A 105,904-nucleotide genomic window follows, 5' to 3' on the forward strand; every position below is an offset into this window, starting at 1 on the left:
AATTCTTACTCCATCCTTTTCTGGTTCATCCGAATTGACATCAGTTATAGTAAGCATATTGCTATCATCTAATTTAACCTCATAGTTTTCTGTAGTTGATTTAGTAGTCAGTGCATATTCTGTACATAAATTATAATTTTTATCACTAAGACATTCTATAACTCTGCCATCCTCTCCCAAGCTATATTTTCTGCCACTTTCTGACGTATATTCGCCTTTTTGCAACACACCATTTTCATCAAAAATATATATATTACCATCTATATTCCATACACCTTTTAGATAATAGCTATCTTGAATTTTAAAATACTCATTTCCATTTTCCTCAAACAAGCTAAAATCTGTGATTGTAGTCATTTTTTCCTCTGAAGGAGGCCTGCTAATGTTCATATTAACATTTCTATTAGGAAGAGCATTATTTATCCATTTCCCACTATTATCAAGCTTATACTCCTTTCCTTTAATTGATGTTTTTCCAGATGCCATAGCACCATTATCCTGTAAATAATACCACCAAACCTTATCTAAAATCCATCCGGTCTTCATATAACCATCATTACCAAAATAGTACCACGACCCATTTATTTGTTTCCAACCAGTACTATAAGATTTTCCTTCCTCATACCACCAACCAGTATTATTATGCTTCCATTCTGCTGAAACTTCTTTTGGTATTGCAGAAACTACCGCTGCTACAATAAGTAAGCTGTAAATTATTTTTTTAGTCATCTAATTCCCCCTCATTCCCAAATCTTATAGTGTATATAGCTTCTCCATTTGTTTTATATAAAATATTCCATATTTTGTTTATTATCTATAATATACTTTACCTATATCGGAAATTATTTTTTATATAGCCAATTTTATGCAATTAATAGTTCATATAAAAATTATACCACAACTTAAATATCTTAATCCTATATTTCCAACTTACATTAGTTAAAAGCATATAAATTTGAATTTCGATACAATAATTTAAGTAATAATTAAATAATTATTTCATTTATCGATTAAAAGCATATGCATCCTAATATAATAAAACTAAGAGGGTCCTAATAATATTAAGGAGGAAAATATATTATGGATACTTCTAAATTTTCAATTGCTGAGAATATAGAACTAGATATAAATACCTTAAAAAATACTGTAAATTTCGATGAATTTGTAAAAACACTCCAGAAAAATTTAATCCCCACGGACGAATTTGAGGGATTTAAAATTCGCCCTGGATTTTATCTAGAAAATGGTGCAGTAGTTATACCGGGAGGTGTTAACTTCACTATCCACTCTCAGAACGCAACATCATGTAAACTACTCTTATTTAAGCCTGCTATGTGCGAACCTTATGCTGTCATTCCTTTTCCTGAATACTATCGAATAGGTAATGTATACTCTATGATAGTACTTGGATTAGATATTGAAGAATTCGAATATGCATATAGTGTGGACGGCCCATATATACCTGAAAGAGGATTAGTTTTTGATAGTAGTAAATATTTACTTGATCCCTACTCAAAAGCGATTGCTGGACAAAGCGTATGGGGAACAAAAACAATATGTGGAAATCAATATAAATCAAGAGTTGTCTCTAATGATTTTGATTGGGGAAACAGTAAAAGACCTTTAATTCCTATGAAAGATTTGATTATTTACGAGTTGCATGTAAGGGGCTTTACTAAGCATCCATCGTCAGAAGTTAATTATCCTGGAACATTTGCTGGATTAGCCGAAAAGATTCCTTATTTAAAAGAACTTGGAATAAATGCTGTAGAACTTATGCCAATTTTTGAATTTGATGAAATGCTTGATGCACGATATGTTAGAGGTAATTTGCTTTGTGATTATTGGGGGTATAATCCTGTATGTTTCTTTGCTCCAAACACCAGTTACGCTGCTGGAATTGAACGTAATAAAGAAGGGGATGAACTGAAGTCTTCGATAAAGAAATTTCATGAAGATGGAATAGAGGTTATTTTAGATGTTGTTTTTAACCATACTGCTGAAGGCAATGAGTATGGCCCATATATATCTTTTAAGGGGTTTGATAATAATGTTTATTACATGCTTACACCAGATGGGAAATATTATAATTTCAGCGGATGTGGAAATACTTTAAATTGCAATCACCCAATAGTCCATAGAATGATTTTAGATTGCCTTCGCTACTGGGTTACAGAATATCGTGTTGACGGATTCAGATTTGATTTAGCTTCAATCCTTGGCCGAAACGAAGATGGATCACCAATGAATAATCCGCCACTATTGCAAAGCCTGGCATTTGATCCTATTCTTGCAAATACAAAATTGATAGCTGAAGCATGGGATGCAGGGGGATTATATCAAGTCGGCAGTTTTCCCTCTTGGAAAAGATGGTGTGAATGGAATGGAAAATATAGAGATGATATTCGCAGATTTCTAAAGGGCGATTCAGGATTAGCTGATACTGTTGCTGAAAGAATTACCGGATCTTATGACCTCTATAATCCAGATATAAGAGGAAAAAATGCTTCAGTAAACTTTATTACTTGCCATGATGGATTCACTTTATATGACTTATATTCTTATAATGATAAACACAATGAAGAAAATGGTTGGAATAATACAGATGGTGAAAACAACAATAATAGTTGGAATTGTGGTACTGAAGGAGAAACTGACGATGAAAATATAATAAAATTGCGAAGAAAGCTAATAAAAAATGCTTGTGCTGTTCTTCTTTCAAGTCAGGGAGCCCCAATGCTTTTATCTGGAGATGAATTTGGAAATACACAGTTTGGAAATAATAATCCATATTGTCAGGATAATGAAATTTCATGGTTAAACTGGAGTCTCCTATATAAGAATCATGATTTATTTACTTTCTTTAAAAATATGATAAATTTTCGAAAACGGCATCCTGCTATTAAGGACAGGATTGAAGAATCACGATGTGGCTTACCTCCTGTTAGTAAGCACGGTATAAAACCTTGGTATTTAGATCCGTCAGATAGTACTAGAACAGTTGGGATAATGTTTGCAGGATGGAATAAAAAAGAAAAAGAAGATGACATTGTGTACCTTTGCATCAATGCGCATTGGGAAACGCAATATGTGAGATTACCTGAGCTCCCTATATACTTAGAATGGCGAATTGCTGTAAATACAGCCATGCCTTCTGGAGAAGACATTAGCGATTCAATTGATCAGATGCTCCAAGTTGGAGAGACACTTGAGATAGAACCTAGATCTGTTATGATTCTTGTTGGTATAAGCAAAATATAAATTTATAAGATAATAAGAGCTTGATTTACTTTAAGCTCTTATTTTATTAATATTATTGTTTATTATTAAACCTTCTTCTATAATTTAATTAGTTATAGAAGATATTATCTTAATAGCAACAAAGGAGATGTAACAATGAAAAAATACGGTCTATCAACTGATGAAATATCTGACAACTTGCGATATTTAGAGTTGCTTTCTAAACAATATCCAACAATCAATGAAGCTTCTACTGAAATAATAAATCTTCAGGCAATTTTAAATTTACCAAAAGGAACCGAACATTTTCTAACTGATATCCACGGAGAGTATGAGCCTTTTATTCATGTATTAAAAAACGCATCAGGAGTAATAAAAAGAAAAATTGAAGATCTTTTTGGAAATAGTTTGATGCAAAGTGAGAAAAAAAGTTTAGCAACCCTTATATATTATCCTGAGCAAAAACTAGAGATAGTATTAAAGCAAGAAGAAAACATAGATGATTGGTACAAAATAAATTTATATAGATTAATCGAAATATGCAGATATGTTTCTTCTAAATATACACGTTCAAAAGTAAGAAAGGCTCTCCCAAAAGATTTTACTTACATAATAGAAGAGCTCTTACATGAACAGCCTAAAGGAATAGATAAATATGAATATTATGAACAAATTATTAGAACTATTATAGACACAGATAGATCAAAGGAGTTTATAGTTGCTCTTTCTAAATTGATACAAAGACTTGTTATAGACAGACTTCATATTTTAGGGGATATATTCGATAGAGGCCCTGGTGCCGATATTATTATGGATACTTTAGTTGAATATCATTCTGTTGACATCCAATGGGGAAATCATGATATCTTATGGATGGGTGCTGCCTGTGGTTCAGACGTATGTATTGCTAACGTTATAAAAAATTCTCTAAAGTATGCTAACTTGGATACTTTAGAAAATGGATACGGAATTAACCTTCTCCCTCTAGCAACTTTTTCTATGGATTTTTATAAGGATCATCCCTGTAATATCTTCTTACCTAAGATGGATTGTGATAAAAAATACAGCATTAATGAAATTAATTTAATAGCTCAAATGCACAAAGCCATAGCTATAATATTATTTAAACTTGAAGGTCAGGTGATTTTAAGGCATCCTGAATTTAATATGAATCATCGGCTTTTATTAAATAAAATTAATTATGACGAAGGAACTATTAGCTTAAACGGTAAAACGTATAAACTGAAAGATTCATTTTTTCCTACTATAGATCCTAAAAATCCATATGAACTTACTCATGATGAGAAAGAATTAATTGATAAGTTAAAAACCTCTTTTATTAATAGCGATAAATATAATAAGCATGTTCGATTCCTATATTCAAATGGCAGTTTATATTTAAAATTTAATTCCAATTTACTATATCATGGATTTATACCATTAAATGAAGATGGAAGCTTTAAAAAAGTCAAAATAGCTGATAAAGAATATAAAGGTAAAGAACTTTTAAACAAATTGGATATGCTAGCAAGAGAAGCCTATTTTTCAAAAGACAAGGATGATTCTGATAATAAAGAAGATATAATGTGGTATTTGTGGTGTGGTGCCTCTTCGCCATTATTTGGTAAGGATAGAATGACAATATTTGAACAATATTTTATTGAAGAAAAAGAAACTCATTATGAGAAGAAAGATCCCTATTTTAGCTTAAGAGATAATGAGGATATCTGCAAAAAAATACTAAAGGAATTTGGGCTTAGCTCACCTGAATCTCATATAATAAATGGCCACATGCCCGTTGAAGAAAAAAATGGAGAAAGTCCTATAAAAGCAAACGGAACTCTACTAGTTATAGATGGAGGTTTTTCAAAAGCATATCAACCCAAAACTGGACTAGCTGGATATACGTTAATATATAACTCTTTTGGGCTTCAGTTAGTATCTCATCAGCCATTCGAATCCACCGAAGCAGCCATAAAAGAAGAGACTGACATCTTATCTACAACTCTCTTACTAGAGCAAGTTGTAAATAGGAAAAGAGTTGAAGATACTGATGTAGGTGTAAATCTCAAGCAGCAAATAGATGACTTAAAGATGCTTCTTAATGCTTATAGAAAAGGACTAATAAAGCAGCAAAATAAAATTTAATTAAGTCAAATGAGAATAAATTGCGTAAATAATTTATTCTCATTTTTTATAAGATCACACTATTTCAATAACAGTTCCTGAGTCTTTCATTCTTTTTTCTATATTCTCAGGCGGCTCTTTTGTAGTTATTAATAAATCTATTCTATCAAAGGAAATGGCTTTAAACGTGCTGGAATTAAAAAACTTTTCACCATCAGCTATAACACATACAAAAGTACTTCTTTCTGCTACCTTTCTCTTTATATAGGAATCCTCAAAATCAACTACATAAATCCCATCTTCACTAATTGCTGCAGCACCTAAAAATGCTATATCAAAATGTATATCTTCGATTTGATTTATTGTACCACTGCCATATAAAAAACGATTTTTACGTTGCAGTTTTCCACCCAATAAATGAACGTCACAATTTTTTTCAGCAAGTATTTCCATATTGTCTAAAGAATGCGTATATATAGAAATATCATCTGCAACACACTGACATAATGCTTCAACAGTGGTAGACACATCAAAAAAACATACTTGATTAGTTGATATATATTTAGCTGCATATTTACCCAATTTTATTTTTTCTTCTGAATTTATAGCTAGGCGACTCTTATAATCCTTAATTTCAGTTCTTATAGATGGCACTGCAATTCCTCCATGAGTCCGAATAGCAACTCCTTCGTCTACTAATCTAACAATGTCTCTTCTAGCAGTATCCCTTGATATATTAAATGTGTCCATTATTTCTTTATTGGATAACACAGTTTTTTCTCTAAGTATATTTAATATTTCATATAATCTTTCTTCTTGATACATAAAATGTCCTTTCACTTCTAACTATCTTTTAATTACATACTATAATAAATTATATTTTAAAATAGTCATTTGTCAATTTTTCCATGAATGTCAGTATTCATTAACTTTAATGGATTCATATATCCTGCTTTTCCTTGAATTGACAGCTTTCTTATGCTAAACTCACAATATATAAATTACTGTAATATAAATTCTCTTAATACTTATTTTACAGAAATCTTCTATCTTATATAAAGGGGTGCAATAAATGAATAAAAGAATATTATATGTAACAGATTTAGATGGTACCTTATTAAATTCTAATGGAGAAGTTTCGCAAACATCACTAAAAATTTTAAAGAAACAAATAGAAAAAGGTACATTGTTTAGTATTGCAACTGCACGAAACCTTCAGGCTGCAAAAAGATTGATAAGTGAAATCCCAATTAACATTCCTATCATATTAAATAACGGTATAGGATTTTATGATTTAAATAAAGAGGAATATCTAAAAATTAATGAATTTCCAACATCTCAGTTAAATCATCTAATAAAAATATTTAATAGGTATAAAAGCTATGGATTTATGTATGCATTGAAAGATGGAGATATCCACTTCATATACAACAATCTTGATGACCCATATGATCTTGAATATTTTACAGAAAGACATTCATTATACAAAGGCCGCTGTCATCAATATGATGATTTTGCACAAGTACCAAAGGATGGATATACAATTTTATATTTTGTTTTGTATGGTTCTTTTGAACGTATAAAAGATGTTGAAAATTGCATTTTAGATAACCCTATATTAAAATGCGTTCCTAACAAAAATGTATATAAAGATAATTACTTTTTAGATATATTTAGTTCTAAAGCATCTAAGGCTATTGCTATAAAAGAATTAAAGGAACTGATTGGTGCAGATGAAGTAATTGCTTTTGGGGATAATTTTAATGACATTGAAATGTTACAATCTGCAGATCGTTCGTTTGTTCCTGAAAATGGAGTTCCTGAAGCAAAGGCAGTTGCAACAAGTGTCATCTCAAGCTTCGATGATGATGGAGTTGCAAAGTTTATAGAAAAAGATACCTTAATTAGTTAAAAGTTAATTAAAAACTTTCAACAAATTTATAAATTCAACAAACAGAAAAAGCAGGTATATTAAGAAATTTTCCAATATACCTGCTTTTATATATTGACTTTATGTCAATGACTAATCTACTAAAAATAAACTAATTCTTCCTCAAGTTTATCTATTTTTTTATAATCTTTAACAACTATATATGGAATCTCCCTTTGTTCTTGCTGTATATATTTTTTATGAATTATACCTTCTAGCTCGATCCATTCCTTATCTTTAAAATTAAATGCCTTACTTGTTTGACACAGAATACCTAAAAATGATATATCATCTTCACAGCAAGTCATTGCATTTCTACCAAATGCAAAAACACCTTTAGGATACTTCGGATTGCTATAAGCAAGACCTTTCACTCTTATATTTTTACCTTCGTACTTTTCTGGATATTCTGTTGCATCTAAGTACCAAACCCCATAATCGTAGTCTTTAAATTCTATTACTTTATTATGTATATCAAATGGTAATTCTAAGGGACTATCATCAATCTCACCATTTTCTAATTCAAACATCATATTTGCTCTTGAATTAATAGCTTTTACACTATTTCTAAATTTCAATTTATTTGTATTATCGTTGCAACGGTTAAATATAATCAAATCTGAATTCCTAAATTGTTCAATTAATAAAGACTTCATATTGCTCATATAACTTTCAAATGTCGATGCATCAATGGTGGTTATAATTTGAGCAATCTCCCATCTATCAGGAAACTTAAGATTATCAAAAATGTCAAATTGCCACATTCCATTGTATTCTAAAACAACCTTGGTTGGTTTATATTTCTGATTGAATTCTTTTAAAGCTAACTCTGTAAATTCTTCTATATTGCTGATGCTAACAATATTTGCATTGTGTTTTTTCAAAAATTCAACTTCATATTCTTCTACACCATTCTCGCAAACAATTAAAAGAATTTTTTCCCCATCATAAAACTCTGGATCATTAAATATTTCTTTTATAAAAGTAGTCTTACCACTCTCTAAAAAACCAGTAATAAGAAAAACTGGTACATCCGTCATAAATCAATTCCTTCTTTCACTTATTTTTCTAATTAAATGTAACATAATTCTATCTATAAATTTACATTTATAATTTAAGTTTTTTAATATTTCAAAACTCAAATTGTTTTTTCTTATGAATTTCTATTGCTAATTCTAAATTTCTTTCCTCATAATTATAAATACTTTATCTTAAAATTTCATTTAATGTATATTTTATTTATATTAGTATAACCTACTACATATTAAATTCTATGAAAAGAGGTAATGTCCATGAATAGGAAATTACTACAGGACTATCAAAAAAGAATCTTATGGATAATTAAAGCCTTAGGTGAGAAAAATTCTCTAAATATCCCTGAAATCGAAATTGATGAAAGTCCTTCTTCAGATATAAGTCAAAAAAATGTCATAATATCACTAAATAAACTCAAATGAATTTAAATTATTTGAATTCATTAAAGAGAGGAGTTTTATTATAGATAACACACTCATAAACTATACTTAGATTATGAAATATCACCTATACAGAAATGAGTAATATGCTTTTGTAACCACAAGGGTCATAATATGGAATGTTTCATTGGTAATTTTGATGGCTGTGATTCTTTGGCTATAAGTTGTTCCAAATGTGCTAGTTCAAAAAGTGATGCTGCAAATTTTATATTTGGTTAGCAGAACTTTCTCTATGAGCATTTTATATTTCGTTCTTCGAACTTTCTCTGTGAGCGCTTGTTCTTTGATGCTAGCACTTTGGGTGCAACTTTATAGCCTTAGAATCACCCACCAGAATTACCTAGAAACTGGAACAAAAGTATGTTATTCATTTCGGTAATTATATGCATAAGTTCAGGTCTCAGTTGGGTTATCTATATTATCAGTGATGTTCACTCCTCTTACCTAATCACAATTTTTAGATAAAGCCAAAATATTTAGCTTGTATCTATACATCAAACAATTCTTCTATTTCATTTTTATTTAAATTTGTACCTATAACGCATAGCCTTCCAGTATAATCTGCTATTCCTTCACGTACTTCATACTCGCCTGGAACTAAATCAAAGTTTATCCATCCTCCATCTGAGCAAGGGATTATGCCTTTAGCACGCAATATAATTCCATAATCAGAAGATTCCGATAAAGTTTTTAATATATTATTTATTTCTACTTTTGAAAACTTTTTCGGTGTTTCCATTCCCCAGCTTGTAAATACTTCATCTGCATGATGATGATCATGTGAATAATGATCGTGTCCACATCCACACTCATGATCATGAGTATGATGATTATGGTTATGATCATTACAATTACAATCTATATGATGTTCATGATTATCACATTCACATTCTTCCTTAGTATGGTTATTATGATTATTGCAACCGCACTCTTCGCTATGTTGATGATTTTCAGTCTTACTGTTCTTTACTTCTACTAAAAGCTCTTTTTCAAGGGACTCTTCATTTTCCATTGCAGATAAAATTTGCTTCCCACTAATCTCATCCCAGTTTGTTGTTATTATTGTTGCAAAACTGTTGTGTTCTCTTATTTTGGATACACACACTTCTAATTTTTCTTCTGAAATCTTTTGAGTTCGGCTTAAGACAATAGTATTTGCATTTTCAATTTGATTATTAAAGAATTCTCCAAAGTTATCCATATACATTTTGCATTTTACAGCATCAACAACTGCCGTAAAACTATTAAGTTTAATATCTACTTCGCTTTTTATATTTTCTATTGCCTTAATTACATCTGATAATTTACCAACTCCTGATGGTTCTATTATTATACGTTCTGGCGAATATTTATCCAATGCTTCTTTAAGTGCAACTCCAAAATCTCCAACTAAAGAACAACAAATACATCCTGAATTCATTTCTGTTATTTCAATTCCCGAATTATTTAAAAATCCTCCATCAATTCCTATCTCACCAAATTCATTTTCAATTATCATAAGCTTTTCACCCTGAAATGCTTCTTCTATTAATTTTTTAATCAAAGTAGTCTTTCCTGCCCCAAGAAACCCTGAAATAATATCTATTTTAGTCATATAAAAAATCCTTTCTATGTAAATATTAATTATATATTTAAAAGTTATTCATTCTGGAAATATTTAAAGTCGTTTCCAGAAATATTTCATTTTTATCCTACCCTTAAAATCTAATACTGTCAATAATGATAAATCGATGATTTCTCTATTATTGACACTTTTAATGAATTACTTACTCATAAAATGATAATATTATAAGTAAATTGAAAAAAGGAGTGTTTTCATGGTTGATTTTTTAAAGCCAAATGTCTTTTTTAGTAAATGTTTAGGTTTCGAAGCCTGTCGTTACAATGGCCAAATGATAACTGATGCATTCGTTGAAAAATTGAAACCTTTTGTTAATATTATAAATGTTTGTCCAGAAACTTCTATAGGACTTAAAGTTCCAAGACCAACAATTAGAGTTGTCTCTGAAAATAATGAATTAAAATTATATGAGCCAAAAGAAGGAAAAGAATTCACAAAAGAAATGGTTGAGTTTTCAGAGTCATATTTGAAAGATTTAAATAATATAGACGGTTTTCTCTTAAAAAGCGGTTCACCTTCCTGTGGACATAAAAATGTAAAAATTTATACTGGCACAGCTAAGGTTACAGGAAGCACAAGAGGTGCTGGAATATTTGGAAATAAGATTAAAGAGAAATTTCCTTATGCACCAATAGAAGATGAAGGCAGATTACATAATTATAGAATTCGAGATAATTTTCTTACAAGAATTTTTATTAATGCAGATTTTAGAAAAGTCAAGGAATCTAATTCACTTAATGAATTAATACATTTTCAACGCAGAAATAAATTACTACTCATGGCAAATAGCCAAAAGTATACTAAAATCTTAGGTAGAATCGCAGCAAATGGTGAAAATAATGATATAAAAAGTATTATATCTGAATATGAGAAGAATTTGAATCTGGCATTTGAAAAACTTCCTAAGTATACAAATAATATAAATGTTCTAATGCATGCCATGGGATATTTTTCAAAATACATAACTAATGAAGAAACACAATTATTAATGGATTCCTTAGAAAAATACAAAATGAAAAAACTTACAATAATGTCGCCTATGCTCTTAGTTAAATCGTATGTAGTAAGATTTAATATAGATTACCTTTTAGAACAAACTTATTTTAATCCTTACCCAGAAGATTTGATTATATTAGAAGATTCAGAAAAGATAGAAATATAATTCAATTTTGATTAAATTTTAACGGCGATATCTTTACCGCCGTTAAAAAATATTAGCTTTATTTATTCTCTTAAAGTTACTTATAATTAATGTCGTGATGATAATGCTACTATTATAGTATCTTATCTAAATATTCTTCATAACCTTCTTCCTTCATCTTGTCTTTTGGGATAAACTTAAGTGCTGCTGAGTTTATACAGTATCTTAATCCTCCCATATCTTCAGGCCCATCAGTAAATACGTGCCCTAGATGTGCATCACCAGTACTGCTTCGAACCTCCGTTCTTACCATGCCATGACTTTTATCTATTTTTTCTTTTATTACCTTTCTATCTATTGGCTTGGAAAATGCAGGCCAGCCACACCCAGAGTTGAATTTATCGGTTGATACAAACAATGGCTCACCTGAAGTTATATCTACATAAATCCCTTTTTCAAACAGATTATCATATTTATTAGAAAATGGAGCTTCTGTACCATTTTCTTGTGTAATTCTATATTGTTCATCTGTCAGACTACTCTTTAATTCTTCATTGGATTTTTTTACATACTTTTGACTCATTTGTTTCCTCCCTGTTCTCTTTTGAAATTATTTATTTCTGTATACTTATTAATATTATGTGACAAATGAATAACACTAATTCATTTATAGTAATCTTACACCTATATGTGACCCTTATATTTTAACACCTTAAATCCAAGCATACTTAATTTTCTATCTTTCCAGTAACTCTTCAAGTTGATTAGCATGAAGAGGTTTGCTAAAATAATACCCTTGAATATAATCACATTCCATTCTTTTAAGTATCGAAAGCTGATCTTCAGTCTCAACTCCTTCAGCTATAACTTTTAATTCCATACTATGTGCCATTTGAATAATATTTTTGATAATCGCTTCTTCTTTCTTATTTGAGGAAATATTGTCTATAAATGATTTATCGATCTTTAATGTAGTTATAGGAATTCTTCTAAGATAGCTTAATGATGAATATCCCGTGCCAAAGTCATCAAGCGCAATTCTAATTCCCATGTCCATTAATTTCTTTAATATTTCAATACTAGAATCAAAGGATTTCATAAGAACAGTTTCAGTAATCTCAAGTTCAATCATATTCGGATTAACAGATGAACTTTCAATAATTTCTTTAACATTATCTAAGAAATTTATCTCTTGTAAATCAACTGATGAGATGTTAACGCTTATGCTATTAAATTTATAGCCTGCTTCAAACCACTTAGCACTTTGTTTGCAAGATTCCCTAAGCACCCATAAAGTTAATTGTGTGATATATCCAGATTCCTCTGCTATTGGAATAAACTCTGCAGGAGATATAAAACCAAGTTCCCTACTATTTAATCTAAGTAATGCTTCAAAACCAAATATTTTATTTGCCTGTAAATCATACTGAGGTTGATAGTTAATGATAAGTTCATTATTATCAACTACTGTTCTTAATATTCTTTCTATGTTAGTCTTTCGTTCAAGGCTTAGATACATTTCTGGATCGAAAAGGGAAAATCTATTTTTACCTAATTCCTTTGCCCTGTACATAGCAGCATCTGCATTTCTTAAAATTGTACTACTATCCCTTCCATCTTTAGGATATAAAGCTATTCCAACACTGGCGGTTATATACATATGCTTGTTATCAATTTTAAATACTTTATCGAACAAACCTAATAGCTTGTTTGCATAAGTTTGTATTTCATCTTCTTTTGAATCAGGATGAAGCAATATAAATTCATCTCCACCAAGTCTAGATATTGTATCTTTTTCTTCAATTAAATTTTCAAACTGTTTTGCTAAACTTATTAGCAATTTATCTCCATACTCGTGTCCCATAGTATCATTTATATTCTTAAAATTATCTAAATCTATAAAAAATACAATTCCTTGTTTATTTGCGTAATTAGATAATTGTAATTGTTCATTTAGCCTATTCATAAACAATGTCCTATTAGGAAGTTTTGTTAAAGAATCATAAAACGCCATGAATTTTATTCTATCCTCTGAAATCTTTCTTTCAGAAATATCTCTAATAGAACCAGTTATTTTTATAGCTTTTCCTTCAGAATCTCTTAACGCTTTACCACAAGATAGAATCCAAACGTACGAACTGCTCTTAGTTCTTATTCTAAATTCAGAGCTATAAACATCTGTAAGCTGATTAATATGATCTTTGAAATCTTTTTTCACTTTATCAAGATCATCTGAATGAACATTCTCATACACAAAGTTTCTCAAATTATTTATCTCATCCAACTTGTATCCAGTAATATCAATTAATTTATCAGAAGCAAAAAATGTATCTGTAACTAAATTCCATTCCCAAATCGAGTCATTTGCACATTCTAGTGCAAGTTTGTATTTTTCTTCACTCACTCTAAGTGCTTCCTCATTTTGTTGTAATTCCTTATATTGTACTCTTAATTCTTCTTCTGTCGCTAGCAATTCCTCATAAACTGATGATAATTCCTCATAACTTGAACATAACTTACCAATCATCAAGTTGAAAGATCTTCCTAACTTTCCAAACTCGTCATTTGAATTAATACTAGCTTTTACTGATAAATCTCCATTTCCAGCCGCTTGCATTAAAGGAACTAATTCTGTAATAGGTTTTGTTACCTTCTTAGTAACAATGAGAGTAACGAAAATAGCAAGAAATAAAACACCCACTGTTATCATAATTATTAAATATCCCATCTTGCTAGCTTTGCTTTCCAATTCACTTTTTGGTATAACTGAAGCCATCTTCCAACCAGTATCCTTACATGTATAAACATTAACTAAAACAGGATTTCCATTTATATAAGTTTCAAAACTTCCATTATCCAAATCTATAAATTTATCATAGTTATCAAATGTAAATTTTGAAGACTCATTTGTTTGAGAATATGTATAACCTAACTGATTTAAATGTAAGATATTTTTAAAGTTTAAATCTATATCTGGGTGAGCTAACATCGTTCCATCTTTTAAATAAAGAAAAACATAACCTGTATCTCCAATCTTAATATTTCTTATTATTTCAGATAACTTTTCCAAACTTAAATCTATGCCCATAGCTCCGACAATGCTTCCATCTTCATTTTTTACTGTTGTTGACGCACTTATAATTACATTTTTGGAATTATCAACTGCCGAAACGTAGGGATCTGAAATTACCACTTCATCGGGATTTGATAATGCTAAAGAATACCATGGTCTTGTCCTTGGATCAAATGTATTAGTACTTAATCCATCAGGCCATTGAATATAACCTCCCCATTTAGTACCAATGTACACATAAGTTGTTTCTGGATGAGATGTTCCATAAGCCTCGAGCACATTATATATAGTACCCTCTATCCCAGGTATTTGTTTTGAGTATTTTTTATTTATTAAAATATCAGGAATATTAAATAGAGCTGAAATAGATTGGTCTGCTTTTTTTGCATCTGAATAAGTTGCAAGAAACTTAGCATTGTACTTTATTTGCCCTAACATGTTAGAAAAGTTGTTATCAACCTGCACCATTTGGGCTTTAGCGCTTGAAAATAGATGCTCTTTAAGGGATTTATACATATAATTATAAGTTATTAGTGCAATCGGAATAGATATAGACAATATAATTCCTACAAAATAAAAGAATAATTTTAATCTAAAAGTAAGCTTCATAGCAATGCTCCTTGATTATTTAATTTGTATATTTTTTAATTTAGGACCTTTTCACTAATATAAAAATCAATGGTAGATAATGATATTAATATATATTTTACCATTTATACTGAATCATTTCAATTCTTTAGCTGCCTATCTTCACCCTGATAAATTATAGGTTACTTAATTGAAATATATATGCTGCAAATAAACTTCTATGTTTTCTCTTAATGAGCATTTATCTCACTAAAATTTTAAATTCAAGCTTATTATTACAATATATGTAATTTTTCTAGGTTAAATACTTTAAAATGCATTATAAAAAGCTGCAGGCCAAATATATGCCTACAGCTTTTTATAAATTTATTTAACATATTTTATACAGAAATTTCACTTAAACTACTCTCAGCTTTTATGTTTTTATTATACTTAGATGGCTTAATTGGTAGTCCCTTAGCCCGTGCTCTTTTTTCAAACCACATAGTTACAATAGGAGTTAATATTGATGTCACTAATACACTTGTAGCTATAATTGCTGTAGCTGAAGCTGCAACTGGTTCAAATTGTGCATTTGCTTGCGCTATAGCATAAGGAACCGCAACAGCAGCACCAGCAGTTGATGATGCTGCCCAACCTGCAACACCATCAGATCCAGTTAAATATCTATCAATAAGAGATAATAGTCCACCTGAAAGTGCTACCACTGCAACACCCATTATAATTCCCATAAATCCTGATTGAATAATCATTCCAAAATCCAAACTAAATCCTAAAGTAAATGCAAAAAATGGAATCAAAGCTGGAACAACTGGAGCAAACATTTTACGAAAATCATGATCTAAAGTTCCGAGAGCAATACCCAATGCAAATGGAATTAATGTAGAAACTAATGTTTGCCAAGGAAATGAGGCAATTCCTGCAATGCCCATAGCTACCATTGTCATGAAAGGTCCAGATTCTATACTTATAAACGGAAATCCAGCGGCATCTTCTTTTCTACCAAGAGTCGTCATTAATGCTAGATAAAGTCCACCATTTGTCTCATTAAATGCAGCAATAACTGCTAAAACCGAAAGTCCAGATAAAATTCCTGTTTGTATTCCATTAGCTGGAAGTATGTGTGACATTAGGACTCCTAATAATGAAGCAAATAAAACTTTTCCTATCAATAATGAAATGCCTTTCTTTGCAATATAACCTGATGTACGTAGATCAATAGTTGTTCCTATACAGAAAAAAAATATAAATAGAATTACAGATGTTCCAGTTAAAAAATTCCCCGTAAATCCTCCAAAAAACTTATTAACATCTGGTGAAAGCGTTTTTAGTAATGTTCCAAGAAATAAAGGCACTATCATTAAACCTCCAGGAACTTTCTCAATATTTTGTTTAATTTTCATAATAACAACTCCTTAAATACTATAGTTTAACTCTCATAACTGTTTACATTTGTATTGATATACTCATAACACAACATTGTTCATACTAATATTTTTTGCAAAAAACTACCAAAGTAAATTCCCATTAGATTTAACTTATCATAACGTTTTCAATGACTATATAAGTAATTACTTATAAATTTCTATATTTTCATTCCTCCTTTAACTTACTGTATTTTAAACTTATTTCTACATTAAAAATGCCAACCTATCATTTGTATTTAAATTTTTATATTATCGTATGTACGATAGTTTTAAGGTAATCATACATGTACTATGGTATTTTTCTTAAAACTATCCTTCTATAATAAAGTTTCTGCATTAAACTCTTACCATATTAATCAGAACTATGTCTTATCATTTTGAAACTATATGATTATCAATATAAGTTAGAAATTAGTATGCAGAAACTTATTCTTTTGATTATTTTAAGTCTTGTATTCTTATGGTATCCATATCATCGAATGTTATATTTTCCCCACACATTCCCCATATAAATGAATAATTCTGAGTTCCAATGCCTGAATGAATTGACCAGCTTGGTGAAATTACTGCCTGCTCATTCTTCATTACTATATGCCTTGTTTCTTGTCCTTCACCCATAAAATGAATTACTGCTTGATCTTCAGGTACATCAAGATATAAATATACTTCCATACGTCTTTCATGAGTATGACATGGCATTGTATTCCATCCACTTCCTGGCTCAAGTATTGTTAATCCCATTACTAATTGACAGCTTTCACATACTGCAGGATGAATATATTGGTTTATTGTTCTTTTATTCATGTTTATTTCATCGCCACATTTTATCTTATTAGCTTTTTCTAAATCTATTTTTACTGTTGGATATGATTTAAGCGCTGGTGCAGAATTTATATAAAACTTAGCTGGATTTTTTCCATCAGCTGATTTAAATTCTATATTTTTAGTGCCTTGTCCAACATATAATCCATCTCTATAATTTAGATTATATTCTACTCCATCTGCTATAACTGTTCCTTCTCCACCTACATTAATAACTCCAAGTTCTCTTCTTTCTAAAAAGTAATCTGTTCCTAATTCTTTAGATGCTCCAAGCTTTAATGTTTCTTTTATAGGTGTAACTCCACCAAATATGATTCTATCATTATGGCTATAAACTAAATTTACTTCTCCATTTACAAATACTTTTTCAACTAAATAATGTCTTCTTAAAGTTTCTGTATCATAGTGCTTAGAGTCTTCTGGATGATTTGAGTATCTAATTTCCATTTGCATAATAATCTCTCCTTACAATTTCTAGGCACACGTGTTCCTCATTGAGTAAAAAAATATTCAAAGTTTATATATACACTTTATCAAGAAGGTTTTACTAAAATTCCTAGCCTTAATATTATATAATCTTCTAGGCACACGTGTTCCTCATTTCTTAATACAAGTATATACGCTTATGTAAATATTTGCAATAGTTTTTTGTTCTCATTTTGAATTAAATTTAAAAGCTATAGCGAAGAAAACTTTTGCTTCACCATAGCTTTATATAATTTATTCTAATTTAAATCTTTAATTGAATTACCTAGTTCCAATTCTGATTCTATATATATTTTCTTAGTTGTTATATCTTGTTCATTATTTAGCAATCTTAAAAGTAGATCAGTAGCAATTCTTGCTATTTCTCCTATAGGCCTTTTAATTGTGGTAATACTTGGAGTAATAAATCTGCCAATTTCATTCCCATCAAATCCTAGTATTGAAATATCTTCTGGGACCTTTAATCCATGCTCTGTAATAGCTTTAATTGCCCCGGTTGCCATTTCATCATTAAAAGCAAATATGGCTGAAAACTGTTCATTCATTTCTATTAATTCATTAGCTTTTTCATATCCACTTTTTACAGTAAAGTTTCCATTTAACACTAGATTTTTGTTTAATTTAATATTATAGTTATTAAAAGCTTTTAAGTATCCATCTCGCCTCATTTTAGTTGAATCGAAATTCATTGCTCCTTCTATTATTGCAATATCCTTATGACCATTTTTTATCAATTCCTCTACTCCTTTATACACCCCAACACTCTCATCTGTATATACATTTATAACATCATGATCTACCTTTCTATTTATGACTACAGTAGGTATCTCTTTCTCTAATATTTCTTTAATAAAATCATCATCATCTATTTTTTGACTTACTACTAGTATTCCATCATAATTCTTAGGATTTATAGTATTTTTTTCATACATATCTATTCCTTTAACAATGACATTATACTTTTTGTCTATATTCTTGTACACATTATTTATAACAGTTTGAAATACAAATGGTGAGGTTCCATTACTTATAGTTGAAAAAAATACACCAATATTATAAGCTTTATCTATCTTTAAACTCCTCGCACTCATATTAGGAATATAGTTTAGCTCCTTAACTGCATTGAGTACCGCCTCTTTGGTCTTTTCATTTACAGATTTAGATCCAGTCAGTACCCTTGAAACAGTTGAATGTGATATTCCTAGTGCTTTTGCTATATCTTTAATCGTAGTAGCCATATTAATCCTCCAAAATCTTAATAAATAAAGCGCTTTTATCTCTAAGCAAAGAATTATTTTTTAGTACGCAAATCTAGCTAGATGTTATAAATAATTTCTTTTACTCTCAATAATTACACACGTGTTCACAATCTTGTTTATTATTTTATAGCAGTAATTAGTAAATTACAAGCTTTGTGAATATTTTTAATATAAGGATACGTTATATTGTTTAAAACTTATATGATTAACTTCTTGATTTAAAAATTAACTTAATATACAATATTAACCATAATATGTTTTAGAATTTTTGGCAAAAATGTATAATAAATTTATAGATTAAAGAAGGAAATAATATGTTTAAAAAATGGGATATAATTATAATAGTTATTCTACTATGTATATCACTTATTCCTGAACTTGTTTTTGGGGTAATAATGGGCAAACATTACAATGGAACATATGCTGAGATAACTATAGATGGTAAATTTTATAAGAAAATCAACTTATCTGAGCATAGAGGTGAGGACCAAATAGATATTAAAACTTCATACGGTGATAATATAATAGACGTCAAAGATAAATCTATTAAAGTAATAGATGCAGATTGCAAGGATAAAATATGCGTTAGATCTGGCTTTATATCAGAGCCAGGCCAGATTATAGTTTGCCTTCCACATAAACTTATGATTGAAATAAAAAGCAGTGATATAATGGCAAACAGTTTGAGGTGTTTAAATGAATAAAACTTTTCGTATAGTATTTATAGGTATTCTAGTATCACAAGCTTTGGCTTTGTATACGATTGAAAGTATGATTCCTGTTCCATTTATTGCACCTGGTGCAAAACTTGGTTTAACTAATTTAATTACTGTTATAGCTTTATACATATTGAATAATAAAAAAGATGTTTTTTTAATCATAATATTAAGGCTTCTTCTTTCAACTATGTTTGGTGGAAATCTTTCTACACTTATGTATGGTGCAGTTGGAGCCTTGCTTAGTTATTATGCAATGATTTTCGTAAAAAATATTGGGAAAGATAAAGTTAGTATAATAGGTGTAAGTGCTGCTGGAGCATTTTTCCACAACGTAGGACAATTAATTGTAGCTGCAACTATAGTTCAAAATATTGCAGTTACACTTTATTTACCAATTTTATCTATAGCCGGAATTGGTACAGGTATTTTTATTGGTATAACTTCTAATTTTATAGTCAAACATATGTCCAAGCTTCCTTTCTTTAATGATTTAAATATTAGTCAATGAATTTTATCACTTTCATTAATAATAAAAATTTCCTCATACGTTTACTACAATGCCCCACTAATTACAAAATGTATAGCCCGCAGAAATATGCATTTTTTTATTTCTACTGGCTATACATTTAATAAATATTTTATATTAAATCTTAATTTAATATAAAATACTGTAAATTTTAAATTGTCACTTTCACTGTGTCTGAATTTTTATTAGCAATTAATTCATTCGCAACTTTTATTGCTCCTGTTGGACATTTTGCCAAACATGTTGCTTCACTACATTTTTCAGCACATATTTTCTGATCCACCACTGCGAGATTATTTTGAACTTGAATAGCTCCATAGCTACAATTCTTTGCACAAAGTCCACAGCCTATACAAGCAGCACTACATAACTTTCTAGCAATAGCGCCCTTATCTTTTGAATTACAATCAACTTTTACTCTAGCATTCATTGATATCATTTGAATGACATTTTTAGGACATGATTCTTCACACTTACCACAACCAGTACATTTTTTTCTATTCACAACTGGAAGTCCATTTTCTCCCATTGTCATGGCTCCAAAAGGACAACTGCTTACGCAAGTCCCAAATCCAATGCATCCATGCTTACATCCTTTTGGTCCTCCTTGTATTAGGCTTGCTGCCTTACAATCATGAACTCCTTTGTATTTATAACTTAATGCTGCTTTTTCACTTGTTCCTTTGCATCTAACATGAGCTATTCTTGGTTCCACTTCTTCTGCTTTTTTACCTGTAATTTCTGCTACAAGTTTTGCTACAGCATCCTTTCCTGGAACGCATAAATTAGGAGGAACATCATCTTTCATAACTACTGCTTCTGCATATGCTGCACATCCTGCATAGCCGCATGCACCACATTGTCCTTTAGGAAGAATATCTTCTACTTCATGAATTAGTGGATTCACCTCCATAGCAAATTTTCTATTTGCAAATGCTAAGATAAAACCAAAAACTGCACCTATTCCTCCAAGGACCACTAAAACCATTATAACAGTAAACATAATCTTTACTCATCTCCTTTATATCATTCCTGAAAATCCCAAGAATGCCAATGCCAACATACCTGCTAATATAAAAGCAACTCCTGTTCCTTCTAGTGGTTTTGGCACATCTGCATAAACCAGCTTTTCTCTTAAACTTGCCATAAGTACTAAGGCCAGTGCAAATCCCATTCCTGATCCAATTGAGAACACTACACTTTTTACAAACGAGTAGTTTGATTCAACACTTAATAATGGAACTGATAATACAATACAGTTTGTTGCTATTAAAAGAAGATATATTCCCCACATGCTGTATAATGTAGGTGCTTGTTTCTTTATAATTAATTCTAATAATTGCACAAAACTTGCTATAAGTATTACGAAAACAATAGTTGTTAAGAATGTCAAATGATATGGCAAAAGTACAAAATTATATACAACCCATGCTAACATTGAACTTAGAGTTATAACAGAGGTAACCGCCATTCCCATACCTATTGATGCATCTAAACTTTTAGAAACTCCAAAAAATATACAAAGCCCAACAAATTTTGTTAAAACAAAATTATTTACAAGTAACGCACCTATAAACAATGTAAAATACTCTCTCATTATGCTTCACTTCCTTCTATTTTTTTAGCTTCTTTATGTGCATTGTGGAGCTTTATTGCTCCTATCATGTAACCTATTAGTATAAATGCACCAGCTGGTAGTATCATAATTAAAGGCGCGTTGTACCATGAGCCTAGTATTTTAAACCCAAGAATTGATCCACTTCCTAAAAGCTCTCTTATTACAGATATTGAAAGCATAGCTAATGTAAAACCACATCCCATTCCAAATCCATCTAAGAATGATGGAAACACTTTATTTTTTGATGCGAATACCTCTGCTCTTGCAAGTATTATAGCAAAAACAACTACTAAGTCTAAATAAATACCAAGAGCACTATATAATTCAGGTGATATTGCCTGCAATGCAAGTTCTACAACAGTAACTATAGTAGCTATAAATGTAATATAAACCGGTACTCTAACCTTTGGGTTTACAAATTTTCTTGTAAGCGATACAACTACATTATTGCTTGTAATAACAAAGGTTACACATAAGCCCATAGTTAACCCATTGATCACTGATGATGTAACAGCTAATGCAGGACAAAGACTTAAGCATAACATAAATATTGGATTTTCATCGTACAAACCCTTACTAAAAATTTTCCACTTTTCCTTCATATTATTTACCTCCTGCAAACTCTGTTACTTCATGCACAGCATTTTTGACAGCTAATGTTACAGCTCTAGATGAAATAGTTGCGCCTGTCATAGCTTGAATATCATCTTTATCAGAAGCATCTTTTGTAACTGTTAAATTTGCTTCTTTTTTTCCTTTAAATTGACTTCTAAAAGGTTCTTTTGAAGCATTATCTCCTAGACCTGGAGTTTCATTATGTGCTAGTATCTTATAATCTATTACTTCTCCAGCTGGTGTAATAGCTACAAGCATTTTAATTTCTCCACCATATCCTCTGCTTTCTCCTGGAACTACATATGCAATTACTTTACCGCCTTTTTCGGCTGTAAACCAATCAGCCTTATCTGGGACAGCCTTGAAGCTATCGGCATCACTAACTAATGCTCTCATAGATTCTTGTTTTGATATTTCTCTCTTTTCAGATGCAATTGGTGCCGTAACATAATATACTAGTCCTATTATTAAACCAGATGCCAAGCAAGTTATTATTAAATTTATTGCTATCTGAAAAATAGAATACTCCTTATTAATAGCATGTTCATTGGACATTTTACTACCCCCTTGCTCCAAATTGTTTTGGCTTTACAAAACGATCTATTAGTGGTGTTACAGCATTCATAAGTAAAAGCGAATAGCAAACGCCTTCTGGATAACCACCTATCAATCTAATTAATGATGTTATTACTCCAGCTCCTACAGCAAAAATTATTTGCCCTTTTAAAGTCATAGGTGCTGTAACCATATCTGTTGCCATAAAAAATGCACCTATAATTAATCCTCCAGCCATCATATGGAAAATAGGATCACCACTAAATAAACCTGAAGGTCCAAAAATCCAAGTTATTATTCCTACTGTTCCTATCATGCATACAGGAACTTGCCACTTTATATATCCCTTATATATAAGATAAATACCTCCAATTATAAGAAGTATTGTAGAAGTTTCTCCTGCACTTCCATTTCTTGTGCCAATAAACATAGCTTTATACAATTCTGTATTGCCACCAAAAGTTTCAATCAATTTAGAATATCCTTGTTGTTTTAATATGTTCAATGGTGTAGCAGAGCTAACAACATCTACTGAAGTTGTCATCTTTGTCCATGTTGTCATTGCAACTGGCCAAGATACCATTAATGCTGCTCTTCCAATATGAGCCGGATTAAAAATATTATATCCAAGCCCACCCATAGAATGTTTGGCTATTACAATTGCTACAAACGAACCCGCTATTATCATATAAACAGGTAACGTTGGAGACACACACATAGCTAGCAATAAGCCAGTTAAAAATGCACTTCCATCAAATGCTGTGATCTTCTTTTTGCGGAATTTTTGAACCAAATATTCAAAAGCAACTGCTGAAGCTGCACCAACAACTAAGTTTATTAATGCAGGGATACCAAAATAATATATAGAAAAAATAGCAGCTGGTGCTAATGCTATGTTTACATTCCACATTATCTTTGAGATTGATTCATCACAACGAATATGTGGAGATGCTGATACAGTAAAACTATTTTCTTGTGTATCAGCTTCTTTTGCTTTAATTCCTTGCACTTTACTTTCTTGTACTCCAATTTCGGAACTCATTTTACCCCTTCTTCCTTTACTTTTTTTGTGCCATTGCTAAATTTTGTGATTTTGAATATTTTATATACTGAACTATGTTACGTTTTGCAGGACATGTATAAACACAACTTCCACATTCAATACAATTTAGCAAATTATATTCCTCTTTGGCCTCTTTAAATTTATGACGTTCACCTAATATGCTTAGCATACTTGGGATTAGACCCATAGGACATGCCTCAACACATCTTCCACATCTTATACAAGGGGACTCCTCACCAGAATTTATTGCATCTTTACTTAATGCTAGAATTCCAGATACACCTTTAATTACAGGAACATCTAATGAAAATTGAGCCATTCCCATCATAGGCCCTCCCATAATTAACTTTTCTGGAGTTTTGCTAAATCCACCACAATAACTTATGGCTTCTTTAAAACTTGTTCCTATTCTTAGTAATAGATTTTTAGGTTCCTTAATTGCATCTCCTGAAACAGTAGTTACTCTTTGAATTATTGGAATGCCACTTACTACTGCATCATAAATAGCTATAACTGTACCAACATTTTGTACAACAACTCCAACATCCATAGGCAATCCACCAGATGGAACTTCTCGACTTGTAAGTACTTTTATAAGCATCTTTTCTGCACCCTGAGGATACTTTGTAGGTAGAGCTACAATGTCAACTGACGTACCCTTAAAGGCTTCTTTCATAACTTTTACTGCTTCTGGTTTATTATCTTCTATTCCTATAATTCCTTTGCTAACCCCTAGTGTTTTCATAACTATCTTAACTCCAGTTACTATACGGTCAGCATATTCAATCATCATTCTATAGTCTGCTGTCAAGTATGGTTCACATTCAGCAGCATTTACGATAAATGTATCAACTTCCTTGTTTGGAGAAAGTTTAACGTGTGTAGGGAATGTAGCACCACCCATTCCAACTATTCCAGCATTTTTTATAATGTCAAGAACTTCTTTCTTCTCAAGCTTTTCCCAATCACGTTCTAATGGTATTCCATCGGCCCATTCGTCTAATCCATCACTTTTAATAACAACTGATAAGCATTTTACTAACGATGTATGTGGCATTTCTGCAATACTTGTAACTTTTCCTGATATTGATGCATGTATTGGACTATGCATAAATGCTTCACTAGTTGCTATGACCTGTCCTTTTTTTACTATATCTCCAACTTTAACTATAGGTGTACATGGTGCTCCAATATGTTGGCTCATAGGAATAGTTACTGTTTCAGGTAATGGTGGTAACTCAATGGCTTTATCAGAAGTATACTTTTTACTGTCCTTCGGATGAATTCCTCCGAGAAAACTTTTTAACATTAATAATCGCCTCACAAACCTCTTAAGAATAAATTATTTACAATTAAATTTACATAACTACAATAATTCGTAAGATAATATTTATAATACAAGTAAATAATATTTACAATATAAGTAATATATACTTGAATAAATAATAGTTCATCAATTTTTTATTTAAATATCGAGAAATAAATCTATCATAAAATGCGAATAATTACTGGCTTGGACTTTTCATTTGCAGCACTTGCCTTATCGAAATGTTTTACAATAACGATAGATAAAGCAAATATAACTACCCCACCAATCACTTGGAACATAAATTTATTAACTCCTATATATTGACCTATAAAACCTCCTAACATCACACCAATAAATAAAGCAATTAACGGCAGAATAAATACAATAAAAGCTGCTCTCAGAACATTGGTTTCTTTTATTTCAAGAATCACTCTTTGCCCTGGCTTTGCTCCTATTTTATTATTCGCTTCTAAGATTAGGCTTTCGCTTCCCGGGCAAGCACCACAGTTTTTGCAATCACTATGTCTGCCAACTTTAATTCTTGCGGAATTTCCAACCACCTCAATTACTAGGCCTTGTTCTGTTTTCATCGTTATCAAACTCCTTAAAATTGCTTATAACTTATTACACGAATACGTTTCTATTAACTTTCATCCAGTTAAAAAATATAGCATAAATAGATCACCTCACAAATATACGTTTTCATAACATTCAATATAATACATAAAATGTAATACCTTATTAATTAATGAATTATTTGGTATTTGTTTTATTATAAACCTTTATATTTTTAATTTAAAGAATAGTTTTTAAATTAACATTTTTAAGCCGTTAATTCTTTAACATTCAAATTGCTGATTAATGTTTAAATAAGTTATTACTTAAACATTAATTAGCAATTGACTATCTTTACTGTGTAAGAAATACACATTTAACTTCAATGTCTTTATTAAATTTTAGGCATATGATTGATATTTTTTTAACATAGTTTTACATTTAATACATTTTTACTAAATAATAAAATTCACTTTTTAATTTGAAATATGTATTCTGAGTTTCTCTATTAATTAATTGAGTTGTCATATAGATGCTAAATAAAATCTTTAATGTTTTAAATTTTGTAGATTATTTTTAGCTTTTGGATAAACTATTAAAGTATAATAGTTTTAATAAATAAATTTTAACTTTACTTAGAAATAGAAAGGAGAATTATTTTGGTTGAGATTAAGGAAGGTAATCATAAATTTTATATCGGAGATGACGAAGATAATATAAAAGCTGTAGTAACATATATAGATAGTGGAGAAAATAACATTATACTTGATCATACTTTTGTATCACCAGAACTTAGAGGAAAAAATATCGGTCAGCAACTAGTTAAAAGGGTCGTGGATTTTGCTAGACAACATAACAAAAAGATAATACCACAATGTTGGTTTGCAGAAGAGGAATTTGTTTTGCATAAAGAATATGAAGATGTTTGGTTCAAATAAAATTTTAACATTTCATGAGTATATTTGCTTATTTAAAAATAGATCAAAATTAATTAGAGAGAGTTACTATAGAAAACTCTCTCTAATTTGGTGCATAATTTTTCTATAATTAAGTTGTATGTTTCTTAACATTCTAAGTTTTTTTCCAAATCTTCACCCCCGAGTTTTTTTACTCTTATATAATATGCAATCATCAAAATCAATTCAGCTCCAAGCCAAGCAGCCACTTCTGCAAAATAGATTCCTGTTTCTCCTATTAATAATGGCAAAAAGAGTGCTACTGAAATGCGCATGCAGAGTTCAACGATTCCAGAAATCATTGGTATAATAGTGTCGCCCATTCCTTGCAATGCATTCCTATAAATATGAAGCATATATAATATAAATAACATACTACTCATGACCTTCAAATATTTATGTGCCACATCTGTTACTAACTCAACTTCTGCTGGACTTCCAGATATAAACATCATTACAAAATAACGTCCAAAGAAAAATATAATTAGAGAAAGAGCAATGGACGTCCCAACAGTCATTTTTAAAGCTGAATTCATTCCTTTACGTATACGGTCATATCTTTTTGCTCCTAAATTTTGACCTGTGAATGTGGACATTGCATAGCCTAATGCAACTGCTACTAATTCCAGTATTCCATAAAGTTTATTTGTCGCTGTAAATCCTGCTACAAATATAAATCCAAAACCGTTTATAACGTATTGAACAACAAGACCACCAAATCCTATAATTCCATTTTGAAATGATATTGGAGTACCTAAAAAAATTAATTTTCTTATCATAAACATATCGATTTTAAATTCTTCAGCAGTAATTTTTAGTATTGATAACTTCCGCACACTATTTACACAATATAAAACCGAAAATATTTGTGCTATTACAGTTGCTATAGCAGGTCCCTTAATTCCCCACTTGAATACAACTACAAACAAAATATCTAATAATACATTAATTGCTGATGCTATAACCATAGCAATAAGTGGTGTACGACTGTTTCCTAAAGCTCTTAATATGGCTGAACACGTATTATATGCTAAAATTGCAGGTATTCCACAAAAAGCAACTAGTAGAAAAGAAAGTGAATCGTTAATAATATTTTCTGGAGTATTTAGCATTATCAATATAGGTCTAACAGCAAGTAATGATATTGTTGTCATAAGAATTCCTAGAATAATTGCAAGTATTATAGCCATTGTAACAGTTTTACGCAATTTTTTTATGTTATTTTCCCCAAAATATTGTGAAATCAGTATAGAAAAGCCCTGTGTAAAACCAATTATCATATCTATTACCATCCAATTAAGCCACGCACCTGAACCTACAGCCGCTAAGGCTTCAACACCTATAAACTTACCTATAACTATAGTATCCACGATTGTATATAGTTGCTGAAATATATTACCAAATATTAATGGTAATGCAAAAATAAAAATAAGCTTTGAAGGTTTTCCTTCTGTCATATCTTTTATCTTACAACCCATTTTGCCATTTCCCCCTTACGTCAAATAATTACATTAATCATTCCATTTATCTATTATCTCATATTCTAATATGAAAAAAAGAGAGTACATCATTCTTTGTGATTTTTACCAAATTTAATCATAACTTTTAATACGATAAAAAACAAAAAACCTTTCCCATAAGAAAAATAATACATTATCATTTTTCTTATGAAAAAGGTCTTCTACTTCTCATTAAATCTGGATAATTTATGCACCAATTGTTGCTAACATTATCGCTTTTATAGAATGCATTCTATTTTCTGCTTCGTCAAATACTACAGATTGTTTTCCTTCGAATACTTCATCCGTAACTTCCAATGCAGTCATGCCAAATTTTTCTCCTACATCTTTTCCCACTTTAGTTTTTAAATCATGGTAAGCCGGTAAACAATGCATAAATATTGCGTTTTCATTTGCATTATTCATAACATCCTTGTTTACTTGATATGGGCTCAACAATTTTAGTCTGCTCTCCCAAACTTCATCTGGTTCACCCATTGATACCCATACATCAGTATAGATCACATCTGCATTTTTAGTTCCTTTATTAACATCTTCTGTTAAAGTTATCGTACCTCCAACTTCCTGAGCTATTTCCTTGCATTTTTCCACTAACTTTTCTGATGGAAATAACTCTTTAGGTGCACAAGCAGTGAAATTTAAGCCCATCTTTGCACAAGCTACCATGAGAGAGTTTCCCATATTATTTCTTGCATCACCCATATATACAAAATTAACGCCTTTTAATCTTCCAAGTTTTTCTTCTATTGTTAGAAGGTCTGCAATCATTTGAGTTGGATGAAATTCATCAGTTAATCCATTCCATACTGGAACTCCTGCATACTTAGCCAATTCTTCAACTATTTCCTGACTAAAACCTCTATACTCTATTCCATCATACATTCTCCCAAGAACTCTTGCTGTATCTGCAATACTTTCTTTTTTTCCCATTTGAGATCCTGCTGAATCTAGGTATGTAACCCCCATACCTAAATCTCTTCCAGCCACTTCAAATGAACATCTTGTTCTTGTAGATGTCTTCTCAAATAATAATACTATGTTCTTACCTTTCAGCTTATCATGTAAAATTCCAGTTCTTTTTAATGTTTTTAATTCCTTAGACAAATCTAACAAATATCTAATCTCTTCTGGTTTAAAATCTAATAACTTTAAAAAACTTCTTCCCCTTAAATTTACTGCCATGCTCATTCTCCTTCTATTTATAATATTTTTATAAATAAAAAATCCATTTTATTTAGTATATATACTGTAAATAAGTTTATACATAATATAGATGTCCAACTTTAAAACTAGACTTATGTGATAACTTACCGAAATCATAAATATTTTGATTCCGAAAAGCTATGAAAATATCGCTGAAGGTTCTAAACAGCAGGTTGTATCCACTTTAGCATGCTCCAACTTTCAGTTTGACAAGCTAAAATGGAACAACCTACAGCTAAGAACCTTTAACAGCTCATTTTCAAATGTTTTCTTCACAAATATATTTATGATTTCTTGTGAAGATATGAGCTTAGAGTTTTAGCAACTTTGTAAATATGTTCATCTAATAAGTCTAATTCTTAAATTGTTTATCTATGTATAAACAATATATAACTTAAATTTACGTAATAATTTTTTATTTAATCCATATATTTTTTATTATACGAATAATTATACAATAAGTAGTATTATTATTCAATATTTTAATACTATTTATTTATACTCCATATTTAAATAACACTTTTTCATTTAGGATTCTAACAAGTCAAGTCGTGAACGAAAAGGAGCATCGTTCATGATTAAAATATAACCATTTTGCGATACTCCCTTCTTTAATTATTATTTTTTATAACCGTATACGATATTTGTTCACTATTATAACATATTAATATTAATTCAACTTTATTTAGAAGGTGTAAGCGCTTCTATTATAGTTGTTTCTTGATCAGTTGTTATTGTTCCTGCTGTCACTAATCCATCTAATTTAGTCTTTATCATCTCTTTATATTTTTCAATTCCTTTAGATTTATCTTTTTCTCCTAATTGCTTTACTTGTGGCTTTAACGCATTCTCTATTGCTGTTTCTTTGTCTGAAGTTAATGTTCCAGCTGTTACCAAATTATCTAAAACTGTTTTGAAATTTCCTTTTGCATCTTTAAATGCTGTTTCTATTGCTGTCTGATCATCTGCTGTTATCACTCCAGATGTTACCAAATCTGATAGTTTAGTCTTAAAGAAATCTTTATGTCCTCCATTTTTAGCTTCTGGCTTTAATGCATTTTCTATTGCTGTTTCTTTGTCTGAAGTTAGTGTGCCATTTGTTACTAGATTATCTAAAACTGTTTTAAAGTTTCCTTTAGTATTTTCAAGCGCTGTTTCTATCGCCGCCTGTTCATCTGCTGTTATTGTTCCAGCTGTCACTAAATCTGATAGCTTAGTCTTAAAGAAATCTTTATGTCCTCCATTTCTAGCTTCTGGCTTTAATGCATTTTCTATTGCTGTCTCTTTGTCTGAAGTTAGTGTGCCATTTGTTACTAGATTATCTAAAACTGTTTTAAAGTTTCCCTTAGTATTTTCAAGTGCTGTTTCTATCGCTGTCTGTTCATCTGCTGTTATTGTTCCAGCTGTCACTAAATCTGATAATTTAGTTTTAAAGAAATCCTTATATACTCCATTTTTAAATCCACCTTGTGGCATTAGTGCTTCTTTTATAGCAGTTTCTTGATCTGAAGTTATAGATCCTGCTGCTACTAAAGAATCTAATTTTGTTTGGAAACCATTCTCTCTACCTTGATGTTGAACTGCTGACTTATTGTTTGAAACATTTAAAGAATCTGCTGCAAATACTCCTGTACTTGCAGATATTACCATACTCGCTAAAATAACGCCTGTCATAACTTTACTCTTAATACTTTTATTTTTCATTTAAATTACATCCTTTCAAATATGTTATTCTATAGTCCAATTATTTTTGTATTAACTTATGTTTTCTTAAATTATATAAGATAATTTTTACAGTTTTGTCACAGAATTTAGTCAAAAATGTTACAAGAATAAAAAAATTCCATAATTCCTTATCTTATTATGTAAAATCAAATAATTAATAACTTTATATTTTTTGATCATAATATGATTGATTACACAACTTTATAAGAGTATAATTTTTTAGAATGTAAATTTACAATTTGTTATAATTATGTATTGTAAGGGAGCTACAGGTGTATGGCTAAGAATTTATTAAATAAGTACTTATTTAAATTAGATGCAAATATAGGTAAACAACCTGATAAAAAGACTGTTTTAATTATATTAATTTTAATTGTTGTATCTTTAGCTAGTTTGTTTTTTATTTCTACTAATGAAAATTTATATGGAAATCCAATAGCTAAAATAACATCAATAACCGAAAATGAATCCAAAGAAGAAAATTCTAGTGGAAAAATAGAACCTATGAAAAATCAAAAAATTGAAGCTATTATTATGAATGGTAAGTTTAAAGGAAATTCCATTGAACTTAACAATACAACATCATTTTCTCAAGTTAATGACTTAGATTTAAAAGTAAATGATGAAGTTTTTATATCTCTGCAAAGTAACGATAATAAAGAAATAACTTCTGCAAAAATTCTCGATCTAAAGAGGGACAAATATGTTATTTATATGATAAACATTTTTATAGCTTTGACATTGCTCGTTGGAGGAATAAAAGGTTTTAAATCTTTAGTAAGCGTTGTTGTTAATATTTTAATTGTATTTTCAATAATTGGTCTATTTTCCAAAGGCTATGATTTAGCCATACTTTCTATAATAGGAAGTATACTTTTTATAATTGCTTCCTTATTTATAGTATCAGGAAAAAATAAAAAAACAGCTTCCGCTATAATTGGAACTTTAGCAGGTACTTTAACATCAATGCTAATAGCTGGTATTGTAATAAAGTTAAATAATTGGAGTGGAATTCACTTTGAAGAAATGGAGTTTCTAACTCATCCTCCAGAAAAGATATTTTTCATTGAACTTATTATAGGTACACTAGGTGGAGTAATGGATATTGCAATTTCTATATCTTCTGCCATAGATGAGCTTTATGATAAAACTCCTAATATTGATAGTAAGTCCATAATTAAATCTGCTCGAGAAATTGGACAAGACATTATGGGAACAATGTCAAATACATTAGTTTTTGCTTATCTAAGTGGTAGTATGCCAATAATATTACTTTTGCTTAGAAACGGGTTACCTATAACTTATATTATAAATATAAATCTTTCTCTAGAATTTATGAGAGCGCTTATTGGAAGCATCGGAATAGTTTTAAGTATTCCGATAACAATTTTTACATCTATTGCTATTCTAAAAAAACATAAGATTGGAGAAGCTTAAGATTATGAATATAATACTAATATTATTAATTATTTTATTTATCCTTATGACAATTGTTGGAGGCACAAGAGGAATTAAATCATTTTTTACTTTAATCTTAAATTTCTTTACTTTTTTCTTTATGCTTATTCTAATTGGTGCAAAAATTGATCCTATTAAAGTTACTTTTGTTTGTGCAATTTTCATTAGCTTTTTTAGCTTATTTTTTATTAACGGATTTAATAAAAAAACATTTTCTTCTTTATTATCTGTTATAATAGTTATTTTCCTAGTTATGTTTATAACATATAATATGAGTATGAATGCTCAAATACAAGGTTTTAGCAATGAACAGGCAGAAACTGTTGCATTCCTATCTCTATATGTTCAATTGAACTTTTCAAAAATTGTAATATGTGAAATTCTAATTGGATTATTGGGAGCAATTATAGATGTATCTATATCAATATCATCATCAATGAATGAAATTTATAAGAATGATCCTATGTCAAGTAAGAATAGCTTATTTAAATCTGGAATGAATATTGGCAAAGATATCTTAGGAACTATGACTAATACCCTTCTCTTTGCATACATAAGCGGATTTATGACATTAATAATATATTTTAATGAACTTAATTACCCTATCTCTACTATTATAAATGAAAAAGTTTTTTGCTCTGAAGTATTTCAAGTTTTAAGCTGTGGCATAGGTATTATTCTTATCATTCCTATCACTGCATTAATATCTTCAAGACTTTTAGTTTTAAACATGCACTCAACGAAAAATATGACCGTATAAATATTATTTTAAAAAATAAAAAACTATTTTGTTGTCTATCTATCCTTTTAAATAGTTAAACAACAAAATAGTTTTTTATCTCTATATCCTTCAATTGTAGTTAAATTAACTTAATCTAAATTCCTTATATAATTTCCAAGTTCCTTCTTCCCATTTATAAATAGTTATATTATCGAAGCTACACTTAAACTCGCAATTATATCGATGAATGTAATCCCAAACTTTATCATAAATAAATTTTAAATTCTTTGATGCCAAGGTCACATGGAAAGTTTTATTTTTGCCATCTTTTTTATCAAATTTAATATATGGTATCTCATTCATTTTATCGATTAGTCTATCATGAACTTCTTTTGCCTCCTTAGACATATTTACCTTCATAAAAATTACCCTATCATTAAAATGATCATATCCATCAATTGTAAATGGCTCTGCTTTTTCCACTTTAATAAATTCATCGAGAGCATTATTTAAATCTGCAATTCCATCATCATATTCAAAAGGTGCCTTAATTGTAAAATGTGCAGGAAGTTTAGATGATTTTGCTTTAAAATTTCTAAAAAGTTCTTTTCTTAAATTATTATTAAAATCTCCTGCTTCACCGTGTACTACAGAAACTATTACATATCTCATATCTATTTCTCCTTACATAATCAAACTTACTGTAATTAAGTTTATAGCTTATAATCAAATTCTCATTCACAATTCTATTTTTTCATTACAATAAAATATTATGTAAATATTTATCGTTATTATTATCCTATCAAATTTATGTGCCGAAGGCATTTCCATGCATATCTCAATAACTATAAATTCTTTATCTTAAAAACTATTTTATCATAAACTTTTTTCATGTGTTGTTCATTAGAAAATAAATTTATTTCATCAATATGTATCCATTTAACAGCACTATTTTCATCTGGCTTAACAATAAGCTTCTCAGTTTCATCAGCTTCAATAATATATGCTAGAGAAGCATGTAAATGCGGAGAAACAAATATTCCTTTTTTTACATGTCCAAAGACAGGTAAAATATCTATTGAGGCTATTTCATTATTAACAGGTATTAAATTTTTTACCCCCGTCTCCTCTCCTGCTTCTTTAATAGCAACAGACAATAAATCTTTTTCTCCATCAGCATGGCCACCAGTCCATGCCCATGAATTATATATATTATGATGAACCATTAAAACCTTGCTTCTAGCTTTATTAATCACAAATGCTGAACTTGTCATATGTATAATTTCATTATCTCTAGTTAAAATATCATCAAATATGCTAGAATACTTTAATATAATTTCCTTATCCTTCATTTCCTGCTCATTACAAGGATTATAATCCTTTACTGCATCAATCCACTCCATAATTTATCTCACTCTCACTAATTTTATATATTCTATAAACTACTATACCATATATTTGAAGTGTTTCAAGTTAATACTTAGTAGGTTTCAAAACTGGGTATTATTTCATATTTGACATACTATTGACACAATAATGATATATATTATATTTGAGATAGTAATTTAATTATTATTATTTCTCCCCATAATTAATAATTATATAAATGCTAACAAAGGTGTAAATAATGACTTATTCCCCTAAATAGGTCATTATTTATATTTTGTGCTCTAATGAATAAATTTTTTTTAAATATTAATAATATTATTAACATCAATAATCTATATTAATATAAATTCAAGAGGTGAAAAAAATGCTTAAAGCTTTGAGTTATATAGGAAATAAGCTTAATAATTTAAATATCGTTTGGGGTGTAGGAGGATCAGTCTTACTAAGTCACTTTGGACTTTTAGATAGCCTAAATGATATATATATTTTTATTGATATAAACGATATTAGAAAAATTGATGAAATGTTTAACGATATGAGCAATGAAATAGCAATCAAAGAAAGTAAATTATATTCACCAAAATACTTTCATAAATCTATTATAGAAGGCTCTGAGGTTAATATTATAGCTGGATTAAAGATTAATCATAGAGATGGTACGTTCAAATATATTTTTCATTCTGATTCAATCTCAAAATCAACAAAAATTAATGGGATAGATATTCCTTTAATGTCCTTGGAAGATTGGTATGTACTCTATCAATTAGATCCTAACAGAAAAAAAGAAGCAGCGCTAATAGAAAAATTTCTATTAACAAATAACATAGAAAATCCAAATTTGCTAGAAAGATCATTAAGAGGTGATTTACCTATGGAATTAATCAACAAAATTGAAAGAATGTTAGTTTAATCATAAGTAAAATCTATATTGTAAATTAATATACTAAGCAAACTTATATTTATACTCAAAAAGGATATGAATAATATCACATCCTTTATGCTTTTAATATTTAATCTAATCAAAAAAAAGTCTATTTCTTACTATTGATTCACCTCTAGTGGTGCCTCCAGTTCCTGCGCCGCCGCCTGTTGTTCCTCCGGTTCCCATGCCACCGCCTGTTGTTCCTCCGGTTCCCATGCCACCGCCTGTTGTTCCTCCGGTTCCCATGCCACCGCTTGTTGTTCCTCCGGTTCCTATGCCACCGCCTGTTGTTCCTCCGGTTCCTATGCCACTGCCTGTTGTTCCTCCGGTTCCTGCGCCACCGCCTGTTGTTCCTCCGGTTCCTGCGCCACCGCCTGTTGTCCCTCCAGTTCCTGTACCACCGCTTGTTGTTCCTCCGGTACTTGGTCCTCCTAATAAAGTAGTTGCTCCTGTATTCTGCCACTGTTGAACTTGTGTAATTGCTTCCTGAGGAGTTCTTCCTAAGCCAACAAGCACTCCTAGTAAAATAGCTTTTTGATATGAGCGTCGTGCTCCAGCACCTTGCAATCCAGTTCCCTGATTATTGTCACTCAAAGAATAACTCACTATTGGCTCAACATATCTGATCCAATCATCTGGTCTAAAATTCGATGTATTTTGCTTAACTTGCCTCTTCATATTTTCATTGATATCAAAATTCATGTTACTCATGTTACTATCATCTACTAATATACCAACTTTAGGTGCATTATTAAGAATTTGCATCATTCCATGACAAGAATTAAATTGGTCTGTTAAATCTTGACCTGCATTAAGACCATAGTGTGTCCCTCCGCTCCAATTTGATTCATTGCTTACATCATAAACGACACCTTCTATAGCTACATACGCAGGTTTTCCTCCTCTTCCATCATATTGTGATAAATCATCTAATGTAAGTTCTTTAGGCTGCCTATACGAATTGCTTCCTGTAAGTTCATTAATAGTTTTTAAATCAAAATAAATAGACATAAATACCTCTCAAATATTTTTACCTATAAAATATATGCTGTTTCCTTGAAATAAATTCCTAAAAAGTACTTAGATTATAAATAATAAAAATGTTCCATTTATTTATCTCATTTTCGTTCATAAACCAAATGATTATATTATCTACTTTGATTACTATTTCGTAAATTTTTTTATGGATATATTAAGAACATTTTATGCAGGCGAATAAGATTTTCTTTTTCATTCTTTTTTAAGTACCAAAACTATCCAATAAACCTTTTTTAAATTATCCATAGATTTTACTGGAATATGAATTCCTAAAGAATAAAAAATCAAAATATTTTTGCAAAATTCTAAACTTTACTAGATTTTTTAGCAATTATATAGTAATATGGATATACTAAATTTGAATTTTTTACAAATGATGTATACTTATTTCAAAAATAATATAGCATTATATTATTTATAGTATACAACATATTTAATTCATTTTTAGATATATATAATTTTATACAAGGGGGCTTTACAATGAGTTTTGTAAATGTAAGAAAAATACCATCTCCAGAGGAAATAAAAGAAATTACTCCTCTAGCTGACAATCTAAAAAGGATTAAAGCAGAAAGAGATGAGGAAATTAAGAAAATATTTTCAGGCAATAGTGATAAGTTTGTAGTTATAATAGGACCTTGCTCGGCAGATGATGAAAATTCTGTTTGCGACTATGTTAACAGACTTGCAAAAGTAAATGAAAAAGTTAAGGATAAGCTTTTTATTGTTCCTAGAATTTATACAAATAAGCCTAGAACTACTGGTGAAGGATATAAAGGAATGTTTCATCAACCAGATCCTGAAAAATCACCTAATATTCTTGAAGGATTGATTTCAATCAGAAAGATGTTTATTCGTGCTATAGAAGAATCTGGCTTAACTCCAGCAGATGAAATGCTTTATCCTTCGAATTATATGTACTGCGATGATTTACTTACTTACGTGGCTATTGGAGCAAGAAGTGTTGAAAATCAACAGCATAGACTTACAGCCAGTGGGATTGATGTCCCTGTTGGTATGAAAAATCCAACAAGTGGAGACTTATCAGTAATGTTTAACTCAATCCAAGCAGCTCATGCAAAACATAACTTTTTATATAGGCATAATGAAGTAAATACTACTGGTAATCCTTATGCGCATGCAATTATGCGTGGTTCAGTTAATAAGCATGGTAATAATATTCCTAATTATCACTACGAAGATTTAATGAGAGTTTCTGAACTATATGGAGAATGTAACTTTCCATATCCAGCAGTAATTGTCGATGCAAATCATGCTAATTCTATGAAGAAATTTGCTGAGCAACCCCGCATAGTTAAAGAAATACTCTACAGCAGAGGATATAACAATGAGTTAAAAAAATTAGTTAAAGGTGTTATGATCGAAAGTTACATAGAAGAAGGATGTCAAAAAATTGATGAGCACATTTATGGAAAATCAATTACTGATCCTTGCTTAGGGTGGGATGCTACTGAGCAATTGCTTTACTATATTGCAGAACAAGTTTAATAAAATATATTAATTAAATAACCAAGTCAGTATGAAAAATTTATCATATTGACTTGGTATTCTTTAGATCTAATTACACAATTTATTAAAAAGCATCGGATTTAAATTTGTAATTTTATATATAGAATCTAAAATCATTGCTCCATGATACATCCATCAAACACTTATATTTATGTGTCTCTATCTTTACATTCTAATATCTTCTCTTTGTATATCTATTATTTCTGCATCTGTATTATTTTCTATAAAGGTTATAATGTTCTCCATAGTGGAATCAGATTGAGCTGAATTTGAACATATTCCTGCAATACCTATAACTATTGTTTTATGAACATCTTGCTCATAAGCCTCAGATACAGATATATTAAACTTATTTTTTAATTTTTGTATTATACTTTTTACAATCATTCTTTTCTCTTTTAATGAGTGAACCCACGATGCTCTTAATGTTACTTTCATAAATAAAATATTCATATAATAATCGCGTCCCTTTTCTTAAACTATAAATATAATTTAGTTTCAATTCTTCTGTCGTATTCTGACCAGCTTCCTGGTTCTGTTCTATCTTTTATTTGAGAAATTTTATTCATTGTTGCATCTATTGAATCTGCATAATTTATTATAAAAGATTCTTCCATTCTCATTTCTCTAGGTGAGCCATATTCAAGTTTTCCGTGATGTTGAACTACACAGCCTTTTATTCTCATAATAAAATCTTCACTATAATATGAAGGATTTTTCATGATAGCCTTATCTATCATTTCAACACCAATAACGATATGCCCTTCCATTTCACCCCTAAGAGTATATTTAAACGGCCCATCATAAGATAACTCATAAATCTTCCCTATGTCATGCAGTTTTGCAGCAAGTATGGCAATTTCTGTTCTTCTGCAATTATATCTTTCGCAAAGCATTAAAGTTAAATGCATAACATTTAATGTATGTTCCGCAAGCCCTCCTATGTAATTATGATGCATCGACACTCCGCCTATACCTCTTTTAAATTTATCTAGAAACTCTTCATCTTTAAAGAAATAATCGTTTAAGGCTTTAGCCTCTTTTGAAATTATATACTTACTTGTATAAAGCTCTATTTCCTGCATAATATCATCAATAGGCCTATTTACTGTTGGAAGATAATCTGAAATGCTATAGCTTGTAATAATTTCATATTTTTTCACGTCTAGAATTCCATCTTTAATTCCCTCAACTTCTAAAACCATTCCATCTGTAATATCATCTTTCTTGTTGGGTAAATTTGACTTTATTTCCCCACTTTTATCAGCCAATATGCAGACTATTTTTGCAGGATCTCTAAATAATATTTTCATGACCATTAGTGATATTTTTATGTTTTCACCGCTTTTAACATTGCTTAAAAAATTCTCTTTTGTATTCATTATTTCCTCCAATTTTATCAGATTATTTTATATACTAACTCTAAGTTAAACATAGTATATGCAAAACAGTAATTTTATAATATTAAAAATTATATTTGCATCATCTTTCATTGCTTTATCTATTCATTTTAAATTTAGCTTGCTATTAATACTACATACTATCTACATTTTATAATATCAAATAAACTGTAAAAATGGGTAATTTTATAGAATTTTAGAAAAAAAAGGGGTATAATATTAATGCATTTGTTTAATCAACTTTTGATGTTAAAACAAATTTCTGATAAATTGTAAATTTATATATATTTAGCCAAGCCTATATACATAGCTAATTATTTAAACATATGGAATAGTCACTTTTACTTACAAAATCACTATTGAATAATATATGATCTATTAGTAAAAATCAGCTATGAGGTAAATTAATCTTTTAGCTAAAATGGGAGGATAACATGAAAACTAATTTGGGTATAGTAATTTGTGAAAATTTTGTTGAAGAGATTGAATTTGTAATAAAGACTTATAATATAAAAAATGTTATGATTATACCATTTGCATCTACATGTTCAAAAGCAACAAACCAAAAAAATCACTGTTTAATAGAGGCTGTTAATTTATGTGAAGAAAGATGTAATAAAATTTTTATTATTATTGAGAATAATTGTTGCAGCTCTGACTTAGAAGACTTTATTAATAACAAAGAAAAATACACACTCTATAAAATGGAACACTGCCTTAACTTATTTATTAATAAAGATGTAGTTAATAATCTTTTAAATACAAATTCATATGTAATAACATCAGGCTGGCTTAAAAACATGGATAAAGATAATATCTCATTTATTTTAGATAAAAAACCCAATAAGCTTCTCCTATTAGATACAGGAATTTATGAGGACAGCACAAAAGAAATTCAAATACTAGCTAACAACTTAAATTTACCTTACGATTCTTTTTTTGTCGGTTTAGATTTTTTTCATATGTTTATTGAAAAAATTATACTGGATTGGAAACTCGAATTAAAAAATAAGAAAAAAATTAGCAATATAAAAATTCTCAGAGAAGAGAAATATAAAAAACTAAAAGACACTTATAAGTTAATTGAAAAGAAAAAGGGGCAACTCTTATACATATTGGACAGTATTTATGAGGGAGTTTTTATTTTAGACACAAATTATAAAATACTTTTTGTGAATAGAGGCGTGGAAAAATTACTAAACATTAATAATTTTAAAAGTATTCTAGGTAGAGACTTATTTGAAATTGGTATTGTTCATAAGGATTATCGCGATATTATACTTAATAGATTTGAAAAAGTGCTTAAGCATAATATATCAGTACCTATAATCGAAGAAAAAATGGTTCAATGCGATGGTAATATTATTTCAGTAAATATATATTCTGGAGCTATTGAATATGAAGGCAATCCATGTATACTAAGTGTTATTCGAGATATTTCTGAACACAAAAAATCTGAAAATCTTAAATTAAAAATTCAAGAGCAAAGCCGATTATTAGATAAAGCAGCAGAATATGATAAACTTAAAACAGAATTTTTTGCAAATTTGTCTCATGAATTTAGAACCCCACTTAACGTAATGCTTAGCACTCTTCAGCTTCTAAATTTAATTGGAGCAAACAAAACTAATACAGATAGCAAAGACAAAATAAGCAAATACTATAATATTATGAAACAAAACTGCTATAGATTATTGAGGCTAGTAAATAATTTAATAGATATTACTAAAATTGATGCTGAATACTTTAAACTCAGCTTAAAAAATGAAAATATCATATCTACTATAGAAGATATAACTTTATCTGTAACTGATTATGCTAAAAACAAAGGTTTAGACATTATTTTTGATACAAACGTTGAAGAAAAAATAATGGCTTGCGATGCAGATAAAATTGAAAGAATAATGCTTAATCTTCTTTCAAATGCCATAAAGTTTACTTCTTCTGGTGGAAGCATATTCGTAAATATACTAGATAAAGATTCAAGCATTATAGTCTCTGTAAGAGATACTGGTGTTGGTATCCCTAAAGATAAACAATTATCGATTTTCAAGAGATTTGTTCAAGTAGATAAATCACTTTCACGAAAAAGAGAAGGAAGTGGCATAGGACTTTCTCTCGTAAAATCTCTTGTTGAACTTCACAATGGTACAATTAAAATCAATAGCGAATATGGCAAAGGCAGTGAGTTTATAATAGAGCTTCCTGTTAAAATTTTGCCTGAAAGCGAAAATGTTACTTCCGATGAGGATTTAGCAAAAGAAAGTAATATTCAAAGAATAAAAATAGAGTTTTCTGATATATATGATTAAATATTTTTAAAATCAGTACATAAGGCAGCTATTAATATTTGAAGTACCTTATGTGCTGTAATTTTTAATATGACTCTAATCTAATACTCTTCCAACATATTTCATATTAGACCTACTTAATCTGCTTATTTTAACAACATCTCCAGTTCGAGGCGCTTGAATATACATATCATCCCCTATATACATCCCTACGTGTGTAGATTCTGATGGTTTATTAAATACCAAATCTCCTGGTTTAATTTCAGATATGCTAATTGTTTTGGCAAAACGCTGCTGATCCTGTGATATTCTAGGTATACATATCCCTTGCGACTTAAATACATATTGAATTAAACCAGAGCAATCAAAGCCTGATGGTGACTCTCCTCCCCATAAATAAGGAACTTTCAAATATTTTTCAGCTTCTTCTATTAGAGACCTTTTCTGACCAGTAATATCAGATGATAATGTGACCGGAACAGTTATGCCTGTATTGCTGCTCAATAATATATTATTATCTTTAATATATTTCAATAGTTTATCTTTTTGATCCTCTAATTCTACAACTTGATTTCTAATATCGTTTTCATTTTTTTGCAAATCAGCTTTTCCTTTTTCTATCTCTTCATTTACTTCTATGATCCTTTTTTCTGACTCTTTTGCTTGTAAAATCATATTTTTATCATTTTCACATATTTTATATATTAATGATGCCTTATTCATTGCTTCTAAAACATTGCCCGAAGAAATTAAAGCATCTAAGTATTGAAGTGTTGTTGATTCAACACCTCCATTTAACTGTATGCCTTTTAATCTATCGGCTAATTTCTTATCTTTCTCTTCTACATCTTCCTTAGCTATCTTTAATTGTTCTTCATTATCCTTTATTTGCTTTTCCTTTTGAGAAACTTCTTCTTTAATCTTATTTAGCTTGTCTATATTATTATCAATTTTGCTATCACATTCTTGAATGTTTTGTATAGCTTGTTCGAGTGATAGTTCAGGTTCTGCAAAAGCTGGCAATTCATTACTCATCATTGTCATAAAAAATAGTAAAGTTACTATTAATGCAAATTTACACCTAATTTTCATCTTATCCTCCCCTGGCATCTACTAAATATAAATCTCAACATTCTAAAAACAAAATCTTAATATATGAATATTCTTAACTAACAATAACAACATAATTTATCTGATGTCTAGTCACATTTGTCACTCACTTTTTAAGCGGGCAGAAACTGTAGGTAGACTTAGATAAGTTAAACTACGATTTAGACGGGCATTGCCCCACCTGAATCAAGTTTCACTTGATATTATATAGTTTTATAAAAAGTTATTTTACTTAATTCTCTTTCACATTATATATATTAACTAATCATAACTTTTATTACTGATATTGTTACTAAAACATATTAATTTTTTAATCCATTTTAGAAGAAATTTGTATTAAATTTATTAATTATTAACATTTACCAAACCTTTATTACTATAAAGATAATATTAAATTTATTTTCATAAATATCTTCAGAAAATTGCCTGCAATTTTACTAAATGGGAATTTATATGAGGATGCAGTTTTTGTATAAATGATTTATATTATTAGTATAGAAGTAATAAAAAATTAAATGTAATTTAAAAAATACAAATTATTTTTTAAACTGGAGGGATTATTATGAACGGTAAAGCTATTAATAAATCTAATTTGAAATTGGTAACCTATACAACTAATAAAAATATTTCCCTTAATAAGGTTTCAAAAGGTATATCTAAAATTCTAACTTATGCATTTAAACTATGTAAGTCTGTTTTAAATTCACTTTTCAGTAATTCAGAATATATTTACAATAAAAATTCAGCACATTCTAGAGGTAGTGAATATAATTATGATATAACAGATGCTACTGAGCTTAGATTAATAGCATCAAGAAGAACATTTTTATAATTAACATTATTGTAGTATGTACACTGCTTTATTATATAAATTCACTTTCACTACTATAACTATTAAAAAGAGCTACTTAAGTACTTAAATGAAATTGTTATATTTCATTTAAAAACCTAAGTAGCTCTTTTTTTATAAATATAGATATAAAATAATTACTTATTTAATAAGCTATGTATTATTCTTGTAGCATCCATGTACTTAGCAATTGATCTTCCATAATTTAATCTATTGATAATTCTAGCGCAAAGCTCTGACATATCAACGCTCTTAAACCAAGCTGAGTCTTTTAACTCTTCTGGTATATATGTTAAATTAGTAGAATATATTCTTGTTAATAAACCATCTTCATGAGCCTTATTAAACTTTTCAACGCCTTCTGTAAAGAAAGCAAAAGTTGCTGCAACATATATATTCTTAACATTTCTTTTCTTTAATTCCTTAGCTATATCAAGAACAGACTCTCCTGATGCTATCATATCATCAACTATTAATACATCTTTGTCTTCAACAGCTCTTCCCATATATTCATGTTGAACAATAGGATTTTTTCCATTAACAATTGTAGAATGATCTCTTCTCTTGTAGAATAAGCCAACATCTACTCCTAAAGCACTTGAGTAATATATAGCCCTATCCATCGCTCCAGTATCAGGACTTATTACAAGTAGCTTTTCTTTATCTAATTCTAATGATTTCTCATTTGATAAGATTCCCTTTACAATATCATATGTTGGATATACATTCTCAAAAGATAGTAAAGGAATAGCATTTTGAATATTAGGGTCATGTACATCAAAAGTGATAATCTCATCAACACCTAATCTTTCAAGTTCTTGAAGTGCTAAAGCACAATCCAAAGATTCTCTACCTTTACGTCTATGTTGTCTTGATTCATATAAAAGAGGCATAATTACAGTTATTCTCGCTGCCTTACCTCTAATTGCTGCAACAGTTCTCTTTATATCTTGAAAATGTTCATCAGGACCCTTGTGATTTTCAATCCCAAACATCTTATATGTACAGCTATAGTTTCCAACATCACATAAAATATAAATATCCTTTCCTCTGATAGATTCAGAAATTTTTACTTTTCCTTCTCCATTAGAAAATCGTATCTCATCAAGTGGCACTAAGAATGACTCAGTACAATTTCTGTTTTTTTGGATATACTTGTCTATAGCATTACCTAATTCTGAACAACTTTCTAATGCTATAATTCCAAGTTCATGATTTAATTCACTCATTTGCGTTCCCCTTTTTTAATTATTTTGTAAATCGGCTTATTATTATAAAAAAACTCAAACAATTAAAGTATACCTCAAAATTGGATATATATAAATATATTATTACAATTTTCAAGAAAATTTTATGATAATTTTAAAGTTAACCTTTTCAATTCCTTATAAAATTCCATTTTAATATAATCATTGAGATAAATTTTCAAATTCGTACATTACTTTAACGATGTTATTGATATTTGTAAACAACATTTCATATATGTGCTATACTATTGCAATGATATAATATTAAATAAAGATAAATAGTTTAATAATATTAGGATAATTTACTAACGCATTATCAATTACAACTCTTTGTTTTTCTCTTCTTTACACCTAATTAGGCAAGTATATAATACTTTGTTATTAATTTTGAAACTTACTTGCACTGCTAATTCTATAATTCTTATTTTGAAATATGTTTTTACGAGATAATAGGTAATAACAAATTTAAGTAAGCTTAATACTCAATTTATTATTACCTATTAAATTATTAATTATTGATATTATTAAAGTCTTAATAATATATCATTTATTTCTTCACTTACTTTTAATCTCTCATCATAAACCCATTGAACGTCTAGTTTTAAATTAAATATTTTAGAAAATGAGTAATACATGTTTATCTTCTGATAATAAATTTCTAAATCATCCAAACTACCATTAAAGTTTTGGGGTTTAAATAATTCTTTCTGTTTATTCACAAATAGTTCATCTACATAATTTAAAAATGCATCCATAAGCTCATCTCTAGACACATCAAATGGAACTTTTAGCAAATCCCACTGAATCTCCTCATTAAGCTTGTATTTCCTTAGTCTATCTAATATCAAAATATATTCACTAACATCCATCTTAGTATAATAATCTAATTTTTCTGTTCTTGTACTCCAAAGGGCTAATTTTTCATTTAAAGGGAGACTTCTAATCTTAAGTATTGCTTCTGATGGCCCTATAACAGCTTGTTTTATAACCTCGTCTTCTGTTTCTAATTTAGATTTAATTATATCTGCATTGCCACCAACACTAGCAATATATCCAACGTCATAAATACCAAGCCTACCAGCACGCCCTCCTACTTGCTTTATTTCCTGCGAAGTTAACTCTCTTACTTCTTCTCCATCAAATTTCCTTATACTCATAAATATAATTCTTCGAATAGGAAGATTTACTCCCATCCCTATTGCGTCAGTAGTCACAAGAATCTTTGTTTCTTTATTAATGAACTGTTCGTATTGCATTTTCCTAACTTCAGGTGGTAAATCACCATAAATTATACTTGCCTTGATGTTTCTACTTGAATATTCCTCTGCTATTTCTAATACTCTTTTTTTAGAAAATACTACAATAGCATCACCTTCCTGAACATCATTATAACTAAAATTCTTATATTCAACTTCTAACGGTATAGCTCTTTTATATTCTCTTATTTCATATTCATCTTTACAATCACTTATAATTGTTTCTAATATATATTTAGCATTAGCAGCTCCACATATATGTATTTCATCACATTGAAGCCCTAGTAGAGCTTTACTCCATGCCATTCCACGAAAAGAATCACTTATCATCTGAATCTCATCAATTACAGCTATATCATAATGTTCTTTTAAATTAACTTTCTCTATTGTACATGATGTGTGAGTAGATCCTACATTTATTATTTCCTCTTCACCTGTTAAAAGATCACAAATTACTCCTTCTCTATTTAACTTTTCGAAATTTTCTAAAGCTAGAATTCTAAGTGGTGATAAATAAACACCTTTTTTTGCACTTTTAAGACGTTCTAAAGCATTATAGGTCTTACCCGTATTTGTATCGCCTAAATGTATGTAGAACTTTCTTTTCATGCGTCGTGCTTGACGATACTCATCTTTAGGATTACTTGGGAAATTTTCTTCAAATTCTTTTGCAACTAATTTAGGAATATGTTGTTTAGTTAATATTGTCATTAGTCCTTGATTTAAAAAACTATTATAATTTCCACGCACTATTTCATAAAAATCAAAACTTGTATTATTATTTTTATTATAGTAGTCAAGCATTTTCTTTGAAACAGTTTCTAATAGCTCTTCATATCTCTCATAAACCTCATTAAAATCTTTTAAACTCTGATTTTCTAATTCCTTAAGATGTCTAAGTTTCTTTCTTATTGAACTCTCATGCTCTAATAATGCCCCTAACTTTGAATGCTCAACTATTTCTTCTATTTGATTTATCTGACTCTTATACTTTTTAAATTCTCTTTGTGCTGCATTATTTTTCATTTATCCCACTCCATATACTAATATAATATTTAACTGCAAAAATATTTCCTATTAATAATATAACTATGATTAAATATATTTATTCCTTTATAAGATTATATGAAAATTATACCATAACCCATATTATTGGTGAGAAAAATTACTTTAATATTATTATGTAATATTTCATAAGCTAGACTCATATACTTAGTTATCAGTAAATTTATTTGATACTTTTATTTTAATTAATAAGTATAAGGCGGTGCGTTCATGGAATTAATGTATGTAAAATATACAAATGGCGAAAGGCATTCTATAATAAAGAACGGAGATGATATTATAATGAGCAATTCAAAAATAATAAAATTCGATTCAGCTAAAAAGCAAAAAGCTAATGAACATACTCCTTGTTTAAAAAAGAAAAATAATCAAGTTCATAATAGTTCTAATGACAAAATTAATGAAGAAATTACTGACTTTTTCTTTAATGCTATTCACAAGAACTACCTATCTAATAGAAATAAATAGAATGTTTCGAACAAGCTATGTTAGTAATTTTTATAAGATTCTAATCATAATAACTTAAATTTATTATTTATAGTAATTTCTGTATACCCTACAAACTCTGATGTAACCTATAAATTGTTAACTTTTTAAGTTTTTTCATTGTTAAAAATTTAAATTCTTATATTCCTTTATTCTTAAGTTCTTAAATTCTTTAATTCTTTAATTCTTAACTTTTTAAAAAGTTTCATTTAAATACATCTTCCATTAAAAATGTATTTATTGGTAAGAACTTATATGATTTCTGCATTTTATAAAATAATATAATAATACCTCAGGCTCTTAATGTAATTAAAAACCTGAGGTATCATATTTAATTTAATAATTCATTTTTTATGATCTCATATTTTTGCTTATAATATAATCTAAAATAATTCATTTCAAATTAATATTCCCATTTATTGATTTGCATATCTCTTTAGAATTTCTATTATAATTTCAGTACAAATGTCCATACTTTCAACTGCAATATGTTCGAATTCACCGTGGAAAGCATGGCCTCCTGTTCCAAGGTTAGGGCATGGAAGTCCCATATAACTTAAAGTAGCACCATCAGTACCGCCCCTAATAGGTTCTATTATTGGAGTAACACCTAAATCCTTCATAGCATCTGTCGCATTATCTATCAAATGCATACAAGGCTTTATAAGTTCAAGCATATTTTTATATTGATCCTTTAATGTAACCCTAACTGTTCCTTCACCATATTTTTCATTCAATAATTTTTCTATTAATTGCATTGTTGATTTTCTATTTTCAAACTTTTCCTTATTATGATCTCTCAAAATATACTTTAGTGATGCATGTTCAGTATTTCCATTAAAACTATCTAAATAATAAAAACCTTCATACCCTTCTGTATGCTCAGGTCTTTCACATGATGGCAGCATAGAATTAAACTCAATAGCTACATTTGTTGCATTAATCATTGTATTCTTTGCAGACCCTGGATGAACTGATACTCCATGAATGTTCACTTCCGCTGCTGCAGCATTGAAATTCTCATATGAAATTTCGCCTTCTTCTCCTCCATCAATTGTATATGCAAAATCTGCCCCGAAATTTTTTACATCAAATAAATGCGCTCCAAGTCCAACTTCTTCATCTGGAGTAAATCCGACACATATTTTCCCATGAGGAATATTTTCATTTATTATAGTTTCACATGCAGTAAGTATTTCTGCAATACCTGCTTTATCATCAGCTCCAAGCAACGATGTTCCATCTGTAGTAATTATAGTCTTACCTTTTAAGTTTTTTAAATGTGGAAATTTTTTAGGTGATAAAATGCTATTATTTCCTTTTAAAACAATATCGCCGCCATCATAATTTTCTATGATTTGTGGTTTTACATTTTTTCCATTAGCCGCTGGTGCTGTATCCATATGAGCTATAAGTCCTATACTTGCTTTATTTTCATATCCTTTTGTTGCAGGGATAACTCCATATACATAACAATGTTCATCAACTTTACAATCTTGAAGTCCAATTTCCTTCATTTCTTCAACCAATATATTAGCTAAATCAAACTGTCTTTTAGTTGTTGGGTGTGTTTCTGAAGATTCATCTGAGGTAGTATATACCTTAACGTATTTTAATAAACGTTCATAAGCTTTCATATCTTTGTCTCCTTTTTATTTTATATAGCTTTCCAATAAAGAATTTCATATATTGGAAATTAATTATATATCTATTTTACTTTTTAGAATGACATAAATCAATAATTGATTTAAGAAAGTATTATACTCCCTTTATCCTAATAAAGTATTTTATTTTATATCTCGTGTACAATAAACACACAAAAAATGAATTCTATTATAAAAAAGTTGTTTAAAAAATAATTTTTTTACAGCTTTTCAATGACTAATAGATAAATTAAATACTCTATAAAATATTAAAAGTTGTTCAACTTTGCTTGTATTATGCAAAATTGAACAACTCAATTTATAAGACCTTTATTAAACACTCTTTAAAATGCTAATAAGTATAATTTAATTTTTACTTTGTAATAAAAATACTTTATTTAGCAAATTCTATTATACCTTTTGATAGTTTCGCTATTCTTGCCAAAGAGTATACATCATATCCTTTATCCTTAAGCATTTGAGCACCTTTTTGGAATGACTTTTCTATTACTATTCCTATTCCTGCAACTTTTGCTCCAGCTTCCTCTATCAAACGTGCAGCCCCAAGTGCCGCTTCGCCATTTGCTAAAAAATCATCTATAACTAATATATTATCTTCATCATTTATATATTTTTTAGATAATGTCAACTCATAATCTAAGCTTTTAGTAAATGAATGTACAGTTGTTTGATAAACATCACCATTCAGTATTTTTGAGTTTTGCTTTTTTAGAGTAACCATAGGCAAATTCATTTGCATTGCAGTCATCACAGCAGGTGCTATACCAGAACTTTCAATTGTAAACACCTTTGTTATTTTATGATTCTCAAAGTAATTTTTAAAGTATGTACCCATTTCGTACATTAATTCCGGATCCACTTGATGATTTAAAAATGAATCAACTTTCAATACATTTTCTGACAATGCTTGTCCTTCTTCTAAAATTCTTTTATGTAAGCTTTCCATTCTATTCTACTCCACTCTTTTCTTGTTTTAATAATAAATTTAATATTAGCGCTGCAATAGTTCCAGTCGAAATACCTGATGAGAAAATCATTTTAAGACCTTCTGGTAATTGACTTATAAAATCAGGACGGAATGTAATTCCAACACCAAGTCCAATTGCTGTTGCTATTATTAATAAATTACGATTATTTAATTCGACTCTACTTAAAGTCTTAATTCCTGATGCTGCAACTGTACCAAACATCACAATACCTACTCCCCCCAAAACTGGTTGAGGCATTATATTTATTAGTGCTGCAAACTTTGGTAAAAACCCTAGTATTACGAGTATTATTCCCGCCATCATAGCAACATATTTACTTGCTACTTTTGTTAACGGAATTAAACCTACATTTTGGCTGAAACATGTATTAGGGAAAGTTCCAAGGATTCCTGCAAGCATGCTTCCAAGTCCATCAGATAATACTCCTGCTCCAATTCTCTTATCGCCCATTTCAACCTTTGAAACTTCTCCGATAGCTTTTAAACATCCTACAGTTCCAATTGTTGTAACAAAATAAGCAGGAATGAATGGAAGTACTAATTTAGGATCAAAGTTAACTCCATGCTCAAATATCTTTGGAAATGATACAAGACTTGCTGAACTTACTGATGAAAAATCAACCATTCCAAGAGGAATACAAACAATGTATCCAATTGCCATTCCAATTAATATCGAGGCGCTACTTACTAATCCCTTTCCATATCTGTTTAACAGTAAAGTTATAATCATTACAATCATAGCAATTGAAATATTGGTTAAGTTTCCATAATTAGGAGAACCACTACCACCAGCAGCCCAATCCATAGATACAGGTAATAGAGTTAGTCCTATCAATGTTATCACTGTTCCTGTAACAAGTGGTGGAAATAATTTCATCATAGGTCGTATTACAAAGCTTAAACCTATTCCAACTAATGACCCAAGTATTGTTCCACCTAATATGCCTGGAAGTCCGTAAATACTACCAATTGCAATTGATGGTGCTACAAATGTAAAATCTGTCCCCATTATACATGCAACTCTTGCACCAACAGGACCAATACCTTTCGATTGAATAAAAGTTGCTATCCCGGCTGACAATATAGTTGCACTCATAAGTGCTGTTGATGTAACTATATCAAACCCTAATGCACTCGAAATAACTAATGGAACTACTATAATTCCTCCAAACGCAGCAAATATGTGCTGAAATCCTAGCAAAATTTGTGTAGATAAATTAGGCTTGTCTTCAACTCCATAAAGAAGCTCGCTAATTTCTTCATTTTTACAGTCCAAATCTTCGATTAAAATCTCTTTGTTACTTAATTCCATTTTCTTTCAATCTCCCTATGTAAAATTTAATCATACATAGACACGCAAATTCTTTATACATATATTCAGAAAAGTTTTCAAAAAAATACAACACCCCATCTTAAAGCTGAGGTGTTGTATTTATATGCGAATATAATAATACTTAGCACTAAAACACTACCTCGTAGTCTGCTAATTTACGGATAGCAGGTAGAGACTTTCCAACCATAATATCGGAAATATACGAGTCTTTTGTATGAACTGTTGACTTATTATATCACATATATATTTTTTAGACAAATACTTACTTATTATTTTTATAATTCTTTAATTTTCTCCAAAAATTCTTTTAAAACAAACATATTCTCTCGAACCATCATACCCTATATTTTTTATATTTCTAGAGTCGGTAGTTTTACAGTGCCGTTTTACCAAATTCAATTGCCCTTTTCTCACTATTAAAATATACATTAATATTTTTCAAATCTTCGTCTAAGACAACCTTTGTCCTACCAAAGCAAAACACTGTATTTGCATATGCTTTAGCAGCAGTTATTCTCCCATATTGTGGCACCATTAACGTTGTAGGTATATATGCTCTGCTTCCTACTACTCCCAAGCTTATATTTTGCCCAGCAGATAAGATACCTCCTCTAGCCACCGAATCTGATCTTGTAAAAATTATATCCTTCATTGCAGTTAAATTTGAAGTATATTCGCCTTTACCGCCTATGATAATATTCCCTGTAGATTTTATCTCGCATTCTTGACAATAACCAATCCTAATATCTAGAGGAACTATTATGTTCTTATCGTAATAATCTATTTCATTATCCAATATGTTAAGTAAAGTTTTTAAATCATAAATTGACTTTATCTCCAAAATATTAAGTCCTAGTATCTTTCCCTTTATAAAATCTACAAGTTTGCTGCGCTTTGTTTTATTTTTTATATTTAAAGAAATTATATTTAATGCTACTTTTTGAAAATTACCAAAATTCTTCTCAGTCAGTGTCTTTACAAAATCTTTTCTTTCAAAACTTTGTAGATTTAATCCGTTAATATACTCTATCATACTAACTAAAATATTTTTAAATTCAGTAAGTACATCTGAATATTCTTTTTTTCTTATATCTACTTGTCCTGATAATATCTTTGAATTAATTGTGTTTCCCAAGATTGTTATTTCTCCACCTGTCACAACATTAGCCATATTAACATTTTGACTGACATCTAATGAACCTCCAGCGCTAACAAACATATTATCTTGTACGCTATCATAAACTTCTACATCTCCATAGAATTTAATGTTGCAAGTTTCCATGTTTACTGATTCTACGGTGTAAATAGGATTTACGCTTACACTTCTATTAGCAATATGTGCTTTTCCATCAATAAGAGATATAATATGATTATTTTCAATCTTACATCCTTTTGATGCATCAATTGGTAAACTTCGAATATATTCGCGCTCTATAACTTTACCCAAAATATTCATTCCATTCTTACCCTGAATCTCAGGGATTATTTCTGCAATTTTATCTCCAGCATTAACATTGGAAATTCTAAATAAATTTTTAAAGTCTACTTTCTCATTAGAATCTGGTTCTGGAAAAACCATTTGAGTTGGTGTAAAAAACAACTTCACCTCGCTCGGTGTATCCTTAACTGGCTCCAATCCTTCTGCAACCAAAACTTCATTCGAGCACCCTTTTAAGATCAATTCTAAAGATTCTTCCTTTATTCCAAAAACTATTCCTTTTTCTTTTAGTTTTTTATATAACTCTTGAACAGTAAAGTATTCAGGTTCTTCTTTCGACAGAACTTCAGTAGATACAGCCAAATTCATGTAAAATTCCCTGTCTTTTATTTTATATTCAGTCTTAGGTGTATACTCCACTGTCATATAAGCTTTCATTTTATCTTCAGATATAGTTATATTTACTTCTCTCTTTGCAGGAGTTGTATCGCAATTATAAGTAATCTTATCTTTTGAACTTACTTCATATGGTTTAAACTTTTCACATTCTACATCATTAATAAATAAATTTACATTTTCTTTAGCTTTTATAGTTATTATTTCACCATTTATCCCATCAGCTATTATTATTTTCCCATTAACAACTTTAGCGCCTACTTCTTTTTCCATTCGTATCTATCCCCCAAAATATGACTTGGTTTTATTTTGTGTTAAATTCTTTATTGATTTCCAGAATATCCATAACTAAGTCTTTACTTATCTCAGGTGGAGTAAATTCTGGTTTGCTAAAATAATATCCTTGGAGATAGTCAACTCCAAACTCTATAAGTTTCGTTAATTCTTCTCTTGTTTCAACCCCTTCAGCTACAACTTTGATTTTTCTTTGTTTAGCATAAGATATGAGGTTTTTTGAAATCTGCTGCCTATTTAAATCTTTATCAATTCCTCTTACAATTTCCATATCTATTTTAACATAATCCGGTGTAATTGCTAACAATACTGCTTCATTATTATATCCTGAACCAAAATCATCAATAGCAAGTTTGGCATTCCACTTTTCAATTACTTTTCTTTTTATAGAAATGTTATCTCCGTTAGAGCGTTCATTTTCAAGTAGTTCTATTACTAATCTATCAAGATGTTCTCCATACAATTCTTCAAACCTCTTTGTATCCTCACATGACAAGACATAGTTTGGCAAAGAATTTATAAAAAGTTTAGCATCCTTGAATTCCTCTTTATTCCTTACAAAACTCTCAAGAGCTTTAAAAAATGTAATTTTTTCTATTTCGTATAATCGTGAATCAGCAGTTGCAAGCTTTATTATATGAAGGGGATTTCTAAGAGACTCTAACTGAGAACGCATAAGAGCTTCATACGCAAATATTTTTCCTGTTCTTGCATCTATAATTGGCTGAAATGCATATCTAATAAGTTTTTCATCAAGTAATTTATTTAAATCTTCTTGGCTGCTAAACAAGAAAGAATCCTCAGTATATTCTTCTTTGTTAAACTCACTTATATTTCCTTTTACTGTTTTCTTAATTTTATACATTGCGAAATCTGAATACTTGGCTAAATCCTTAAAAGTTACAGCATCATATGGATACCATGCTATCCCTGTTGATATTCTAATTTTTAGCTCTCTATTATTAGGTAGCTTAAGTACTGAATTCTCGATACCAGAATGAATACTTTTTACAATTTTTCTAATTTCGTACTTATCTTCATATCCATATAAAAATGTATAGAATTCATCCCCTGATCTTCTTCCAACAACTCCTCCATATTTCTCAAATTCTTTTAATATTTCGGATGCTTTTCTTATGTATTCATCGCCATAATCATGTCCATAAGTATCATTTACATATTTTAAGTTATCTAAATCCCACATTATAAATGCTCCTACTTTAAGATCATCGCTTTCTAATATTTCTTTTACTGTATTATGAAATGCTCTTCTATTTAACATATTAGTAAGTATATCATAATCTCTTTCATACTCTATTTTTTGCTTTTCTAAAATTTCTTGTGTAATATCACTTACTACTCCTAAGGTTCTAGACTCTTCCTCTAAGATTTTTAATTTAATCCACTTAGTTTCTTTATTCGCTCCTTTAATCCTATAAGTTTCTTCTTGAAAACTTTCTTTCTCCTCTGTTATCTTCTTTATAATTTTACTAAAATATCTTTTATCCACATATGAATCAAATCGCTTTGATTTTTCAATTCCTATTACATCGAAAAATGTGTCTGTACATAGCACCACTTCATGCCCTATTTTATACTCAAATGCCCCTATCGGCATATTGAATAATTTTATAATTTGAGACATTTTCGAAGCAGAGTCTGCCACGTTTGAACTTAACGTCATTATTGCTGATGACAACTCATCAATTTCTGAGATACTTATTTTCCCAAGTTCTATTGGTTTACTAGGATTACTTTCTCTAACATCCTGAGCTAAATTTCTGATTGGCTTCGTAACCCTTTCACCTACAATAACAATTACTATTACTCCACCCAGAGTCGAAATAATTAATGATACAGCTAGAAGCCTTTCAAATCGCTCTGAATAATATAGAAGATTATCCTTTTCTATTATTCCAATAATTGCCCAAGTATCTTTTTCAAATGGTGTATTTGTATTATATAAATTAATATATTTTGTTGATGCGTAGGCTATATTTTTTGAATCCGGTTCCTTTATCTCATATATTGAATCATATATTTCTTTTTTACTAAACTGAATATTTTTTTCTTCTCCAAGTATTTTCCCTGCTAATGGTCCTGTTGTTGTAATCTTTTCAAAGTTCATATTCTTGTTATCGTCAACGCCTACTAGATAAACACCTCTCCCATTAGAGTCTATTTCATCATATGAAAGTAATGAATTTAAATAATTTAATGAAATAGCAACTCCAAGAACTCCATATGGTTTGCCATTTTCGTCTAACAACGGAACTGAATAAGTAACAATTTGTATATCTTTATCATTTAATGAAAATGGTTTACTCCAATATCCTAAATCCTTATAAGATAATCCTTTATTATCTGCAGCTGCATTAATAGGCTTTGAGAAAAAGTCTTCTGGAGATGAACTCTTATTTTGACTAAATATAAACCTATTATTCCACCATGTATCTAAAGGAATCCCCAAATTTTGTGCAATAGAAGCAGGACCTCTTTCCATCAATAAATCTGAATTATCACTTGGATTTGAATTAGGGTCTAAATCTCTAAAATATAATCCTACTTTTTCTTCAGACTTATTATCAAGTATTAAAAATGCTCCAGTTACATAATTCTTTCTGAGCATGAATATCAAATTACTCGAAACATCTTCCAACAACTCTTTAGTGAATTGTGTGTTGCTGTCCAGATCCTTTACCGTAATCCCCTTACTATGAAGCTTGTGCAAAATATTAGCATTAATCAAGCTTTCAGATTCACTAACATTACTCCAATGTTGGATCATTTCGTTTTGAATGTAATTACCTCTTGATTGAATTTTCTGGTTTAATAAATTAAATGAATTATTTTTAAGAATTCCAACAATTCCACTCAATAAAACCACACTTACAAAAAGCACTACCTGTGCTAATACAACAATTACCATTGGAATAAGTAACTTTCTAATTATAGAGTTCTTATTTTTTATTAAGAACATTATTTCACCCCGCTCGCAGTGACTTTGAACCATTGTAATTTTATTGATTACAAATCAAATTAAGTAACTGCATTAATGCTTTTCCTTAAATCTTCAAGCCAATTATTAAAATTATCATCTGTATTAAAACTCTTTATAGCTTCCTCCCTAGAAATTCCCTTTTTCAATAACGCTTTTACCTTTTCTCTATCTATTTTTGCTTTTTCCAGCATAGATTTTTCTAAAATATCTCTTGCCTGATCTGCGCCATTAAAAGCTTTACTTGCATAAAACTTGTATGTACTTTCCTGATCTATAGCTTGTAAAACAGCTTCTTGTGAATTTTTTAGGGTATCCAAAACATCATTATTATTAATTTTCCCCTTAATAAATTCACTATGATTTGCTTCTTTCTTAACAGGTAAATATCCAGCTGCTATTGAAAACTTCGCATTCCTATCAGAATCTGTAAACCACTTTAAAAATTCTGTAACTGCATATTCATGTCTATAATCAGATTTAATCACGACCATACCTGCACCTTGCTGTGGCATATATGCAACTTTTGAATCTTTAAACTTAGGAAGCGGTAAAATCATTGATTCAATTTTATAGTTTTGATCGTCATTTGTTATAACTGAATCCGGAAAGTATCCTGCTCCAGAAGTAGATCCTACTAATGCGATTATATTTCCTACCTTTGCATCATCAGAACGAAATCTTCCATATGCTCCGTAATACCCATTTATATATGGTACATAAAAATTATCCCATAGCTTTCTCATAACCTTTTCATTAATATTAACTTCTAACTTTCCATTAGTAACCTTAAATATCTCCTCACCCAATTCTTGACTTCCAATTATCATGTAATTTGCCATAGCATCTCTGCCGAAAAAAGTTTTTCCGTCATCTTTAGCTTCTGTTTTGCTATCAGTCCAATCATAGTATTTTTTAGCTAAATTCGCGATCCCTTCCCAAGTATTAAACTCACTTATATCTGCATTTGTTTCCCTAGAAAACGTTTCCCAATCTGTTTTGTTTACCATTAAAATTTCTGTAGATTTAGCTACTGGAAATATAGTTAACTTATCTTCAGTATCTAATTTTCCTTCATTTATGTAACTGTCTATATATTTATTTTTTTCATTCTCCGACATGTATTTACCAAAGTCTGATAAAAGTCCTAACTTCTCTATCTCGTAAGCTGTATCCGGATATGCCATAAAAGCATCTGGCATTTTTTCTGCTCCAACTTTTTTCTTTGTTATATCAATGACCTTATCCGTAAGTTCACTTACGCTTCCTTGATTGAATGCCTCAACAATTATTCCTTTGTCTTTACCTACGCTTTTATTAAATTCCTCTACCATTTTATCAAACTCTATTTTTTGTATTCCATTATAATAATGCCATACTTCCACTGCAACAGGATTGTCCTTATCCAGACCATAATTATCTCGTGTATCAATTTTGCATCCGGTAAAAGCAATAGAATTTATTAATAACATAACTATTGTTATAGATAATCTCCTAAAGTTTTTTAGCATTTTTCCCTCCCATTATAATATATTCATTATGTACTATATAATTATAGGTTAAAATTCATATAAATTCCATAAAATAATAGAAAAAACCATGTATATAAAAGAATCACTTATACTCACACATGGTTTTTCATATAAACTATAATTTTATTTTCCCTCCAATTATTATGCATTTTGAACCTTTGTTATGACCAATTTCACTAGTTTTTACAATTGGAATATTAGAATTCCCTACTATTTCTTTAGTAATTTCCAAAATATTTGGAAATTGTTTTTCTCTTTCCATTTCACTAAATTCACCAAGAATTATTCCTTTAACTTGCTCAAATACTCCCAGTTGTTTATATTGTGTCAAATACGTGAACATTTTTGGAACGTCGCCACCTAAACTTTCTAAGAAAATAATTTTATCTTTAAAATCCGGCATGTATTTTGTACCTGCCAGTTTTAATAAACATCGAAGATTTCCTCCTACCACAATTCCTTCCATAGCACTTCCTTGAACCCATTTGTAATTAAATGTCAAAAGTTTACTTCCATTATCCATAAATGTATTTTTAAATTCTTCCACTTGAACTTCTCTTCTATCACCAATTAAATTCCTTATTTGATATAAATAAGTATGCATATTCGTTTGAGAATGTATAGCATTAATAACTACAGACAAATCGCTATACCCAAAAAATGGTTTCATATTATTTTTTATTGTTTCAAAATTCAAATGGTCCAAGATGCCATTAGCTAAGTCTCCACCAGATACATCAAAAATCCCCTTAATATCATTATCCATAAAAAAATTCATTAATATTTCAGCTTTTTCTTTATTACTCCCATTAAATACAGAATAATTTTTATATAAATTATCACTAAATACAGGTATAAGTCCTAATTCTTTTAATGCTTCTCTTAGTTCGTTCATCTTTAATTCATTACTTTTATCTAAGCCATTTGAACAAGCAACAATTCCTACTTTATCCCCTTTACTAAATAACTTCATAAACATTATCTCCCTCTAAATTTATATAGTATTAACGGCAGTAAGTATACTGCCGTCAATATTTTAGTATATAATTTTCATAAAATTTGTACGCTATTAATCAAATATATTTAGACCTTTCTTGCATAAGCGTACACTGTGGAATTTTTTAAAGTGCTGCTTTAAAAATATTTAATATATCATTTTCATCTAATGGCTTAAAAGCATACTTAAAATATGGATTCATAGCCTTTTTTGCCATCAATTCTAACTTATCTTCTTCAATGCCAACTTCCCTTAAAGTACTTGGTATACCCAATTCTTTAAAGAATTCAGATGTCTTTTCTATTGCTTTATTTGCAATTTCAAACTTATCTAAATTTTTATCTATTCCCCAAACATTTATTCCATATTGAGCAAATTTAAAAACAGTAGTATCGTCTAAAGAATACTTCATCCAATGAGGTGTCAATATAGCCAAGCCAACCCCATGTGTTATATCATAAAAAGCACTCAATTCATGCTCCATTGGATGTACCACCCAAGGTGAATTTGTTCCATATGAAATCAAGCCATTAATAGCCCAGCTTGAAGCCCACATTAAATTTGCTCTTGCATCGTAATCCTTTGGATTCTCTATTGCAATCTTACCATATTTTATACAAGCTCTAAGTAATCCTTCGGCTGTACTATCTTGGATATCCACACCCTTTGTATGATTAAAATAAGTTTCAAATATATGACTCATAATATCAGCAGTTCCAGCTGCAGTTTGATTTTTAGGAACTGAATAAGTATACTCAGGATCTAAAATTGAAGCCTTTGGTTTCATATTTTCATGACCTGTACCTAATTTTTGATTAGTTGTCATATCAGAAATTACAGCATGTGGATCCATTTCAGAACCAGTCGCTGATAGTGTTAATATTGTTACTATAGGCAATACTTCATTAATTTTTTGTGGACTAGTTACTAAATCCCAAGGATCTCCTTCGTATTTTACTCCTGCCGCAATAACTTTCGCACAATCTATTGTACTTCCGCCTCCCACAGCAAGAACTACTTCAACATTATTTTCCTTACAAATTTTAATTCCTTTTCTTACTGTTTCAATTCTTGGATTTGGCTCTATTCCTGACAATTCAACATATGATATTGAATTATCATTTAATATTTTAATCATTTCATCGTATAACCCAATTTTCTTAATACTTCCTCCGCCATATGCAATAAGTATTTTATTACCATATTCTTTAATTATGGCAGCAAGATTTTTGATTTGCCCTTTTCCAAAATAAACTTTAGTAGGTATTGAATAATTAAAATTTTCCATAAACACTCTCTCCTTATAATATATAATTTAAGCTATAATTATTAAAAATAGTAATCCATGAATTTTGTTTCTTACACCTCAATCTATATTATTTTTTTAATCTCATAATATAAAAATATAAGGTAATAAATCCATGAATATGAACCTTTCCTATAAATTTTACACCTTAGAGTTAACTTTATGTCAAGCATATATATTTATTATGTTTGTAAAATGAAAAACTAACTTCTTGATTGTAATAATAAATTCGCCATTAAATAATTTACTATTGTACTTAACGATATTTATTATGTTTAAAATTTTAAATATCATCATCTTTTATCATCTTATAAATAATAATTTTATCATCTTTCATTTTTCCATTTAAGATAAATTATTATACCTTGCTTGTTAAATATTAAGATCCACCTCTTTTCTATTCAAAATAAAAAAGACAAAACTCATAGCTTGATTGATTAAATCAAACATGAGTTTTGCCTAGAAATTACTTATAGCAATTTATTTTTCAATAGACTATTGCATAACACCGTTCCAATCAAGATAATAACCACCTACATACGTATTATATGCCATAGTTCCATCTGAATTTAAATAATACCAGTTATTTCCATCATTTATCCATCCAGTTTGCATTACCCCATTGGAATCCATGTAATACCACTGCCCTCTTACCATTTTCCAACCACTTACCGGAACACCTTGCTCAATCAATATCCATTTTCCATCTGAAGTCTTTCCCCAAAAATCTCCTCTGTTTCCTGTGCTCGGTGAACTGCTTACGATAGCATTTCCTACACTTGTGTCTACAGCCGTTGTTGTACTTGAAGTATTATCTTTACTTTTTGTATCACTAGTATCCTTATCCTTTGCATCTGGGGTCTGCGTACTTGAAAATGAGTTTTTATAGGAATCAACTTTATAGTTACTTTTGTCTATGTCTTTTGCATCCCATCCTGGAGTTAAATTGTTTAATTCATCTTTAGTATAATCGCTCTTATCAGAACTTGCTGCATAAGTACAAGATCCTTGAGCTAGGAATGCTAATAAGGCTAAAGATAAAATTCTTAATTTGTTATTCTTCATTTTTCTCATCTCCTAGAATATTTAATGTAATTTAATATTTATGTCTCAATTATATTCTTATAATTATTTATCGATTATAGCTATTAACACTTTAGCCTTTTTTATCTCTATTTAACACTACTTAAGTTAATTTCCATTTTTAAGAATCCAAATTATTAAATTCTACCGAATTTTATTTGCTTATATCACTTCTGCTCAACATATAACATATTTATTTAAATCATATATTTATCTAACTTTTCTGATTAAACTTTTTACAAATCTCTATCATATCCTTCTGTGAATTAACGATTTTACCTTCACTTTTAACTTTTGTATAAGAACCATCATCTAGCAATATCCTACTTTTAACATTATCTTTTATATATAATTCAAGCATTTCTTTAAGTTCCTTTTTTATAAGATGATCTTCTATTACTGTCATAGTTTCAACTCTTTTGTCTAAATTCCTATACATCCAATCAGCACTTGATATATATGTGTCTTCTTTTCCATTATTATAAAAGTAATATATTCTGCTGTGTTCCAAATACCTTCCTACAATACTTCTCACTGTTATATTATCACTTAAGCCTTTAACTCCAGGCCTTAATGAGCAAATTCCTCTAACTATAAGTTCGACTTTAACTCCAGCTTGTGACGCCTTATATAAAGCTATCATAAGCTTTCTATCTACTAACGAATTCATTTTTGCAATTATTTTTGCTTTCTTTCCATTTTTAGCATGCTCTGTTTCTCTTTCAACTAGATGCTCCAACTTTTTTCGTAATCCGTACGGTGCAATAGTTATTTTACTCATATTTTCAGGTTTAAAATATCCTGAAAGCATATTAAATATAACTGATGCATCTTCTCCATATTCAGGCTTTGATGTTATTATCCCAATATCTGTGTAGAATTTAGCTGTTACATCATTATAATTTCCAGTTCCTAAATGAACATATCTTTTAATACCTTTTTTTTCTTTTCTAACAATCAATAATATTTTACTATGAGTTTTTAATCCAATCACACCATATATAACATGACATCCCGCTTTTTCAAGCTGCCTTGCCCAATGAATGTTATTTTCTTCGTCAAACCTAGCTTTAAGTTCAACTAATACTGTTACCTGCTTTCCATTTTCTGCTGCCTTTGAAAGCGCAGCTATTATAGGTGAATTCCCACTTACTCTGTATAGGGTTTGCTTTATAGCTAGTACTTTTTCGTCCTGAGCAGCAGTTTCTACTAATTTTACTACTAATGAAAAACTTTCATATGGGTGGTGTAGAAAAATATCCTTCTTGCTTATTTCTTGAAATATATCGTCTTCTTGTAATTCCTTAACTTGCAGACTCTTTATTTGCTCAAACTTAAGTTCACTATATCCCTTAATACTATATAATTTATTTATAAATGTTAAATCAATTGGCCCTTTTATACAAAATATTTGATTCTCCGAAATTTCAAATTCTTCTTCTAATTTATTTATAATCCTACTATCATTTGTCTCTTCAATTTCCAATCTTACGGCAAGCCCCCACCTTCTCTGCTTAAGAGATTCTTCTATTGTTTCAAGCAAATCTTCTGCGCCTTCTTCATTTAAACTTAAATCTGCATTTTTAGTTATTCTATAGCACGCTGTTGTTAATACTTTAAATCCAAACAATTCCTTTAGGTGATTTTTTATGACATCTTCCAATAATACAAAGTTTTCACCTATCCCCCCTGGTATAGGAACTAATCTCCCTAAAACTGATGGTACTTGAATTGTAGCAAACAATTCTTGTTCACTCTTACTTTCTTTTAATATAACCCCTATATTTAGTGTTTTATTTAACAACAAAGGAAATGGTCTGCCTGAATCAATCACCATAGGTGTTAAAACTGGATATAATATATTTTTATAATAGTTATTTATAAATTCTAATTGCTCTTCATTTAACATATCATACGTGAAAATTCTTATATTTCTAGAACCTAAGTGGTCATACAAATGCTCATATGTACGATATTGGTCCTTAACCATCTCCCTAACTCTATAAAGTATTTTACTAATTTGTTCACTTGGTGTTAATCCAGAAACTTCTCTTTCCTCAAATCCTGCTTGAATTTGACTATATAATGATCCAATTCTCACCATAAAAAATTCATCGAGATTGGAACTTGATATGGATAAAAATTTTAATCGTTCCAATAATGGGTTCGTATTATCCTTAGCTTCATCTAAAACTCGTTGATTAAATTCCAACCAACTAAGTTCACGATTAAAAAAATTTTCGTAATTATCATATGTATAATTTTCATCCATAATTATTCTCCTCATCCTATAAGCTAATCATTTTCAACTTAATTTAATTATTTGTAAATATAGTATTTTAAATACACATTGAATAATGTAATATATTTAAATGTATACTAATATAATCTAATATTTTTGTTAACTTTAAGTTAAAATGTTATTATATGCAAGTTAACTTTTTATCATATTATTATATAGAGGAGGAGTGAACAATGAAAAATATCGCGGTTATTGATATAGGTTCCAATTCAATGAGGGTTCTAGTATATGAAATATATGAGAATAATTCATTTAAAATAATTGATGAAGAAAAAAGAATGACAAGACTTGGTCAGTTTATTGATGAAAATGACAATTTATCTAATGAAGGAATAGATAAATTGTTAATTACTTTAGAATTCTTCAAGATTTTATGCGAGAAAAATGATGTAGTAGAAATAATCGTAGTAGCTACTGAGGCAATCAGACGTGCAAAAAATAGAGACCATATTTTATCTTTGGTAAAAGAGAAGACTAACTTAGATATTAGAGTTCTTACTGGAATTGAAGAATCAGCTTATGGATATATAACAATCAAAGCTACCATGGATATAAAAGATGCCTTACTTATTGATATTGGCGGTTCAAGCATGGAAATCACTTTAATGAAAGATAAAAAAATTCTTAATAGAGTAAGTTTACCTCTAGGATCCATACCACTAACTAAGCTATTTCCTTTTGATGTGCCATCAGACAAAAATACTATTTCAGCATTTAAGAAATTTATATTTAATGAATTTGATAAGTTACCTTGGCTAAAGCTTGCTCAAAATTTGCCTTTAATTGGAATTGGTGGAACAGCTCGTTCGATTGGTAAAATTCATAAGAAATTTATTAAATATCCACTTGACCTGCTCCATAATTATACTATGCTCTTTGATGAAGTTAAAATAATTCATGAATATGTTCTCAATCTTAATACGAACCAAAAGGCAAAATTAAAGGGATTACCTAGAGAAAGATCTGACATATTTACCGCACCTTTCTCGGCACTTGTAATGCTTATGAACTATTGCAATTGTCCTGCTTTTAAAATTAGTCAATATGGAATCCGCGAAGGTGTTTTATACGAAAAACTCTTGAATAAAAATCTTGATAATCTTGATATTTTAGATTACTCATTGAACAATATTTTAACAAATAATGACTTAAATATTTCACATGCTGAAAAAATACGTGATTTATCTCTTGTATTTTTTAAATACCTTGAAAAACCAAATTATGAATTTTTACAATTAGAATATAAACTTCTTGGTGCAGCAGCTAAATTACATGATTTAGGAATAAGTATTTCTATAAAACATGCTTATAAACACAGCTTATATATCATAATTAACTCCTTAATTTCAGGACTTACACATAAACAAATATTAATGCTTGGTTACGCCATAGCACTAAGCGGTAAATTTGATTACAAATTATCAGATGAATATAAAGATATCCTTAAAAAAGAGGAGATTCTAATATGCAAGAAAATTTCAATAATATTATGTCTTGCTCATAAAATTGATAAATATTTTTATAATAGCTTATCCGAAGTCACAATTATAAACCAGAAAGATACTTTTAAGTTAACACTTCCTAAGAGTAGTGTTAAATACATGCAAGATAGTTTACCTGTAGAAATGGATGAAAGCTTTAAGAAATGTTTTAGCAAAAAGTTATCTATTATCCCATTATAAGTTTTACTTAAATATTTATATGATATATTTGCCTTAAAATATGATATAATTCATATAATAGTAAATTAGGTTAAAGTAAAATAAGGAGATAATACCGTTATATGAAAATTGAATTTGATAAAAAATTATTCAAGTATTCCATATATATAGTTATTACAGCCGTTATACTATATATAGCATTTTTAATTATTTTAAATATGGGATTATTATTTAGATCTGCATTTGACTTTCTAGGATATTTAACTAATTTAATTAAGCCTCTGCTTTTCGGTATCATAATAGCATATCTTTTATATCCTATAACTAGAGCCATTGAAACTTTTCTAAAGCAGAACAAACTATATAAATTAGAGAAGGCATCTACTCGAAGAGTTATAGCAATTATGATTACATATATCTTAATTATTGGTATATTTTCAGGCTTAATCTTAGGAATCTATTTTATGATAGGCGGTCAGATATCAAATAATACTACTATTATAAATATGACTCAACACATTTCCCTATACTTAAAGAGTAACTCCTTTTCAACCGAATCCATAAAAGGGACTTTAGATAGGCTGGATAATTCTTTTATAGATAATATAAAACCTTATATTATTAGCGGAATTATATATTTACAAAGATATGTTGAAAGCAACTTAGGAAATATGACATCATATATAATGTCAATTGGAAGTGGTGTTGCAACATTTTTTATTGCACTTGTAATCAGTATATATCTTCTAAAGGATTCTGAATATTTTATAGCACTATGGAATAAGCTTTATTATTTAGTATTTGGTAAAAGTATTTTAGGCAATAAAATTATTTACGTTTTTAGAGTTGTTCACGAAGTCTTTGCTAAGTACCTGCGCGGTCAATTGCTGGAAGCTTTTTTCGTTGGAGTTTTATCAGCGATAGCACTTTCAATTGTTGGAATAGATTACGCTTTTGTAATTGGTATAATTGCAGGAATAAGCAATATGATTCCATATGTAGGCCCAATTATTGGTACTATTCTTGCTGCTATTATGGGACTTTTAAGTGGTACACCTATAAGAATAGTTTACGCCATAGTTGCTATGCTAGTTGTACAACAAATTGATAATAATCTTCTAGCCCCTAAAATTGTTGGAAATAGTGTAGGTTTACATGCGGTATTTACAATGATGGCTATACTAATTGGTGGCAATGTAGGCGGGTTATTAGGAATGCTCCTTGCCGTACCAGTTGCTGCTTCATGTAAAGTTTTATTTAATAATTGGTACGAAAATTACATAGAAAAGCAAAAGCAGTCGTAAATCTTTATGAATTAATTTATTAAAAGAGGCAGTTCAATTGACTGCCTCTTTTAATATAGTACATATTGTTTCATTTAATTCTAATGCACTTTTAGCTATTTTACTATTTTAATAAACTTCTTCTTCCCTAACTTTAGTACATCTCCATTTTTAATTGTTGTATTATTAAAATCAGTTACTTTTTGCATATTTATATAAACTCCCCCCTGACTTACAAGCCTTTTAAATTCGTTATACGATTTTATTAATTTATTTTTAACAAGGACTTTTCCAACATCTTCTAACAAGCTACATTCAGAAGGTATATTTATTTCAGGCACCTCATCAGGTATATTTTTATTTTTAAATACATTTTCAAAATATTCAAGTGCAAATTTACTTTCTTCTTCTGTGTGATATAATCTTGTTATAATTTTTGCAAGCTCAAATTTGACATCTCTTGGATTTTTGCCATTATCCAACTCTTCTTTAATTCCTCTAATTTTATCTGGATGCTCATCGGTAGCAAGTTCGTAATATTTTATAATTAAATCATCAGGAATTTCCATTACTTTCTTAAACATTATTTCTGCTGATTCTTGTATTCCTATATAATTTCCTAAACTCTTACTCATTTTTTCCTTTCCATCCAGTCCTTCTAATATAGGCATAAATATTGCTGTTTGCTGCTCCATTCCAGCATTTTTTTGCAATGTTCTCCCCATAAGAATATTAAAGGTCTGATCAGTTCCTCCTAATTCTATATCAGCCTTTAATGCTATAGAATCATAACCTTGCATTAGAGGATAAAAAAATTCATGAATTCCAATAGGAGTATTAGAATTATATCTCTTTTTAAAATCTTCTCTTTCTAGCATTCTTGCAACTGTTGTAGTCGCAGCCAGTTTTAAAACTTCTTCAAATGACAGTTCAGATAACCATTCACTATTAAACTTAATTTCTGTTTTATCTCTATCTAAAATTTTGAAAATTTGCTTTTGATACGTTAATGCATTTTCTACTACTTCTTCTTTGGTCAGAGGCTTCCTAGTTTTAGATTTTCCGGTTGGATCTCCTATTTTACCAGTAAAATCACCAATTATTATAACTGCTCGATGCCCTAAATCTTGCATTTGCTTAATCTTTCTTAATACAACCGCATGACCTAAATGGATATCTGGCGCAGTTGGATCTAATCCTAACTTAATTATTAAAGGTTTATCTTCTTTTGCCGATTTAATAATTTTTTTCTCCAAATCACCAATGCTAATTATGTCTGCAGCTCCTTTCCTTATAATTTTAATTTGTTCTTCAGCATTCTTTTTCATCTTCTTAACTCCTAAATATTTCTTATTTTTAATATAAGTAAGCGTTACAAGATTCAATATTTACAACAAAAAAACTCTTGTCCTTTAAAATATAAAGGACAAGAGTATAACTCCCGTGTTACCACCTTAATTCATTAATCGCTCACACGATTAACCTCTTCAAGTACGCCAAAATTTTGGTTATACTTTAGCACTATAACGGGTGCAGGGTTCCGTCATCGCCTACTCAAAAGAAACTTTTTTCAGCTTGAAGCTCTAAGATGTATTCAAAACCAGCTTCCATGCACCTCTCATCAAACGGTAACTTTCTGTATGGCATCACTAATTTCTACTTATTCTTTTCATTGCTTTTATTGAAAATCTAGAATAAAGAAATATAATAAATTACTTTCCTTATTATGCGATATATTAAATTGTTTAAATTGTACAAAAAACTTAAGCTTTTGTCAATATAAACTTTATTATTTAATGGTTACAGCTATGATATCCATGCTCCATTTGAATCAACTCTATATTTTCCATCAATAACAGAATTAAGAGCCATAGCACCGCTTCCAGGATAACAATAATACCATTTTCCATTAGAGTATATCCATCCTGTTTTCATTACGCCATCATTGCCTAAATAATACCAATTATTATCTATTATATTCCATCCAGTTGCACAACGTCCTGTGTTTTCTAAAAAATACCACGCAGAATTAACTAAATTCCACTTACCATCTTTATTAGACTTAAGCTCAGATAATAATCCACTATAACTGCTTGCCTTATTACTCTCATAATTATAATCCTCAGCGCATTCTGGATAATCACTTTCTTTCCAGGTAAATCCATCATTTTTTAGAACCTTATCTTGTCTAAGGAAATATTTATTATTTCCTAATGCATCGTTATTTGTGACATCTAAATGATACCACTTATTATTTAATTTAACTAAGTTCCATCCATGAGGAACACCATCTAAATTTCCAATAATAATTTTATTCTCTACACCTGCTAATTTAAGCATTTTATAAGCAGTCATAGCATAACCTTGACATGTAGTCTTTCCAGTTGTCAATGCAGAATAGGCATTATTAGATACAAGACTATCATCATATTCAAATCTATTTATTAAATATTCATTTATTGCCTTGACCTTATCAAAGTCGCTCATTCCATTGGTAGTTATAGAATTAACTACTTTAGTTAACTCTTGATTAATATATAACTCTTGATCTTTTGTTGTTCTATAAGTAACCTTTAATGTTGCTTTATCTCCAACTCTTTCATAGACCATTTTCTCCAGTGATCTCATTAAGTAATCATCGTCTTTTGCAATATTTTGTACCACTTCTAATACATCAGATTTATAATAATCAATTTGAAACTCTGTGTCCCAATTTTCTAAATGGTTATATACATATGAGTTTAAATCATTATCTGCTGCAAAAACAGGTTGTCCTATTATTGCTGATATTATTATTAATCCAAGTAATAGATTTCTAATAACGTTTCTCATCAATAAATCCCTTCTTTCTTCATATGAATCCCATTGGAATAATTTTTGTTAATATTATGTTATAAAGCAGCACAATTCAATACTTTCCTCCTTCCCAGATTATTATTTACCTCCCAAAACATATATATCTATTATATCAGAATATTATCAATGATGCTAAATTCAAATATATATTCATAAAAATAACTACCTAAAATATTAAATTTTCTAGGTAGTTGTTAAAACTATTTTATAATTCAAAAGTACTGTTATCGATCCATTTATATTGTGGTCTTATGACTTTTATATCTTTTACTAATTTATACAGTGCCTCATCTTTCTGCTTACATTCTAGCATTATATCAAAATCCCTATCTAAAACTTTAGCTTTCTCTAAGAATTCAACAAGATCCTCTGCATTTATATAATCAGCATGCTTTCTATCTTTATCATGGTCTTTGGGTGTTGAAAAATGTATTTTTGGTGGAAAAAATTCATTATCCCATGTATTAAAAATCTCCTCAAGTAAGTCCTCTATATTTTCACCATTATTATTGCAATTGTGATGATGAACATCTAATACCATCGGAAGATTTAAAGTTCTGCATATATCTAGAACTTCCTTTGCAGTATATATTTTATCATCATTTTCAAGAATTAATTTGGATGCTATTTCTTCTGGGATTAGAGAAAAGTTATCAATAAATCTGCTTATTCCTGACTCTTTTCCACCAGTTGCTCCTCCCACATGCAAAACCATTTTTCCATGTAAATACCCAAGATCCTCAAACCATTCTACTTGACGCATTAAATTGCTGATAGAATTTTTAACAATCTCATTACTTGAACTATTTAAAACATTAAACTGATCTGGATGTGTATCCACTCTCATATTATTTTGCCTAATTATTCTTCCAATAAATTCAAAGTCCTTTTTAAAAATCTCTCTATGTCCCCAATAACCAACATCAGGATGAGTAACTAGAGGAATTAAAGCAGATGTTATTCTATAAAAGTGTATTTGATTCTCCACATTATACTTAAGTATTTTCTCTAGATCATTTAAGTTAGATAGTGTTATGCTCTTTAATTTATCTAATTTGTTCCTTTCAGAAATAATTTTATTATAATTTGTAAATGTAACTGTGCTAGAACTAGAAATCTTTTTACCCAACCTCATTAAAATTGCTACATAGCCAAACCTTATTCTCATAATTCTTCTCCTATGTACTTAATATTTCTTGAACATAATAAAAGAACTCCAAAGTGGAGTCCAATTATATGTAAAGAGATTAATGAGTATTAGAGGTTGTATTAAAAGTTAGATTAATATTTAATAATTTAAACTTTTAAACACTCTATTACTTATTATAATCTCATCAGTTATTATTGTAAACATTTTCTTTTGAATTATAACTATTTTTTTAATATCTTTGTAAATTTCTTATAATTATACAAAAAGAAGTTATCTAAAAATAATAAAAATTAATGTTAATCATACCTTATTATTTTCCTATTCTTAGATAACTTCTTTTAACTATTTTAGTCAGAAATTCTATGCTTAAGCCAGTTATTTCCTCTAAGCCTAAAGCAGTACATAAGTCCACGTACAATCCAATCAATATACATAGCAATCCAAATTCCTAAAACACCAATTCCTAGAACAATACCTAAAATGTAACCTGCAAATATTCTAAATATCCACATACCTATAAATGCAGTTAGCATAGTATATCTGGTATCACCAGCTCCTTTAAGACCTGATGAAAGTATGAAAGATATCCCCCAAGCAATTAATGCTATACTATTACTTCTAGTTAATGTTGATGATATATTTATTACCTCTGGAACATTTGTATAAAGAGATGCTAACCATTTTGATATAGGTATAAAAATCAAGCCCAAAGATACTAAACAGATAGTACCAAACTTAGTCAAATATATTAACGTACTCTTTGCCCCTTTAATATCATTTCTTCCTACATATTGTCCCACAAAAGTTGTTGCTGCTAAACAAAGTGAATTTCCTGGAACATTTATCATTATAGCAATAGATGATGAAATTGCATTGGCAGCAATAGATGCTGTTCCCATTGTAACTATAAACATCTGAACTATTAATTTTCCTGCATTAAATATCACTTGTTCCATACCTGCTGGGATTCCTATATTAAATATATTTTTCTGTATTTCCATATCAAATTTAAATGGAAATATATTTTTTAATTTTATAATTTTACTTCCTCTAAATAAAACTAACATTATAATTAGAGTACCAATAAGTCTAGCAATTGCAATAGCTACTGCTGCACCAGCTATTCCAAATGACGATATGCTCAGTGTATTAATTCCAAATATCAATGTATATCCTAAAGCAATATTTATAACATTCATAAATATTGTTATTTGCATAGGAGTTTTTGTATCTCCACATCCTCTGAGTATACCATTAGCAATTTGTTCTATTGCTATAAATGGATACGTAAGCAAAGTAAACTCCAAATATAGTTTTGCATCAATTTTAACTAATTCTTCTGCTGAACCATAAAGTACATTAATTAATTTAATCCTGAAAATCCACAAAAGCAATGTTATAATTAATGATACTAAAATACCTGATACAATAGCTTGTTTAGCTGTTTCATTTGCTTTCTTAGGTTTATTTCTTCCTATCTGCTGAGCAACCACCACCGTTGCACCTACTGATAAAGCTGCAAAGAATGATATAAACATATTGTTTATAGAATCAACCATTCCTATTGCTGATACAGCTTGTTCACCAATATGTCCTGCCATCATTGTATTACATGTACCTAATAACATAACAAATGTTTGCTCTATCATTATAGGTATTGCTAACTTTAAAACATCTTTTCTTATTAACACACAATATCCTTCTTCCTTCTAGTAAAACACCCAAGTTACTAGTTTTTTCTGTTAACGTTAAACAAAAATTAAAGCTATATATTTATAGCTATTACTCTTGTCCATTTTCAATTTACATTACATATTTCCATATTCGTCTTTATATCCCTCCTTACTGCTCCAACAATTTAAAACTCATATATTCAATAATAAATTCCATCTTCTATAATGTATTCTAATACACACTATCCCAAAATCAATAATTTAGAATACAATTTTTATAAAAACACGCAAATAGAATGACATATCGTTAATATTTCATAAACATATATCATTCTTTCTTTGATATAAAATTTTTATAACTATTTATAATCTTATCACTTATTACTAAAAATCACCACCTTACTCTGCATACTTTATCACTAAAATAAGGTGTTTAGATTATTCTTCTTTTTACTAACACTTGTTTTTATTAATATTCTGTGCAATATGAATTAATTCATAAAATTTCTTACATTTCTTTTGAGCATTTTTAATATATATTCTTTAATTAAATTTCTACATTTTAATTGCGTATGAGTATTTCACTTACTAAAACATTAAATATAAATTTATTACAGCAATATATACGCATTAATTATTATGTTATTTTATTAAATCTATTTAGATAATCTCTTATCACTTTTAACACATAAGTTTCTCTAAAAATCCAGTTTGCAATTGGTTCTACTCCTGATGATATTATTTTTTCATTATTATTAATAGCATCTTCTATCCGTATCCACTCTGGCTTAAATTTTAATTTAGCCTCATATGGATCCAATTTTTGAGGTTTCCTTACATTTGATACTTCTGCTAAGTAATAGTAAGAAATCATCTTAAAGACTCTATTATTAACATATTTATCTTTGCTTCTTTCTGTTATAATTCCAAGTTGATCACCAATTTTACTGCAAACATATCCAGTTTCTTCTTCCACTTCTCTTTTCAGAGCATCTATATGCCCCTCATCCTTTTTCATTCCCCCTCCTGGAAACTTATAATCCTTATTCTTGGAATGTACCATTAGAATCTTTTTATCCTTTATTATTATTCCTCTTACTGCTTCCCTAAAATTGATTTTTTCAATTGAATCACTTACTTTATCTATTTCAAAAAGTTTGTTGAACATAATATTCATTTTCTCACATCCTTATTCTTCAAAATTCCCTATACCATAAATAATTTATCTATTAATCTTTGATTTCGCCTAGATATTGTTAAAATAATAATTAATTTAGTTAGCCACTAATGATGTTTTTTATATTTTTTACTATTTTACAGAAAAATATCCTTAAACAAATTATACTTTAATTATCTATTATTGTAAAAATTTATTAAAATAAATTTAACCTTGATACTAAAATATTTCTACTGGTTGATAAGAATCAATAATTATTAAAATTCAAATATGGCCCACAAAGTTTTTGTAAACCTTGTGGGCCATATTTGAATTTTATGAAATGTATCTACTTTATTATATTAAATAGAAATTATTCGTTTGTACTATTTATGAAGATATTTATAATGGTGTGTGGACATTATAAAATATCGTTTAGTCATAATACTTAGTGGTGTGTGGTCACTAAATATTAAACTTTTGGTGGTTAATTACTCACATTCATGGTAGTGTGCGTTACCAAGAATATTTTATTTTGTATTCAAAATTTTGATAAAACTTTTTTAATTATATTAATCAATTTTAATAATCTAAATTACCTATTTGCTAAATACAATTTTTATAATCAAATGTATAAAGGGTTATTATAAAAGGAGTTTTTTATACTTAAAGCGAGGTCACGCGATAAACTTCCCTCAAGCATATTATTTATTGTATATTCTTTAACTGTGTCATATGTGTTAAAAATCATCTTTGCTTTCTTACTATCGTTATATACCTTCCAGTATCCACATAGTAAACATTTTTTAGTAGTACATTCCATAAAATCTTTAACATCTTCAAATGGTATTCCTAGGAATAATCCAAGCTCATGAGGGCAGTGATATTTATTATATCTAAATTTTAATGTATCAATGTATCTGTCTATTTTTATCTGGGAAGGATACCCTATGTTTGCTAAAAAATCTATATGTGATTTTTTATTTAATTCTTTTTCTAATATATTTTCATCATAAATCATTATTATCATACAATCATTATTTTCTCTTAACTCTATGAACTTTAAATTTATATTTTTTATAAATTTTTTTCCGAAGTCATTCCAGCCAATATACATCTTTTCATTACTTTTTTTCAAATTTATAGTTACAGCTGGTTTAACTCCTGCGATTACTAATGATGAATTATATACCAAGAAATTTTCTATATATTCCTTCTCATCCATCAAATCTAATCTTTTGTAAAAATCTAGATATCTCATGTCATATCACCACCAAATTTAATTATATATTAGCAATCTTCTTACCAAATTCTATACAATCTTGTTCAGCTTCATCTGGCTCATTTTGAACTATTAATGGTGTTTCTACTACAATGCAACCATATCCATTCATTCTTTCTTCAAAGTCTCTCATCCATTTTCCATCGCCCCAACCATAAGAACCGAAAAGTGCAACTTTCTTACCTGATACCTTAGTTGAAATTTCCTCTATAAATGGTTCAAACTCTGACTCTTCTAATACTTCATCTCCCATTGCTGAACAACCTAGAATAAGTATATCCTCATTTAATAATTCGTCTATATTTACATCTGAGACATTTATAGTATTAACATCTTTCCCACTTTCTATGATTCCTTTTGCAATTAATTCTGCCATTTTTTCTGTGTTTCCAGTTCCTGACCAATATACTATTTTCATTACTTGTACCACTCCCTATTTAATTAAATAATTTTGAAAATCATTCTCAATTAGATAATATTATATCTATCCACTTTTGTCAAGTTTTATTAATAAATTTTATATTTTTTTCCTTAACTAATATTTTTTATATTACTTATAGTCAATCTTTATTGTATAAAAACATATATAAAGATGCACTGAAGATAATAATATATCCTATAAAACTCATGTAATCAGGAAGAATTCCAAATAAACATAAACTTATTATTGCTGAAAAAATTATATTTGTATAATCAAATATTGATATTTCCTTTGCTGGTGCGTACTTATATGCTAAAGTTATTCCAAATTGTCCAAGACTTGCAAAGATACCAGCTAAAAGCAAATAGATAAGTTGCATTATATTCATATTTTCATAGTATATTATCATTAATGGAAAAGTAATTACACTAGAAATAAAAGAAAAATAGAATACAATAGTTTCTGGATGTTCTTTTCCACTTAAAGCTCTAACACATGTATAAGCTGCTGCTGCAGTGACACCACCTAAAATTCCAGCTATTGCAGGCATTATTTCTAAGTTTAATGAAGGCTTTATTATGAATAAAGTTCCTATAAATGCTATAATTATTGCTATAATTTGTTTTATATTCACTTTCTCTTTTAAAAATATTCCCGAAAAAATAATTACGAAGAAAGGGCTCAATTTATTTAACATATTAGCATCTGATAGAACTAGTTTATCTATAGAGTAGAAATTAAATAAAATGCCTAAAGTTCCAAATATCGACCTGAGCAACAATGTCTTCTGATTATTTTTTTGACCAAAAAAGTTTCCTCTATGTTTTGATATTAGTGCGAATGCCACCATAAGTGATACTATGTTTCTAAAAAAAGTTTTTTGAAACGATGGCAAATCACCAGAAATCTTAACAAATGCTGACATCATTGCAAATCCAAATGCAGATGCAGTTATAAATATTATTCCTTTCTTTCTGTTACTTAAATTTGTTAATTTCATTTTTCCTCCTATTATTATCTATTTATTAATATAAAAGCGCATAAGCTACTATAAATAAGTGCCCATACGCTTATATTTTATTCAATCAATTCTAAAACCGGCCTATACCCTACAGTTTCATATTTTAAGTCTTTAACTGACTGCTTAGAATATGTTGTTGAATAATATCCTCTTATTATACAGAATTTTTCACTTCTTAAGCCTTCGCTTTGAGTAAAAGATGAGAAATTATACCAATGCCATAAAGCATTATTATTTCCATTAATCTTCTCATCATCAAATTTCTTTATATTATTATCTACATCATAATCTTCACTTGGTGGAAGTCCATCAATTTTGTTGGAATTTACTATATACTTATCCCATTCATTATTCTTATAATTTTTCTTTTCACTATATCCAGTTAAGAGCCTTAAGATGTATTTTTCCCCTTCTACTATTACTACTTTACCAAAAACTAAATTTTGATCATTTAGTTCATTCCATGAAATATTTTTCAAAATATTTCTATCACAAATCAATAATTTCTTACCTGCATCATTTATCTCTATCCAAGATAATTTATAATCATCATCTTTATCAGTATCTTTAATTTCTATTTTTTGGCCTGCAAATGAAGCAATGTCTTTGAACTGCACGAAATCTCCTGGCACCTTCTGCTTTTCATCATTTAAATATAAAGTGCCAAAACTTCTAATTACACCTGTAGAATATGTCTTAATATCGATGATCTTTTTTATTTTTTTATTTCTAAACCTCTTCCCCATTGCTATGGCACCACTTAATGCTGCCATGGATCCAACAATGACTCCTGTTCCAATTAATTTATTTTTTTTACTTTTATCCATAAATTCCGCCCCTTTTACCATTGATTTTATATTTACATAAATTTAATTATATGACTTTTTTTATATTTTATTCTTTTAAAACTTATATGAATTATTATATCTTATTATGATAGATCCTTAAATACAAAAATTTCTTATATTTTTGTATTATCAAAATCATGATTATTTGGCAAAGTAGTTTTTATTAAGCATATTATTGCTTAATGGAAATTCTGTTTTCTCCAATCTCGTACTTTCTTAACTTATTTCCATTTATAGAAATAATCCCTTTAGAATAAGATTGCAGAAGATCTCCTTCATACTTAATTGTCTTCTTACTAATAAGCTCTAAAACACTTCCTGCAGATTTATCATTGATATAAACTTTTCCTGAATAATCCACAATTATATCTTCTTTACTTACTGGCTTAGGCAAAATCAACATATTCCATTTTATTTTCCCTTCGTTTAATGCTGAATAATATATTTTAGTAATATTACCGCTAACTTCTTCACCAAAATATACATTATCATTAATATCATTTCCTAATATTTTTATAACTTTTGCATTTGGTATTTCTATATTGTTTGGACTATTTAATATGGTTGCTCCATTTCCCATTTCCATTACCGCATTTGTACTTGTAGTAGGTACTATTATATTTCCAATTTCTTTATTGGATCTGACTTTCTCTAATTGATTCATTACATTAGCATAATATAAATCACTTTTTCCATTGGTTTTATTAATTTTTATGTAAAGACTATGTGTTGCAGTAGAAAATACTACATTGTCTACTTTATCATTTGCATTCTTTGTATCTATTTTCAACTCATTTAAATTAAAGTCTGCAAGTTGTCGTGTTTCACCTTTCTTCGCATCAAAAGATACTGGCTCAAAATAAGCTCCTCCTTTTTTTTGCACTTTTTGTATAACAATTATATTGTTCTCATTTGTTAACCATTTATAGAACACTACATCTCCGCCGTCTTCACATTGGAATTCTTTTTCACTATTATCATTGCTATCTAATACCTTAAGTTTACTATTTTCTATATAAGCAACAAATCTGCCATCTGAGGATACTGATGCTTTAGAAACTCCATCTTTAATGTTAATTTCATTTTGCTTATTATCTTTTGGCGTTTCCTTTTCTTCAACTTTTTCAGCTTGTATTTTTACATCTGAAGCTAAATATATATTTTCCACATATAAAAATATACCTTGTTGAATTACTATTGCTACAAGTGTCCATACTACTATTCTTACCAGGTTTTTCATTAACTATCCTCTCCTACAAAGATACTTCAAAATCACTTCTACTTTTGTGTTATATGTAATATTTATTATGATTATTTCTCATAAACTTTATTTTACTCAACGTAAAAAGCTGTGGCAACAGATCTTTCACCATCCCAAGCATTTGGAGAATTTATAACTTCTCCCTTATAGTACATTGTAGAAGAATAACCACCATCAAGAGCACCCGCATTAATCGCACCTCTATCTAACATTATTTCTTGAACATCATACAAACTTGCTCCAGGCGCTGTGATTTTTCGCCCATCAATAACCAAAAATATAACTGTACCATCCTCTTTTTGACCCACTGCAGTTCTAGGATTAAGCCCATCAGATGTCTTATCTTTAACTTGAGGCTTACCATTTATAATAATATTAGGCCTTCTAAAGCACATTGCTTCCTGCACTCCTAGCTTTTGAAGCTCATTAAGAGTATGATCTCCCACAATAAGCTGACCACCTTTAGTAAAAGCTATAACATTTTCAACATTATTTCTATTTACATTGTTTTTAGGATATACAACTTTTCCACCTGATATAATAAATCCCCCTGGCTCTGCCCCAGTTCCCGCATAAAGGGTTCCATCAGAAGATTTATCTACAAAGGACCCACCATTAATCGCTGCAATAGCATTATTCTCTTCTGCCATTTCACTAGTTTTCTGTCCCATTTTTCCTAGGTATTTTGTCATTGCAACTTTAACTCCTAATGGATTTTTTATTTCAAGTATATATCCATTATATCTGTCTGTATGTATATCATATCTAGTTATCTCATTTCCACTAGTATATTTCACCTTTACCTTATTTAAATCTGTTTCTGTATTTTGAGTACTATCATCCTTCAATTCCTCTGTATTTTTGTTAACTCCTAGGATCTTATTTATTTCTTCCTGGGACATAAAATCTGTTAATAGATACGCATGTCTTGTTCCAAGTAATGTTGAAACAAATACTTTTCTTGTATTTTCATACGGTCCAAAAAATAATACTATAGGCGTACTTATACATAGAAAAACAATTATGTATACTATCCCTAAAAAGAATACAAGCGGTTTAAATTTTTTATTTTTAATTTTCTCTTTTTCTTGATGATTACTTTGCGTATCCATCGATTACCTCCTAATAAATTGCACATTATTTTAATAGCCTATAAAACTGTACAATAACCATTGTATAAACTAAAAGTAACATAAAACAATAATTGTAATAAAAACAATTACATGTAAATTCCTTCAAAAGCTTTAATGCATAATGTACGTTAATTATAAATTATGTACATTATGCATTATAAATACATGATTATGCTAACTAAAACATTAAATTTAACACAATTTAATTAAATATTGTCTTCAAGTGTTAAACCTGCCTCATTATGAAATTGCTGCTCCACAATACTTTCATTTTGTTTTTTATGATATTTAAGTTCATCACCTAAATTTTTAAAGGCAACTGATAACATTAGCTTAATTCTATTTAACTGGTTTACATTTGAGGCACCAGGATCATAATCTATTGCCACTATATTTGATTTTGGATATCTTTCTTTTAGTGCTTTTATCATACCTTTTCCAGTAACATGATTAGGCAAACATGCAAAAGGTTGAAGACACACTATATTACTTGTGCCAGACTCAATAAGCTCTATCATTTCTGCTGTTAAGAACCAACCTTCTCCAGTTTGGTTTCCAAGAGAAAGTATAGGTGATGCCATGCCAGCTAATTCTTTTATGTGTTTTGGCTTAGAAAATCTAGTACTTTTTTCTAGTTGTTTTTTCATAGTTTTTCTGTATGTTTCAATATACGAAATAGCCATATTACATAAATTTTTTGAAAGCTTACTTCCTGCCAAATATTTTGCTTTAAAGTCTGCGTCAAATGCTGAGTAGAAAAAGAAATCTAGAAGATCTGGAACGACTGCTTCTGCCCCTTCATTTTCTAAAATACCCACAATATCATTGTTTGCTGTTGGATGGAACTTAACTAATATTTCTCCAACAACACCAACTTTAGGTTTTTTTACATTTAGTAGTGGTAATTCATCAAACTCTTGAATGATTTCTTTTATGTTGTTATTAAACTCTCTCTTGCTTCCATTTACTAAATTTAATTTTACCTTTTCATTCCATTTCTTATAAATATCATTGGCAGATCCTTTAACTTTTTCGTAAGGCCTTGTCTTATACAACACTCTCATGAATAAGTCTCCGTATACTAATGCCATAATAGCTTTATGAAGCAATTTTGGAGTAATCTTAAAACCTGGTTGTTTTTCAAGTCCTACTGCATTTAACGATATAACAGGTACTTGTTCAAATCCAGCATGCTTTAAAGCCATCTTTAAGAATCCAATATAATTTGTTGCTCTACAGCCACCGCCAGTTTGAGATATTATAACTGAAGTATTACTCAAATCATATTTTCCAGATTTTAAGGCTTCAATTATTTGACCAATTACTATAATTGATGGATAACAAGCATCATTATTAACATATTTTAATCCTTCATCAACAGCTTTCATGTCCATTGATGGTAAAACTTCTAAGTTATAGCCTGATGCATTCACAGCTGTCTCAATTAAATCAAAATGAATAGGTGACATTTGAGGACATAAAATTGTATGTTTCTTTCTCATCTCAGGTGTAAATACTGGATTTTTGTATACTACTTGTTCTTCAACTGGTTTATAATTTTTTCGTTCTCTTTCGCCCATTGCAGCTTTTAATGATCTAATTCTAATTTTAGCAGCCCCTAAATTATTTCCTTCATCTATTTTTAATACTGTATATATCTTTCCTTTTGAGGATATAATTTCAGAAACTTGATCTGTAGTAACTGCATCTAATCCACAACCAAAAGAATTTAACTGAATCATATCTACACAAGGCTCATCAGCAACAAAAGCAGCGGCTCTGTATAATCTTGAGTGATACATCCACTGATCTACAACTCTAAGCTTATCTTTTAATACTCCTAAATGAGACACGCTATCTTCTGTTAATACAGCCATATCAAAAGAATTTATCATATCAGGAATTCCATGATTTATTTCAGGATCTACATGGTAAGGTCTTCCACTTAATACTATTCCTTTTTTATTATTCTGTCTTAGATATGAAATAACTTCCTCACCTTTTTTTTGAATATCCTTTTTGAAATTCTCTCTTTCTTTACTTGCTTCTTCCACAGCTGTTTTAGCCTCTTGTATACTTACATTAAACGCCTTGAATTCATCTACAATTCTTTTTGCAAGCTCCTTTTCATTATCTAAAGATAAAAATGGTTCCATGAAATTAATGTTATTTTCCTTTAATTCATCCATATTATTTTTTATCGCTTCTGGATAAGAAGTTACCATAGGACAATTGTAATGATTTTGAGCATCCATGAACTCTTTTTTCTCATATGATATACAAGGATAAAATATATTTTTAATTCCTCTATTTATCAAATTCATTATATGACCATGAGCCAATTTTGCTGGATAACAAGCTGATTCTGATGGAATTGTTTCAATTCCAAGTTCATATATCTTCTTACTTGAAGGTGCTGATAATTTAACGCTAAAGCCTAAGTTAGTTAAAAGTGTAAACCAAAATGGATAATTCTCATACATGTTAAGAACTCTTGGAATTCCTATAACTCCACGTTTAGCTTCTTCTTCTTTTAAAGGCTTATAACCAAATGTTCTCTTGTACTTATAATCGAATAAATTTGGTAGTTTGCTTTCCTTAGACTTCTCTATTCCAAGCCCTCTTTCGCACCTATTTCCTGAAATGAACTCCTCATCTGTAGAGAATTTATTTACAGTAAGCAAACAATTATTTCCACACTTTCCGCATCTTCTAAATGATGCTGTCATTTCAAATTTATTTATTCCATCTCTAGGTAATAAAGTTGACTTTTCTCCTTCAATATATCTTTCCTTTGCAATAAGAGCACACCCAAAGGCTCCCATTAGTCCTGAGATATCTGGTCTTACTGCTTCTCTTCCTGATATAAGTTCAAAACTCCTAAGTACAGCTTCATTGTAAAATGTTCCACCTTGTACTATAACTTTTTCGCCTATGTCTTTTTCATCTCTTAACTTTATTACTTTAAACAAAGCATTCTTTATAACTGAGTATGAAAGGCCAGCTGATATGTCTGAAATCTCAGCTCCCTCTTTTTGAGACTGTTTAACTCTCGAGTTCATAAATACTGTGCACCTAGAACCTAAGTCCACTGGAGCTTTAGATTTTAAGGCTTCCTTTGCGAAATCCTCTACCTTCATGTCAAGAGACTTAGCAAAACTCTCAATAAAAGATCCGCATCCTGATGAACAAGCTTCATTTAAAAGTATTCCATCAATTGCATCATTTTTTATCTTTATGCACTTCATATCCTGCCCGCCTATGTCCAAGATAAAATCTACACCTGGCAAGAAATGATCTGCAGCCTTATAATGTGCAATTGTTTCAATTTCTCCTATATCTATATGAAGCGCTGCTTTAATAAGAGCTTCTCCATAACCAGTAACAGAAGAGTTTACAATCTCTATTGTTTCTGGAAGTTTTTCATATAAATCTTTCATGATTTCTACAACTTTGTTTAGTGGGTTTCCTTCATTGCTTCCATAGTAAGAATATAAAAGTTCAGAATTTTCACCTATAAGTGCTACTTTAGTAGTTGTTGAACCAGCGTCTATTCCTAAAAATGCTTGTCCTTTATATTCCCTTAACTCTCCCCTTTTTACAACATTTTTATCATGTCTCTCTTTAAACTTATCGTAATCTTCTTTATCTTTAAATAACGGTTCAAGTCTTGGCTCAGTATCATCCTTTATATTAGAAATATCAGAAATTTTATCTACTATATTTTTTAAAGATGTTGATTTTTCCTTTGTTGACAATAGAGCTGCTCCCATCGCAACAAAAAGTTGAGAATTTTCTGGTGCAATAATTTGTTCATCCTTTAAATTCAATGTTTCAATAAATCTGTTCCTTAATTCTGAAAGGAAAAATAAAGGACCTCCTAAAAATGCCACATTGCCTCTTATAGGCTTACCACACGCAAGCCCTCCTATAGTTTGGTTAACTACAGCTTGAAATATTGATGCAGCTATATCGCTTTTTTTAGCGCCTTCATTTATCAATGGCTGAACATCTGTTTTTGCAAAGACACCACATCTTGATGCTATAGGATATATTACTTTATATTCTTTAGCATACTCGTTTAATCCCATTGCATTAGTATTCAATAATATGGCCATTTGATCAATGAAAGCTCCAGTACCGCCGGCACAACTTCCATTCATTCTTTGCTCTATTCCACCTCTAAAATATGTAATTTTGGCATCTTCCCCACCTAATTCTATTACAACGTCAGTCTCCGGAATAATTGTTTCAACTGTTTTTGAGCATGCAATTACTTCCTGTACAAAACCAAGATTAAGCCATTTTGATACTGACAATCCTCCTGATCCTGTTATATTAATTTTGCAGTTAATATTCCCTAATTCATCATAGCATTCCTTTATTAAGTCAATTATTGTACTTCTTATATCTGAAAAATGTCTTTTATATTTACTATATATTAAAATGTTCTCATTATTAAGAACCACTAATTTTACTGTTGTTGATCCTATATCTAAACCAATTTTATAATTTATCATATTTATTTCACCTACTCTGTTTTTTCAATGTACATATTGGTTATATAATTTTAAAGCTTAGGCACATGAAAGAAAATAATTCCCCGTGCATACTGGTCTGTTATTTTTTTAATTATGCCTTAATAAATACTTCCATATGTATACTAATATAAAGTATTGTCTATAATTATAAAGAATTTAAGTTAATATTTACAATTTTGCTATTGGAGGTCACAAATGAATTATTTTACTGAAGGAAACAAATTTTACAATATGAAGGATTACGAAAAAGCCATGGATTTTTATAAAAAGTCTGCATCAGAAAATTTAAACACGGCTTGTTCATACTATAATTGTGGAGTTTGTTTAATTAAACTCAAAAAATTTGATGATGCAATAATTATGCTTAACAAAGCAATTTCTCTTAAGCATGAAAGTAAATACTTTTTTAATCTTGGATATTGCTATGTCATGAAAGAAAACTTTAATACAGCTTTACGTTTCTTTAATTTAGCATGGTCAATAGATCCTAATGACAAAGATTGTGAAAAGGCCATAGACCTTATTATTTCAAAATTTAAAAAAGCAAACTAATTTACCATTCACCAGCAATTTCTTCTACATTATGCTTATTAAATAAATTGGAATCAAAATAATTTCCTCCATCATAGAAGGTTGTATCTACATTGATCCATTTATTTTCATCCTCTAAATAAACTTGGTTCCATGCATGGCCAACATATTGTTCTCCATCATAGGCTTGGCCTCCTAAAAGCCTAACTTTAAGATTAGCAGCTCTAGACATCGCTACATAAAGACATGCCTTATCAAAACAAATACCTGTTCTACTACTGAACGCTGGTATTGCACCGCTTTCTGGCATTTTTTCAGTGTCGCCTCCACTTAAAACTTCTTGAGCCTTTTCATTATCGTACTTTATATTACTTCCAATCCAACTATATAATATTTTTGCTCTTTCCCTATCAGTTTTAGCGCCCTGAGTTAATTTTAGCGCTTTATTATCAATTTCTTCATTTGATTTAATTCCGTCTTCTATAGTAACTCCATTATAAATAATAATTTCTTTTGATGATGCATTTTTAATTGACTGTATGTTCTTAAATAATTTACTATTTACAATCTTGCTATTTTCATTTGGTGAATATTCTTGTTTAAGAACATTTTCTGTGAATGAATGAACTGACGTGGAATTAAATATTATACTAGGAAAGACTAATAGTGCAATTATGATACTTACTTGAATGCATCCTGAGATGATTCCATTAACTACTAACATAGCTTTATTTTCATTCATAATTTTTCCTCCACAAATAATATTTTCACCCTATTATAATGTATATTCTAATTATATCAAAAATGAGAACATAAGCATATTAAAAATACATCTAAAATATGCGCCTTAAATTTCAACGAGCGAAATATAAAAGCACTATTAAAAATCATCCACGTCTACAGCCATAACTTTTTTGATTACTTGACTAGTAATCTCTGTATTATATCCCTTTGAAATTAAATACCTATATAATTTTCCTGAAATCTTATAAGTATCAGTCTCTTTATTCTTTATTAAATTATATTTTTTTTGTGCTATATCAAATGCAACATCTTTTTCATTTTCTTTATCTAGATTTAATAATTCCTCATCAATGATTTCTTTGCAAATTCCTTTGCGAAGCAATGTATATTTTATTTTCTGACTTCCCATTGATCGTAATTTATCTTTTATAAAAATTTTTGTATAATTGCCATCATTTATAAAATTATATTCTTTAAGAAATTCAATAGCTTTGTCAATAGATAATTCGTCATACTCTTTAAGCCTTAGCTTATCTCTAACCTCTTTTTCTGTTTTATATGTTTTTTCTATTATCCTCAAAGCAGATTCCTTACACCTCATAAAGTTTTCACTTTCTGCTAGTGCCCTCAATTTCTCAGGATTTATTTCACTATTTACTTTAAGACTTTCTTTATAAACTAGTTCTGCTGAAATAGAAAATGCATACTCACCATCTAAAAATAAGTTAACTCTTTCTTTGTTTCTCTTTTGAATTTCTATTTTCGTTATTTTTGCCATAGTTAAAACTTTCACCTTTTTTATTATTTAATTTACTAGTTAGACTTTAATATGTGTATCGTTGGGTTTTTTAAAACTTTTTTTCCAACTTCATTAATCTTTAATATATCCAACATATTTAATCTGTCCATATCTTTAACAAATTCAAATATGTCCTCGCCCTCTAATGCTTGATGAAGCATGTAATTACATAACTCAGACGAATCCTCTAAAGTTGATATTACAGCCGTCTTATGGACTTTTTTCATTATATTTAAATCTCTATCTCCTATTTGAATCTTTCCTTCAACTACGTTTTTTATTGTTTCATCAATAGCCGCTTTAGCTTCATCAATGTTTTCCTCACTAACTGCTGTGTATATATAGAGGGTTTTTATATTATTGGTTATTTCTAAATGAGTATAAATATCGTAAGCTAATCCCCTATTCTCTCTAATTTCTCTAAAAAGAAGTGAATTCGAACTTTCCCCAAGTCTGTGATTCAAAATTCTTAGCGGAAGTTCATTTGATTTTTCTAAATCATTGAAGGTATATAAATAGACTATAGTGCTTTGCTCTATATCTTTCTTATAACTTATTCCTGTTGTTTCTTTATTTTTTTCTATTATGATATTTATAGGTTCAGGCTTTTGTCCTTCCCATTGACTGAAATAATTTTTCACTAAGTTTATAGCTTCATCATGCTCTAAGGGCGATACCATAGTTATAAGAGAATTTTGAGGTGTATAATACCTTTTATAAAAAGATATCAATTTCTTTCTGGTGAATCCAGAAACATTCTCTTCAAGTCCAGTAACCTCATATTTTAGAGCACTTTTATTAAATGCAAGTTTATTTACATTTTTAAAACTGAAATCCTCTATATCATCTTTGCTCATCCTTATTTCTGATAAAATTACACCTCGTTCTTTTTCTATTTCATTTTTATCAAATGTTGGATTTACAATCATATCAGCCAAAAGCTCTGTTGCTTTTTTAAATTCTTCCATCAGGCAGCTGATCGTATAAACAGTAACATCATAATCTGTATAAGCATTATATTCTCCGCCTAAAGCCTCTAATTCATCATTTAACTCTTCACCAGTTCTATTGATGGTTCCTTTAAACAAAGTATGTTCAATAAAGTGACTTATACCTTTTTCTTTCATATTCTCATATAGAGCACCGACCTTAACTCCTATATTAATAGATGCAATTTGAGTATCCTTCTTAATAGTTATTACTTCCAAGCCATTTTCAAGTGTATGTCTCTTCACATCAAAATTTAATTTTATCATTCACTATTCTCCTAATTACATATCAAATATCCTGATACTTTGCGATCTTTTCATTTAAAATAACACTAGTAATGCTAATCACGTTTTAAAGTATAAATATGCCATTCATAATCATATCACAAAACAAAAGTAAATTTCTATAATCAAAAATAATCTATACACCTATATAATAACACAAATATATGTTCCAATTCAAAATTAGTATTATTATCCATGCGATATGTCTGACGTATATTCTTAAAAATCTTTTTTATTTCTTCCAAATTCATGATAATCATTATAAATTTATTATTTATAGATAATTATTATCCAATATAATATATGAGAGTATTTACGTTATTATACTATAATGAATTTAATATATACCTTGTAATTGAGCTTGCAGATTTTAGTCTTGCTTAGATCTTGTTTTATTGCAATCTTAAATGTAGATTTACTATTATAACATACATATTGATCTTTATATGCTAAACTTAAAATAATATGTATATTGCAATTCACAATTACACCCAAAATTCTTGTAATATTTTTAGAATTATGATAAAGGATTATTTTTGCAATATTATATTGCGCTTAGAACACAAAAAATTGTACAATGTGATATATGATTGTAATAGAATTGCCTTATTTGTAAGGTATTATGTTATTATAAGCATTGTATGAATTTACACGTTCACATATAAGGAGATGAAAAGTTATGAGAAAGTCTATTTTAATTGTTGAAGATGAACTAAGAATTAGGTTTTTACTTAGAGATTATTTAATAAAAGAAGATTTTAATGTTTTTGAAGCCTCAAATGGCGAAGAAGGATTATTTGTATTTAGTACACAAAAAATTGATTTAGTACTTTTAGATATTATGATGCCTGTTATGGATGGATTAACTATGTTGGAAAAATTGAGAGAAGTCTCCACCGTTCCTGTAGTTTTACTCACTGCAAAAGGTGAAGAAGAGGATAAACTTCAAGGTTATGATTACGGAGCTGATGATTATATCACAAAACCATTTAGCCCTAAAGTTTTAATTGCTAAAGTTAAGGCTCTTCTAAAAAGAACTAGGGAGGATCTAGATTCTAGCTTTCAAGATTTTAACGGTTTAACTATAAACAAACTTTCACATGAAGTAAAAATTGATGGCAAAGAAATAATATTATCGCCAAAAGAGTACGAACTTTTGATGTACTTAGTTACTAATGAAGGAATTGCTTTAAGTAGAGATAATATATTGGATAATGTTTGGGGGATTGACTACTATGGAGATATACGTACAGTTGACACTAACGTTAAAAGACTTCGTGAAAAGCTGTTAGATAAATCTAATTATATAATTACAGTTCGTGGCAGCGGCTATAAATTTGAGGTTAAATAAATGAGGCGTAGTTTATCTAAAAGGCTATTTAGCATAACATTAGGCCTTGTTCTTGCATTAATGTTCATAACTTACTTTGCACAAGCCTTTTTCTTTGAAAGTTTTTATTCTTACAAAAAAACAATTTCATTAGTTAAAGAAGTTAATAAGTTTCATGATTTATATTCACTTCATATAGACAATGATGCTGACTTGTATAAGGCCTTGCAAAAATTTGAGAATGATAATAATGCTAAAATTATCATTACATCAACAAATGGAGATATAAAATATTTTTCTAACAACATTTATAGTGATAAGGAGAGTTTTGACACCCTAACTTCTTTTGGTAAAGAATTAATAAATAATAGCGATTTGATTAACGACGTTATTACTCATTCTCAAACCAAGTATACAACTTTTACTAATGAGAGCAGCGGCTTAAGTAAGATTGGTGTAATTAGTCCTATGTCTATAACCACAAAAAATGATAGTCTTATTTTTTGCGTTGCTTCCATTCAGCCAATAAAGGAAGCCTCTGAAGTTATGAGTGAATTTTTTGTATATTTGTTTTTTGGATTGATTGTTATATCAGTAATACTTTCTTCAATTTACTCTAACCTTATATCTAAGCCTCTTGTAAACTTAACCAATACAGCAAACAAAATATCTCATATGGATTTCTCTGCAAGAGTTTATGAAACTGATAGAGATGATGAAATAGGAAGCCTTGCCAAATCGCTAAATTTTTTATCTAAAAATCTACAAGCTGCTTTAGTAGATTTACAGCAAAAAAACAAGAAATTAGAAGATGATATTGAAAAAGAAAGACAATTAGAAGATATGAGAAAAGATTTTATATCTAATGTTAGTCATGAACTAAAAACCCCAATAGGAATTATAGAAGGATATGCAGAAGGCATTAAAGATGGTATCGTATCTGGCGAAGACGCTAATTTATATTTAGAAACTATAATTGATGAGTCGAAAAAAATGACTGTATTAGTCACTAATATGCTAGAACTTTCGAAACTTGAATCCGGGATTATAAAACCAAATTTTGAATCTTTTAATATTAATAGATTAATTACTAAAATATTAAAGAAGCATAAGCCAGACTTTGAAGAAAATAAGTTTAATGTAAACTTTAATTCATCAATACCTTATAGCTATGTTTACGCAGATCCATTTCAAATGGAGCAGGTTTTAACTAATCTTATAACAAATGCAATTAAATATACTCCTCCTGGCAATGACATAAACGTAAATATTGAAGAAGGTCTAGACAAGTTTAAAATATCTGTTCAAAATATGGGAGTAGTTATTCCTGAAGCTGAAATAAGCAAACTTTTTGATAAATTCTATAGAATAGATAAATCCAGAGAAAGAACTCAAAAGAATAGTACTGGTATTGGCTTATCAATAGTTAAAAATATACTACGTCTTCATAACAGTGAGTTTAATTTACAAAACATCAATAATGGTGTAGAATTTTATTTTTACTTAGAGAAAATAGTATCACCTGAAGGTGAAGAAGAGTAAGCGGATATACCTTAAATATATCCACCATCTGCTCTTATTATTTGCCCTGTTATATACGATGAATCTTCACTAGATAAAAATACAGCAATTTTACCAATCTCACTTGGAAGCCCAAATCTTCCTAGAGGAATTTCTTCCTCTAGGGATTTTTTTTCATCTCCTTCTAAAAATGAGTTCATTTTTGTATCTATTACTCCTGGTGCTATACAATTTACTCTTACATTAGAAGGCGCTACTTCTTTCGCAAGTGCTTTTGTAAATGAATTTAATCCGCCTTTGGTAGCTGAATACAACACTTCACAAGAGGCTCCAACTTCTCCCCACATAGAAGAAATATTTATGACAGTTCCACTTTTTCTAGAAATCATATTACTTAGGACATGCTTTGTTAAATAAATTGCTCCTAAAAGATTTGTATTCAATATCCTGCTTATTTCTTCTTCTGTTGAATCCATAAATAAACCTATATGACTTATGCCTGCATTGTTTACTAGAATATCAATCTTCCCCATTACTTTTAAAACTTCTTCAACTATCATTTGGCATTTATCGAAAGCTGATATATCTCCTTTTACTATAACTCCATAGCCGTTTATACTCTTTATCTCTTCCAAAGTTTCCTTTGCACCTTCGTCATCAGTAGAGTAATTTATTATAACGCTTGCCCCTTCCTTTGCAAGCTCTACTGCTATAGCTCTTCCTATGCCTCTTGATGCACCTGTAATTAGTGCAACTTTACCCCTTAATTTATTCATAACAAACCTTAGTCAGATATTATATAACTGAATATCTGACAAATTCACCACCTTTTAAATTTTCATTGTATTCTACTATATAAGTTATTAACAAAATAATTTATTTTCTATAAAATTATTTAGTTTGTATTGACTGATAATTTAAGATAAAATTTTATAAATTAAAATTTTTTTATAACACATGCATTTCAAGAATTTGGTCGTAATTTTCAATTGCAGCATATATATGAATTTTTATTATTTAAAGTTTTCTTCAAAAACTCTTAGGACATTTTTATAAAATATTTTTTCTATCTCTGATTCCTTAAAATGATTTTGTTTAAGTGCCAAATATAATTTATTAAATTCTGAAGCGTTTTCTATTTCCACCTCATTGTGTATTCCATCAAAATCGCTTCCAAGGGCAAGTACATCAATTCCTCCAATGTTCCTAATATGTTTTATATGACAAATCATTTCTTCTATTGAAGATACACTTTCATTTCCTAAAAAATCAGAACAAAAGTTTATCCCCATTACTCCACCCTTTTCAGCTAATAATTTTATCATATTATCATCTAAATTTCTAGGATGCTCTGTGATCGCACGTGCATTAGAATGTGAAGCTATAAATGGTTTTTTGCAAATTCTAATCAAATCATAAAATCCAGCATCTGACAAATGAGATACATCAGGAATTATGCCTAAGGCTTCACATTCTTCAATAACTTCGACTCCTTTTCTAGTTAATCCTTTATTTCTATAAGTATAACCTGCATTAGGATACCCTAATGAGTTTTGATAATTCCAAGTAATTGTTATGATTCTAATTCCCATATCATATACAGTTCTCAGCTTTTGTATATCTCCTTTAATGACTTCTCCTTCTTCTATGGATAAAAAAGCCCCAATCTTTCCTGCTTTTTCAGCATTTTTTAGCTCAGCTGTATTTCTTACAATCTCTATCTCTCCTGTATTTTTACTTATTTCTTGAGTAAAGCTATTATATAATTTTATAAATTCATCATATGGATCTTCAATTGATTCTTTCTCTATGAAAAATGCAAAAACCTGCCCTAAATTTTCGCCTCTTTTTAAATTTTCAATATTAACTTTACACTTCTTATGATTAAGATTTAGCTTTTCATAAAAAATTCTACTTGCAGTATCACAATGTAAATCAATAAACTTCATATATAATCTCCTTTTTAAACGTTCTTCTATTCTAAAACTGTTTTGCATAATAAAAGTACTTTTCTAAATTTTCAGGACCTCCAATTATAGTTTTATTAATGTATAAAACATCTTTACTATCAACTTCTATAGCCCACTTAATTAATGATATTTTACCACCTGTTAATTCAATACAAGTTACTGCTGATGGAAATACACAGCAGCCATCATTGAAATAAATCCCCTCATCTGCTTCAGGAAATATATCGTTGTGAGTATGCCCGCAGATTATAACTTTTTTCTCCTTACGTGCTAAATGTCCAAGTATATGATCTATTTTTGTTCCTTTGTCATAATTACTTGCCGGGCTAGTTGGAGGTTTAAACCCTGCAACTCCCTCCATAAATCTCCATACATGCCTTACTAAAAACCTGCTAGTTTTCCACATCTCACAATTAATAAAATCTACTTGATGCCCATGAAATGCAATTATATCCTCTTTAGATGGCATATATCTAAGTATAACTCCTTCATAAAAAGTTATATTAGAATATAAGTTTATCATCTCACGTCCAAAGCCATTTCCGGCATTTGCAAAAAGTCTTTCTTGCCGTTTTATGAATTCTGGGTTAGCTTTTACTATATCATGATTTCCGTATACCAAGCACAACCTATTATCATCATAAAAGTCATTAAGCATTGAAAAAACATCTTTATAATTATAGGCGATATCTAAACAATCTTTATTTTTCCATAATTCATCTCCATCACCTAATTCTATTAAAGTATATCCATTTTCATAATAAAATCCAAGAGCAGCTTTATAAATGTTTCTGTTTTGTCTTAAAGAATCAGCATATCCACCGTCTCCTCTATGAACATCACTTATAAATACTATTTTAGATTTTTCATCAAATTCAATTAATTTACCAGTTTTATATATTCTCTTAAAAAAATCATTGCTTTCTGTGCATTGTTCTTTCATATAAAAAGCCCTATAACATTATATTGATTTCATTTATTATATGAATACGCACTTTTATTTGATGACTAAAATATTTCTTAATATCCAAATTAAATATTTAATTAAAATCCTTATTATAGATAAACAATATATAACCTAGACTTATACAATAATCCACCGAAAGTAAAAACATTGTTATTTCACAGGACTATGAAAATTTCGCTGAAAGTGCTAAATTGCAGGTTGCACCACTAATGCTTGCTCCCAATTTCATTGTGACAAGCATTAGTTGAACAACCTACAATTAAGAGCTTTTAACAGCTCATTTTCAATGCCTGCTGCATAAAAATGTTTCTACTTTCTAGTATGGCATTTATTGCAAAGTATAAGCCAAATTCTTAAGTTATTCATCTATATAGATAACACAATCATAAACTATACCTAGACTATGCAATCTATTCCAACCAGAAATGAGTGATATACGTTTGTGGAATGTTTCATTGGTAATTATGATGGATGTAATTCTTAATTGAAATTCCAAATCTACGATTTGGTCAATTGAAATTACTCAGTGAACGAAGTGAGTCGAGTTTCCTTTCAACTGTTCCAAATGTGCTAGTTCAAAAAGTGATGCTCCAAATTTTACATTTGGTAAGCAGAACTTTCTCTGTGAGTGCTTGTTCTTTGAGGGTAGCACTTTGGGTGCAACTTTATAGCCTTAGAATTACCAATCCGAATTACCTAGAAACTGGAACAAAAGTATATTATTCATTTCACTGAGGTATACGCATAAGTATAGATTATAGTTGGCTTATCTATAAATAAAAGGTAAAGATAGCATTTTTATAAACTATCTTTACCTTAAATATAACTTTTTCAATTCGTATGAGATCTATGAAACATTTTATGCCAAACTACATTTAGTTGAAATTTTTATAATATTTGAATTAATACTCTGCAAATATTCTCTTTATTTCAGAATAATCTTTAGTTTTAGTAAGAGCCAATGTAAGTAATATCCTAGATTTTGGAGGTGATAATGTATAACTAGGAATGCAATTTGAGTATTTATCTATAGTTGAATCTGTTAATATTATTCCGTTTCCTATTCTTGAAGATCTAACAACTGGAATCCCCTTTGTTTCAAGGTTCCTGATTTCTTCCAACCAATTTGAGCTGAAAGTACCACTTCCCGCACCCGCTATTACAATTCCTTCAGAGTTTTGAGCAAAATAGTTAATAATCGAAGGATCAGCGTCAATATGGAAATATGCGATAGAAACCTTAGGCAGCTCAGTTAATCCTGTAACATCGAATTGTGAATAAATTGTATGTGGTTTTATTGACTTATTAAAAAAGAATGGTATATTGTCCCTCATGTAACCAAGACATCCAAATTCAATTGAGTTAAAAGCATTTGTTTTAAAAGTGTTGATTTTTTGAACATTTCTTCCACTATAAATTCCATCTGAAAAAACAACCATCGCTCCATGCCCTCTTGATAAATCGCTAGCAGCTAATGCTACTGACTGATATAAATTTAAAGGTCCATCTGCACTTGTTGCTGTTGACGGTCTCATTGCTCCTGTCAATACGACTGGTTTATCTGTTTTAACTGTTAAATCTAAAAAGTATGCTGTCTCTTCTAATGTATCAGTACCATGTGTTATTACAAAACCATCCACATCGTCTTGCTTTGAAAGTTCATTTATTCTATTAGCAAGAGTTAACCAATGATTCATAGTTATATCATTACTATCAACATTAGCAATCTGCTCACCATATATATTAGCTATTTTATCAAGGTTTCTGACACTACTAACTAGTACTTCTATATCTATGTTACCTGCTGTATAATTAGTAGTCTTCCCCTCTTCTCCCGTACCAGCTATAGTTCCTCCAGTAGCTAGAATTATTATATTTTTTAATTCAGAATTTTTCGGATTAATTTGTATCATTTTTATCCTCCCCAATTTCTATGTGCCATATTTTCTAAAACAATAAATCGAAAATATATGTATTTCTTTATATATTTTAACGAGTTAGTGTATAGATTTATTATTCTACTTATAATACCTAATAAATATAAATTATAGCATATTAATAAATAAATCAAGTAAAAAACCATGAAAAATATATAAAAAGAACATTGTTTCTCAATATCATTAAATATTGAAATTGAAACAATGCTCTTTATTTCTCATATAATAAATTTTAATTGTTAATTACTTTATCTAAGAACTCTTTACATCTATCGCTAGTAGGTGCAGTGAATATTTCTTCTGGAGGACCTTCTTCAACTATATATCCTTGATCCATAAATATAACTCTATCAGATACATCTCTAGCAAAATTCATTTCATGAGTTACTACAACCATTGTCATTCCTTCTTGAGCTAAATCTTTCATAACCTTAAGCACTTCACCAACCATTTCAGGATCTAGTGCAGAAGTTGGTTCATCAAATAACATTATCTTAGGATTCATTTCAAGAGCTCTGGCAATTGCAACCCTTTGTTTTTGTCCACCAGATAAAGTATCAGGATAAACATCCTTTTTATCTTTTAATCCAACTTTGTCCAATAATGAAAGAGCTTTTTCAGTTGCTTCAGCTTTGTTCATCTTCTTCAATTCTAAAGGTGCTAATAACATATTTTGAAGAACTGTTAGGTGTGGGAATAAATTAAAAGATTGAAACACCATTCCGATTTCTTCTCTTAATTTATTTATGTCCTTATTATTTACAAGCTCTTGGCCTAGTATTGTAATACTACCTGCTTGAATTTCTTCTAAACCATTAAGACATCTTAAGAAAGTACTCTTTCCCGATCCTGAAGGGCCTATAATGCAAAGAACTTCACCTTCTGTAACATTTACTGATATATCTTTAAGAACTTCTAATTGTCCATAACGTTTTTTAAGATTCTTAGCGCTTATTACCATAGCTGATTTTCCTTTCTATATAACTTGATATTAAAGTCAATACTGTTATTACTATAAAATACATACAAGCTACAATTGCATACATCTGAAGTGCCTTAAAGTTTCTTGCAATAATAATTTGTCCTGATGATGTAAGTTCTCTTATACTAATAACTGTTAATATTGATGTATCCTTCAATGTAACAATAAATTGATTTAATATAGATGGAATCATGATCTTAACAGCCTGAGGCAAAATAACCTTTCTCATAGCCTTTGAGTAATTAAGTCCCAAACTTCTTGCAGCTTCCATTTGACCATTATCTACAGCTTGTATTCCTCCTCTAAATATTTCAGCCATATAAGCTGTTGCATTTACAGTAAGAGTTATTACACCTGCAACTATAGGGTCAAATCTTATACCAAACGCTTGTCCAACACCAAAATATAAGAATAAAGCTTGAACCATAAGTGGTGTTCCACGGACAATGTAGATATATATTGTAGATATACCTTTTAAAATTTTTGAAGTACTTATGCTAAATATTCCTAAAATTATCCCGAATATAACTGCTAATATTAATGACATTGCTGCAACTTCTATTGTTACTGAAAGCCCACTTAATAAACTAGGCAGACTATCTTTTAGTAATTGAAAAATCTCCATTTTTAATTCTCCTTACTATTTTCCTATATATTGACCAACAATTTGGTCATACTTTCCATTATCTTTTAATTTCTTCAATCCTTCATTAAATTTCTTTAATAGATCTTGATTTTCACCTTTTTTAACCGCAAATCCATAATTTACAGCATCTAATTTATCTCCAACAATTTTTAATTTTGCTCCGCTATCCACTTTAATCTTATAAGCAATAACAGGGTAATCCTCCATTAAGAAATCAGTATTGCCATTTTCTACAGCTTGGAACATTGATGGAGAATCTTCAAAATAACTTAAATTCAATCCATATTTTGATTCGTTATCTTCAGCAAATTTTGCTCCTGCAGTTCCTTTTTTTATTGATACACTTTTTCCATTTAGATCGTTGACTCCATTAATTGAAGTGTTATCCTTATTTGTAACTATTGATAACCCTGATACAAAATACCCATCTGAAAAATCTAATGTTTGTTTTCTTTCATCAGTTATAGTAATAGCTGCTATAGCTCCATCCAATTGATTAGCTGTAAGCCCTGGAATTATTCCATTAAAATCCATTGGTTTTAATTCATATTCAAAATTTTCTTCTTTTGAGATTGCATCTAAAAGTTCTACATCTATTCCTTTATATTTTCCACTGTCTTCGAAAGAGAATGGTGCAAATTTTGCATCACATGCAATCACATATTTTTTATTTCCTTCACCTGATCCTGTATCACTCTTTGATGCACCACATCCAGTCATTAGCCCTATAGACATTACTGATGCTAATAAAATACTTAATAATGATCTTTTGTTCATTTTTCCTTGCCCCTTTGCAATATTTATTTAATTTTAATTAAAAAATCTAATTTATTGCACTCTGGAAAAACTATTCCACACAATAAATCCCAAATGATTTTTTACTTCATTATGAAACTTATTATATAGTTTAATTCAAAAACTGTCAATGCATTAAGTATATGTATAAATATAACAAGACATATAATAAAATAGTTATACCTAATATATATGCGCGTTTATAGGCAATATTTACTGTTTCAAAACAAAGATTTTATAAAAGCTATGTATTCCTAATTATGAATCAAGTAATGCATTCTCCTTCATTTTTCATATTTAATACTTATTTTATGAATTAAGTTTTTATTTCAGTTTCAAATTCAATTTTAATAGGAAAAAGCTATAAATTAGAAACATCGTTTCCTAAGTTCATAGCTTTTTATTTTAAAATAAACTCATAGCTTATTTTAATCATTAGTAGTTCATATTCTATCTACTATTTATTTAGCAATATATTGATCAACGATCGTGTCATATTGCCCATTTTCTTTTAATTTTTTCAAACCTTCATTGAATTTCTTTAATAAGTCTGCATTTTCACCTTTTTTAACTGCAAATCCATAGTCAACATTTGTTAGCTTATCTCCTGCAATTTTTAACTTTGAATCAGAATCAACCTTAATTTTATATGCAATAACAGGATAATCTTCTAATAAGAAATCGCAATTCTTATTTTCAACAGCTTGGAACATTGATGGAGAATCATCAAAATAGTTTAGCTTCAATCCATATTTTGATTCATTATCTTCAGCAAATTTTGCTCCTGCTGTACCTTTTTTAAGTGATGCATTTTTACCTTTTATATCATCTGCACCTTTTATATCAGTGTTATCTTTATTAACAACTAATGATAGCCCTGAAACAAAATATCCATCTGAGAAATCTAAAGATTGTTTTCTTTCATCTGTAATACTCATCCCTGCAATAGCACCATCTAATTGATTAGATGTAAGTCCAGGAATAATTCCATTAAAGTCCATTGGCTTTAAATCATATTCAAATTTCTCTTCCTTTGCAATTGCATCTAAAAGTTCTACATCTATCCCTTTATATTTTCCATTTTCCTCAAAAGAGAATGGTGCATATTTAGCATCACATGCAATTACATATTTCTTGTTTCCATCACCACTTTTTGCCGAATCATTTTTTGATGACCCACAACCTGCCATTATACCTACTGTCATAACTGATGCTAGTACAATTCCTACTAACGATTTTTTGTTCATTTTTTTTCCCCCTTAATTAATTTAAAAAATCTTTATTAATAATTCTTATTTTTATAATAAGTTAAAATTTTTACACATTCTTTTAAATATAGAAGTTCTTATCATACCTTTACATTCAAAAAGCAAAACTCTTCTTCTAACTGAAAGCTTACCCTAAATTTTACTTCTTATACTATAATACTTTCATTAGTATTTACTCTTGATTCCAAATGTAGAAGATGCTCCGTTATTAGTTTTTCTGCATTTTTACTATCTCTGTGAATCAGCGCTCTTGCTATATTTATATGTTCTTCTTTTTCATTCACAAACTCTAAATGTTTGCTGTCCGTCATTAGTATCCGTGATAAATTTTCCATAACCCCTTCACACATTTCAATTAGAAGAGAATTGTGAGTTGCCTTTATAATGGACATATGAAACATATCGTTTAACTCATTAAACCGTGTAATCTCATTTTCCTGCGAGACTTCTGGAAATTTCTCAGCTAATTGCATTATATTTTGCAATTCCGAATCACTAGCCAGTTTAACTGCTAAACTTACAGCTACTTTTTCAAAAATAAATCTCATTTGAAAAGATTCTCTTATATTTTTCTGTGTTATAGGTTTTACTAAATAACCTTTTCTAGGTAAAGATTTAAGATATCCTTGAATTTCTAAGGCTCCTAGCGCATCTCTTACAGGTGTTTTACTCACATTGTACTTATCTGCCAGTTCTGATAATGTAAGAAAATCGCCATCCTTTATTCTTTGGTTCAAAATATCTAACTTAATTTGCTTATATATTTCTTTAGCATACGACTTTTCAGCTTGACACAGATTTATCTCTCCTTTCACTGAAATTCATTGAAATCCTACTGATATATCAGCAATAATAAATAAAAAAAAGCAATAAAACACCTATATAAAATAAATGCTCCATTGCTTTATCTATGTCTAATTATATCTTTAACACTACCATTTGTCAATATTTTATTGATATTTTTTTATATCTAACACAAAACTTATTGATATATTGAGAATTTAACAATTAATAACAAATAAATCTAGAGCCCCCTTTATGTGCGTTCTAAGAAAATACATAAAACAAAAGCTGAAAGCTATAAATATTATACTTTCAGCCTATATCTTTATATAAACAGAATTAATTACATGCTAAGAACTTATCTCTATAGATAAACCACTATAATCTATACTTATGCGTATACCTCACCGAAATGAATAACATACTTTTGTTCCAGTTTCTAAGTAATTATGATGGGTGATTCTAAGGCTATAAAGTTGCACCCAAAGTGCTAGCCTCAAAGAACAAGCGCTCACAGAGAAAGTTCGAAGAACGAAATATAAAATTTCGATTCTCACTTTTTGAACTAGCACATTTGGAATAGTTCAAAGGAAACTCGACTCACTTCGTTCACTGAGTAATTTCAATTGACCAAATCGTAGATTTGGAATTTCAATTAAGAATCACACCCATCAAAATTACCAATGAAACATTCCACAAAAGTATATTACTCATTTCTGGTTAGAAAATATTTCATAGCCTAAGCGTAGTTTATTATTGTGCTATCTATACAGGATTCCACAATGATATTCAAACTTGTGAAATTTCAATATCGCTGTTATTTAGTAAATTGAAACAGTAGATATGTAGTGTTATGAATATGGAACCCTATAAACAGACCAATTATAAGTTAGATCTACACTATGAAATATATCCTAACTAGAAAGCAGAAACATTTTTATGCAGCAGGCATTGAAAATTAGCTGTTAAAAGTTCTTAATTGTAGGTTGTTCCATTAACGCTTGTCACAATGAAATTGGGAGCAAGCATTAGTGGTGCAACCTGCAATTTAGCACTTTCAGCGAGATTTTCATAGTCCTGTGAAATAACAATGTTTCTTCTTTCGGTGGATTATTGCATAAATTTTAAACTATGCAAATGGATTTTCAGTTTTGTAAATCATACCTTTTGGTTGATTGAATCCAACTTCTTTAACACCTAAATATCTAAATAAGTTGTAAACAGCTTTTCCAAAGTGTCCAAATGCAACTGCTCCATGATGAGGATATCTGCCTTCTACTAATACGTGACGATAGAATCTTCCCATTTCAGGAATTGCAAATACTCCTATAGCTCCAAATGAACGAGTTGCAACTGGTAATACTTCACCTTCTGCTACATAAGCTGTAAGTTCTGCATCTGCATTACTTTGTAATCTGAAGAATGTAATATCTCCTGGTACTATGTCTCCTTCAAGTGTTCCTCTAGTTATATTTGGTTCTTGATTTGGTTCAAGGGCTCTTGCCATAATCATTTGGTTTTTCATTGTTCCACATGTTAATTTACAAGCTGCTGTATTACCACAGTGGAATGCCATAAATGTATCATTTAATGAATAGTTAAATTTACCTTTAATTTCTGATTCGTACATATCAGCTGGAACTGTATTGTTTATATCAAGTAATGTTACAACATCTTGGCTTATGCAAGTTCCGATGTATTCACTTAATGCACCATAAATATCAACTTCGCATGATACTGGGATTCCCATAGCTGTTAAACGGCTATTTACATAACATGGTACAAATCCAAATTGTGTTTGGAATGAAGGCCAGCATTTATTTGCAAATACGATGTATTCTCTTGAACCTTTATGTTCTTCCATCCAGTCTAATAATGTAATTTCATATTGAGCAAGCTTTGGTAAGATACCAGGCATTTTATTTCCTTCACCTAATTCTTTTTCCATGCTAGCTATAACATCTGGAATTCTTGGATCATCTTTATGAGCATTAAATGCAGCAAATAAATCTAGTTCTGAATTTTCTTCTATTTCAACACCTAAATTGTATAATTGCTTAATTGGTGCATTACAAGCTAAGAAATCTTGAGGTCTTGGACCAAAAGAAATTATCTTTAAGTTCTTTAATCCTAATAATGCAGTAGCAACTGGTACAAATTCAGAAATCATTCCTGCAACTTCTGGTGCTGTTCCTACTGGATATTCTGGAATGTATGCCTTAATGTTTCTTAAAGCTAAATTGTAGCTAGCATTTAACATTCCACAATATGCATCTCCACGTCCGCCTATTAAATTATCTCCGCTTTCTTCTGAAGCAGCTGCAAACATAACTGGTCCATCAAATTCTTTAGCAAGTAAAGTTTCTGAAGTTTCCGGACCAAAGTTTCCTAAATATACAACTAATGCGTTTACTCCAGCTTCTTTAACTTCAGCTAAAGCTTTTCTCATATCTTTTTCATTTTCAACAGTTGTTTGACATTCAAAAATTTCTCCATTAAAAGCTTCTACTACTGCTTTTCTTCTATTTGCTGATAATTCCATTGGGAAACAATCTCTGCTTACTGCAACAATTCCTAATTTTACTTGTGGTATATTATTCATTGTCTAATTCCTCCATTTTACTCTGATCTTTTCATTTCATTTAATTATTTAATTTATAATGTCTTTCTTATTTCTTATAGTTTATTCTTATAGCTTATTCTTATAGTTTATTTAATAATTTTTATGCTTATTAAGTCTTCTTATAGTTTATTTAAATTTATTATTATCAAGTAAATATCAGCTATATTTCTTTGCTGATTTATATAATAAGCAAACATATTTAAATCATAGAGTCCATATGTCTGCTTAGATTCAAAACAAAATTATGGATTTTAATTTCTATTTATAATCTATTTTATTGAGATATTTTCTCCAACTAACCCTATAAATGCTCCTTGTTCACCTAAATCTGTATCCTTGTGACCAATTAGCCATTTATTTCTAGCAAATAATAATGCATCTTCTCCACTTTTTTCAACCTTGTTTTCTAAAGGTAAATTTGTATCCCTTGGTAGAACTACAACGCATCTAAAACCTTCTTCATTTACATTACAAGGTGCATAATGAAGAGTAGTTGCATATACTTCAATTGCAGTTCCAGCTGGAACTTTGAAAGCTTCAATTTTAGATGTATCATATGAGTAATCGTCTTCAATATCTTGTTGACTTCCTATAAGTAATATAAGATCAGTTGCTGCGATATTAATCTCAGATGAACGATGATATTCTACTGCATTTAACATATAGTTGTTACCATTACAGTATCCTATTTGTATTGGTAATTCTCCATATTCTCTATCTTGTAACTCTTTAGCTATAGCTAATTCTTCAAGTTCCTTAATTGATGGTTCATATATTACATCTTCTGGTAGTGGTGTACTTTTCATTTTTTCGATTATTTCTGTACAATCATAGTTTTTTAGTACTTGTCCATACTTTTTAAACTCTTTATCATTAACATTTTTAATAATCATATTAATCTCCCTTTCTTAAATATACATTTATTAAAAATCTATAAATATATTTCTAACCAATGATTTATTATTGTAGTTACATAATTTCACACTAATCTTTTCACACATCTTTATACATATCTTTTAATAATTTTAACTTTTATAATAATGAATAAATTGGTTTTAATATATTTATAGATTAATTAATTTACACACTTTTAATCCAAATCTTTTTATATCTGTTTCGCTATATTTATTAATATTTTAAGGTTAAATCTATTTTTCTAAAGTTTTACTATAATCGCTAAATTTTCTCTACTATAATCGTAGATTTAATTACTGTAACTTCTATTTCTTTGCTACACTAATAGCCTTTTCAACAACATTTTCAACAGTGAATCCAAATTTCTCGAATAGGATTTCTGCTTTACCTGATGCTCCAAAAGTATCTAAAGATATAACATCTCCATCAAGACCTACATATTTGTGCCATCCAAAGCTTGTTAATGCTTCTACTGCAACTCTAGCACGAACTTTATTTGGCATAACTGATTCTTTATAAGCTTCATCTTGAGCATCAAATAATTCAAATGATGGCATACTGATAACTCTTGCATCTATACCTTTAGCTTCTAATTCAGCTGCTGCTTTGTAGATTAATTCTACTTCTGATCCTGATGCCATTAAAAGTACATCTGGAGTTTCTTTCTTAGAATCTTTTAAGATATATCCACCCTTTAATGCTCTCTTAGGACATCCATCATATAGTGGTAACTTTTGTCTTGTTAATACTAGTGATGTTGGAGTAGTTCCATTAGTTACAGCGTAGTACCAAGCTGCTGCAGTTTCTTTTGAATCTGCTGGTCTAAATACAGTCATGTTTGGCATACTTCTAAGAGCTGCTAATTGTTCTATTGGTTCATGAGTTGGTCCATCTTCCCCTACTCCAATACTATCATGTGTTAAAACATAAGCTACTGGAAGATTCATAAGAGCTGATAATCTCATAGCACCTTTCATGTAATCACTGAATACAAAGAATGTTGCACAGAATACTTTAAGTCCACCATGAGCATACATTCCGTTAGCGATAGCTGCCATAGCATGTTCTCTAACTCCAAAGTGAAGGTTTGATCCACTTCTATCTTCTGCTGAGAAATCTCCTCTATCGTTCATATGAGTTTTGTTAGATGGAGCTAAATCTGCTGATCCTCCGATAAAGTTTGGAATTAGTTTAGCCAATCTATTTATCATTATTCCTGAAGATTCTCTTGTAGCCATTTCTTTATCAAAGCTCCAAAGTTCTTCGTTGTTTAATAAAGCTTCTTTATCAAGTTCTCCACTCATCCATTTAGTATATTCTGCTGCAAGTTCTGGATAAGCTTTTGCATATGCTTTAAACAACTCATTCCAAGCTTCTTCAGTCTTTTCACCTTTTGCTATGTGTTCATTCATATTTGTGTACACTTCGTCTGGTACGTAGAATGCAGGCTCTGTCTTCCAGCCTAAGTTTTCCTTCATAGCAGTTACATTCTCTGCACCTAAAGGTTCACCATGTGCTGAAGCTTTTCCTTGTTTTGCTGGGCATCCAAAACCAATTTGATTTTTAACTATTATAATAGATGGTTTTGTTGTTTCTGCTTTAGCTGCTTCTATTGCTTTTTCTATTGCATCTATATCATTTCCATCTGCTACATTTAATACTTGCCATCCATAAGCTTCGTATCTCTTAGCTACATCTTCTCTAAATGCTATGTCTGTATTTCCTTCAATTGAAATATTATTTGAATCATATAATACAACTAATTTTCCAAGACCTAAAGTTCCAGCAAGAGAAGATGCTTCTCCTGAGATACCTTCCATAAGGCATCCGTCTCCAACTATAGCATATGTATAGTGATCAACTACGCTATAATCTGGTTTATTGAA

84 protein-coding genes, 1 riboswitch and 1 other annotated feature (1 of these 86 only partly in view) are annotated in these 105,904 nt (G+C 29.4%); of the genes, 20 read left to right on the top strand and 64 right to left on the bottom strand.

The window, feature by feature from the left end; all coding sequences use genetic code 11:
- Positions 1-729 carry the 5' portion of a PspC-like choline-binding domain-containing protein gene (locus ACJDTP_RS06060; RefSeq protein ID WP_103699134.1) on the bottom strand. The gene continues 330 nt to the left of window position 1, outside the view, so the window shows 729 of its 1,059 coding nt (coding positions 1-729); the start codon lies at positions 727-729; its stop codon lies off the left edge, out of view.
- Between the two features lie 351 nt (positions 730-1,080).
- Between ACJDTP_RS06060 and glgX the strand changes: the two genes are divergently transcribed.
- Together glgX and ACJDTP_RS06070 are read left to right on the top strand one after the other, a co-directional pair.
- Positions 1,081-3,261 carry a glycogen debranching protein GlgX gene (gene glgX / locus ACJDTP_RS06065; RefSeq protein ID WP_406760749.1) on the top strand — a complete coding sequence of 727 codons (2,181 nt, stop codon included), beginning with the start codon at positions 1,081-1,083 and terminating at the stop codon, positions 3,259-3,261.
- A 135-nt stretch (positions 3,262-3,396) separates the two neighbouring features.
- The gene (locus ACJDTP_RS06070; protein WP_406760750.1) at positions 3,397-5,388 is read left to right on the top strand and encodes a fructose-1,6-bisphosphatase; all 1,992 of its coding nucleotides are present in this window, start codon (positions 3,397-3,399) and stop codon (positions 5,386-5,388) included.
- A gap of 54 nt (positions 5,389-5,442) precedes the next feature.
- Here ACJDTP_RS06070 and ACJDTP_RS06075 read toward each other — a convergent pair whose 3' ends face one another.
- Positions 5,443-6,192 (bottom strand): DeoR/GlpR family DNA-binding transcription regulator, encoded by a 750-nt coding sequence (locus ACJDTP_RS06075; RefSeq protein WP_406760751.1) that lies wholly within the window; start codon positions 6,190-6,192, stop codon positions 5,443-5,445.
- A 247-nt stretch (positions 6,193-6,439) separates the two neighbouring features.
- Here ACJDTP_RS06075 and ACJDTP_RS06080 point away from each other — a divergent pair, with 247 nt between their 5' ends.
- Positions 6,440-7,279: a Cof-type HAD-IIB family hydrolase gene (locus ACJDTP_RS06080; protein WP_406760752.1), complete on the top strand. Its 840-nt coding sequence runs from the start codon at positions 6,440-6,442 to the stop codon at positions 7,277-7,279.
- A 119-nt stretch (positions 7,280-7,398) separates the two neighbouring features.
- Here ACJDTP_RS06080 and ACJDTP_RS06085 read toward each other — a convergent pair whose 3' ends face one another.
- Positions 7,399-8,337 (bottom strand): TIGR03943 family putative permease subunit, encoded by a 939-nt coding sequence (locus ACJDTP_RS06085; RefSeq protein ID WP_406760753.1) that lies wholly within the window; start codon positions 8,335-8,337, stop codon positions 7,399-7,401.
- Positions 8,338-8,589: 252 nt separating this feature from the next.
- Between ACJDTP_RS06085 and ACJDTP_RS06090 the strand changes: the two genes are divergently transcribed.
- Positions 8,590-8,754 (top strand): hypothetical protein, encoded by a 165-nt coding sequence (locus ACJDTP_RS06090; protein WP_023974627.1) that lies wholly within the window; start codon positions 8,590-8,592, stop codon positions 8,752-8,754.
- A gap of 505 nt (positions 8,755-9,259) precedes the next feature.
- Here ACJDTP_RS06090 and ACJDTP_RS06095 read toward each other — a convergent pair.
- Positions 9,260-10,366 (bottom strand): CobW family GTP-binding protein, encoded by a 1,107-nt coding sequence (locus ACJDTP_RS06095; RefSeq protein WP_406760754.1) that lies wholly within the window; start codon positions 10,364-10,366, stop codon positions 9,260-9,262.
- A gap of 223 nt (positions 10,367-10,589) precedes the next feature.
- Here ACJDTP_RS06095 and ACJDTP_RS06100 point away from each other — a divergent pair, with 223 nt between their 5' ends.
- On the top strand, positions 10,590-11,555 hold the full coding sequence (locus ACJDTP_RS06100) for a YbgA family protein (protein ID WP_406760755.1): 966 nt from the start codon (positions 10,590-10,592) through the stop codon (positions 11,553-11,555).
- A gap of 112 nt (positions 11,556-11,667) precedes the next feature.
- On the opposite strand, the gene msrB is transcribed toward ACJDTP_RS06100, so the two are convergent.
- The 5 genes from msrB to ACJDTP_RS06125 all read right to left on the bottom strand — a co-directional run bounded on the left by msrB (position 11,668) and on the right by ACJDTP_RS06125 (position 19,168).
- A complete protein-coding gene (msrB, locus tag ACJDTP_RS06105; protein WP_406760756.1) occupies positions 11,668-12,117 on the bottom strand; it encodes a peptide-methionine (R)-S-oxide reductase MsrB in 450 nt (149 codons plus the stop codon).
- A 153-nt stretch (positions 12,118-12,270) separates the two neighbouring features.
- A complete protein-coding gene (locus ACJDTP_RS06110; RefSeq protein ID WP_406760757.1) occupies positions 12,271-15,216 on the bottom strand; it encodes an EAL domain-containing protein in 2,946 nt (981 codons plus the stop codon).
- A gap of 359 nt (positions 15,217-15,575) precedes the next feature.
- On the bottom strand, positions 15,576-16,598 hold the full coding sequence (locus tag ACJDTP_RS06115; RefSeq protein ID WP_077842525.1) for a 2-keto-3-deoxygluconate permease: 1,023 nt from the start codon (positions 16,596-16,598) through the stop codon (positions 15,576-15,578).
- Between the two features lie 462 nt (positions 16,599-17,060).
- Positions 17,061-17,897 (bottom strand): 5-dehydro-4-deoxy-D-glucuronate isomerase, encoded by an 837-nt coding sequence (gene kduI, locus ACJDTP_RS06120; protein ID WP_111938394.1) that lies wholly within the window; start codon positions 17,895-17,897, stop codon positions 17,061-17,063.
- A gap of 272 nt (positions 17,898-18,169) precedes the next feature.
- The gene (locus ACJDTP_RS06125) at positions 18,170-19,168 is read right to left on the bottom strand and encodes a LacI family DNA-binding transcriptional regulator (RefSeq protein ID WP_077843643.1); all 999 of its coding nucleotides are present in this window, start codon (positions 19,166-19,168) and stop codon (positions 18,170-18,172) included.
- Positions 19,169-19,503: 335 nt separating this feature from the next.
- Between ACJDTP_RS06125 and ACJDTP_RS06130 the strand changes: the two genes are divergently transcribed.
- Complete coding sequence (locus ACJDTP_RS06130; RefSeq protein ID WP_012058670.1) at positions 19,504-19,893, top strand: NusG domain II-containing protein; 390 nt, start codon at positions 19,504-19,506, stop codon at positions 19,891-19,893.
- The gene (locus ACJDTP_RS06135) at positions 19,886-20,416 is read left to right on the top strand and encodes a Gx transporter family protein (RefSeq protein WP_077843642.1); all 531 of its coding nucleotides are present in this window, start codon (positions 19,886-19,888) and stop codon (positions 20,414-20,416) included. The genes ACJDTP_RS06130 and ACJDTP_RS06135 overlap by 8 nt, the downstream gene beginning before the upstream one ends.
- Before the next feature lie 169 nt (positions 20,417-20,585).
- Here the strand turns inward: ACJDTP_RS06135 and rnfB are convergent, their stop codons facing one another.
- From rnfB to ACJDTP_RS06170, 7 genes are all read right to left on the bottom strand, one after another.
- Positions 20,586-21,437, bottom strand: coding sequence for an RnfABCDGE type electron transport complex subunit B (rnfB, locus tag ACJDTP_RS06140; protein WP_077843641.1), 852 nt, complete (start codon positions 21,435-21,437; stop codon positions 20,586-20,588).
- An 18-nt stretch (positions 21,438-21,455) separates the two neighbouring features.
- Positions 21,456-22,031, bottom strand: coding sequence for an electron transport complex protein RnfA (locus ACJDTP_RS06145; RefSeq protein ID WP_012058667.1), 576 nt, complete (start codon positions 22,029-22,031; stop codon positions 21,456-21,458).
- Entirely contained in the window at positions 22,031-22,654 is a 624-nt protein-coding gene (gene rsxE, locus ACJDTP_RS06150; protein ID WP_077840646.1) for an electron transport complex subunit RsxE, read from the bottom strand. The genes ACJDTP_RS06145 and rsxE overlap by 1 nt, the downstream gene beginning before the upstream one ends.
- Position 22,655: 1 nt before the next feature.
- Complete coding sequence (locus ACJDTP_RS06155) at positions 22,656-23,222, bottom strand: RnfABCDGE type electron transport complex subunit G (RefSeq protein WP_077843640.1); 567 nt, start codon at positions 23,220-23,222, stop codon at positions 22,656-22,658.
- 4 nt (positions 23,223-23,226) lie between these two features.
- Positions 23,227-24,264 carry an RnfABCDGE type electron transport complex subunit D gene (locus ACJDTP_RS06160; protein ID WP_406760758.1) on the bottom strand — a complete coding sequence of 346 codons (1,038 nt, stop codon included), beginning with the start codon at positions 24,262-24,264 and terminating at the stop codon, positions 23,227-23,229.
- A 16-nt stretch (positions 24,265-24,280) separates the two neighbouring features.
- Positions 24,281-25,594, bottom strand: a complete 1,314-nt coding sequence (gene rsxC, locus ACJDTP_RS06165) for an electron transport complex subunit RsxC (RefSeq protein WP_168981505.1) — start codon at positions 25,592-25,594, stop codon at positions 24,281-24,283.
- Positions 25,595-25,773: 179 nt separating this feature from the next.
- Entirely contained in the window at positions 25,774-26,184 is a 411-nt protein-coding gene (locus ACJDTP_RS06170) for a SoxR reducing system RseC family protein (RefSeq protein ID WP_012058662.1), read from the bottom strand.
- Positions 26,185-26,808: 624 nt separating this feature from the next.
- Here ACJDTP_RS06170 and ACJDTP_RS06175 point away from each other — a divergent pair.
- Positions 26,809-27,087, top strand: a complete 279-nt coding sequence (locus ACJDTP_RS06175) for a GNAT family N-acetyltransferase (protein WP_077843637.1) — start codon at positions 26,809-26,811, stop codon at positions 27,085-27,087.
- A gap of 125 nt (positions 27,088-27,212) precedes the next feature.
- On the opposite strand, the gene ACJDTP_RS06180 is transcribed toward ACJDTP_RS06175, so the two are convergent.
- The 3 genes from ACJDTP_RS06180 to ACJDTP_RS06190 form a co-directional block, all read right to left on the bottom strand.
- Positions 27,213-28,583, bottom strand: a complete 1,371-nt coding sequence (locus ACJDTP_RS06180) for an MATE family efflux transporter (protein ID WP_406760759.1) — start codon at positions 28,581-28,583, stop codon at positions 27,213-27,215.
- A gap of 228 nt (positions 28,584-28,811) precedes the next feature.
- Complete coding sequence (gene argF, locus ACJDTP_RS06185; protein WP_406760760.1) at positions 28,812-29,807, bottom strand: ornithine carbamoyltransferase; 996 nt, start codon at positions 29,805-29,807, stop codon at positions 28,812-28,814.
- Positions 29,808-30,509: 702 nt separating this feature from the next.
- On the bottom strand, positions 30,510-31,532 hold the full coding sequence (locus ACJDTP_RS06190; RefSeq protein ID WP_406760761.1) for a hypothetical protein: 1,023 nt from the start codon (positions 31,530-31,532) through the stop codon (positions 30,510-30,512).
- 297 nt (positions 31,533-31,829) lie between these two features.
- Between ACJDTP_RS06190 and ACJDTP_RS06195 the strand changes: the two genes are divergently transcribed.
- Together ACJDTP_RS06195 and ACJDTP_RS06200 are read left to right on the top strand one after the other, a co-directional pair.
- Positions 31,830-32,990 carry a YibE/F family protein gene (locus ACJDTP_RS06195; protein WP_406760762.1) on the top strand — a complete coding sequence of 387 codons (1,161 nt, stop codon included), beginning with the start codon at positions 31,830-31,832 and terminating at the stop codon, positions 32,988-32,990.
- Between the two features lie 4 nt (positions 32,991-32,994).
- Positions 32,995-33,771 (top strand): YibE/F family protein, encoded by a 777-nt coding sequence (locus ACJDTP_RS06200; protein ID WP_406760763.1) that lies wholly within the window; start codon positions 32,995-32,997, stop codon positions 33,769-33,771.
- A 105-nt stretch (positions 33,772-33,876) separates the two neighbouring features.
- Here ACJDTP_RS06200 and ACJDTP_RS06205 read toward each other — a convergent pair whose 3' ends face one another.
- Complete coding sequence (locus ACJDTP_RS06205; RefSeq protein ID WP_078115603.1) at positions 33,877-34,404, bottom strand: 2'-5' RNA ligase family protein; 528 nt, start codon at positions 34,402-34,404, stop codon at positions 33,877-33,879.
- A 173-nt stretch (positions 34,405-34,577) separates the two neighbouring features.
- Complete coding sequence (locus ACJDTP_RS06210) at positions 34,578-35,135, bottom strand: NUDIX hydrolase (protein WP_406760764.1); 558 nt, start codon at positions 35,133-35,135, stop codon at positions 34,578-34,580.
- A 350-nt stretch (positions 35,136-35,485) separates the two neighbouring features.
- Here ACJDTP_RS06210 and ACJDTP_RS06215 point away from each other — a divergent pair, with 350 nt between their 5' ends.
- Positions 35,486-36,031 carry a nucleotidyltransferase family protein gene (locus ACJDTP_RS06215; RefSeq protein ID WP_406760765.1) on the top strand — a complete coding sequence of 182 codons (546 nt, stop codon included), beginning with the start codon at positions 35,486-35,488 and terminating at the stop codon, positions 36,029-36,031.
- Positions 36,032-36,136: 105 nt separating this feature from the next.
- Here ACJDTP_RS06215 and ACJDTP_RS06220 read toward each other — a convergent pair whose 3' ends face one another.
- Positions 36,137-37,054 (bottom strand): cytochrome b5 domain-containing protein, encoded by a 918-nt coding sequence (locus ACJDTP_RS06220; protein WP_406760766.1) that lies wholly within the window; start codon positions 37,052-37,054, stop codon positions 36,137-36,139.
- 507 nt (positions 37,055-37,561) lie between these two features.
- Here ACJDTP_RS06220 and ACJDTP_RS06225 point away from each other — a divergent pair.
- Positions 37,562-38,590, top strand: coding sequence for a 3-deoxy-7-phosphoheptulonate synthase (locus ACJDTP_RS06225; RefSeq protein WP_406760767.1), 1,029 nt, complete (start codon positions 37,562-37,564; stop codon positions 38,588-38,590).
- A gap of 186 nt (positions 38,591-38,776) precedes the next feature.
- Here the strand turns inward: ACJDTP_RS06225 and ACJDTP_RS06230 are convergent, their stop codons facing one another.
- Positions 38,777-39,064: a DUF503 domain-containing protein gene (locus tag ACJDTP_RS06230; protein ID WP_406760768.1), complete on the bottom strand. Its 288-nt coding sequence runs from the start codon at positions 39,062-39,064 to the stop codon at positions 38,777-38,779.
- Positions 39,065-39,090: 26 nt separating this feature from the next.
- Entirely contained in the window at positions 39,091-39,993 is a 903-nt protein-coding gene (locus tag ACJDTP_RS06235) for an HD domain-containing protein (RefSeq protein ID WP_406760769.1), read from the bottom strand.
- Positions 39,994-40,445: 452 nt separating this feature from the next.
- Between ACJDTP_RS06235 and ACJDTP_RS06240 the strand changes: the two genes are divergently transcribed.
- A complete protein-coding gene (locus ACJDTP_RS06240) occupies positions 40,446-42,323 on the top strand; it encodes a sensor histidine kinase (RefSeq protein WP_406760770.1) in 1,878 nt (625 codons plus the stop codon).
- Between the two features lie 75 nt (positions 42,324-42,398).
- Here the strand turns inward: ACJDTP_RS06240 and ACJDTP_RS06245 are convergent, their stop codons facing one another.
- Positions 42,399-43,394 (bottom strand): C40 family peptidase, encoded by a 996-nt coding sequence (locus ACJDTP_RS06245; protein WP_406760771.1) that lies wholly within the window; start codon positions 43,392-43,394, stop codon positions 42,399-42,401.
- A 580-nt stretch (positions 43,395-43,974) separates the two neighbouring features.
- Between ACJDTP_RS06245 and ACJDTP_RS06250 the strand changes: the two genes are divergently transcribed.
- Positions 43,975-44,244, top strand: a complete 270-nt coding sequence (locus ACJDTP_RS06250) for a hypothetical protein (protein ID WP_077840471.1) — start codon at positions 43,975-43,977, stop codon at positions 44,242-44,244.
- Positions 44,245-44,399: 155 nt separating this feature from the next.
- On the opposite strand, the gene ACJDTP_RS06255 is transcribed toward ACJDTP_RS06250, so the two are convergent.
- Both ACJDTP_RS06255 and ACJDTP_RS06260 read right to left on the bottom strand, forming a co-directional pair.
- Positions 44,400-45,491: a ribose-phosphate pyrophosphokinase gene (locus tag ACJDTP_RS06255; RefSeq protein ID WP_406760772.1), complete on the bottom strand. Its 1,092-nt coding sequence runs from the start codon at positions 45,489-45,491 to the stop codon at positions 44,400-44,402.
- A gap of 542 nt (positions 45,492-46,033) precedes the next feature.
- Positions 46,034-47,791 carry a helicase-related protein gene (locus ACJDTP_RS06260; protein ID WP_406760773.1) on the bottom strand — a complete coding sequence of 586 codons (1,758 nt, stop codon included), beginning with the start codon at positions 47,789-47,791 and terminating at the stop codon, positions 46,034-46,036.
- 249 nt (positions 47,792-48,040) lie between these two features.
- Here ACJDTP_RS06260 and ACJDTP_RS06265 point away from each other — a divergent pair, with 249 nt between their 5' ends.
- The gene (locus ACJDTP_RS06265; RefSeq protein WP_406760774.1) at positions 48,041-48,298 is read left to right on the top strand and encodes a hypothetical protein; all 258 of its coding nucleotides are present in this window, start codon (positions 48,041-48,043) and stop codon (positions 48,296-48,298) included.
- A gap of 434 nt (positions 48,299-48,732) precedes the next feature.
- Here ACJDTP_RS06265 and pepT read toward each other — a convergent pair whose 3' ends face one another.
- From pepT to ACJDTP_RS06315, 10 genes are all read right to left on the bottom strand, one after another.
- Positions 48,733-49,953, bottom strand: coding sequence for a peptidase T (gene pepT / locus ACJDTP_RS06270; protein ID WP_406760775.1), 1,221 nt, complete (start codon positions 49,951-49,953; stop codon positions 48,733-48,735).
- 400 nt (positions 49,954-50,353) lie between these two features.
- Complete coding sequence (locus ACJDTP_RS06275) at positions 50,354-50,926, bottom strand: xanthine phosphoribosyltransferase (RefSeq protein WP_023976518.1); 573 nt, start codon at positions 50,924-50,926, stop codon at positions 50,354-50,356.
- Between the two features lies 1 nt (position 50,927).
- A complete protein-coding gene (locus ACJDTP_RS06280; RefSeq protein ID WP_406760776.1) occupies positions 50,928-52,280 on the bottom strand; it encodes a nucleobase:cation symporter-2 family protein in 1,353 nt (450 codons plus the stop codon).
- Between the two features lie 144 nt (positions 52,281-52,424).
- Positions 52,425-52,526: riboswitch (purine riboswitch) on the bottom strand.
- A 148-nt stretch (positions 52,527-52,674) separates the two neighbouring features.
- On the bottom strand, positions 52,675-54,408 hold the full coding sequence (locus tag ACJDTP_RS06285) for a DUF342 domain-containing protein (RefSeq protein WP_406760777.1): 1,734 nt from the start codon (positions 54,406-54,408) through the stop codon (positions 52,675-52,677).
- A gap of 31 nt (positions 54,409-54,439) precedes the next feature.
- The gene (locus tag ACJDTP_RS06290; RefSeq protein ID WP_406760778.1) at positions 54,440-57,409 is read right to left on the bottom strand and encodes a bifunctional diguanylate cyclase/phosphodiesterase; all 2,970 of its coding nucleotides are present in this window, start codon (positions 57,407-57,409) and stop codon (positions 54,440-54,442) included.
- A 59-nt stretch (positions 57,410-57,468) separates the two neighbouring features.
- A complete protein-coding gene (locus ACJDTP_RS06295) occupies positions 57,469-58,938 on the bottom strand; it encodes an extracellular solute-binding protein (protein WP_406760779.1) in 1,470 nt (489 codons plus the stop codon).
- Between the two features lie 136 nt (positions 58,939-59,074).
- Positions 59,075-59,932, bottom strand: a complete 858-nt coding sequence (locus ACJDTP_RS06300; RefSeq protein WP_406760780.1) for a S66 family peptidase — start codon at positions 59,930-59,932, stop codon at positions 59,075-59,077.
- A gap of 148 nt (positions 59,933-60,080) precedes the next feature.
- Entirely contained in the window at positions 60,081-61,244 is a 1,164-nt protein-coding gene (locus ACJDTP_RS06305) for an iron-containing alcohol dehydrogenase (RefSeq protein WP_270566947.1), read from the bottom strand.
- Positions 61,245-61,757: 513 nt separating this feature from the next.
- Complete coding sequence (locus tag ACJDTP_RS06310; RefSeq protein ID WP_406760781.1) at positions 61,758-62,327, bottom strand: cell wall-binding protein; 570 nt, start codon at positions 62,325-62,327, stop codon at positions 61,758-61,760.
- A 232-nt stretch (positions 62,328-62,559) separates the two neighbouring features.
- Entirely contained in the window at positions 62,560-64,617 is a 2,058-nt protein-coding gene (locus ACJDTP_RS06315; protein ID WP_406760782.1) for an RNA degradosome polyphosphate kinase, read from the bottom strand.
- Between the two features lie 203 nt (positions 64,618-64,820).
- Between ACJDTP_RS06315 and ppx the strand changes: the two genes are divergently transcribed.
- Both ppx and ACJDTP_RS06325 read left to right on the top strand, forming a co-directional pair.
- On the top strand, positions 64,821-66,329 hold the full coding sequence (gene ppx / locus ACJDTP_RS06320) for an exopolyphosphatase (protein WP_406760783.1): 1,509 nt from the start codon (positions 64,821-64,823) through the stop codon (positions 66,327-66,329).
- A 101-nt stretch (positions 66,330-66,430) separates the two neighbouring features.
- Positions 66,431-67,612 (top strand): AI-2E family transporter, encoded by a 1,182-nt coding sequence (locus ACJDTP_RS06325; protein ID WP_406760784.1) that lies wholly within the window; start codon positions 66,431-66,433, stop codon positions 67,610-67,612.
- 95 nt (positions 67,613-67,707) lie between these two features.
- On the opposite strand, the gene tyrS is transcribed toward ACJDTP_RS06325, so the two are convergent.
- The 12 genes from tyrS to ACJDTP_RS06385 form a co-directional block, all read right to left on the bottom strand.
- Positions 67,708-68,919 carry a tyrosine--tRNA ligase gene (gene tyrS / locus ACJDTP_RS06330; RefSeq protein WP_406760785.1) on the bottom strand — a complete coding sequence of 404 codons (1,212 nt, stop codon included), beginning with the start codon at positions 68,917-68,919 and terminating at the stop codon, positions 67,708-67,710.
- 91 nt (positions 68,920-69,010) lie between these two features.
- Positions 69,011-69,273 (bottom strand) — a binding site (T-box leader).
- A 124-nt stretch (positions 69,274-69,397) separates the two neighbouring features.
- Positions 69,398-70,423 (bottom strand): transglutaminase domain-containing protein, encoded by a 1,026-nt coding sequence (locus tag ACJDTP_RS06335; RefSeq protein ID WP_406760786.1) that lies wholly within the window; start codon positions 70,421-70,423, stop codon positions 69,398-69,400.
- A gap of 229 nt (positions 70,424-70,652) precedes the next feature.
- Positions 70,653-71,615, bottom strand: coding sequence for a UV DNA damage repair endonuclease UvsE (gene uvsE, locus ACJDTP_RS06340; RefSeq protein WP_406760787.1), 963 nt, complete (start codon positions 71,613-71,615; stop codon positions 70,653-70,655).
- Positions 71,616-71,944: 329 nt separating this feature from the next.
- Entirely contained in the window at positions 71,945-73,288 is a 1,344-nt protein-coding gene (locus tag ACJDTP_RS06345; RefSeq protein ID WP_406760788.1) for an MATE family efflux transporter, read from the bottom strand.
- A gap of 619 nt (positions 73,289-73,907) precedes the next feature.
- Complete coding sequence (locus ACJDTP_RS06350; protein ID WP_171771400.1) at positions 73,908-74,447, bottom strand: NUDIX domain-containing protein; 540 nt, start codon at positions 74,445-74,447, stop codon at positions 73,908-73,910.
- A 604-nt stretch (positions 74,448-75,051) separates the two neighbouring features.
- Entirely contained in the window at positions 75,052-75,687 is a 636-nt protein-coding gene (locus ACJDTP_RS06355; RefSeq protein WP_406760789.1) for a DUF3793 family protein, read from the bottom strand.
- 22 nt (positions 75,688-75,709) lie between these two features.
- Positions 75,710-76,126, bottom strand: a complete 417-nt coding sequence (locus tag ACJDTP_RS06360) for a flavodoxin (protein ID WP_406760790.1) — start codon at positions 76,124-76,126, stop codon at positions 75,710-75,712.
- Between the two features lie 142 nt (positions 76,127-76,268).
- Positions 76,269-77,129, bottom strand: a complete 861-nt coding sequence (locus ACJDTP_RS06365; RefSeq protein ID WP_077843749.1) for a DMT family transporter — start codon at positions 77,127-77,129, stop codon at positions 76,269-76,271.
- A gap of 77 nt (positions 77,130-77,206) precedes the next feature.
- The gene (locus tag ACJDTP_RS06370; RefSeq protein WP_077839483.1) at positions 77,207-77,977 is read right to left on the bottom strand and encodes a hypothetical protein; all 771 of its coding nucleotides are present in this window, start codon (positions 77,975-77,977) and stop codon (positions 77,207-77,209) included.
- 193 nt (positions 77,978-78,170) lie between these two features.
- Positions 78,171-79,238 (bottom strand): hypothetical protein, encoded by a 1,068-nt coding sequence (locus ACJDTP_RS06375; protein ID WP_406760791.1) that lies wholly within the window; start codon positions 79,236-79,238, stop codon positions 78,171-78,173.
- Positions 79,239-79,330: 92 nt separating this feature from the next.
- Positions 79,331-80,371 carry a phosphodiester glycosidase family protein gene (locus ACJDTP_RS06380; protein WP_406760792.1) on the bottom strand — a complete coding sequence of 347 codons (1,041 nt, stop codon included), beginning with the start codon at positions 80,369-80,371 and terminating at the stop codon, positions 79,331-79,333.
- 227 nt (positions 80,372-80,598) lie between these two features.
- Positions 80,599-84,912, bottom strand: a complete 4,314-nt coding sequence (locus ACJDTP_RS06385) for an acyl-CoA dehydratase activase-related protein (protein WP_406760793.1) — start codon at positions 84,910-84,912, stop codon at positions 80,599-80,601.
- Between the two features lie 216 nt (positions 84,913-85,128).
- Here ACJDTP_RS06385 and ACJDTP_RS06390 point away from each other — a divergent pair, with 216 nt between their 5' ends.
- On the top strand, positions 85,129-85,485 hold the full coding sequence (locus ACJDTP_RS06390) for a tetratricopeptide repeat protein (RefSeq protein WP_077843753.1): 357 nt from the start codon (positions 85,129-85,131) through the stop codon (positions 85,483-85,485).
- A gap of 1 nt (position 85,486) precedes the next feature.
- On the opposite strand, the gene ACJDTP_RS06395 is transcribed toward ACJDTP_RS06390, so the two are convergent.
- The 3 genes from ACJDTP_RS06395 to ACJDTP_RS06405 form a co-directional block, all read right to left on the bottom strand.
- The gene (locus ACJDTP_RS06395; protein WP_173713619.1) at positions 85,487-86,206 is read right to left on the bottom strand and encodes a transglutaminase-like domain-containing protein; all 720 of its coding nucleotides are present in this window, start codon (positions 86,204-86,206) and stop codon (positions 85,487-85,489) included.
- A gap of 138 nt (positions 86,207-86,344) precedes the next feature.
- Positions 86,345-86,986 (bottom strand): recombination regulator RecX, encoded by a 642-nt coding sequence (gene recX / locus ACJDTP_RS06400; RefSeq protein ID WP_406760794.1) that lies wholly within the window; start codon positions 86,984-86,986, stop codon positions 86,345-86,347.
- Positions 86,987-87,021: 35 nt separating this feature from the next.
- Positions 87,022-88,263, bottom strand: a complete 1,242-nt coding sequence (locus ACJDTP_RS06405; protein ID WP_077843756.1) for a M16 family metallopeptidase — start codon at positions 88,261-88,263, stop codon at positions 87,022-87,024.
- A 697-nt stretch (positions 88,264-88,960) separates the two neighbouring features.
- On the opposite strand from ACJDTP_RS06405, the gene ACJDTP_RS06410 reads away from it, so the two are divergent.
- Positions 88,961-89,632 (top strand): response regulator transcription factor, encoded by a 672-nt coding sequence (locus tag ACJDTP_RS06410; RefSeq protein WP_012058614.1) that lies wholly within the window; start codon positions 88,961-88,963, stop codon positions 89,630-89,632.
- The gene (locus tag ACJDTP_RS06415) at positions 89,633-91,153 is read left to right on the top strand and encodes a HAMP domain-containing sensor histidine kinase (protein WP_077843757.1); all 1,521 of its coding nucleotides are present in this window, start codon (positions 89,633-89,635) and stop codon (positions 91,151-91,153) included. It abuts the gene before it with no gap.
- Positions 91,154-91,164: 11 nt separating this feature from the next.
- On the opposite strand, the gene ymfI is transcribed toward ACJDTP_RS06415, so the two are convergent.
- The 12 genes from ymfI to tkt form a co-directional block, all read right to left on the bottom strand.
- Positions 91,165-91,908, bottom strand: coding sequence for an elongation factor P 5-aminopentanone reductase (ymfI, locus tag ACJDTP_RS06420; protein ID WP_171771393.1), 744 nt, complete (start codon positions 91,906-91,908; stop codon positions 91,165-91,167).
- A 237-nt stretch (positions 91,909-92,145) separates the two neighbouring features.
- On the bottom strand, positions 92,146-93,081 hold the full coding sequence (locus ACJDTP_RS06425; protein ID WP_078115626.1) for a dipeptidase: 936 nt from the start codon (positions 93,079-93,081) through the stop codon (positions 92,146-92,148).
- Between the two features lie 31 nt (positions 93,082-93,112).
- Positions 93,113-94,045: a metallophosphoesterase gene (locus tag ACJDTP_RS06430; protein WP_078115627.1), complete on the bottom strand. Its 933-nt coding sequence runs from the start codon at positions 94,043-94,045 to the stop codon at positions 93,113-93,115.
- A 926-nt stretch (positions 94,046-94,971) separates the two neighbouring features.
- Positions 94,972-95,982 carry an asparaginase gene (locus ACJDTP_RS06435; protein WP_077840899.1) on the bottom strand — a complete coding sequence of 337 codons (1,011 nt, stop codon included), beginning with the start codon at positions 95,980-95,982 and terminating at the stop codon, positions 94,972-94,974.
- Positions 95,983-96,238: 256 nt separating this feature from the next.
- Positions 96,239-96,967: an amino acid ABC transporter ATP-binding protein gene (locus ACJDTP_RS06440; RefSeq protein WP_012058608.1), complete on the bottom strand. Its 729-nt coding sequence runs from the start codon at positions 96,965-96,967 to the stop codon at positions 96,239-96,241.
- Positions 96,951-97,613, bottom strand: a complete 663-nt coding sequence (locus tag ACJDTP_RS06445) for an amino acid ABC transporter permease (protein ID WP_406760795.1) — start codon at positions 97,611-97,613, stop codon at positions 96,951-96,953. Before ACJDTP_RS06445 ends, ACJDTP_RS06440 begins: the two co-directional genes overlap by 17 nt.
- Positions 97,614-97,628: 15 nt before the next feature.
- Positions 97,629-98,411, bottom strand: a complete 783-nt coding sequence (locus tag ACJDTP_RS06450) for a transporter substrate-binding domain-containing protein (protein ID WP_077843760.1) — start codon at positions 98,409-98,411, stop codon at positions 97,629-97,631.
- Positions 98,412-98,890: 479 nt separating this feature from the next.
- Positions 98,891-99,676, bottom strand: a complete 786-nt coding sequence (locus tag ACJDTP_RS06455; RefSeq protein ID WP_406760796.1) for a transporter substrate-binding domain-containing protein — start codon at positions 99,674-99,676, stop codon at positions 98,891-98,893.
- A 167-nt stretch (positions 99,677-99,843) separates the two neighbouring features.
- Positions 99,844-100,512 (bottom strand): GntR family transcriptional regulator, encoded by a 669-nt coding sequence (locus ACJDTP_RS06460; RefSeq protein ID WP_406760797.1) that lies wholly within the window; start codon positions 100,510-100,512, stop codon positions 99,844-99,846.
- Positions 100,513-101,609: 1,097 nt separating this feature from the next.
- A complete protein-coding gene (locus ACJDTP_RS06465) occupies positions 101,610-103,082 on the bottom strand; it encodes an L-fucose/L-arabinose isomerase family protein (protein WP_406760798.1) in 1,473 nt (490 codons plus the stop codon).
- A gap of 290 nt (positions 103,083-103,372) precedes the next feature.
- A complete protein-coding gene (locus ACJDTP_RS06470; RefSeq protein ID WP_065418842.1) occupies positions 103,373-103,996 on the bottom strand; it encodes a DUF4867 family protein in 624 nt (207 codons plus the stop codon).
- A 327-nt stretch (positions 103,997-104,323) separates the two neighbouring features.
- A partial coding sequence (gene tkt, locus ACJDTP_RS06475; protein ID WP_406760799.1) for a transketolase occupies positions 104,324-105,904 on the bottom strand: 1,581 nt, incomplete at its 5' end.

The sequence above is a fragment of the Candidatus Clostridium helianthi genome (genome assembly GCF_045310795.1).
Taxonomy (GTDB): domain Bacteria; phylum Bacillota; class Clostridia; order Clostridiales; family Clostridiaceae; genus Clostridium; species Clostridium helianthi.

Coding starts and splice junctions, on each gene's coding strand:
- ACJDTP_RS06415 (WP_077843757.1), top strand. CDS start 89,633: ATGAGGCGTAGTTTATCTAAAAGGCTATTTAGCATAACATTAGGCCTT.
- ACJDTP_RS06380 (WP_406760792.1), bottom strand. CDS start 80,371: ATGGATACGCAAAGTAATCATCAAGAAAAAGAGAAAATTAAAAATAAA.
- ACJDTP_RS06155 (WP_077843640.1), bottom strand. CDS start 23,222: ATGTCCAATGAACATGCTATTAATAAGGAGTATTCTATTTTTCAGATA.
- ACJDTP_RS06445 (WP_406760795.1), bottom strand. CDS start 97,613: ATGGAGATTTTTCAATTACTAAAAGATAGTCTGCCTAGTTTATTAAGT.
- ACJDTP_RS06145 (WP_012058667.1), bottom strand. CDS start 22,031: ATGAGAGAGTATTTTACATTGTTTATAGGTGCGTTACTTGTAAATAAT.
- ACJDTP_RS06470 (WP_065418842.1), bottom strand. CDS start 103,996: ATGATTATTAAAAATGTTAATGATAAAGAGTTTAAAAAGTATGGACAA.
- ACJDTP_RS06450 (WP_077843760.1), bottom strand. CDS start 98,411: ATGAACAAAAGATCATTATTAAGTATTTTATTAGCATCAGTAATGTCT.
- msrB (WP_406760756.1), bottom strand. CDS start 12,117: ATGAGTCAAAAGTATGTAAAAAAATCCAATGAAGAATTAAAGAGTAGT.
- ACJDTP_RS06190 (WP_406760761.1), bottom strand. CDS start 31,532: ATGAAAAATAAAAGTATTAAGAGTAAAGTTATGACAGGCGTTATTTTA.
- ACJDTP_RS06195 (WP_406760762.1), top strand. CDS start 31,830: ATGGCTAAGAATTTATTAAATAAGTACTTATTTAAATTAGATGCAAAT.
- ACJDTP_RS06100 (WP_406760755.1), top strand. CDS start 10,590: ATGGTTGATTTTTTAAAGCCAAATGTCTTTTTTAGTAAATGTTTAGGT.
- ppx (WP_406760783.1), top strand. CDS start 64,821: ATGAAAAATATCGCGGTTATTGATATAGGTTCCAATTCAATGAGGGTT.
- argF (WP_406760760.1), bottom strand. CDS start 29,807: ATGGCAGTAAATTTAAGGGGAAGAAGTTTTTTAAAGTTATTAGATTTT.
- ACJDTP_RS06440 (WP_012058608.1), bottom strand. CDS start 96,967: ATGGTAATAAGCGCTAAGAATCTTAAAAAACGTTATGGACAATTAGAA.
- ACJDTP_RS06085 (WP_406760753.1), bottom strand. CDS start 8,337: ATGACGGATGTACCAGTTTTTCTTATTACTGGTTTTTTAGAGAGTGGT.
- ACJDTP_RS06455 (WP_406760796.1), bottom strand. CDS start 99,676: ATGAACAAAAAATCGTTAGTAGGAATTGTACTAGCATCAGTTATGACA.
- ACJDTP_RS06080 (WP_406760752.1), top strand. CDS start 6,440: ATGAATAAAAGAATATTATATGTAACAGATTTAGATGGTACCTTATTA.
- ACJDTP_RS06245 (WP_406760771.1), bottom strand. CDS start 43,394: ATGAAAATTAGGTGTAAATTTGCATTAATAGTAACTTTACTATTTTTT.
- uvsE (WP_406760787.1), bottom strand. CDS start 71,615: ATGAGAATAAGGTTTGGCTATGTAGCAATTTTAATGAGGTTGGGTAAA.
- ACJDTP_RS06300 (WP_406760780.1), bottom strand. CDS start 59,932: ATGAAGTTATTTAGTAAAGGGGATAAAGTAGGAATTGTTGCTTGTTCA.
- ACJDTP_RS06070 (WP_406760750.1), top strand. CDS start 3,397: ATGAAAAAATACGGTCTATCAACTGATGAAATATCTGACAACTTGCGA.
- ACJDTP_RS06395 (WP_173713619.1), bottom strand. CDS start 86,206: ATGAATGAAAATAAAGCTATGTTAGTAGTTAATGGAATCATCTCAGGA.
- ACJDTP_RS06310 (WP_406760781.1), bottom strand. CDS start 62,327: ATGAAGAATAACAAATTAAGAATTTTATCTTTAGCCTTATTAGCATTC.
- ACJDTP_RS06435 (WP_077840899.1), bottom strand. CDS start 95,982: ATGATACAAATTAATCCGAAAAATTCTGAATTAAAAAATATAATAATT.
- ACJDTP_RS06220 (WP_406760766.1), bottom strand. CDS start 37,054: ATGTCTATTTATTTTGATTTAAAAACTATTAATGAACTTACAGGAAGC.
- ACJDTP_RS06290 (WP_406760778.1), bottom strand. CDS start 57,409: ATGTTCTTAATAAAAAATAAGAACTCTATAATTAGAAAGTTACTTATT.
- ACJDTP_RS06465 (WP_406760798.1), bottom strand. CDS start 103,082: ATGAATAATATACCACAAGTAAAATTAGGAATTGTTGCAGTAAGCAGA.
- ACJDTP_RS06325 (WP_406760784.1), top strand. CDS start 66,431: ATGAAAATTGAATTTGATAAAAAATTATTCAAGTATTCCATATATATA.
- rsxE (WP_077840646.1), bottom strand. CDS start 22,654: ATGAAGGAAAAGTGGAAAATTTTTAGTAAGGGTTTGTACGATGAAAAT.
- ACJDTP_RS06215 (WP_406760765.1), top strand. CDS start 35,486: ATGCTTAAAGCTTTGAGTTATATAGGAAATAAGCTTAATAATTTAAAT.
- ACJDTP_RS06360 (WP_406760790.1), bottom strand. CDS start 76,126: ATGAAAATAGTATATTGGTCAGGAACTGGAAACACAGAAAAAATGGCA.
- ymfI (WP_171771393.1), bottom strand. CDS start 91,908: ATGAATAAATTAAGGGGTAAAGTTGCACTAATTACAGGTGCATCAAGA.
- ACJDTP_RS06355 (WP_406760789.1), bottom strand. CDS start 75,687: ATGAGATATCTAGATTTTTACAAAAGATTAGATTTGATGGATGAGAAG.
- ACJDTP_RS06375 (WP_406760791.1), bottom strand. CDS start 79,238: ATGAAAAACCTGGTAAGAATAGTAGTATGGACACTTGTAGCAATAGTA.
- ACJDTP_RS06280 (WP_406760776.1), bottom strand. CDS start 52,280: ATGGAATTAAGTAACAAAGAGATTTTAATCGAAGATTTGGACTGTAAA.
- ACJDTP_RS06125 (WP_077843643.1), bottom strand. CDS start 19,168: ATGGCTACTACGATTAAAGATATAGCAAAAGCACTAGGAATATCACAT.
- ACJDTP_RS06075 (WP_406760751.1), bottom strand. CDS start 6,192: ATGTATCAAGAAGAAAGATTATATGAAATATTAAATATACTTAGAGAA.
- ACJDTP_RS06315 (WP_406760782.1), bottom strand. CDS start 64,617: ATGGATGAAAATTATACATATGATAATTACGAAAATTTTTTTAATCGT.
- ACJDTP_RS06265 (WP_406760774.1), top strand. CDS start 48,041: ATGGAATTAATGTATGTAAAATATACAAATGGCGAAAGGCATTCTATA.
- tyrS (WP_406760785.1), bottom strand. CDS start 68,919: ATGAAAAAGAATGCTGAAGAACAAATTAAAATTATAAGGAAAGGAGCT.
- ACJDTP_RS06225 (WP_406760767.1), top strand. CDS start 37,562: ATGAGTTTTGTAAATGTAAGAAAAATACCATCTCCAGAGGAAATAAAA.
- ACJDTP_RS06295 (WP_406760779.1), bottom strand. CDS start 58,938: ATGCTAAAAAACTTTAGGAGATTATCTATAACAATAGTTATGTTATTA.
- ACJDTP_RS06405 (WP_077843756.1), bottom strand. CDS start 88,263: ATGATAAAATTAAATTTTGATGTGAAGAGACATACACTTGAAAATGGC.
- ACJDTP_RS06160 (WP_406760758.1), bottom strand. CDS start 24,264: ATGAGTTCCGAAATTGGAGTACAAGAAAGTAAAGTGCAAGGAATTAAA.
- ACJDTP_RS06135 (WP_077843642.1), top strand. CDS start 19,886: ATGAATAAAACTTTTCGTATAGTATTTATAGGTATTCTAGTATCACAA.
- ACJDTP_RS06250 (WP_077840471.1), top strand. CDS start 43,975: ATGAACGGTAAAGCTATTAATAAATCTAATTTGAAATTGGTAACCTAT.
- ACJDTP_RS06205 (WP_078115603.1), bottom strand. CDS start 34,404: ATGAGATATGTAATAGTTTCTGTAGTACACGGTGAAGCAGGAGATTTT.
- ACJDTP_RS06430 (WP_078115627.1), bottom strand. CDS start 94,045: ATGAAAGAACAATGCACAGAAAGCAATGATTTTTTTAAGAGAATATAT.
- ACJDTP_RS06385 (WP_406760793.1), bottom strand. CDS start 84,912: ATGATAAATTATAAAATTGGTTTAGATATAGGATCAACAACAGTAAAA.
- ACJDTP_RS06235 (WP_406760769.1), bottom strand. CDS start 39,993: ATGAATACAAAAGAGAATTTTTTAAGCAATGTTAAAAGCGGTGAAAAC.
- ACJDTP_RS06110 (WP_406760757.1), bottom strand. CDS start 15,216: ATGAAGCTTACTTTTAGATTAAAATTATTCTTTTATTTTGTAGGAATT.
- ACJDTP_RS06365 (WP_077843749.1), bottom strand. CDS start 77,129: ATGAAATTAACAAATTTAAGTAACAGAAAGAAAGGAATAATATTTATA.
- rnfB (WP_077843641.1), bottom strand. CDS start 21,437: ATGTTTACTGTTATAATGGTTTTAGTGGTCCTTGGAGGAATAGGTGCA.
- ACJDTP_RS06305 (WP_270566947.1), bottom strand. CDS start 61,244: ATGGAAAATTTTAATTATTCAATACCTACTAAAGTTTATTTTGGAAAA.
- ACJDTP_RS06115 (WP_077842525.1), bottom strand. CDS start 16,598: ATGAAAATTAAACAAAATATTGAGAAAGTTCCTGGAGGTTTAATGATA.
- ACJDTP_RS06240 (WP_406760770.1), top strand. CDS start 40,446: ATGAAAACTAATTTGGGTATAGTAATTTGTGAAAATTTTGTTGAAGAG.
- ACJDTP_RS06210 (WP_406760764.1), bottom strand. CDS start 35,135: ATGGAGTGGATTGATGCAGTAAAGGATTATAATCCTTGTAATGAGCAG.
- ACJDTP_RS06130 (WP_012058670.1), top strand. CDS start 19,504: ATGTTTAAAAAATGGGATATAATTATAATAGTTATTCTACTATGTATA.
- kduI (WP_111938394.1), bottom strand. CDS start 17,897: ATGCAAATGGAAATTAGATACTCAAATCATCCAGAAGACTCTAAGCAC.
- ACJDTP_RS06410 (WP_012058614.1), top strand. CDS start 88,961: ATGAGAAAGTCTATTTTAATTGTTGAAGATGAACTAAGAATTAGGTTT.
- ACJDTP_RS06350 (WP_171771400.1), bottom strand. CDS start 74,447: ATGAATATTATGTTCAACAAACTTTTTGAAATAGATAAAGTAAGTGAT.
- ACJDTP_RS06370 (WP_077839483.1), bottom strand. CDS start 77,977: ATGGATAAAAGTAAAAAAAATAAATTAATTGGAACAGGAGTCATTGTT.
- ACJDTP_RS06255 (WP_406760772.1), bottom strand. CDS start 45,491: ATGAGTGAATTAAATCATGAACTTGGAATTATAGCATTAGAAAGTTGT.
- ACJDTP_RS06200 (WP_406760763.1), top strand. CDS start 32,995: ATGAATATAATACTAATATTATTAATTATTTTATTTATCCTTATGACA.
- ACJDTP_RS06180 (WP_406760759.1), bottom strand. CDS start 28,583: ATGGGTTGTAAGATAAAAGATATGACAGAAGGAAAACCTTCAAAGCTT.
- ACJDTP_RS06090 (WP_023974627.1), top strand. CDS start 8,590: ATGAATAGGAAATTACTACAGGACTATCAAAAAAGAATCTTATGGATA.
- ACJDTP_RS06230 (WP_406760768.1), bottom strand. CDS start 39,064: ATGAATATTTTATTTATGAAAGTAACATTAAGAGCATCGTGGGTTCAC.
- pepT (WP_406760775.1), bottom strand. CDS start 49,953: ATGAAAGCTTATGAACGTTTATTAAAATACGTTAAGGTATATACTACC.
- glgX (WP_406760749.1), top strand. CDS start 1,081: ATGGATACTTCTAAATTTTCAATTGCTGAGAATATAGAACTAGATATA.
- ACJDTP_RS06335 (WP_406760786.1), bottom strand. CDS start 70,423: ATGAGAAACGTTATTAGAAATCTATTACTTGGATTAATAATAATATCA.
- recX (WP_406760794.1), bottom strand. CDS start 86,986: ATGGCAAAAATAACGAAAATAGAAATTCAAAAGAGAAACAAAGAAAGA.
- rsxC (WP_168981505.1), bottom strand. CDS start 25,594: ATGTTAAAAAGTTTTCTCGGAGGAATTCATCCGAAGGACAGTAAAAAG.
- ACJDTP_RS06260 (WP_406760773.1), bottom strand. CDS start 47,791: ATGAAAAATAATGCAGCACAAAGAGAATTTAAAAAGTATAAGAGTCAG.
- ACJDTP_RS06095 (WP_406760754.1), bottom strand. CDS start 10,366: ATGACTAAAATAGATATTATTTCAGGGTTTCTTGGGGCAGGAAAGACT.
- ACJDTP_RS06425 (WP_078115626.1), bottom strand. CDS start 93,081: ATGAAGTTTATTGATTTACATTGTGATACTGCAAGTAGAATTTTTTAT.
- ACJDTP_RS06170 (WP_012058662.1), bottom strand. CDS start 26,184: ATGAAAACAGAACAAGGCCTAGTAATTGAGGTGGTTGGAAATTCCGCA.
- ACJDTP_RS06275 (WP_023976518.1), bottom strand. CDS start 50,926: ATGGAAAGCTTACATAAAAGAATTTTAGAAGAAGGACAAGCATTGTCA.
- ACJDTP_RS06285 (WP_406760777.1), bottom strand. CDS start 54,408: ATGGAAAAAGAAGTAGGCGCTAAAGTTGTTAATGGGAAAATAATAATA.
- ACJDTP_RS06390 (WP_077843753.1), top strand. CDS start 85,129: ATGAATTATTTTACTGAAGGAAACAAATTTTACAATATGAAGGATTAC.